Here is a 108,782-nt window from a genome sequence, read left to right on the forward strand (position 1 = left end):
ATATCATGGAAGGTGCTGGGGTTCGTGCATAAGGGAAATATCTGTCGATGGGAAGGTAGTCTATACGGGAACCTCGTACGCTTTCGTTGATGGGAAGCAGATAGTTAGCTTAACGATCCCAGTAAATTCCTCTGTTCTGGTCGTCAATGATGGCTATGAAAGGTACACATTTAACCTAAAGTGATTGTCACTTTTCCAAATTTTTTGGGCTGAAATTAAAATAATGTTTACCTCTTTTCCATTAGAGATGGAGATGATAGCAATAGTTGACCTTGGAGTGGGCAACCTAGCGAACGTGAGAAAGGCCCTCAAGGGAGTTATAACCAGCGATCCCTATGAGATCGAAAAGGCTGAGAAGATAGTGCTCCCTGGGGTCGGGAACTTTGGTGCCGTGATGGAGAGGCTCCATCCCCTTAAGGATGTAATATTGGAGGGGATTAAGGAGGGTAAACCATTCCTTGGTATTTGTTTGGGACTTCAGTTGCTCTTTGAGGAGAGCGAGGAGAGCCCTGGGAGCAGAGGTCTTGAAGTTTTTAAAGGTAAGGTCGTGAAGCTGAAGGGAGTTAGAGTCCCCCACATAGGCTGGAATCAGGTCTGGATAAGAAAGGACTGTCCTCTCTTTAGAGGAATAAAGAGCGGGAGCTACTTCTACTTCGTCCACTCCTACCACGTGGTCCCCCAGGATGAGGATATAATCGTGGCGACCACGGACTATGGACTTGACTTCGTTTCAGCGGTGTGTAAGGATAACGTGTTTGCTGTACAATTCCACCCGGAAAAGAGCAGTAGAAATGGATTGAAGCTTTTAGAGAACTTTAGGAGGCTGTAATATGGAGGTATATCCGGCGATAGATCTTATGAATGGGAAGGCGGTAAGGCTCTACAAAGGTGAGAGGGAGAGAGTTAGGGTTTATGGTGATCCATTGAAGTTCGCTGAAAAGTTCTCGGAGCTGGTTGATAAAATTCACATTGTCGATCTTGATGGGGCATTTACGGGGAGGCCTCAGAATCTCGATGTCATCAAGAGGATAATTGAGGAGACTGGCTTGAGGGTTCAGGTTGGAGGTGGCTTCAGGGATTATAACTCAATAGCGAAGGCCTACGAGATAGGGGTTGAGAACGTCATTCTAGGCACTAAAGCTTTCGATCTAAAGTTCCTTGAGATGGTAACCCAGGAATTTCCAGGGATAACGGTCAGTCTCGACAGCAAGGCCGGGAAGGTTGCGGTTAGGGGCTGGACTGAGGCCTCGGAAATTGAAGTCAGCGAGGCCTATGAAATGCTGAGGGGGTATGTGAACAGGTTCGTTTACACCTCCATCGAGAGGGACGGTACATTAACTGGAATAGAGAGCATTGAGAAGTTCTGGAGGGATGAAGAGTTCATATACGCTGGTGGTGTTTCTTCCCCCCAGGACGTGATTAAACTAGCGGAGATTGGATTTTCTGGAGTTATCGTGGGGAAAGCCCTGTATGAGGGAGCTGTTTCTCTTGAGGAGCTTGTGGGGGTGGCTGAAATTGCTGGCAAAGAGGATAATCGCGGCCCTTGACATCAAAGAGGGGAGGGTCGTTAAAGGGATAAAGTTTCGGAACATTAGGGATGCTGGTGATCCAATAGAGCTCGCGAGAAGGTACGAGAGCGAGGGAATAGACGAGATAGTCTTCTTGGACATTACGGCCTCTTATGAAAAGAGGCAGATCCTTCTTGACTTGGTCGAGAGGATAGCCGAGGAGATATACGTTCCATTTACAGTTGGCGGCGGAATAAGGACTGCGGAGGAAGCTAGGGAGATAGTTAAGAGGGGAGCGGATAAGATTTTTATTAACACCGCGGCAGTAGATAACCCCAAACTCGTTGAGGAGATAGCCCAGGTTATAGGGACTGCCAACCTAGTCGTTGCGATAGACGCCAAGTGGAACGGAAAGTTCTGGGAGGTTTACACTCACGGCGGGAGAAAGGCGAGGGGAATAGATGCCGTTGAATGGGCAAAAACCGTGGAATCCCTGGGGGCTGGCGAAATACTCCTGACGAGCATGGATACGGATGGAACGAAGCAGGGCTTTGACATTCCCCTCACGAAGGCCGTAGTTGAGGCAGTTGAAATTCCTGTCATAGCTTCTGGAGGTGCCGGGAAGCCTGAGCACTTCCTTGAGGCGTTTAGAATTGGTGCTGAAGCTGCTTTAGCAGCCTCTATTTTCCACTACGGTGAGTATACGGTTAGGGAGCTTAAGGAGTTCCTAGCCGAGCATGGAGTTCCGGTAAGGCTCGAGTGAGGTGGTAGTATGGAGGAGCTAATAGAGCAGGTTAACTGGGAGAAAAATAACGGCGTAGTCCCGGTTATAGTTCAAGACACGAAAGGGGAAGTGCTGACTTTAGCTTACATGGACAGAGAGGCTTTAAGGAGAACCCTCGAGACCGGGTACGCTCACTACTACTCCAGATCCCAAGGCAGGATAAGGATGAAGGGGGAGGTAAGCGGAAACCTTCAGATTGTGAAGGAGATAAGGATAGACTGCGACAACGATGCCCTCCTTTTGATTGTGGAGCCCAAGGGTCCAGCATGTCACACCGGCAACTACTCTTGCTTTTACAGGAAGTTGGGTGAGCCTGAGAGAATTCTCCCCATGGATTATTCACTCACGATACTCAGGGAGCTTGAGGAGCTGATAAGAAAGAGGAAGGAGAATCCTGTGGAGGGCTCCTACACGTCCTATCTGTTCAGGGAGGGCAAAGAAAAGATATACAAGAAGTTTGGGGAGGAAGCCGTTGAAGTGCTAGTGGCCGAGGGAAGGGATAGGATAATATACGAGGTTGCAGATCTGCTGTATCATCTCCTAGTGCTTTTGGCTTACAACGACATAAGCCTCGGGGAGGTAATGGCCGAACTCAGGAGGAGAAGGAAATGAAGATAAGGAAGGAAGTCCTCGAGTTCCGGCCTTACAGGGTACTCGAGGGCAATTACAAAATATGGCTTGACAAAAATGAGAACCCTTTTGATTTACCGTTATGGCTTAAGGAAGAGATATTCTGGAAGCTTAGGGGTTTACACTTCAACAGGTATCCCCACATAACTTCAATGCCTCTGAGAGAAGCCCTTGCAGAGTTCCTGGGGTTAGATTCTTCGAACATTGCCGTTGGAAACGGTAGCGATGAGCTGATAAACTACCTGGTCAGGATGTTTGAGGGAAAGTACATCGTAACTACCCCACCGACCTTCGGCATGTACTCCTTTTACTCGAAGCTTTACGGCATTCCAATAGTTGAAGTGCCTCTAGATGAGAACTTCAGAATAAGGGGTGATGAGATAGCCGAGAAGGCCAAAGATGCTTTGGCCGTTTTTATAGCCTCTCCAAACAACCCTACGGGAAACCTTCAGCCCGAGGAGGAAATTCTTAAGGTTCTTGAGACTGGGGCTCCAGTTGTCTTGGACGAAGCTTACGTAGAGTTCGCGGGAAAAAGCATGCTGGATTATGTTGGGGATTATCCAAACCTGATAATCCTAAGGACGTTTTCAAAGGCCTTTGGCCTTGCCTCGATAAGGGCTGGCTACATGATAGCTGATTCCTCTGTCGTTGATGCCCTCTACAGGATTAAGTCGCCATTCAGTGTAAGCTCAGTTACAATGGCCATAGCCCAAACCCTCCTTGAGCACTATGAGGTCGTTGAGGAGAGGGTTAAGTTCATAATGAAGGAGAGGGAGAGAATGTACGAGGAGCTTATGCCTTATGCTTATCCAAGCGATGCTAACTTCCTCCTCGTAAAGCTTGACGCTTACAACTACCTTTTGGATAGGGGAATAGTTGTTAGGAAGCTTTCGGGCAGGCTTCAGGGCCACATTAGGATTACTGTTGGAAAGAGAGAAGAAAACGATGAAGTTATTAAAGCGCTGAAGGAATTTGCCAAAGAACTTTAACATGTAATACCAAAAGTATGAAATGGTGAGACCTATGGTTAGTTCAGAGATGGTGAGCATAAGGCTGAAAGTTGGGCCTAAAGGTCAGATAGTTATACCCAAGGTTTTCAGGGAGGCCTACGGCATAGAGGAGGGCGGTGAGGTGGTGGTAATACCAACGAAGGAAGGCTTACTGATCAAGAGGAAGAAGTCACCTGAGGAGCTCATTAAGGAACTTAGGGAATGGAAGAAGAGAGTTGAAGGAATTCCAGCAAAACTTGGTGATCTAAAGGACATAGACTTGGAGGTTGAGTTTGATGAAGATCTTTCTTGACGCAAGCTTCCTATTATATATCTTGGCCAAGACTCCTGGAATAACTGATAAAGTATTGAAACTGTATTCTGATTTATTGTCTCAAGAGCTGTATACCGATTCCCTAGTGCTCGATGAAGTAATATATGTGGCAAAAAAGAAGTACAGAATACCTCCTGAATTGTCGATAGAATTCATAGACGAATTTGTTCTTCCGTACGTTCAGGTGCTCTCTATTGGAATTAGGGAATACCTGAAAGCCAGGGACATAATCCTCGAGTATAACTTCAATCCGTCAGATGCTCTTCATTTGGCCGTTATAGAGAACTATGGCCTTCAGGCAATAGTTACTGAAGATGAGGACTTCGATAGGGTTCCAGTAAAAAGAATATGGGTGTGAAAGATGTGGCTGGTATTTGATGTGGATGGGGTTTTAATAGACACGAGCGAAAGCTATGACGTTGCAACGAAGCTCACGGCTGAGTACTTCCTCTCAAAGCTAGGTAAAACTATTGAAATACCGCTGGATGCAATAAGGGAGCTGAGGAGGAAGGGCTCATTTCCAGATGACTTTAAGCTGAGCGAGGCCATAATCATAGGAGCACTAACTGGTGACCTCAAGGATTTCGTGAATGAGTTCCCTTTAGGGGCGGGAGTTGAATGGGTTCGCGATAAGTTCGGTGTGGCACTTGACGGATGTGAAATCAGGAGGGTTTTCAACACCTACTACTTAGGCACAATTTACGAGAACAGGCTTTTTGATTATCCTGGGCTCTGGAGACTTGAGAAGCCTCTGGTTGATGTGAACTTACTAAGGGAGGCTTCAAAGCATTTTAGGCTTGGCGTTGTCACGGGGAGGGACTCCCTTGAGATGGAGCTTGCCGAGAGGATAATAGGCTTTAGGTTTGAGCACGTAGTCACGAGGGATGTTATAGAAAAGCCAGATCCCAGGGCTCTCTACCTGATAACCAAGGGAGAATCAGCAGTGTACATCGGGGACAGTGGAAGTGACGAAGTAATGGTTAAGGAGTACCGGAAGATTTATGGGGATGTGAAGTTCTTCAAGGTTGGAAGGGACGTTAAGGACGTTAATGAGGCGATTAATTTCATATTGCTAGTCTCAGTTCGGTAACCAAAATTGTTGGGCTGATATTAGTTATATTAATTTTTATTTTGGTATAAGTTTATGCTTATTTAGATATTTTATCCAGATGATGTATTCCCATCCATAACTTGGATTTTTATACTTATACTACAAAAAGTTTATATAATTTGATACTATATATCTGTAGTGATGCCCATGAGACAAATTTTTAAAAATTTATGGTTGGGATTTTTATTTTATTTATTAATAGTTTCTCTAGGGGTCGTCAGTGCACAATCTTGGGGTTCAAAAAAGACTACTAATGTTATTGATATTCAAAAACTCCCTGAGAAGGGTTATGCCACAGACAAAATTGTTTACATTAATGGTCATAAAGTGCATGCAATAGTATATCATCCGGGTCTGGAGGATTTAAAAGTGGATGCCCTTTATAAGTTTGCAAAGAGAAATGGAGTAGATATGAACGCTTTTTTCAAATACCTAAGTGAATATGCATGGGAACATGGAGAAGTTACGTATGATGAAGTAAAGTCTCTTCTCATTGAATTTGCAAGTAAGAGGGGCATTGATCTGGTTAAGATAGCTAAAAAGGAGGTATAGATCTGAATTTTGACAATATTAGTAAGAGCCTCTCAACAGCGGATTTAAGTCCTCGGATTGTTGATATTGTTGACTTATCGCCCGTAGGGGATATATCAGGCAGTAAATGTGGAAGTGATCCAGACATAATTTATGACTATCAGCCCAATATCCTGAGGATTATGAAAATTACGCCACCCTATGGAAATATTATTTGGGATGCTACATGTGATCCAGCAACTTTATATTTCAAAAAAGGAGAGTTTGTTGGGATATTTGCCTCTGCAAAGGTTAGTACCTCATGGTATATTTTCACGTTTGATACATATAGACGTCCTTCAGAGGTAAGGGATCAGATCTTTAATTATCTGAAAAGTGAATATGGAATTCCTCCTAGTATTGTTGAATTAGTACACATAAAATATTTTATTCAAGGCTATGCCCCTTGGATGAAAAAGTACTCAACGACAGTACATTTTAATAATGCCCCTGTTCCAGGCTATATACTCTTTGAGCTTTGGAGCGAGGCAACATACTATACTTCAACAAACAGATGGGTAAAACATGGTTATCCTGATTCATATCTCGCGGGCCTTTATATAATCCAAGGTCAGAGGATAAAAACGCTAGCAGGATTTGCCATGAGAGATTATACTCCTTATCCGACGCTCTCAAAACGGACTGTTGGTAGTGGCATAACCCATGTTTACTTGACTATATATTCTCATATTTGGCATCAACAAAGACTTGAAGGGGTGGGGGATTGGTGGTAAGTAGAAAAATTATTTTTGTTCCTATATTTCTTTTTTTGTTTTTCTCATTGGCTGGATATCTAGTTGTGAATCTCGGTGAAAACTCTTCAAGAACACCAATTAGTGGAGAAAATACCTCTACTACTAAGGCACCTCGGCCACAATCTCTTTCCGAAAAGTGTCCTATCGAAACCGTAAGTGAAATCAAAATAACTCCAAAAAGAGTATCATACGCCAACGGTTTTTTGGTGCTTAGTAATGGTACTATAACTATCTTTCGGGGAGATAAGAAGTATAGGGTGTGTTATCCGACCGCTTATCCCCTTGAATGGGGCTTTATAGGCATCAATGATTCGAAGCTTTATGCTTATACCTACTCAGGGGAGCCTCTCTGGAACTACACTCTGAATTCAACGAAGTTTGGTATTGCGGTAACTCCAAACTATCTCTTTCTGCTGATCCCGGCGGATGAAGATCCTCAAGGCACGAACGTCCTTTATATCTTTGGAAAAACAGGTCTCTTAGCTGAGCATAGCTTCCCGAACATATACTATCCCTTAAGGTGCTTTTTCCTGAAGTCCAGAGGGAACTACACGTTGCTCCTCCTTGACCACCCTCAGGCGGACGGTAGCGCAGGCATGGGTAGAGTTATTGTCTTCAAGGGAGAAAAGATAGCTTTCGAAAAGACTTTCACGTTCAGGGATTCAATCGAGGACCCCGTGTACTGCGTTGGCGATATATCTCCAACTGGCATGGCAGCTTTTGGGCTCTACCATGGGGTCGGTATCTTAGACTTAAATAGTACCATAAGGTACTTTGAGTTCCCTCCCTATGGAGTGGATGATGTGGCTATAGTTGGAGACAGGGTCTTTGCTTTAGTTTCCAGGGAGACACCTTCCTTCTACGTGGTTAGAGATCTAGTCATGATAGACAAAGCTCCCACCTTCATCATGAAGAACCTAAGTAAGAGAGCGGAGCTCTTCTCTTCCGGGGAACTTCTGCTTGTTACTGACCCATGGAAGGAGAAGGCATACATCTTTTCTCCCACTGGAAAGCTCCAGAGAACCATTGAATACCATCAGGAAATAGTCGTTGAAGGAGAGAAGTTGCTTCTTTGTAGTGTGAAGGGATGCACTCCCATTGGCTGACTTTTTTTTATTTTTTAGGCCAGTCCTATCAGGACTATCCCCAGGGACGTGAGGATTAGGGAAACTGCAAGCCTTTTCGTAAACCTCTCTTTTAGGAACGCTACAGCCATTAGAGCGGCCATTACTGGACTAGATTCCGTAACTGGAGTCGCTATGCTCGAGCTGACTAGGCTTATCGACTTTATGAAGAAGTACTGGCCCAAGATAGTTCCCAGTACGGTAATAACAACTACAAGTGCCCAGTCCTTGGTGTTCATTCTCTTAATATCTTCCCTGAGGGTAGATGCAAACACTAGAGCCCCTAAAGCCCCTGAGCTTATCCTGAGACCTGTTATCAGAACGGCCGATTCTCCGTGAACCAGCCAGTCCGTTATTAAAACTGCAACCGTCCACAATACTTCCGCTGTCACGACGAATGCGATGCCCTTCCAGCTCATCTCCTTATTGTCCATGGCTTCACTTACGAGTATAAGGACGGCAATAACTATCATCACAGCCCCGGTTGCTATGGAGGCATTCAGAGGCCTATCCAGTAGGTAGTGGGCGAGAACCATCGTGAGTATGGGATGTGGAGTTACTAGGATACCTGCCCTAGACACGCCTATTATGTTCATGCCCTCCAAGAACAGCCAGTCAGCTATAGTGAATCCTATTATTCCAGAGATTATTACTATGGTCCACCACTCCCATCCCCTGTTAGGAATTAGCCCCAGGAATATTATCAGGGGAATGTAGAATGCCGAGCTTATAAACAGCCTCAGGGTATTTAAGCTGACTGGGTTAATTTTGGCCATGGATATTTTGGATAAGACCGAAGCAAGTGCCCATACAAAGGCAGCTCCTAGGGCTAATCCAACTCCCAGAATCAAGCTCATGCCTTAACGTTATCACATTAATTTTAAAACTTTGTTCAGAGTAAATGGGAGGAACGACAAATGGGGAGGCTTTATGAGGCCTACATAGACTTGAAGTTTCTCCTTAACAGGGGCTACAGGAAGTCTTCGGCCCTTGAATTTGTAACCAACCACTACAGGCTTCCCGCAGAGGGAAGATATTTCCTGGCAAGATGCGTCTTCTCAGACAGTTGGATTATTGGAGTTTACGGGAAGTTAGTTAGAACCGCTGGGGATGCGATCTTGGGAGTTGACGGGTTCAACGTTCTAATAACACTGGAATCCCTCTTGGATGGAGTTGCAATAAGGTGTGAGGATTCTCTGGTAAGGGATATCAAGTATCAGAAGAAGTATAAAGTGAATGAACGGACTTGGGATGTTCTCAGGCTGATGATTCTTTCAATAAAATCTGCAGGGCCGAGAGAGGTCGTAATCTTTTATGGTAAATCAGTTCCCAGGAGTGGCCAAGTAAAGAAGGCAACCCAGGAATTGCTTGAAGAACTTTCAATTGTAGGTCGGGTTGAACTTGTTAAGAGCCCCGACTTTGAGCTGAAGAAGTTTGAATATGTTGCAACGGCCGACACTGGGATAATAGAGAAAGTTTTTCATGTTATTGATCTTGTAGATATTGCTTCAACATTGGTTGGAGTTAAACCAATGGAGTTCAAGGTTGCGTTGAGGATATTCGACGAAAAGCTTAAATAGTTAAGTGGATAGTCGAAGCCATGCTTAGACCTCAACCAATGCTCTTTAGGAAAGTTGAAATAAAGTTTGAGAACTGGAATGAGGAGGAACATGAAAAGCCAAAGGTTCGTCTCATAACTAACGTGAAGAGAGTTCAGCTTTCATGACGTACAACTCCTCAAAAAACAGCCTTTTTCTTGAAATTACCTTAGTCGAGAATCCCATCTTTTGGGCTACTTCTATAGGATTTGGTCTCGTTAGCGAGCTGTAGACTAGGAGTATTCTCCCCTGGGGCTTTAAAAAATTCTTGGCTTGTTCAAAAAACTTAGCTATAACCTCTCCGCCCTGAGGACCACCTATTAAGGCCCTGTCTATATCTTCTTGAATTTCATGATCCTCCCCAGGAAGATAGGGAGGGTTGAATACTATAAGATCAAACCCGCCCCTTAGGTTCTCAAACAGGTCACTTACTACGAAAATTGCATTGTTTATCTCGTTGATCTTTGAGTTCCTCCAAGCGAGTTCAACTGCCTCTTTCGATACATCAACTCCAACAACAAACTTTGCCTTCTTTGCCGCGAGAAGAGCTAGTATTCCAGTTCCAGTCCCCATGTCGAGCACCACATCATGGGGCCTAACTTCTTCAGCAAGGACTTCTGCAAGCAGGAATGTATCCTCGGCTGGCTCATAAACGTTCTCTGAAGTTTCGATTCTAAGGTCCATATAATGGATTGCCATAGAATAGTAATGGAAGAATTCTGGCGCCCGGGCCGGGATTTGAACCCGGGTCGCGGGAGTGACAGTCCCGCATGATAGGCCGGGCTACACCACCCGGGCGCTTTAGCGGCCGGCGGCGTCCCCGGCTTCCCGCCCCCTCTCGGAGGGCAGTACAACCGGGATCGCTGGGGGGCTTAACTTCCGGGTTCGAAATGAGACCGGGTGTAGCCCCCCCGCTATGGCCGCCGTGCCGATTTCTCATCAATGTGTTTGCTTTAAAAAATTTTCGGTCTTATAATGGTGAGAGCCCTTTAAGAGCTTCAATCAATTCACCAAATTTGCCGAAGCTTAGCACTTCACTCTCAACTGGAATGAGAACCTCGAGTTGCGTGATGTCTGCGTTCTTTAGGATTGGTGATATCGGCTCATTTAGCGTTAAATCATTCCCATAAGCCCACGGGCTGAATGCAGGTAAGACTACAATATTTTCTCTCCTTAGAAAAGCAGGAACTTTAACCGTTGCTCCAACTTCATCCCTCAGCCTTATTGCGGGATGCTCGTGACCTATTATAACCCTCTCACAATCGCACTCTTTATGTCCATGCACTATCGTCCATCCCATAACTTCAACACTCTCAACTACCTCCACTCCAAACTTCCTTATCCAATTGATTCCTGTATCGTGGTTTCCCTTAACCACTATAATTTCACTAAACTCTTTGAGGATGCTCTCCAGAAATGTTGAGATTTCAATGAACTCCCTCCGTTCAGGAATGAAGGAGTGCTTTAGATCTCCGTTTATTATTAGCTTATCCACCCTATACCTCTCCCCCATACTTATGACCTGATTTATCACCTCTCCTAGGAGTCTTGGAACATACTTTCCTCCTTTAACTAGGGCCTCTTCAAATCCTATATGGAGGTCGGCTATTATCAGGTAATCCCCCAGGATAACTCCTTTCTCAGGGATTATCCTTGGTTGCATTTTGTCCACCTTTCTAACTCTTTAAGCACTTCAAGCTGATCCTCGGTTTCAACGGCGCTCGGCTTAAGCAATCTTATCTCCCTAAGGGCTTCTCTAAGGTTCAGTCCATATCTGTACATAAGCCAAGCCACAGCTACGGTTCCGCTCCTTCCGCTTCCCCCATAGCAGTGAATAAACACTTTCTTCCCCTCTTTAACTTTCTCCTCTATCCACCTTAGAATCTCAAGAAGCTGTTCTAATGATGGCGCCGTAAAGTCGGGGATTGGAGAGTGCAAAACGTTCCTGTCCTTAAGCATCTCGAGGTCATAAGCTAACTCAAAATCCTCAACTAAAACTACGAAAGCATCAAACTTCTTCTTTAGTTCGTCTATTTCATCCGGATAGGGCATCCTTCCAAATGCCACGTTGTCATCAATGAACTTCACCTGCATACTTCTCCCTGAATTTCGCTTCATAAAAACCCTCTTAAGCTTTTGTCTTCACGTTTTCACGGTGATAGTATGAAGAGGATAGGCATCATCGGCGGAACAACTCCTGAATCAACTTGCTATTATTACAGAAAGTATATAGAGATCAGTAGAGAGAAGTTCGAGAAGTATGTTTATCCTGAGCTTATAATCTACTCAATAAACTTCAAGGAGTTCTTCCAGAACCCTGAGGGCTGGGAGGGCAGGAAGAAAATTCTCATAAACGCGGCAAAGGCCCTTGAGAGGGCTGGGGCTGAACTCATAGCTTTCTCCGCAAATACTCCCCACATAGTGTTTGATGACGTCCAGAAAGAGGTAAACGTTCCGATGGTGAGCATAATAGATGCCGTTGCCGAGGAAGTTAAAAGGAGGGGTGTAAAGAAGGTTCTCCTACTTGGAACCAAGACCACGATGACGGCTGACTTCTACATAAACGCCCTGAGGGAGAAGGGCCTTGAAGTCGTTGTTCCTAATGACGATGAGAAGGAAGAGCTAAACAGGATAATCTTTGAAGAGCTGGCTTTTGAGAACCTCAAGAGCAAGGATTGGATAGTTAACCTCATCGAGAAGTACGCTAGGGAAGAAGGCATCAAGGGAGTAATCCTAGGGTGCACAGAGCTACCACTAGCTATAAGGCAAGGTGATGTAAGCGTTGAGGTCTTCGATTCTGCTGAGATTCATATGAGGAAGCTCATTGAGTTAGCATCCCAGGATTGACTTTTTGCTAATTTTTATCTCCTCATTAAGTTAATTTTTGTCAAATATGCATTCCCTCAGGGAAAATTTGTAAATTGTGAGGGCTCTTCTCCGTTAGATTAGGTGGGCTAAATGCTCTCTAGGAGAATAAAATCAATTGACACGACCGCACTGAAGAGGGTTCTCGACCTAATAAGTGCGGGCGATATAATATCCTTTGCTGGTGGAGTGCCGAGTGTTGAAACCTTCCCATTAGGGGAGCTTAAGAATATTCTGGCTGAAGTTTCCGAAATCCCACAGGCCTTTCAGTACGGTCCTTCTGAGGGTATTCCTGAGCTTAGGGAAGAGCTGAGCAAGTACATGAAGGAAAGATGGAGCGCCAAGGTTGATCTTGGGGACATAATAGTAACACACGGATCTCAGCAGGGTATAGATGTCGTTGGAAGAGCTTTAATAGATCCTGGGGATGTAGTCCTCGTTGAAGCTCCAACGTACTTTGTAGCGTTGAATACGTTCCAAGTTTACGAGCCGAAGTTCGTTCAAGTGAGGGTAGATGAGGAGGGCATCGTCACGGAAGACCTGGAGGTTATAATAAGGAATATGAACGGCAGGGTTAAGATCCTCTACACCGTTCCAACATTCCAGAATCCCACTGGAACGACTCTCAGTGAAGATAGAAGGAAGCACCTTGTGGAACTAGCTGAAGAATATAACTTTTACATTGTCGAAGATAATCCCTATGGCGATATAAACTACTCTGGTAGGAAAATAAAGGCAATAAAAGCATTTTCAAGTGATAGGGTAATATATCTTGGCTCATTCTCAAAGATATTCGCCCCAGGATTTAGGATAGCTTGGATGGCTGTTCCTCATGATCTCTATGAGAGGTTCCTAGTAGCTAAGCAGACTGCAGATGTCTGCACGAACACATTTGGCCAATATGCCGCTGCACTCTTCCTGAAAAAAGGTCTGCTTGATGATCAAGTTAAAAGGATCGTAGAATATTATAGACCCAAAAGGGATACTATGCTGGATGCCTTAGAGGATTACATGCCCGAGAGTGTTACCTGGACGAGGCCTGAGGGAGGAATGTTTGTCTGGACAACGGTTGAAGGCATGAATACCGACGAGTTGCTGAAGAAGGCCGTTGAGAGGGGAGTTGCCTACGTCCCTGGGAGCGTATTCTATGCACTTAACCCGAGGAGCGATCAGATGAGACTAAACTTCACATTTGAGAGCATTGATAGAATACAGGATGGCATTAAGGTGCTGGCTTCCCTTGTCAAGGAATTGTCATAGTGCCCACTTATCTTCCCAAGAAATTTACTTTGAGATGCAAATTCCAAATCTCCCCTCTCCATCTTCCTTTTTCCTAAAATGTTTCGGATATGTTAGGTAACTATTGAAATATTTTTAGAATATTTCAAATTTATAAAAATTCTTTGGAAGTGACGAAAAATTTCTCGAAAATTTTATATATGTACACTTTTGATGCCTCGAAGGGTGGTGAGTATTAAGCGGCAGAGAAATACTACTCTTGGACTCAACCCTGAGGGAAGGAGAGCAGACACCAGGAGTAAACTACACGCCAGAGCAGAGGCTTGAAATAGCCCTAGCCCTAGATGAGTTTGGAGTAGATTTCATAGAGGTCGGTCACCCTGCAGTGAGCGATGATGTATTTGCTGGAATAAAGCTCGTTTCAAATCAGGGGCTGAGGGCTAATCTCTTGGCCCACTCAAGGGCTCTAATCAGGGATGTTGATTACGTGCTAAAGGTTGGAACCAACTGGATAGGCATATTCTTCTGCGTTTCCGAGGCCTGCCTGAAGAAGAGATTTGGAATTACACTCGAGCAGGCCATGAACAGGATAGCGGAGGCGATAGAGTATGCAAAGGATCACGGTCTTAAGGTTCGTTTCACACCTGAAGATACAACAAGAACGGAATGGAGGAACCTTGAGGCAGTACTTAGACTCGCAAAAGAACTCAAAGTTGACAGGGTTAGCATCGCGGACACAACTGGAAGCACTCACCCCCTGAAGTTCTACCTTTTAGTCCAAAAGATAGTGAGCTTTGGAATCCCCGTGAACGTTCACTGTCACAATGATCTCGGCTTAGCCTTGGCAAATGCGATAATGGGCATAGAGGCAGGAGCAAGCTTAGTCGATGCAACTGTTAATGGCCTAGGAGAAAGGGCTGGGATTGTTGACCTTGCACAAATAGCAACTGTCCTCTACTATCACTACGGCGTGAAGAAGTACAAGATAGACATGCTGTACTATCTAAGCAACCTTGTCAGCAAAATAACTGGGATAAAGGTCCAGCCAAACTATCCAATTGTTGGGGCAAATGCGTTCACCCATAAAGCTGGACTTCACGTTTCAGCAGTCATAAAGGATCCAACGTTCTACGAGTTCCTGCCAGCGGAAACCTTTGGCAGAGAAAGGACGATCTACGTTGACCGCTTCGCGGGCAGGGACACCATAAGGTACTACCTTGAAAGGGCCGGTATTACGGACGAAAAAATTATCGATGCCCTTCTTAGGAGAGTGAAGAGCTCGAGAGAGCCCTTTACGTGGGAGAGGCTTATTGAAGAGGCAAGGAGGTTAATGACATGACGTTAGTTGAGGAAGTTCTCAATGCAAAAACTGGAGAGGCTATAATAAGAAGGGTTGATTTGGTCTACGCTCACGACGGAACAATGCCACTTATAATTGAGGCATTTAAGAAGGCTTTTAATCAGGTAAAGGCGAATGCCTACATCTTCTTTGACCACGTCTTTCCAGCTCCAACGGTTAAAGTTGCCAACCTGCAAAGGGAGATAAGGGAGTTTGCAAGGCAGCACGGGATTCCAATAGTTGAAGGACAGGGAATATGCCACCAACTCGTAGTTGAAATGGGGCTCGCTGAGAACGCTAGGGTCGTTGTTGGAGCTGACAGTCACACTCCTACCTTGGGCGCCCTGGGCGTGTTTGCCGTGGGTATGGGAGCTACTGACGCTGCTGTAGCACTTGGTCTTGGAAAGACTTGGCTGAGAGTTCCTGAGAGTGTTTCTGTTGTGTTTGAGGGCAAGCCCTCGAGCTATGTAATGGCTGCAGATGCGATGCTCTACATAATCTCGGCCCTAAAGGAATATGACATGAATTATAAAGCCATGGAGTTCTTCAACGTCCCTTTCAGCTTTGATGAGAGGTTAACGCTGACGAACTTCAGCGTTGAGGCTAATGCTAAGACGGCCTTGATAGGGGATGATTACTCTGGAGACGGTTACGTGAAAGAGCTGATCGTTGATTTATCCTCCCTCGGTCCAATGGTTGCTAAGCCCCACCACCCATCTAACGGCGTTCCAGTTGAGGAGGTAGAGGGTACTAAGATTGATCAGGTTTTCATAGGCTCGTGTACCAACGGCAGGTTTGATCACATAAAGAAAGTAGCTGAAATCCTTGAAGGGGAGAGGGTGAGCGTTAGAACGATAATTGGGCCTGCTTCAGTTAACGTTTACAGGAAAATGGTTGAAGAAGGCCTTGTTAACGTTTTCCTTGAGGCTGGGGCCGTTATAATACCCCCAGGCTGTGGGCCTTGCTTAGGAAGGCACATGGGAGTTGCAGCTGACAATGAGGTTATCCTTAGTACGACGAACAGGAACTTCCGCGGCAGAATGGGTTCTCCTAATGCCGAGATATACCTTGCAAGTCCGATTACTGCCGCTGTAAGCGCCATTTATGGTGAGATAACCAGCCCGGAGGGAGAGCTATGATCACTAGGGGAAGAGTTTGGAAGTTCGGGGACAACGTTTCCACGGACGCAATAACCCCAGGAAGGTACAACTTGACGAAGGATCCAGAAGAATTGGCGAGAATAGCGTTCATAGAGGCCCGCCCAGAGTTTGCTAGGGAGGTAAAGCCTGGGGATGTGGTGGTTGGCGGTAGAAACTTTGGCATTGGCTCTTCAAGGGAATCGGCTGCTCTCTCCTTAAAGGCCGCTGGAGTTGCCGGTGTTATAGCGAAGTCCTTCGGGAGGATATTCTACAGGAATGCGATCAACCTAGGCCTTCCTCTACTGATTGGAGACACTGACTGGCTTCAGGATGGAGACATTATTGAGGTGAACTGGAGAACGGGGGAAGTTAGGAAGGGAGATGAGGTTAGGCAGTTCAGGCCTTTGGAAGGCTTCCTTTGGAAGATAGTTGAGGAAGGCGGGATTATAGAGTACGTGAGAAGGAGGGGTGATCTATGTATAGAGTAGCCGTCATTAAGGGAGATGGAATAGGTCCCGAGGTTGTTGACGCTGCAATTGAGGTTGTGAATGCTGTAACTAGTAGGGTAAGATTTTATGAGTTTGAGGGTGGAGTTGAGGTATTCAAGAGGCACGGAGTGCCAATAACCCAGGATGACTTAGAAGAGATAAAGAAGATGGATGCTGTGCTGTTTGGTGCTACGACAACTCCCTTTGATCTTCCTGGATATAAGAGTCTGATAATAACTCTGAGAAAGGAGCTCAACCTCTATGCTAACCTAAGAATAATTCCCGACTTCACAGATGGCAGGGAAATCGTTATAGTCAGAGAGAACAGCGAGGGCCTTTATTCAGGGCAGGGCAGGGCCTTTGATGATAGGGCTGTAGATGTAAGGCTGATAACAAGGGAAGGTGCTGAGAGGATAGCGAGGTTTGCAGCTAGGGTTGCCAAGGAGAGGGGATCTTTCATAACATTCGTCCACAAGGCTAACGTACTAACTAGTGACAAGTTCTTCAGGAGGATAGTCCTTGAGGTTGCGAGGGAGGAAGGTGTTGAGGTAAGGGAGGCCATAGTTGACTCATTCACGATAAAGCTAGTAAGGAATCCCTGGGATCACGGGGTTATTCTAAGTGAGAACCTATTTGGAGATATACTTTCAGATTTAGCCACGATACACGCTGGAAGCATTGGTGTGGTTCCTACTGGGAATTATGGTGATGACATAGCCCTGTTTGAGCCCATACACGGTTCTGCTCCAGATATCGCGGGCAAAGGCATAGCGAATCCAATAGGGGCCATTCTGAGCGCGGCAATGATGCTTGATTATCTCGGCCTAGATGGGTCGAGGATCTGGAATGCTGTCAGAAGCTACGTTAGAAAGGGGAACTTAACTCCCGACATGGGCGGCACGGCAACGACAATGGAGGTCACTAGGGGAATAATACAGGAAATCCATGACCTTGACCCTTTCGATCTGGATGAGTTGTGGATGGAAGAGGTTAGGCTTGGGAGGATACCCTTAAGGATGGAGTGAACAGAAATGCTTGCTTTCTTTCTATTTGCAACATTTAGTTTCGATTTAGAACCAAATATTACGAAAACATTACAAACCCTTTATGTTTGACACGCCTTGTCGTTGGTAAAGGTTAGGAGGTGAAGACTATGGCAAAGGCAGAGTGTCCGGTGTGCGGAGCCGAGATCGAGCTCGAAAACGTCGAGCTGCACCAGATAGTTGAGTGTCCTGTATGTGGCGCTGAGCTAGAGGTTGTCAGCTTAAATCCACTGACTCTAGAGGAGGTTCCTGAGGTAGAAGAAGACTGGGGCGAGTGAGCCCCCTCAACTTTTTACTTTTTGGAGGTTTTGCCATGAAAATTGGAATCACCTACAGTATAGTAAGAAAGGAGGAAATAATGATCAAAGAGAGAGCGGGTGAGTTTGGGGAAGTTGTCATGCTACACGAGGATGAGGTAACGTTTCCAAAGGAATATGATGTTGATGTCGTTATAATAAGGAACGTTAGTCACTTCAAGGGAATGTACCTAGCTAAGCTCTTTGAGGATTTGGGAATTCCTACCATTAACTCCTTTAACCTGATGTTTGAAGCTGGAGATAAGCTTCTCGCAACATTAAGGTTACAGAAGAAGGTTCCCGTTCCAAAGTGGGGAGCTGCCGTTAGTGAGAATGCGGCCAAGAAGGTTGCCCATGAGCTGGGCTTTCCCCTAGTTTCAAAGCCCGTATTTGGTAGCTGGGGTAGATTGCTCGCTAAGATAAACGATGAAGATTCCTTAGACAGCGTCCTTGAGCATAGGAAATGGATGAAGAATCCTCTGTACAACATCCATTACATGCAGGAGTTCGTTGAGAAGCCTGGGAGGGATATCAGGAGCTATGTAATTGGCGGAGAGTTCGTGACAGCGATCTACCGCTACTCGAACCACTGGATAACAAACACAGCGAGGGGTGGTAAAGCAGAACCCTGCAATGATGAGGAAGTTGCTGAAATCTCAATCAAGGCGTGGGAAGCTTTTGGAGAGGGAGCTTTGGCTATAGACATATTTGAAGGCCCTAATGGCCTTTTAGTTAATGAGGTTAATCCTAATATGGAATTTAAGAACGCTCAAAGGGTTACTGGCGTTGATATTGCGAAGAAGCTTGTTGAATACGCGGTGGAGGTGGCAAAGAGATGATTAAGGCTGCAGTTGTAGGGGCGAGCGGTTACATCGGCGGTGAGCTTGTGAGGCTCTTGGCAATGCACCCGGAAGTTGAAATCACGGCAATAACCTCAAGAAAGTACGCGGGAAAGAAGGTTCACAAGGTTCATCCAAACCTAAGGGGTCTTGACCTAAGGTTTACCGATAAGTACGACTTTGATGCTGACGTAATATTCCTTGCAGTACCTCACGGCACTTCAATGAAGATAATAGACGAGTTCCTAGGAAGTGCTAAAATCATAGATATGAGCGCTGATTTCAGGGTTAGCAAAGAGTTGTACGAGAAATACTATGGGCCTCACGAGAAGCCTGAGCTCATTGACAAGTTCGTTTATGGCCTTCCCGAGCTACACAGGAAAGAAATAAAGAAGGCCGAGCTCGTTGCAAACCCAGGATGCAACGCTACGGCGGTAATATTGGCCCTCTACCCCTTCAGGGACATCGCGAAGGAGGCAATAGTTGACCTCAAGGTCAGTTCATCAGCGGGAGGAAGGAGGGAAAACGTTGCAAGCATACACCCGGAGAGGAGCCATGTCGTTAGGGTGTACAAGCCTTTCCACCACAGGCACGAGGCCGAAGTTATTCAGGAGACTGGAGTTAAGCCAATGTTCACTGTTCACTCCGTGGACTTAGTGAGGGGCCTACTCGCAACGATATACTTCCCCTTTGATGGAACCGAGAGGGATCTTCTTAGGAGGCTTCTAATGTACAGGAATGAGCCATTTATAAGGCTTGTAACGGACAAGGGAGGTCTTCAGAGGTATCCTGATCCTAAGTACGTAATAGGAAGCAACTTTGTGGATATAGGATTTGCCTACGATGCTGAAAATTCGAGGGCGATAATTCTCTCAGCTATTGATAATTTGATTAAAGGAGGCTCTGGCCAAGCCGTTCAAAACATGAACATAATGTTTGGCTTAGATGAAACCACTGGGTTGAGCTATTACCCTGTATATCCCGTGTGAGGTGGTTGAGATGAGGGTAGTTAAGATCGGTGGTTCCGTTATCTCAATGCTTGAGGAGCTCTGGAGGAGCGATGGCATTTCCAGCTTAATGGACAATACGGTAATAGTTCACGGGGGTTCAAGGCACGTTGATGAGCTTTCAAGGAAGCTTGGGATTAAGGTAGAAAAGCTCACGAGCCCCTCAGGAGTAACCTTCAGGAGGACTACGAGGGAAGTACTAGATGTTTACGTTGCTGCATTAATGAAGGCCAATAGGGAGATAGTCGAGTTTCTCAGGAGTCAGGGCATTAACGCGATAGGTCTCAGCGGTCTTGATAGGGGGCTTATAATTGGCCAGAGGAAGAAGCTCATCAAGGCGGTAATTAACGGCAAAGTAGTTGCGATAAGGGATGATTACTCGGGGGTTATAAAACAGATCAATACTGATGCCCTAAGCGAGTACATGAAAGTTGGAATCCCCGTTATAGCCTCGATAGCCTACGATCCCGTCGAAAATGTCCCTCTTAACGTTGATGGGGACAAGGTTGCTTACCACATTGCCCTAGCAATGAGGGCCAAGGAGCTCTACTTCCTCTCAGACACTGCCTTCTTGGCAAATGGAAGGGTCGTTCCCGAGATACCTGTGGAAAAGATTGGGGACTACATGGCTTATGCTAGGGGAGGGATGAGGAAGAAGCTGATGATGGCCAAGAAGGCAATAGAGAGTGGAATTGACAGTGTGGTCATTGAAGGTCTCAATGGAAGGACGGTGATATATTGAGGGAGATGAGCCTTTATAGGAAGAGGCTTAGGGTTGTTAGGGGAGAGGGAGTCTACGTCTGGGACTCCCAGGGCAAAAAGTATCTAGATCTGATAGCCGGAATAGGGGTCAACGTTCTTGGCCATAATCATCCAGAATGGGTTTCGGCAATCAAGGAACAGCTGGAAAAGCTTGTAGTTGCAGGCCCAATGTTCGAGCACGAGGAAAGGGATGAAATGCTTGAAGAGCTCTCTCACTTCGTTAACTATGAGTACGTTTACATGGGAAACTCGGGAACCGAGGCTGTAGAGGCGGCTATAAAGTTCGCAAGGCTTTACACTGGCAGGAAGGAAATAATTGCAATGACAAACGCTTTTCACGGAAGAACTATGGGCGCCCTTAGTGCAACATGGAAGCCAAAGTACAGGCAGGGTTTTGAGCCCCTGGTTCCGGGGTTCAAGCACATCCCCTTCAACAACGTTGAGGCTGCAAAGGAAGCTATAACGAAGGAAACTGCGGCGGTTATTTTTGAGCCAATTCAGGGGGAGGCAGGAATAATCCCAGCGAAAGAAGAGTTCGTTGAGACTCTGAGGGACCTGACAGAGGACGTTGGTGCACTGTTGATAGCTGACGAGGTTCAGAGTGGACTTAGAACCGGTAAGTTCCTTGCCATAGAACACTACAAAGTTGAGCCCGATATAGTTACGATGGGGAAGGGCATTGGGAATGGAATCCCGGTGAGCTTAACGATGACTAACTTTGACGTGGAGAGGGGCAAGCATGGTTCAACATTTGGCGGGAATCCTCTGGCTTGTAAGGCCGTAGCAACTACCCTCAGGATACTTAGAAAGGAGAATCTTATAGAGAAAGCTGAGGAGAAATTCATTGAAGTTAAGGCCAAGGACGTTGTGATGACGAGGGGCAAAGGACTAATGATAGGTATAGTTATGAGGAAGCCGGTGGGGAGATTCGTTGAGGAGTTGCAGAACAGGGGATACCTTGTTCATACCGCAGGTCAAAGGGTTATCAGGTTGCTTCCACCCCTAATAATAAGTAAAGAGCAGATGAATAAGGTAAAATCAGCGATAGAAGGTGTAATAAATGATCTCAGCGGAGGAGAAGGTTGAGTTCTTAAAGAAGCTTGTTGAGATATACAGCCCGACTGGAAGGGAAGAGGAAGCAGCAAGGTTCGTTAAGGAGTCCTTTGAGAGTTATGGAGTAGAAAGTTATATCGACAAAGTTGGAAATGTTATTGCAATAAAGGAGGGCAAAGGGCCCAGAATACTCTTGGCTGGCCATGTAGATACTGTTCCTGGGTACATCCCGGTTAAAATAGAAAACGGGACTTTGTGGGGAAGGGGAAGCGTTGATGCTAAAGGCCCTCTAGCAACCTTCTTCTTTGCAACCATCGAGAGCGATGCAAACATAGTATTTGCCGGTCTGGTGGATGAAGAAGGCTTCTCCAAGGGTGCGAAGAACCTTGATGTTCCAAGGCCTGACTACATAATTGTGGGCGAGCCGAGCGGTGTTGATGCCGTGACGATAGGATACAAGGGCAGTTTAACGGCTAGGTTCGTGGAGAAGGTTGACAAGGTTCATGGGAGCTTGGGAATTGGTGCTGCGGAAAAGCTCATTGAGAAATGGCTGATGATATCTAGGGAGTTTAATGAGGGCTTCAATGCACTAAGCGGGAGGATAGTGAGGTTTATAGCCTATGAAAGGGATTTCGACTTCTATGGTGAAATGATAATTAACCTGAGAACTCCGCCCGGCTACACTCCACCTCAGGATTGGGAGATAATTGACTTCGTTCCAGCTTACGAGGTTGACAGAAGGTCCCCTCTTGTTAGGGCCTTTGTTAGGGGAATCAGGAGGTCAGGATTTAGGCCTAGGCTTAAGAAGAAGATGGGCACGGCTGACATGAATATACTTGGGCCAAGGTATGGGGTTGACGCGGTGGCCTATGGTCCGGGAGATTCGAGCTTAGATCACACTCCCAATGAGCATATAAGCCTTGAAGAGTACATTAAGGCAATTGATGTTCTCAAGACTGTCCTTAATGAAATAAAGACGTCCACTTAACTGACAATAATATTGAATAATTGTCGGTAAAGAACCTATATGTCCTCCGATGTCTTGAAATTGTTCTCTTTCTCTGCCCTTTGTCTAGACACTTAGACAACTATACTACTTTTACGTTGATAAGACTTCAACCTTCGTCATATGGATAGGAACAGGTAACCAAGAGTTTAAATAGGGATATTATGTGCACATTTGGTGGTGATCAGGTGATGCCACGCCAATTTACACAGTCCAAGGTGATGCCCCGCCAATGGGTGATGCCCTGCCAATATCTATAGCTGAAGGCGGGGTAGAGGTTCTCAGGAAATTGCTTCTGAGGGCCTTAAACGAAAACCAGAGGCTTATACTTCAGAGTATAAACGGTAAGCACAGGTCACTGAACGCACTTTTAGAAGAGCTGAGCAGGAAAGAAAGGAAGCCACTGTCCACACTGAAGCTTAATGCAAGGATACTCAAGGAGCTTGGCCTAATTGACTACGGTACAAAGGAAAACCCGAGGCCCGTTACCCTTACCGAGGAGGGTAAGCTTATTCTTAGGATCTTGGGGGGTGATGGTTTTGAGTGAAATATTAACCACAAAGCTAAAGGAAATGCTAAAGCCCGTAAACGGCTTCCATATTAACTCCTCTATTACCTGCCTTAGGATAATGCAGGCAGTGCTGGAACTCAAGAAAGAGGAAGACACAGTAATAGTAAGCAAAGGACACTCAGCTCCAGCCTTCTACGTAATGCTCTGGAAGCTTGGTCTCTTAAGCGATGAGGAGCTAATGACCTTTGCCCACATAGATGGCCTCCCAAGCCACGTCGCTAGGGGACTTCCCTTCATAGAAGTATCCTCAGGATCCCTTGGACAGGGACTCTCAGTTGCCAACGGGATTGCACTGGCCAACAGGATAGATGGCAAAAACGGCAGGGTCTTTGTAATCCTGGGGGACGGGGAACTGGATGAGGGCCAAGTCTGGGAGGCCGCAATGACATCTGCTCATCACAAGCTGGACAATGTTATAGCAATAGTTGACAGGAACTTCCACCAGCTCAACGGTGGAACTGAGGAAATTCTAGCTAAGGAGCCCCTTGCAGAGAAGTGGAAGGCTTTCGGATGGGAAGTTAGGGAAGTTGAAAACGACGTTGAGAAGTTGAAGAAGGCTATAGAGGAGCTCGACAAGATCAAAGGAAAGCCCAAGGTGATTATAGCGAGGTGGGTTGAGTGATAGAGAGTTTCAGGGAAGCCTTTGGAAGGGCCTTGGTCGAAATAGGGAGGAAGAATGATAAGGTAGTTGTCATAGACGCGGACGTTAAGGGCTCAACTAAAACCATATACTTCGAGAAGGCCTTCCCAGAGAGGTTCATTCAAGTTGGCATTAGCGAGCAGGATATGATAGGCACTGCTGCGGGCCTTGCTATTGCGGGAAAGATTCCAGTTGCCTCCGCCTTTGCTTCCTTCCTTATGAGGGCATGGGAGCAGATAAGGAACACTGTCGCAAGGGACAACTTAAACGTCAAGATAGTGTCAACGCACTCAGGATTCTCCGATCATATGGACGGTTCTTCTCATCAGTGCCTAGAGGACATAGCCCTAATGAGGGTTCTTCCAAACATGACTGTCGTTGTTCCGGCGGATGCTTATGCCACGAAGGTTCTCCTGGAGCAGGTAATTGAGCATGAAGGTCCAGTTTACATGAGGCTCGGCAGGGACTATGCTCCCCGGGTGTACAGGGAAGGCGATGAGATTGAGCTTGGTAGGGCTAGTGTCCTAAGGGAGGGAAGTGACATACTGCTAGTAGCAACGGGGGTTATGGTTTCAGTGGCCCTCGAAGTCGCTGAAAAGCTTGCCAAGGCAGGAATTGATGCTAGTGTAGTTGATATGCACACGATAAAGCCTTTTGACGAAGAAACCCTGCTTAAGTTGGCTAAGCCCGTGAACGCGGTGATAACCCTCGAGGAGCATACCATATATGGAGGTCTCGGAGGAGCAGTTGCGGAAGTTCTGAGCGAGAAGATGCCAAAGAGGGTTATCAGAATAGGAACGACGGAATTTGGTAGATCAAGCAGGGACTACCTATCCCTATTGGACAGGTACGGGCTAACGGCGGATAAAGTCTATGATAAAATCGCGGGGGTTGTTTAAATGATGAAGTATTCGAAGGAGTATAAGGAGAAGACGGTAGTTAAGGTTGGAGACGCTAAAATAGGGGAAGGCTTCACGATAATTGCTGGTCCATGTGCAATTGAAAGTGAAGAGCAGATAATGAAGGTTGCCGAATTCTTAGCGGAGCTTGGGATTAAAGTGTTAAGGGGAGGAGCGTTTAAGCCAAGAACCTCCCCATACTCTTTCCAGGGACATGGAGAAGAGGCGCTGAAGTGGATGAGAAAGGCCGCTGACGAGTACGGCCTTGTTACAGTGACAGAGGTTATGGACACCAGGCACGTGGAACTCGTGGCAAAGTATTCTGACATACTTCAGGTAGGTGCCAGGAACTCTCAAAACTTTGAACTGCTGAAGGAAGTCGGAAAGCAGGAAAATCCAGTGTTGTTAAAGAGAGGTATGGGAAATACCGTTCAGGAACTCCTGTATTCAGCAGAATACATCATGGCCCAGGGAAATGAAAATGTAATCCTGTGCGAAAGAGGAATAAGGACGTTTGAAACGGCAACAAGATTTACCTTGGACATTGCAGCTGTCCCAGTTGTAAAAGAGCTTTCTCACCTGCCGATTATAGTTGATCCATCACACCCAGCGGGCAAGAGATCCTTAGTTATCCCACTGGCAAAAGCTGCCTATGCAGTTGGCGCTGACGGGATAATGGTTGAAGTGCATCCCGACCCTGATAATGCACTCTCAGATTCAAAGCAACAGCTCACATTTGATCAGTTCAAGCAACTCCTAAGAGAGCTGGAGGGCCTCGGATGGAAGGGATAGTTTTTGAAAAATTGAATTCCCTGGGGGCTCTTCTTGAGCCCCTTAATCCATTTAAAGTTGCTGTTCTCACAAATACTACCGTTAGAGATATCTGGCTTGAGGAAGTTCTTGACTCGATAAGTGAATATGAAGTTCATCCAATCATTATTCCCGATGGAGAAAAGTACAAGGATCTTGAGACGGCAAGATATGTGTGGGAAAAACTCATTAAGATTGGCTTTACTAGAAAGTCCCTCCTCATAGGGTTGGGAGGGGGAGTAATTACTGATATTGCTGGATTCGTTGCTTCAACGTACATGAGGGGCACGCTTCTTGGTTTAATTCCAACGACGTTATTGGCTCAAGTTGATGCTGCTATTGGAGGCAAAACAGGGATAAACTTCCATGGAAAGAACATGATAGGGACTTTCTACCTTCCGAACTTCGTTCTAATTGATATAATGACCCTTTCAACTCTTCCCATGGTTGAAGTTTTGAATGGGCTTGCTGAAGTTGTTAAGTATGCTATTTTGGATAGAGAGGTTTATGAAATCTTAACAAGGATAAGCTCGCCCCAGGAAGCAATAAAAAGTGAAGAGTTAATTAGGAAATCCGTTGAAGTTAAAGTTAGGGTTGTTGAAGAGGATCTCAGGGAGAGCGGAAAGAGGAGGATTTTAAACCTGGGACACACCGTTGGTCATGCAATTGAAAAGCTATCTGGATATAAGATAAAGCACGGCTTTGCGGTCTCAGTAGGGCTCGTTGTTGCTTCAAAGCTGGGGGAGAGACTTTATGGCTTCGATTCGGGTAAGGTTTATGAGCTTTTGAAAAAGTTTGGCCTTCCGATAAATCTGCCTTTTGAACCTTCAAAGGTTCTTGAGGCAATGAAGCTTGATAAAAAAGCTTGGTATGGGAAAATAGTTTTCATAATTCCCGTTAAAATTGGTGAGGTTGTTATAGAGGAGGTTCCCGAGTCCCTTGTCCTTGAGGTTTTGAGGGAGGTAAGGGAATGATAGCTGGAGTTGTCGTTGCTAAGAGTATAAAGGAAGCAGTCAGGAAGATGAACTCTAGCGACGCTGATCTCTACGAATTAAGGGTGGATGCCCTAGAGGATTACTCGGATATTGACATTCTCCGTCCGTTCTCTTCGAAGTTGATAATAACTATCAGGTCAAAGGATGAAGGGGGAATTAGGGAATTAGGTGACGAAGAGAGGCTGTCCCTATTTGAAAAGTTTTTGGAAATAGAGCCTGCATACATTGACATTGAGTTGAAATCAAGAATCCTTGAAGATGTAATTGAACTTGCTAGGCCCAGCTCAAAGATTGTCATCTCCTATCATGATTTTTCTAGAACCCCCACGTTTGAAGACCTACTTTCAATACTTCACTCGGCGGAGGATCACGAGCCTGACATCGTGAAGATTGTTACGTATGCACGAACTCCTTGGGACAACCTTCGAGTAATAAAGCTGTATGAGCATGCCAACAACCTAATCGCGTTCTGTATGGGTCAGAAGGGCAAGATATCTAGGGTGTTTAGTGCCATATTCTCCCCCTTCACGTATGCTTCCATAGATGAAAGCGTGGCCCCAGGACAGATGAGCATCTACGAGCTTAGGGAAATACTCAGGATCCTGGGTGGTTGATATGGATGCTGAAACGAGGGTTTATGCTGTAATAGGGAATCCCGTTAGGCACTCTCTAAGTCCCACGATGCATAACGCGCTATTCAAGAAATATAGCCTAAATGCAGTTTACGTTGCATTTGAAGTCTCTCGTGAAAATGCCAGGGAAGCCGTGGAAGGCATAAGGGTCCTGGGAATAGCCGGGGTAAATGTCACAATGCCCCTCAAAGAAGAAGTTGCGAGGTACGTTGAGTTATCTGAAGACGCAAGAGCCATTGGCAGCGTGAATACGATAGTAAATTCCAATGGCAAACTTCTCGGTTACACGACTGACGGTATTGGAGCGAGAAGAGCTTTAGAGAGATTTACAACACTTGAAGGAGCTAATGTTCTCATACTTGGGGCTGGTGGCGCAGGTAAGGCCATAGCTTATGAGCTCTCCAAAGTTGCCAGCGTTGTTGTTCTGAACAGAACCGTTGAAAAGGCTAAAGCCCTGGAAGATTTTGGAGTTAAGGGCGATGCTCTTACTCCAGAAAATCTTGAGTATTACCTCGAACTTGCTGATGTCCTGATAAATGCAACTTCTGTTGGTATGAATGAGGATCGCAGCTTAGTGCCGCGTGAAATGTTGAAGCCGGGACTTGTTGTGATGGATATAGTCTACAAGCCGTTAATAACAAGGCTTCTAAGGGAGGCGAAGGAGAAAGGATGCACGATCGTAGATGGGTTGTGGATGCTGGTTTACCAGGGAGCGGAGAGCTTCAAGCTGTGGACTGGTATTGAGGCTGATGTAGAGCTGATGAGGAGGGTTGCACTTGAGAGGCTCGGGGAGAGCAAGTAGCGCGGTTACTGTTATAAATGCCTTCGCCACGGGTAAAGGAGCGGCTATAGGAATCGATCTATGGACAGAAGCTGAAGTTAAGCTGAAGGATTCGGGTATTGAAGCTGAGATAACGGTAAATGGCAAGAGAATTCATGATTTAAGACTTGTCAATGCAATAGTGGACATTTTCAGGGAATATACGGGAGAGGAATTTGGGCTTTACGTTAAGGTAACTTCGGAAATTCCCATTGGGAAAGGGTTAAAGAGTAGCTCTGCTGCTGCAAATGCCCTGGCAAGTGCTTTGGCTAATGCTCTGAACCTTAGTATTCCGGATATAAAGCTTGTAAAGCTTGGTGTTGAAGCGGCAAAGCGGGCGGGAGTAACGATTACTGGTGCATTTGACGACGCCTGTGCCTCTTACTTTGGAGGTCTGTGTATAACTGACAACTATAAGATGGAGCTTTTAGTGAGGAGAGATGTTGAAGGTCTTCCAGTTGTGGTTCTAGTTCCCAGGGAAACTGTACTTACGGAGTCCCTTAAGGGGCTAGACTTCACTGTGTTGGCTCCCTACGTTGAGGAGGCCTTTAAGTTGGCCCTGAATGGTGAGTGGGAAAAGGCATTGGTAATAAATGGGCTCGTGTACTCGGCCTTTCTCGGATATAATCCTAAACCTATCTCTGAAGCTTTAAGAGTTGGTTGTATAGTAGGACTCAGCGGCAAGGGGCCAGCGGTGTTTGGTATAACGGAGGATCCCGAAAACTTAGTTGAGGTTTGGGATAGGTACGGTGAGGTTATAGTAACTGAACTCCGCTGAATATATAAATCACGGATCTGTAACCTGAATGGTGATCCCATGAAGAAAGTGGCCCTATTGATTGTTGGCCTCTTCCTCGTTGCAATAGTTAGTGGGTGCATTGGAGGAGGAACAACTACTACTGGAGGCCCAACGACAACTGAAAAGGCCACATCGGCTCAGGCTCAGGAACAAACCCAAACTCAACAGGCAAAAAAGATAAAGGTAGCGGTCCTTTTTGATGTGGGAGGTAGGGGAGATCTGAGTTTCAACGACATGGCTTATCTAGGGGCTGAAAGGGCAAAGAAGGAGCTTGGTGTTGAAATAGAGTACATGACTCCAAAATCTACAAGCGATATGACATATCTCCTAGCTCAGCTTGCTCAGAGTAAGGAGTACGATCTCATAGTTCTCATAGGATTTCTCTGGACTGATCCTTTGAATAAGGTAGCCGACAAGTACCCAGAGCAGAAGTTTGCGCTTATAGACTCGACAACCGGAAAGGTAAGGCCAAATGAGGTTGATATACTCTTTAGGGAGCAAGAGGTCGCAGCTCTTATGGGTGTCATTGCCTCTGGAATGGCCTACGAGCTTGGCGGTGACACCATTGGTGCAGTAGCTGGAATGGATATTCCTCCACTCTGGAAGTTCCACATTGGCTACCTCTTCGGTGCGAAGTACTTTGAAAAGAAGACTGGTAAGCCGGTTAAGTTGCTCTGGCAGTACACCGGAACGTTTACTGACACTCAAGTCGGTTACAACACCGCAATGCAACTCCTCCAGCAGGGTGCAAAGGTTCTCTACGGATTAGCTGGTTTAACTCACGTAGGAATGTTCAATGCTGTAATTGACTGGAACGAAGAAGGGAAGGGTAAGGCCCTTGCCATGGGTCAGGATGCAAGTCAGGAGTGGTATGCACCGAAGTACATTCCGATAAGCGGTGCAAAGAGGGTTGACGTTGCAGTGTACGATGCTATAAAGATGGTGGTCGATGGAACTTGGAAGGGCGGAATAGTAACTCTCGGCCTTAAGGAGAATGGTGTTGGTTACTGGGATCTTGACGGAGTTAAGCAGTTTGCAGAGTTAGCCTATCAGGCGGGCAAGCTCAAGGGCATGACCCCAGACGAGGTAGTAAAGATTGTCAAAGAGCAGAGGGAGAGGTATATAAAGCCCTATGTTTGGGATATCGTCAACGAGCTTGCTGAGAAGATAAAGAGCGGCGAAATAGTCTTCAAGACTCCAAAGACCCACGAGGAGTATGAAAAGATAATTGAGGAGCTCCAGAAAGGCAACCTTAGTGCAGCACTTGAGAAGGGTTCAGTTGGCTGACCTAAGGTTTTTATCCCTCCTCTTCTTTTTACCCTCAGGTGCATCTCATGCATGCCGTGGAGATGCTTGGTATCGTTAAAGTTTACCCTGATGGCGTTGTTGCTCTAAAGGGCGTTAACTTAACTGTAGAGCAGGGAGAAATCCATGGCCTTCTTGGAGAGAACGGGGCGGGCAAATCTACGCTTATGAGGATTCTCTATGGGGAAATAAAGCCCACAAGGGGCACTATAAAAATATTCGGTGAGGAAGTTAACTTTAGTGGACCTTGGGATGCCATAAGGAAAGGCATAGCGATGGTTTATCAGCACTTCACACTTGTTCCAACTTTTACTGTCCTGGAAAACTTGTATTTGGCCATGCTCTCTCTAAATCCGAGGGTTACAATAAATGAAGTGGAAAAAATGGCGAGGGAAAAGATGAAGGAGCTTAACTTTGAAGTCCCACTCAATGAAATCGTTGAAGAACTCCCCGTTGGCGTTCAGCAGAGAGTTGAAATACTTAAGGCTCTACTTTCAAATGCGAAGATTCTTATCCTAGACGAGCCAACTTCAGTCCTGACACCTCTAGAGACTGAAGACCTTTTTAGGACACTAAGGAAGTTAAAGGAGAGTGGTATAACTGTAATTTTCATTACTCACAAGCTCCGGGAAGTCAAGGAAATCACGGACAGAGTGACAGTTCTGAGGAGGGGAGAAGTTGTTGGAGTTGTTGAGACATCTAAAGTTTCAGAGAAAGACTTGGCAAGGATGATGGTTCAGAGAGACGTCATCATGGAAATTAGGAAGTCCCCAGGAACCCCAGGTGAGCCCCTGCTTAAGGTAGATGACCTTTGGGTTAGGGACGACAGGGGGCTGGAGGCAGTAAAAGGGGTTTCATTTGACGTCAGGGCTGGGGAAATTTTAGGAATTGCAGGAGTTCAAGGGAACGGGCAGAGAGAGCTAGCTGAGGCCTTGGCTGGAATAAGGAGTGCAGAAAAAGGGAAGATCTTCCTGTTGGGAAAGGATGTTACCTCACTTAACGCTCAAGAGAGATATAAGTTGGGCCTTGCCTATGTTCCGGATTCAAGGAAAGTAGGTCTAGTCTACGACATGAACATTACGGAGAATGTTATCCTGACTAACCTAGATGCTGTGACATCCTCTAGGAGGATACTGTGGGGAAAGGCATCATCCTTAGCTAAAAAGGTTGTTGAAGAATTCGAGGCCTTGGTTCCATCGTTATCAACCCCAGTGAAGCATCTCAGCGGAGGTAATCAGCAGAAGATCATGGTTGGTAGGGAGATCGTTAGGGAGCCAAAGGTGTTCATAGTTTCCGAGCCCACTCAGGGGCTTGACGTAGGTGCCACGGAGTTCATTAGGAAAACGATACTTAGGCTCAGAAATGAGGGGAAGGCTGTTCTGTTAATCTCGACGGATTTAGATGAAATAATTCAGCTGAGCGATAGGATAGCCGTGATTTACGAGGGGAGAATAATGGCAATTGGAAAGAGCGAAGAGTTCTCTCTGGAGAGGCTTGGACTACTTATGGGTGGTGTCAAGGGTGAAGCGTGAAGTTGTCGTTGAGGTTTCTCTGTCCCTTTTGATGGCTTTTGCAACTGGTGCAATAGTGTTAGCAGTCTTGGGCTTTAATCCTGGGGAAGTCTATAGGGTGCTTTTTAAGTATGGCTACAGTAACATGAACTATCTCTTGGGTAAGAGTGCCCCATATATAATGACGGGCTTAGCTTTTTCAATTCCAGCCATTGCCGGAGTTTTTAACATAGGTGGGGAGAGCCAGCTGTACGTTGGAGCTTTCCTGGGATTATTAACGGCCTATTATACTGGGAATCCATTGCTTGCATTGATAGTAGGTGCCGTGGCTGGAGCCGCTTTAGGCCTCTTTATAGCCATACTTAGGGTTTATAGAGGAATAAACGAGGTAATAACGGCGATAATGGTTAACTGGATATTCTATTATCTCTTGGCTTATCTAATTGCTGGAAAATTCTATAACCCCCAGTACTCTCATGAATCCATTCCAGTGCCTCCAGGGGCTAGGATCTCCTCTATGGTGACCTTTGTAATAGCAGTTTTCGTAGCTTTGATCTACTACTATCTCTTGTATTTCACAGACCTGGGATACAGACTGAGAGTATCTGGTCTTTCTCCAGCTTCAGCTAGATACGCTGGTTTTGATCCTTCCCGCTCAGTATTAACATCAATGACCCTTGCGGGTGCTGCAGCTGGTTTAGGAGGCGCGCTCCTTGTGCTCGGGATAACATATAGTATTGATGATACACTAACGGCTGTGTATGGGATAGGCTTCATGGGAATAGGAATAGGACTGCTCGGTAGGAATCATCCAATTGGAATAATTTTATCATCGATGTTCATGTCTGGCCTCGTGATAGGTGGACAGTGGGTAGAGCTTAAGACCGGCGCTCCTCCGGAGCTTGCGGATACTTTGATAGGCGTTATAGTGATAGCCTTAGCGATTCCTTATGCATATTCAATGCTCATCAGAAAGCTCAGGAGGGAAGCCCAATGATTGGGGACATTCTTAACATACTCTCCAACACGCTGTTCTCCATGGTTCCACTAACGCTGGCTGCAGTGGGTGAGATAATAACAGAGAAATCTGGGGTTGTTAACATAGGTCTTGAGGGAATATTCATGCTTTCGGCATTCACATCAACTGTGGTAACTTTCTACACCGGCAATCCTTACCTCGGCCTGCTCGTTGGTTTGTTGGTGGGAGCTCTTTCAGGGGTTCTGCATGGTGTCATAAGCGTCTACCTGAAGGGTGACCAAATAATTGCTGGTGTTGGTTTCAATTCTTTGGCCTATGGAATAAGTCTCCTGTCATTAGTGGCCCTATGGCATAGTCATGGCTCCTCACCTAGGGTAAGCAAGATAGTAACGTTCACAGTCGGTGATTTCTCGATATCCCCCCTAACATTTGTGGCGTTCCTAGTGGGAATTTTGGCATGGTGGTGGCTCGAAAAAACTCCAAGCGGTTTAAAGCTTAGGGCCTGCGGTGAAGATCCTAAGGCAGCGGAAGCCATGGGTGTTAATGTATACAGAACAAGGTTCTATGCTACGGTAATCGGAGGGGCATTGACTGGACTTGGTGGGGCTTACTTAGTCGTCGGCTGGATTGGTCAGTTTACGAAGTTTATATCCGCTGGAAGGGGCTTTATAGCCTTGGCAAACGTTGCCTTCAGCAACTGGAATCCGCTTATGGCCATAGTTGGCGGGCTGGTATTTGGCTTCTTTGACGCGCTCTCAATCTACATACCAATAAAGATCCAAGAAGTTACCGGTAGAGTTATTACGGCGGAATCAAACCTCTTCAGAACGATCCCCTACATTGCAACCCTAATCATAGTGGCAATAATAATGAAGAAAGTTAAGACGCCGAGGGCCCTTGGAAAGCCATACATCAAGGAGTGATCTGGACTTTTATTTCTCCCCTTTCAAAACTTTTTTCAAAGGCTTTAACACCATCACTCAGCTTGAAAGTTGAGGTTACTAGGGGCTTAACATCTATCATTTTTGATCTCATTAGGTCAATGGCTTTTTCGAAAGGCCCGCATCTGCTACCAATGATTTTTACTTCTTTGACAACCATGAGGGTGTAGTTGAAGCTGACTTGACTGCCATGGGTTGATTTCGCGGCAATAATCCCCCTAGGTCTTACCAGATCTAGGGCAATGTCTAGTGCTTTTGTACTTCCTGTAGCCTCTACAACGTAATCAAACCCCTGTCCTTCAGGTGTCCTCTTTTTTATGTACTCTTTCGCCTCCTCAAGCGTCATTACATCCACGAACTTCTCCGCTATCCTTCTCTTTGGCGAATCTTCTCTTGCTATTGCGACAACGTTGGGAGTTATCAGCCTGATAAGTTGGGCGGATAGCAGTCCTATAGTGCCTATCCCGAGAATAGCAACTCTATCTGAGGGCTTTATTGGGCTCATCTCAAGCATTTCAACTACTGCAGCCAGAGGCTCAACAAAAGCCCCCTCTTCCCAGGATAAATCCTCTACTGAGTGAAGCAGGTGGGGCTTCGTCAGAACGTACTCGGCCATTCCCCCATCAATGCTGATTCCTATTGTTTCCCTATACGGGCAGTGTGTGGGCATTCCATGCTTGCAGTACCAGCACTCCCCGCAGTTCACGTTTATCTCGGTCGTGACTTTCATCCCTTCAAGATGCTCCATCCCTGGGGCCTCCTCCACTATCCCTGCGATCTCGTGTCCTGGGATTAGAGGTAGCTTTGGGGGAACGTATGTCCCCTTGTAAAACGCTTTGTCAGTTCCGCAGATTCCTACTCTCTTTACTTTTATTCGAATCCATCCATCTTTTGGCGTTGGATCTTCGACATCTTCGACGCTTATTCTCTTGGGCTCGTGCAGTACTATGGCCCTCATGGTATCACCTTAAGCTCTCTCCCTTCTTCGCTCAGGTCAATTGATTTTACAACCTTAGCTATTCCAGAATCATCGACCCTGATGATTCTTGTTGCTATCTCTTCAAAGAGTGCTAGGTATCTTTTTTCGGTCAGCTCATAATTCATAAAAACAAATGCCGTCCTTAGAGGATTTCCTATAAGGGTCGTTGGGACAGCTAAGACTTCGTTAAGGAGGTATGGATCATACTCATATCTTGCCAGAAGCTTTTCATGGTTTAGTACTATTGCAATTGCCTTATCAACCTCTTTATACGTTGCAACTAATGTTTTGAAGAAGTTTATCATGAGAACAACTGGGTCCTTATAGGGATCCATATCAAGTATCACTCTACCCCACTTTGAGTACCCTCCAACTTTTATTCGCTTTATCTTATCTATTGGAATATTCTTTCCTGAATACTTTAAATGTCTGAGAACGTGAACTCCAGAATCTAGGAAATCTGTAAGTATAACTTTGTCCCACCTATCTTTGCAAATTTCATAGAGCACCTCTGGGTATGGGGATAATGAGGAATGTTCTACTAAAACTATTTCTCCAGGTTTTATTCCCTTTAGATATTCTCCAATATTCATTATGCCCCACCTGGAGACGCGATTATTTTGACTTCTTGATTTTTATCTATCCTTAACACATAATCTGAAAGTTCTTCAAGGCTTTTGAGGAAATAATGGGAAGATGCCTCTATATTTACAAAAAGTACTGCAAGTCTCCCTGGTTCTTGCAGATGTCTTCTTCCTATAATTTCAAAATAAGCTTCTATCTTTGAAATTTTGGGGTTTATCTGGTCTAGGAATTTGTGAAGACCCAACACTATGACTACCTTACGGTTCTTCTCTGGGATATTCTTGTAAACTTCCCAATACTTGCCCATATGATGGCTGAAGTCTTCAAACTCATCAATTTTTCCAATTATCTCGCCAATTATTACTCTTCCCCCTTCTTTTATTACCCTAAGCTTTTCAGTATTTACTTGGAGTCCCTGTAATTTCAGTTGCTGGACAAATACCTGAAGGGTATCCTTTATATCAACAATGACTGGAGTTATATCTTTTTTACTAAATTGTTCTAAGAGGTTATGAAATGTTCTTTCAGGATGATCAGTTGGTTCATATTCCAGGAGCACTATCCCCTCATTAATGTTTTCAAGGAATTCCCCAAGTCTCATGCTCGAACATCCCTCCTGTAATGGATAGTTTTTCAAGTTTAAATATTTTCCAAGCCCATACAGGCCATGCACACCTGCCCAAAATGAATAAAATGTATTAGTTAACGGTTTGACATGCTGAAAATTGTTCCAATTGCAGAAGTCAATGGTGAAATAAGGGCCCCGCCTTCAAAGAGCTACACCCACAGGGCATACTTTCTCTCTCTATTAGCTGAAAGAGAGAGTAGGATTATTGATCCTCTAATATCTGATGATACTCTCGCGACGATTGATGCGGTACGGGCCTTTGGGGCGGAGCTTCAAAATGACACTGTTATTCCCCCTGACGAGCTTAAGTCGAACTACTTTTTCGTCAGAGAATCTGGAACCACGGCCAGAATAACAATAGCCTTGGCGACCTTAGCGCATGGAAAGAGCGTTGTAGATGGGAGAGGGAGGTTAAGAAAGAGACCCATGGACGATCTTGTCTTGGCTCTTCAGCACCTTGGATCCAAAATTCATGGGATAAAATTACCGATTATAATTGAAGGCGGGCAGATTAAAGGTGGTAAAGTCAAGATAAATGCTTCAAAGTCTTCTCAGTTTGTAACTGCCCTTCTATTGTTGGGATCGAAGACGGGGCTTGAGGTAGAGGTTACCAACCCCGTCTCTTGGCCTTACGTTGAGATGACACTTAAGACGATGAATTCTTTTGGTGTCAAATATGAGCGTGAAGGACTGAGGTTTGTCGTATATCCTGGGGTTAAAGGAGCAAGTTATGAGGTTCCTGGGGATTATTCCTCTGCTTCATTTTTTCTTGTAGCGGGGGCTCTGTTTGGTAGGGTAAAAGTTGAGAATCTTCTCCGAGATGATGTTCAGGCGGATATGGCTATATTAAGGATCCTAAGGGAAACAGGGGCAAAAGTCAAAGTTGGAAAAAGGTACGTTGAAGTTAGGACCCAGGAACTTAGGCCAATCAATGTTGATTGCTCCCAATTCCCGGACTTATTCCCCATATTAGCAGTTTTAGCGTCCTATGCTCCGGGTAAAAGCGTTATAAGGGGGAGACAACTGAGGCTTAAGGAGAGCGATAGGGTTCACGCCATGGCGGTTAACCTTGCGAGGGCTGGGATAAAGGTGAAGGAGCTGAAGGATGGCCTAGAAATTCACGGTGGAAGGCCTAAGGGAGTTGTAGTTGAAGATTTCAACGATCACAGAATAGCTATGGCAATGACTATTCTAGCCCTGGGTGCTGAAGGGATTACGGTGATAAAGAATGAGAGAGTTGTAAACAAATCATATCCGAACTTTTTCGATGATTTAAGGAGGTTGCTTCAATGAAGGGAAAGCTGTTGAGCTTTACCCTCTTTGGTGAGAGCCACGGTAGGGCAGTAGGGGTGTTGATAGAGGGGATGCCCCCAGGGATTAAAATCAGCGTTGATGAAATGAAAAAAGAGCTCGAGAGGAGAAAGGGCATAGCGAGGTTCTCAACAAAGAGAAGAGAGCCTGATGAGCCGATAATTTTGTCGGGAGTGTTCAGGGACTACACCACCGGAACGCCGATTGCTGTAATCGTCGAGAATAAAGACGTTGATTCTTCATATTATGAGGAGATAAAGAACACGCCAAGGCCAGGGCATGCCGACTATCCCGCTAGGATAAAGTACTTCGGCTACAACGACTACAGGGGAGGGGGATACTTCTCTGGAAGACTCACCATCGGCATCGTAATCGCTGGGTATTTCGCCAAGAAAATTCTCGAAAGGTATGGGATAAAGGTGAGGGCCTACCTAAAGAGAATCGGTAAAGTTGAGGCAAGAGAGATAAGCATTGAGGAAGTTTTCTCTTCAAGGAATCCTTACTGTCCTGATGAGGAGGCATTTGAAAAAATGATTGAGGAAATGGAAGAGGCTAGAAAAAAGGGAGATAGCGTTGGTGGTGTTGTTGAAGTAGTGGCAATAAACGTTCCTCCCGGCCTGGGTGGGCCCCACGATGAAGATATTGAAGCAGATCTCGCATCGGCATTCTTTAGGATTCCCGCAGTTAAGGGGGTTGAATTTGGCTTGGGATTCAAATTTGCGGAAAAGAGGGGGAGTGAGGTGAATGATCCCTTCGTCATTAGGGATGGAAAAGTAGTTACCGAAACAAACAATCATGGTGGAGTTTTGGGGGGAATAACCACGGGCATGCCAATAGTTGCAAGGGTAGCCTTCAAGCCTACCCCTTCCATATACCTTCCTCAGAGAACCGTAGACCTCGAAAGGATGGAAGAGATCGAGATTAAGCTTAGGGGCAGGTTTGACTCGTGCATAGTTCCAAAGGCCCTTCCAGTGGTAGAGGGCATGATGGCCTTTGTTATAGCAGATCACCTTCTGAGGAGGAAAGCCTGGGAGGATTTCGTTGGTTAGGTTTAGCTGTCTAAACTGTTTTATACTTTCATTCAATCCTAGGCCGGGGATAGGTGATGCCACGCCAATATCTTTAGCTGGAGATGGCGGAATGGCAAGGATAAAATCATTAAGAGAGCAGATAGATGAAATAGACAGGGAGATAATAGCTCTTCTTGAGAGGAGATTAGAGATAGCAAGGCAGATTGGGGAAATAAAGAAGTCGCTGGGCCTCCCAATAGAGGACAAGTCTAGGGAAGAGGAAGTTCTTAGGAGGGCCGGCAAGTTTAGACCAATTTTTGAGAAAATTTTGGAGGTGAGTAAGGATGTTCAACGTTTATGACCTCTTCAATAGAATTAACCAGGTAAAGCCCAGGATAAGACTTGACGTTGGCCAGCCCGATATACCGGTTGCTGAGGAGATCATCGAGGAGGCCGTAAAATCCCTGAGGAGTGGAGAGACAAGGTACGTAAGTACATTGGGGTTGGATGAACTTAGAGAGAGGATAGCTGAAGTTGAAGGCGTCTCTAAGGATGAGGTTATAGTAGGCCCTGGGGCCAAGATACTGATAGCTGCTGAGATTGCAATGGCTAAGAAAATAGCAGTAATAGCTCCCTACTGGAATGCCTACCTCCTGATGGCAAACCAGTTTGGTAAAGAAGTAGAAGTAGTGGAGACAAGACTCGAGGACTCTTGGGTTCCTCAGCTTGACGGTGTTGATGCTGACCTTCTCATAATAAACTACCCCAACAATCCAACCGGGAGAGTTCTCTCGAGAAGGGAGCTGAAGGCTCTCTTGGATGTTGCAGAGGATAAAGGCATGAAAGTGCTGTCGGACGAGATATATGCCGAGATCTCATTCAAGCAGTTCACACCTGCAAGGGAGCTTTACGATAACGTAGTAACTGTAAAGGGGTTCTCAAAGCTCTACTCGATGACGGGCTTTAGACTTGGCTACGCGATAGCTGACAGAGAAGAGGTTTTGAAGATAAAGAGGTTCATAGAATCCACAGTAACGTGCGTTCCTCCCTTCGTCCAGCGGGCGGGTATTAAGGCCCTGGAACTTAGGGAGAGGCTCATGGATGAAGTCACCAAGGAGTACGAGAAAAGGGCTAAGCTCGCGTCGAAAATCCTTAAAGGGCTTGACTTTCACGAGCCTGAAGGTGCGTTCTATCTCTTCCTAAGGGTTCCCATTGATGGAATGGAGTTCGTTGAGAGGCTCCTAAGGAGGAGCGTCTCTGCATTCCCTGGGAAGGCCTTTGGAAACTATGACAACTTCATACGGATCTCCCTCACGAGTGACAAGCTTGAAGAGGGTCTCAAGATAATTAGGGAGGAGGCAGAATGCGCATCGGAGTGAGCGGCTACGGAAAGATGGGAAGGACATTTGCAAGGATCCTCGGGAAAAAGCATGAGGTCAGGGTGTATTCTAACTACTCCAAGCGAGACTTCTCAAGTCTCAGGGAGCTCTACGAGTGGAGTGATGTTATAATATTAGCGACATCGATGGAAAAGATAAGGGATCAGCTACAGGAGCTTAAGGAGATCGCCCAAGAAAATCCGAAGGGCACTGTTCTCTTTGACATCGCGACGTTTAAGTCGGAGATAATCGAATTGTATGTTGATTTCCCTAAGAGTGTTAAGGTTGCGAGCGTTCATCCAATGTTTGGCCCAGGTGTTACGTCTTTCGAAGGGGAGAGATTCATAATTGTCCCAGTACCCGGTAGGGAAGATGACTCTAGGATGGTGGCTGATCTCATTAGAAAGTTTGGAGGGAATGTATCTTTCCTTCCGGCCGAAAAACATGATTACATCATGGGCTACGTTATAGGGGTTCCATATGCCCTGGGTCTGGCGTATTTGAGGCTTTCCCTCAAGAGGGGTCTTGACGAGTTTGGGGGGACGTCGCACGAGTACCTAATTACCTATGGGAAGGCGGTGCTCAATGACTCTCCAGAATTCATCAGGGAGGTTCTCAAGAACTCGTGGAAGCAGATAGTGGAGTTCCTGGGAATGGTTCTTAGTGTAAATCCTGGGCAACTTAAAGAGGAAGTCGGGAAGGAAGAAATAGAGGGGGCATATAAGAAGTTTTATGAATGCCTTAAAGGCCGGAAAGCTCTTTAAGCTTCTTCCTTAACATCTCTTCTGCTCCCTCTCCGTACTCTCCTATCAGCCTTACAAGGGCACTTCCTACAACAACGCCGTTTGCCCCAGCGTTCAATAGCTCTTCAACGTGCTCCCTCTTGGAGACTCCAAATCCTACCGCTACCTTGTTCTTGCAGATCTTCTTTGCCCTCTTTAGCAGGTCAAATGCTGTTTTAGGTATCTCCTCCCTTGCTCCAGTTGTTCCGTACAGGGATATTAGGTAGACGAAGCCAGTAGTTGCCCTGTCTATCTCCCTGAGCCTATCATCGGGGGTGTTTGGTGCGGCAAGGAAGACCGTCTTTATTCCCTCCTCCCTGGCAACGTCGAGGAAATGCTGGGCGTGAGTTACGGGCAAATCAACTATGAGCATCCCATCAACACCGGCATCCTTTGCCATTCCTAGGAACTCCTCAACTCCAGTCCTAAATACCGGATTGTAGTACGTCATGAGTACTATGGGAGTGTCTGAGTGCTTCCTGAATTCTCTAACGATCCGGAAGGCGTCTTCAAGCTTAAAGCCGTTCTTCAGGGCCCTGAAGTGTGACTCCTGGATCGTTTTTCCATCTGCCATTGGGTCGCTGAAAGGTATGCCGAGCTCTATCGCCCCGGCATATTCATCTACGGCAAGCAGAAACCTTAAGGTTGCCTTGGCGCTTGGATCTCCTGCCGTTATGTATGGGATTATTGACTGATCCTTAAACATCTCCGCTCACCCTCAGGACGATATCTAGATCCTTGTCCCCCCTTCCCGAGAGGTTCACGATTATTATCTCATCCTTACTCATTTCCTTGGCTAGCTTCATTGCATAGGCTACTGCATGAGCGGATTCAAGTGCGGGAATTATTCCCTCTGTCCTTGAGAGCTCGTGAAAAGCTCTCAATGCTTCCTCATCGGTGACGGTGACGTACTCTGCCCTGCCGCTCTCCTTTAGGTAGGCATGCTCCGGCCCAACCCCAGGATAGTCGAGCCCTGCGGCGATACTGTGGGTTGGTGTTATCTGACCCTCTTCGTTCTGCAGGAAGTAGCTCAGCATTCCGTGGAAGACCCCCTTTTGTCCGGCGTTCAGGGAGGCCGAGTGGAGTCCCGTGTGTAGGCCTTTTCCTCCGGCCTCAACTCCTATTAGCCTGACCTTATCGTTGACGAATGGGTAGAATATGCCCATCGCGTTACTCCCTCCCCCAACGCACGCAACTATGGCATCTGGTAGGCTTCCCTCAGCTTCGAGTATCTGTTGCTTTGCCTCCCTTCCTATCACTGACTGAAAGTCCCTGACTATTACCGGATAGGGATAGGGGCCAACGACGGAACCTATGAGGTAGTGTGAGTACTCAAAGGTTGCAACCCAATCCCTCAAAGCCTCGTTTATCGCATCCTTCAGAGTCCTAGAACCGCTGTGGACGGGAATTACGTTGGCCCCAAGGAGCTTCATTCTGAACACGTTCATCTTCTGCCTCTCAACGTCTTCCGCCCCCATGTACACGTCAACCTTCATGCCGAGTAATGCGCCCGCCATTGCCGTCGCAACGCCATGTTGTCCCGCTCCCGTCTCCGCTATTAGCCTTGTCTTTCCCATGAACTTTGCAAGTAGCGCCTGCCCTATGGCATTGTTTGTCTTGTGGGCCCCTCCATGGACCAGATCTTCTCTCTTTAGGTAGATCTTTGCACCTCCTATCTTCTTCGTAAGCCTCTCGGCGTAGTAGAGTGGAGTTGGTCTACCTGCCCATGTTCTCAGGTAGTAGTTTAACTGCCTGTTGAATTCCTCATCATCTTTAAGCCTCTTGTAAGCCTTTTCTAACTCTCTTAAAGGTTCAATTAGCGTTTCTGGAACAAATTGTCCTCCAAATTCACCGAACCACACTTTTAGCCCTCCTTACAAATTCCCTTACAAGCGATTCATCCTTCCCGTTCTCTCTTTCAACTCCCGAAGAAACGTCAACACCGAACGGCTTCACAATTCTTACAACCTCTTCAACGTTTTCTGGCCTTAACCCTCCGGCTATAATGATGGGCACCTTCTTTGCCACTATCGAAGAAACCCTAAGATCGTGCATCCTTCCTGTCCCTGCCCCAGTATCGAGTAAAATTCTATCAACTTCATACTGGTATATCTTCTCGAGCAACCTTTCTGCGTCTTCCTCGGGGTTCTTGCTCTTTTTGGGTACTTTAAAGGCTTTCATTATAAAAACTCCATACTCATCTTTCAGCCTATTTACAGTTTCTGGTGTGGTGTCTGAATGAACCTGAATGTACTCCGCATTGGTTTTCTCAATAGCAACTGCCCACTCCGAGAATCCAACCATTCTAGAGACCAAAAATACTGGAATTTTCGCTTCTTGAATTATCGTCCTTGCTTCGTTGATGGAAATCCTCCTCTTAGAAAGGGAATTTACAACTACTCCCGTAGCATCAGCGTACTTTTCAACGATCCTGAGCTCGTCCAAACTCCTAATTCCGCAGATCTTCACGAACATTATCTCGTCATCTCCACAAAGTTTTTGATAATTTTTAACCCTTCCTTACTCTCCCATTCAGTTAAAACGCTCTCAGGATGGAACTGAACTCCTTCAATGGGCTTCCTCTTGTGTCTAATCCCCATTATCACATTATCATCGAGTGAGACTGCCGTAACTTTGAATCCCTTTGGAACCTGGAGAACCGCTAGAGAGTGGTACCTGCCTCCCATTAAGGGGTTCTTAATCCCCTTAAACACTCCCCTACCGTCATGCTTTATTGGGCTGGCTTTTCCATGCCTGGGCTTAACCCTGCCAACGTATCCCCCAAAGACCTCTGCAATAATCTGATGGCCGAGACAAACTCCCAACACCGGAACATCAGCCTCTGCAACGATTTCTGGTGAATTCCCGACTTCCCTTCTATCCCTGGGGTGTCCTGGGCCGGGGGAGATTATTATGCCGTCAGGGTTCAGCTTTTTCACCTCTGCTAGTCCAATAGTATTGGGAACGACCTTGACCTCGTCAAAAAAGGATGCGTATTCAGCTAGATTCCACACGAAGGAGTCTCTGTTGTTAACTATCAGTATCATACCCGCTCACCCCAAAGGCCTTGAGAACGGCCTTCATCTTATTCTCCGTCTCATAGAATTCCTTTTCAGGCACTGAATCCGCAACTATCCCGGCTCCTGCCCTAATGTACGCCCTCCTCTCGATTTCTGCCATTCTAATTGCTATTGCAAAATCAGCGTAGCCGGTTGCCGAGAAGTAGCCAACGGCCCCCCCGTAAACCTTTCTCCTGCTCCTCTCCAGCTCATCGATTATCTCCATTGCCCTTATCTTTGGAGCTCCCGTTAATGTTCCAGCAGGGAACGAGGCTTCGATAGCATCAAACATGTCTTTATCTTCTGCGAGCTCTCCGACAACTTCACTTTCTATGTGCTGGACGTGGCTGTACTTTATCACGTCGAAGAACCTGACGAGCCTTACTGTGGTTGGCTTTGACACGATTCTAACGTCATTCCTCGCTAAATCAACGAGCATTACATGCTCTGCTCTTTCCTTCTCATCCTGCAGGAGTTTCCTTTCTATCTCCCTATCTTCCTCGGGAGTTCTTCCTCTCGGAGCAGTTCCAGCTATTGGATTTATCCTGAATATCCTGCCCTCCACTGAACCCATCGTTTCCGGTGAAGCTCCAACGAGGGTCTTCTCAAATTCAAGGAGGAAGGTGTAGGGCGAGGGATTTATCTCCGTTAGCCGAGCGTAGATATCGAAAGGATCAAGGTCGGTTTTGACCTCGTACTGCCTTGAAAGAACAACCTGGAAGACGTCTCCTGAGTATATGTAGTCCTTTCCCCGCTCAACGATTTTCATGAACTCCTCCTTGTCTGCATCCGTTCTTATTATCTTAGAACCGCCGTCACCCAGGCTTATTCTTTCGCTTTCCGCTTTTCTCACTATCTCCTCTGGGCTGAAGGGAGGCTGTCTGAGGTAAAAGAAGTAGAAATCGCCGTTTAGGTGGTCATAAACAAAGGTCCATGGATAATAGGCGAATATTGAAGGTTCTTCAATGCTGCCTTCAATATAATTGTGAACGGAATCGTATGCTATATACCCTACGAACCCGGCTAGGAACCTCTCTCCTTCAACTCTGTCCTTCATTAGTCCCTTTAGGGCTTTGAATGGGTTTGTTTCTTCCTTTATTCTTTCTCCATCTAGATACGTCCCTTTCCCGGATATCTTTACGATGAACTCTGGTTCTGCCGATATGAACGTAAACCTTGCCTTTTTGCTGTCCTTCTCTGCTGAGCGGAGGATGAAGGGGTATGAAAGCTCCCTAATGGCGGAGTAGAGCTTGAGTGGGTCAACGTACTTCAGCTTTTTGATAGGCATGCGATCTCCTCCAGCTTTCTGAGCATTTCCCTTCCGAGAACATTTTCTACAGCTTCAACTCCCTCCTTCAAATCCTTGACAACTTTCGAAGCGTATAGTGCCGTTGCGGCATTGATTAAGATGAAATTCCTATCCTCGCTCCTTCCATTTCCTGCTAAAACTGCTTTCACTCTCTCGGCGCTTTCCTGGGGAGAGTTGCAGGGGACTACCTTAACCCTCTCTAGGCCAAAATCTTCTGGTGTAACCTTGTAGACTTCGACATTTCTTCCGTTGACTTCGGCAACTATGGTTTCATCCCCTGGGTTCACTTCATCTAATCCTGATCCGTGCACTACTAGGGCCCTCTCCACTCCCAAGAATGTTAGTGCCTTTGCAATCTTCTCCACGAGTTCTGGGGAGTTAACCCCAACAACTTGGTAGCTGGGCTCTGCTGGACTTGCCAAAGGTCCCAAGATGTTAAAGACAGTCTTTATTCTTAGTAGCTTTCTGACTGGCATTATCCTCTTCAGCGCGGGATGGTACATCGGTGCAAATAGAAAAGTAAAGTTTGCTTTTTCGACCATTTCTCTAGCTTTCTCCGGTGGGATCTTGATGTTTATTCCTAAGGCCTCGAGAAGGTTCGCTGAACCGCTCTTTGATGTTATTGAAACATTGCCGTGCTTTGCAACTTTTGTAAATGCCGAGAGTATTATTGCCGAGGCGGTACTAACATTTATCGTTGAGGCTCCATCTCCTCCCGTTCCTGCAGTGTCTGCTACTTTGCCGAGATCAACCTTTATTGCATGGTCTCTCATGGCCCTTGCGAGCCCCGCTATTTCTTCGGCCGTGTACCCTTTGGTCTGCAGTGCTGCTAGATACGCAGCTATCCTAACTTCGCTTTCCCTCATTAGCTCGCTGAAAAGGTTGTACGCTTCCTTAAACGTAAGATTTTCCCCCTCGATAATTTTCTCCAACATTAAAGATCAGCCTCCACAAAAGTTTTGAGAAGTGCCCCAGGATCTTCAGCCTTCATTAGGGCAGTTCCTATGAGTGCTGCATCGGCAACTTTTAGGGCTCTCCTGAGGTCTTCGATCGTGGCTATACCACTTTCGCTGACTTTCACAAATTTCCTTGGTATTTTTGGTGCAAGCCTCTCCGTCAGTGATACATTGCCATCATCGAGCTCTAACTTCCCTATATCCCTGTTGTTTATCCCTATCATTGTCGAGTTCGTAGTTAGGGCTATTCCTAGCTCTTCTTCTGTATGCACTTCAACGAGGGTGTCAAGTCCGTGCTCTTTGGCATAGTCGACGAACTCTGGGAGTCTATCCCTTAGAATTCTGGTTATCAGGAGTATTGCCGAACCTCCAGCTTCGGCTGTTTTCTCAATTTCCTCTTTTGTTGTAATGAAGTCCTTCCTGAGAACTGGTAGCTCCGTTTCCCTGCAGAGCTTTTTGAAAAATTCGAAACTTCCCTTAAAGTACTTGGGATCTGTTATGTATGAAATACCTACTGCTCCTGCTTCCTCGTATTTCCTGAGTATCTCAAAAGGATCCCTGCCCCTTAAAAGGTCGCCATACTTTGGAGAATAGACTTTAAGCTCGGCTATTATGGCGTTTTTCTTAGAGGTTCTTATTGCCCTGCTTAATCCAAAAACCATCACCCATTTGAGCCCACCGAAACTGAAGGATTTCCTAAATAAATTTAAAAGTTTGGACATTTTTGCCTATCCATATTCCATTCGGAAAAAGATTTAACCCAATGCAACTAAAAAGTCGAAGGGTGTTTCAAATGGAAGAAGAGAAGAAGAGCATAGCTAAGCTCGTAAAGGATCTCGTGATGGCAAAGCCCTGCGTGAGGGAAATGATGATACTTGGTGTCGTAAATTACAGTGCTCTCGCTAGGCTATTCCATGAAGAACTCGAAAAGAGAGGAATTAAAGCTTCGGTTGGGGCCATAAAGATGGCTCTAATAAGGCTGGGGGAGGAGTTGAGTGAGGAGAGGGCATCTTTCGAGAATGCGATAAAGGGGGTCATAGCAAAAACCGTTATAGAGTTGCAATCTGATCTGGTTGTTATAACAGTGAACAAGCAGGTGGCCCTTGGCAGAATGAATAGGCTTTTTGAGATAATGAAGGAAACAAGATTCTTCCAGCTCTCCCAGGGAGTCGACACTTTTACAATCGCAATAGCTAATGAGGACAAGGAGAAGGTTCTAGAGGCCCTTAAGGATGGAGTAGTTGACATAGTTGACGGCCAGACAGCAATAATACTTATAAGTCCTTACGGAATCATGCAGACCCCAGGGATAATAGCATTCATAACCACCGCACTTGCGATAAATGGAATAAACCTTACCCAAGTTATATCCTGCCACAAGGACACAGTTCTCCTCGTTGACAGGAAAGATGCGCCCTCTGCGTACAGGGTGTTAGAGGATCTCATTCTCAGGATGAGGGAAAGTTAGTAACATTTGCAACATTACTTTTCTATTTTTGCATCATCAGTTACAAAAAGCATTTAAGTATTCCATTTTCCAGCTTGAGAGGGCACTTCATGAGGGGTGAGGTAGGATACCTTATACTTGAGGATGGAACTATTTTGAAGGGGAAGCCCTTTGGAGCGAGGACTGTTCGCTACGGCGAAGTGGTTTTCACCACGGCGATGGTGGGTTATCCAGAATCCCTAACGGATCCATCGTACAAGGGGCAGATCCTGGTGGAGACCAATCCGCTTATGGGAAACTACGGAGTTCCAAGTAAAGAACTAAAGGAGAATGGTCTTCCTCTCCACTATGAGTCGGACTCAATAAAGGTCGAGGGTTTCGTAGTTTCAAGGTTGATGAGGCCGAATCACTGGAGTAGCGTTATGAGCTTAGATGAATGGCTAAGGAGGGAGGGCGTTCCAGGCCTGCAGGGAATCGATACAAGGGCAGTTGTTAAGAAGATAAGGGAAAAGGGAGTAATGAGGGGTGCAATAGTTACCGATGGCTCTGATCCCAAAGAAGTTCTTGAGAACGTTGAAAAAATAGATTATGAAACCACGAACTTCGTTGAGCTCGTTTCTCCAAGTTCCCCAATCATTCACGTTCCCGAGGGTAAAATATCTGGAACGATTGTCGTGGTTGATATGGGAATAAAATACGGGATATTGAGGGAGCTCTTGAGGAGGGGCTTCAAGCTCATTCGTATTCCCTGGGATTGGGATCCAATTGAGGCCTATGAGAGTTACAATGCTGACGGAGTTTTCTTCAGCAACGGCCCAGGAAATCCGTCCCTTCTCAAGGTAGTCGCAAAGAACGCTAAGAAAGTGCTCGATGCAGGAATTCCAACTATGGGGGTTTGTCTGGGAGAGCAGGTTCTCGCTCTAGCGGATGGGGCCGAGATATATAAGTTGAAGTACGGACACAGGGGAATCAACAAGCCCGTAAAAGATCTTGAGAGTGGGAAGGCTTTTGTAACGACCCAAAACCACGGCTACGCGATAGAGCCAGAAACCCTCAACGAGTTCTACGTCTGGATGATAAACCTTGATGACAATACTGTTGAGGCAATTAAGCATAAAGAACTTCCTGTCATTGCAACACAATACCATCCTGAGGCTTCTCCCGGTCCTTGGGATTCAACTTGGGTGTTTGATGAGTTTGCAAAGCTCGTGAGGGGTGATGCTAATGTTTGATGTTTCAAAAGTTCTGATTATAGGTTCAGGAGCGATTAAGATTGGAGAGGCTGCAGAGTTTGACTACAGCGGGAGTCAGGCTTTGAAAGCGTTGAGGGAGGAAGGAATAGAAACCATCTTGGTTAACCCCAATGTTGCAACAATTCAGACGAGCCATGAGATGGCAGATAAAGTTTACCTCGTTCCCCTTAAGGAGGAGTTCATTGAGGAGATTATAAAGAAGGAGAGGCCAGACGGCATACTCTTGGGATTTGGAGGTCAGACCGCTTTATCCCTGGGAGTTTCACTGTACAAGAAGGGAATTCTTGATAAGTACAACGTTAAAGTCCTGGGAACTCCAGTTCATGGAATAGAGAAGGCTTTAGACAGGGAGAAGTTCAGGGAGACCATGATAAAGGTCGGTCTCCCTGTTCCGCCTAGCGGAGCCGCAAAAACACCTGAGGAGGCAATAGAGATAGCTGAGAGCATAGGCTTCCCCGTAATAGTCAGGGTCAGCTTCAACCTCGGAGGAAGGGGATCCTTCATAGCCCACTCAAGGGAGGAATTTGAGGAGTACATATTGAGGGCCTTCGCGCAGAGCGAGATAAGGAAGGTTCTCGTGGAGAAGTACCTTGATGGGTGGAAGGAGATAGAGTTTGAAGTCGTGAGGGACAAGAATGGAAATGCAGTTGCCGTTGCCTGTCTGGAGAACGTTGAACCCATGGGCGTCCACACCGGAGAATCTACCGTTGTTGGTCCATCACAAACCCTCACCAACAGGGACTACCAGATACTTAGGATGGCCGCCATAAAGGTTGCAGAGGCTATCGATCTAATAGGGGAAGGAAACGTCCAGTTGGCGTTGAGTCCCAACTCTGAAGAATACTACGTTATAGAGACCAACCCGAGGATGAGCCGTTCCTCAGCTCTAGCTAGTAAGGTCACCGGTTATCCCTTAGCATACATCGCGGCCAAGCTCGCTCTCGGCTACACCCTCGATCAGCTGAGGAACACCGTTACGGGGGTCACCACGGCGGCATTTGAGCCGAGCCTTGACTACGTTGTGGTTAAGGTTCCAAGGTGGGATCTCCAGAAGTTTGACGGCGTGAGCAGGAGTATAGGGAGTGAGATGAAGAGCATAGGAGAAGTGATGGCCATAGGCAGGAACCTTCACGAGGCATTTCAGAAGGCAATCAGGATGCTTGACATCGGGGACGAGCTAATAGGGAAGTACTACCTTCAGGATGAACCTCTAGAGAACGTACTCTTAAGGTTGAAGAGGAGGGAGCCCTACCTCCTGATGCACCTGGCTAAGGCCTTAAGGCTTGGAGCTACAGTTGACCAGCTCTACGAGATAACTAAGGTGGATAAGTTCTTCCTGTACGTCATCGAAGACCTCGTAAAAATAGCTGAGCAGCTGAGGAAGAGTCCTTCAGAGGAGCTAATCGAGGAAGCAAAGAAGCTCGGCTTTAGCGACAATCAGATAGCGCTACTTACGGGAAAGAAGTGGAAGAGGAAGAGCCCCGTGATAAAGAGCATCGACACCTTGGCTGGAGAATTCCCCGCTAAAACTAACTACCTCTACGTAACCCATGATGGAATTGAAAACGACATACCAAAGCCGACAAAGCCCAGGATAATAGTCCTTGGAGCGGGAGTCTTCAGGATTGGAGTCAGCGTTGAGTTTGACTGGGCAGTTGTTAACTTCACGAATGCAGCGAGGAGGCGTGGAATTGAAGTTGCCGTGATAAACTACAACCCCGAGACTGTTTCAACTGACTGGGACATGAGCGACAGGCTGTACTTCGAGGAGATAACCCTAGAACGCGTGCTTGACATCTATGAATTCGAGCATCCCATGGGCGTTGTGGCCTTTGCCGGAGGCCAACTGGCCAATTCTCTGGCTAGGAAGCTTGAGAAGGCCGGAGTTAAGCTCTTGGGAACCTCAGGAAAGAGCGTTGACAGGGCTGAAAACAGGGCAAAGTTCTCTGCCCTATTGGAAAAGCTGGGCATCCCTCAGCCTGAGTGGATTTCAGCTGAGAGCGTTGAGGAGGCAGTTAAGTTTGCCGAGGACGTGGGCTACCCGGTTATAGTGAGGCCAAGTTACGTCTTGAGCGGAACGGCGATGAAGGTTGCGTGGAACGAGGAAGAGCTGAAGTCTTACCTTAAGGCCGCGACGGATGTTTCCCCTGAACATCCCGTTGTGGTTTCAAAGTTCATAAACGCGGTTGAGGCCGAGATTGACGCTGTATCCGATGGCAAGAAGGTCGTAGGTGTAACCTTGGAGCACATAGAAGGAGCAGGAGTTCACAGTGGGGACTCGACCATGGTTACCCCATGGAGGACGATAGGGGAGAAGAATGCCAAGAGGATGGGGGAGATAGTTTACGCCTTAGCCAACGAGCTTGGCATAAAAGGACCCTTCAACGTCCAGTTCATAGTCGATGACAAGCCCTACGTTCTCGAACTCAACTTGAGGACGAGCCGTTCGATGCCGTTCTCGAGCAAGTCAAGGGGAGTTAACTTGATGGAGCTCTCAGCCCAGGCGGTTCTCGATGGCAAGCTTTCAATGGGCGTCGAGGGGGAGTACTACGAGATACCTCCAGTGGCTTACGCGGTGAAAAGCCCGCAGTTCTCATGGGCCCAGCTTCAAGGGGCTTATCCTTTCCTAGGCCCGGAGATGAGGTCAACTGGTGAGGTTGCATCCCTGGGAACTTACTATGAGGATGCCCTACTTAAGAGCTGGCTCTCAGCTAAGCCAAACGAAATGCCAAAGAAGACTGCATTAGTTTACGGCTTCGAGAAGACCTCAATCCTCGAGGAAGTCGTTAAGGTTCTTGAGAGGGTTGGTCTAACGGTGTATACACTTGATGGTACCTTAAAGAAGGGAGAACCAAAGACAATCCAAGAGCTTGCTGGGATGATAAAAGCTGGGGAGATAGATGTCGTAATGACAACCGGATATGCAATGGAGAGGGACTACGTGATAAGGAGACTCTCCGCGGACATGAACGTTCCATTAGTCCTGGATGCAAACTTGGCGCTAGAGTTAGCTAAAGCGTTCGAGTGGAAGATGAATGGAGACTTTGAGGTAAAAGAACTGAGGGAGTACTGGGCAAAGGTTCCAAAGGAGAGCCCAGAGTTCGCAACTTCACTAAGTAGAGTTTAGAATCCTTGTTGACAGTATCTTTGACTTTTTCGTTGCTGCGTCTATTGCCTTCATTATTGCCGTCCTTATCTTCCCTTCTTCGAGCTCAAATATACCGTCGATCGTTGTTCCTCCAGGGGTTATGACCATGTCCCTTATCTCCGCAGGATGGTCTCCGAGCTCGAGGAGGAGCTTTGCCGTTCCAAGGAGGGTTTGAGCAGCAGCTAGCCTTGCTATGTCCCTGGGGAGGCCGACTTTAAGACCACCATACATCATTGCCTCTAAAAACACTGACACGTAGGCAGGGCCTGACCCGCTCAATCCAGTTATTGCATCCATGTACTCTTCCTCAATTCTGAGGCACTTTCCAAATGCTGAGAACAGCTTTTCCACGGTTTCTATCTCTTCTTCACTTAGATCTTGGGTGGCATAAGCCGTGAAAGATTCCTTGACGAGAACTGCGATATTGGGCATTGCTCTTACGAACTTAGCTTCCGGAGCGAACTCCTTAAGGAGCTTCAGCGGAATTCCTGCGGCCAACGAGATAACTATTTTGTCTTTTACCTTCTCTCTAATTTCCTCGAGAACCTTTCCAACTTTATTGGGCTTTACGGCTATTATAACTATATCCGCCTCTTCGCTGGCCTTCCTGTTATCTCTCTCAAGTCTTACTCCGGCTTCTTCGAGCCACTTAACTTTTTCTATATGCCTTCTCGTAGCCGTAACTTGATAACCAGCCTCGGCGAGGGCCTTTGCAACGGCACTTCCTATGGTCCCAGCTCCAATAACTGCAACCTTCAATTATTTCACCCAAGGCTCTAAGCTTGTCCTTGACAGTTAAATAATGTTCTTAAGTATCATTGTCGAAATGTCAATCAGAAGATAAAAAGAATAAAAGTGGGATGGATTTTATTTTGATGGTATGTTTTTCTGTAGAGCTTTTATGAGATTCTTTCAAGCACACTCAAACCCAGGAATCTCTTCATAGTAACAAATCTTTACCTCAGAATTAGTACCAGAAGAGGTTTAATCATTTGATCACTCGAGCATGCCCTCGAGCTCGAGCTTCTTCTTCTGCCTTAGGAATATAACAGGAACTCCAGCCTCCCTAAGCCTCTTCCTAAGCTTTCTATCGTTCGTGCACACTATAACGTTATCATTGGCTATCGCGTACTCGTACAGCAGTTCGTCTGTTGTCTTTGACATGAACTCTCCAATGTACACAACTGGAAACCTTTCGGCAAGCTTTAAGGCCATCCTTGCCGCCATCAGATCCTTTCCTCTAACCTTGCCCTCCCTTATTATCGTCTTAAGCTCCTCAAGAACGACGTTTGGAATGGCAACTTGATACTTCACATCAAGTATCCTCTCGAATTCCGAAATTATATCCACCCCAAACTGTCCGGGGATGAAAAGAAAATTTGTATCGGGGAGAACGAGCCAAACCTTCCTCATGTCTACTCCCTTATGAACCCGTAACCTATGAGCCTCCATCTTGAGCCTATCTGCCTGCTTATTGCCACTCTATCCCCGGGCTCTGCGCACACTGGTATCTGGAGCTTTAATTCTATCTCATCCTTTCCTAAGCCCGTAACAAGGCCCATTGTTCTTGCTGTTCCAACGTTCAACAGTAGCACTTCCTTCCTCTTGATTGGCTCTACCTTTAATTCTTGCTCCGTTCCGACGACCCTCTCGAGGAGGTGGACCTCAAGCCTAAGCTCCTCCCACACCGGTGGAAGCTTTCCGGGCTTTCCGACCACGTTACCGGCCATCAGGTCACCTTTGGTCAAGTATGGATCGAGCTTTGTTCCAACTCCGACTAAACCTCCTGGGTAGGCCTCCTCGACGAACTTTCCTCCGGCTTGAAGGGAAACTATCTCCGTCGTTATCGGCTCGTACTTTATCCTTCCGTGCTCCTCATAGGGAACTCCAGGCCTTATCTCAATCTCATCCCCAACCTTGAGCTTACCCTGAACTATTGAACCTCCAAGAACTCCCCCAACGAGCTTTTCTGGAGGTGTTCCCGGCTTATTAACGTCGAAGCTCCTTAAGACTAGCATCTTCGGTGGCTTGTTGGGATCCCTCTTCGGCGTTGGTATGAAGTCCTCGATGGCCTTCACGAGAACATCTATGTTCGCACCGTGAAGCGCTGAGATCGGAATTATTGGAGCATTTTCAGCTACGGTACCCTTTATGAACTCCTTAATCTGCCTGTAATTCTCTAAGGCCTTCTCCCTGTCCACGAGCTCTATCTTGTTCTGGGCTATGATTATGTTCTTCTGCCCGATTATCTGGAGGGCCATCAGGTGCTCTCTAGTCTGAGGCCTTGGGCAGGGCTCGTTTGCGGCTATAACCAAGATTGCTCCGTCCATCAGGGAAGCTCCAGCGAGCATCGTGGTCATCAGTGCCTCGTGACCCGGGGCGTCTATGAACGAAACTCTCCTAACGAACTCGGTTTCATGACCACAGTAGGGGCAGACTGGGGAGGTTGAGTACCTTCCACAGTTCGGGCACTTCCTTATCTCGGCATCCGCGAACCCTATCTTAATTGTGATACCTCTCCTGAGCTCTTCGCTGTGTGTGTCTGTCCAAACTCCCGTTAGGGCCTTAGTTAGTGTGGTTTTACCGTGGTCAACGTGACCAACCATTCCTATATTGACCTCTGCCTGCTTTGTCTTCCTCTCTTCTGCCATGGCTCTCGCCTCCAGAAGAGTTTCAACTAAGTCCATTTAATAGCTTTATCCTGAAGGGAAAATTTGGAAAAGAGGTCAGTGCTTTATGAACCTGCCCTCAAGGCCCGTCCTGGAGGGATCAATGTCGTCTCTCATGATCAATACTACCCTGCTTGGCTCGTACTCGTCCTCTATGTGGTATCCTGGGAGGTGCTTTACTAGGGCCTCTGCAAACTTCCTTATATCATCGTGGCTCGGCATGTTGTTTATCGTTAACCTGTTCCTTGAGTAGCCAACGAACATGTAGGCTTTTGCCTCAACGAACATTGGCCTAGCCTTGAGGATCAGCCTCGCATAGCCCTCTGGATTGTGCATGTTCTCTCCCTTCACTAGGGTTAGCCTCACAACGGTTCTAGTTTGAATTCCGTTCATGAGCTCGAGGAACTCCTTTATCCTCTCCCATCCATCGGGTATCATTGGAATGTTAACCCTGTTGTACGTTTCGATGTCAGGTGCAGTAATTGAGATGTAGAGCTGAGTTGGTAGCTTGTCCTCCTTTATCATCTCCTCGAGCCTCTCGGGAACTGTTCCGTTGGTGACTATGAACGTGGTAAAGCCCCTCTTGTGGAACTCCTCAACTAAATCCCCCATGTAAGGATAGAGCATTGGCTCCCCCGAGAGGCTTATCGCTGCATGCTTTGGGTACCATGCCTCTTCGAATTTCTTTTTGTCGACCTTTGGATTGCCCTTGTATCCAACCAAGAGCTTCCTCTGGGCCTTGATGCTCTCCTCCACAATGAACGCTGGATCATCCCAGGGCTGAGGAAGTTCCGTCCCTATGAAGGTCTCCATGGGGCGCCAGCAGAATATGCAGTTATGGGTACACCAAGCTAAAACCGGAGTCATCTGGAGGCACCTATGTGAGTGTATTCCATAGAACTTCTGTTTGTAGCAGAACCTCCCCTCTGTTAGGCTCTTCTTCAGCCAGTGGCATAGCTTAACTCCGCTGTGCCTTCCCACTAATTCGTAGTGTTGTTTTCTGAAGAGGTTAGCTATCTCAGGAGGCATGTTCGGATTAGCTTGAATGGTAATCTTTCCGGGCTTTATATCCATCTCTCTCACCTCCGATTAGGCTCGCCTAACTCATGGTGGATTTCATTATTTTAAAAATCTAATTGGCCGATTTTGTGAAGTTTGATTCATGAAAAGAAGTTAAAAGTCTTCTCTGATAGTATCCTTGGTGATAACCATGAGAGTCCTGATCTTAAGTGGGGATCAGTTCGAAGACGTTGAGCTTATCTATCCCTACCACAGGCTCAAGGAGGAAGGACATGAGGTTGTAGTTGCGAGCTTCAAGAGGGGAGTAATCACCGGAAAACATGGATATACTGTGAACGTTGACTTGGCCTTTGACGAAGTTAATCCTGACGATTTTGACGCCCTCGTCCTTCCGGGTGGAAGGGCCCCAGAGCGCGTGAGATTGAACGAGAAGGCTGTTGAAATTGCAAGAAAGATGTTCAACGAGGGCAAGCCAGTTGCAAGCATCTGCCATGGGCCTCAAATACTCATCTCGGCTGGAGTTCTAAAGGGCAGGAAGGGAACGAGCTACCTAGGAATTAAGGATGACATGATAAACGCTGGAGTTGAGTGGGTTGATTCTGAGGTTGTCGTTGATGGCAACTGGGTGAGCTCAAGGGTTCCTGCAGACTTATACGCATGGATGAGGGAGTTCGTTAAACTACTCAAGTGAATAACAAAGTTTATATTCTTTCATGTTTTTTCATCTTTGGTGGTGGTATGAGGAAAGGTGGCTTTCTAGGCTTCTTTATATTGGGACTTTTCCTAGTAATTGTCATCGTGGGACTCATGGTCGGTGCATTAGCTCTTAAGTACCTTGGCACTCACGAAATTAAGATTTGTAGCTGTGATAGCTGTGAGAAAGTACCGGCTGGCCCGCTGAAAACGCTGGGAGAATACAACGCGAGCTCGGTGGAGATCGCGAAGATAGTTGGAGATGTTGTAATTAAGCCAGGAAATTTCTCCATTGTCGTAAAGAGCAACCTGCCAATTGAGGTTTCGCTAGATAATAGCACGTTGTTCATAACGTGCTCAAATTGCTCTGAATATAAGAACGGGAGGATAATCATAGAGGGCAACATCTCCAAGCTTGAGGTCGGCAAGATCCTGGGGACATTAGAGATTTACGCTCCCTTGAAGGAGGTAGAGGTTGATAAAGTCCTTGGTGAGCTTGATGGCTACTCCTACATAGACGAGTTTAAGGCGGAAGATGTCTTGGGTGAGGTGAACATAAAGGTTAGGAAGAGCGTGGAGATAGAGAAGGTGCTTGGAGAAGTTGACGTTGAGGTGCCCGACGGGTATAAAGCTGAGCTCAGCGTTGGAAAGGTTCTCGGTGAAGTCCACAACTCTTCGGAGGGGGATAAAGGTAAAGTAGAGGTGAGGGTTTCAAAGGTTCTGGGTGAGCTGAGCGTTGAGAACGAGTAACATCGTTAGGGCGTTCATCCTGGGGAGCTTGGTGGAAGTTGCCATTCCTAAGCCGGGAAACGTTTCGAGGCTTAGAGATTTCCCTGACTTGACTTTTTATCACTTCCTCTTTGCCAACACTTCCCTCATTGGTCCCTATATGGAGGCCGCTAGGAGGGGAGAACTCCTTGGTGAAAGTGTTATCGACGAGAGCAATGTTGGCTTGGGACAACTAATACTTCTGGCAATTAAGGAGTCGAAAAGGTGGCAGGATGCAAATCCGAATTTTGGTGTTGTAACCCTCAGCGTTCCTCTAATAGTTTCCCTCTCAAGCGGAAGGTCAATAGAAGAAGCTGGTCTTTATGCCTCCAAGCTTGTAGAAAAGTCAACTCCTCACGACTCTATAAATTTCTACAAGGCGATAAGGATCGCAAACCCCAAGGGTGTCAGGAGGGGGGTTAAGTACGATGTCTACGATGATTCCTCCTTTGATGAACTCGTTAGAGATAACGTTAATCTTTACAAACTTGCTGAGATTAGCTGTTCCAGGGAGATGATATTCTGTGAGTGGCTCAATGGATACTCAAAGGTTTATGAAGCACTAAACATGCTAGAAGGGTTTATTGAAAGCGAGGATCTTGAAAATTCTGTGATAAAGACCTTCTTAACCCTCCTAGCTCGATATAGAGACACTTTAATAGAGAGAAAGGCTGGCATTGAAGAGGCGGAGCTTGTTAGAGAAAAGGCAGATCTCGTGGTGAGGGGGGAGCTAACACTAGAAGAGTTCTCAAGATTTATGGCCGAGAAAGGTGACTTGAGAAATCCAGGTAGCCTAGCCGACATAATGGCAGTTGCATTATCACTACTTTTCTTGAAGGGGTACAGGCTCGAAGGGTCATTTTTGTATAAAAGTTAGGGCTTTACTTCCTTCTACTCCCTCAATGTGATCCTCACCTAGGTGTGGTGCTATATCAATTATAGGGCCCCTAAATGTCCCCAGGATTTATGGCTATGACTGTATGTCCTATTATTAATAATTCATTATTGCTCCGTTGGCCCATATCTCAATTGGAGCCCCAGAAATTCCGAAAAGTTTATATACTTTTAGAGCCCAAATCCCAATGAAAGAACTTGTAGGAGGTGTGGATGATGGCTGAGTTACCAATTGCTCCAGTTGACAGGCTTATAAGGAAGGCTGGTGCTCAGAGAGTTAGTGAGCAGGCAGCAAAGCTCCTCGCTGAGCACCTTGAGGAGAAGGCCCTTGAGATTGCAAGGAAGGCTGTCGACCTCGCAAAGCACGCCGGAAGAAAGACTGTTAAGGCTGAGGACAACTAGCTGCAATCAGGAGCTGATTTCTCTTCCCTTAGTATTATTTTTAAACCAATTTTGTAACTTTTTCTCGTGGTTGAGGTTGTCGTAAAGATAACGAGGAGAAATCACAATGCTTTTGTTCACCTACTAGCTGCTTTGGAGAGTCAAGGCTATGACCTAGCTGATGTTCTTGTGACAAAAGACTTGGAGGAGATAATAAGGGCTAAACCTAAGGTCGTTCTTTATTCATTCTACTCCCAGGAAGTTGACGAAGTGAAAAGGGAGATGGAGATCCTGAAAAGTCGTGTGAATGCGATATTTGTTGCTGGCGGCTACCATGCAATGGCCATGCCGAAGCACACTCTTAGGGTCCTTGGCTTTGATGTGGTAGTTATAGGTGAAGGTGAAGAAGCACTCTATAACCTCCTATTCGAGCTCAAGAAAAACAATTACAAGCTTGGGAAGTCTCTAACTTCCGTTAAGGGTCTCGCCTTCTACTTAGGTGACGATTTCATTTTTACGGGTTTCGCTAAGGTTGAAGACTTCTGGAGATTTCCTCCCTATCCCGAAGGCTTGAAACTTATCTCTCCAATGGAGATTAGCAGAGGTTGTCCATTCGGCTGTTACTATTGTCAAACCCCTTACGCCAAGGGCTTCAGGATGAGGCACAGGCCAATAGATCAAATTGTTAAGTATTCAAGGAGAATGAAGGACATGCGTTATATAACTCCAAATGCCTTTGCCTATGGCAGTCCTGGGGCCATCCTTAAGCTGGAAAAGCTTGAAGCTTTACTTAAGGCTCTCCAACCTTTGAGAAGAGAGGGAAGGAGATTGTTCTACGGCACATTTCCTAGTGAAGTAAGGCCGGAATTCGTCACTAGGGAAACCGTTGAGTTGCTAGTAGAGTATACCGATACAAGAAGACTTGCTATTGGGGCCCAGAGTGGGGATGATGCCATGCTTAAGGCAATGCACAGATTACATAAGGTTGAGCATGTGGTTAATGCAGTTGAGCTGGCTTTGGAGTACGGCTTGGAACCTGTAGTTGACTTCATAGTGGGTCTTCCTGGCGAGAGTGAGGAGAGCCAGAGGAAGAGCATAGAGTTAATGGAGTGGATAATGAAGAAGGGAGGTAAAGTTAGGGCACACTACTTCATGCCTCTCCCAGGAACTCCCTGGGCCCGTTGCAGACCCTCTCCACTAAGTGAGGAGATGAAAAAATTCTTGGGCAGGATGGCGGCTGAGGGCAAGATTGAGGGCTCCTGGGGAGTTCAAATCCAAATATCTAGAAGACTACAGAAGCTTATTGACGAGTTCTATGAGGAACCTTTCACTTATCATGGGATTATTAGGGAGGTTTGCTGATCGCTAAACTTATAACTTTTAAGTAAGCCTTACTACTTGACGGGGCTATGTACCCCGAGAACTATGAGAAGTTTGAAAAGATCATAGAACGATTGCGAGAGTTTACTGGCCTGATCATCGTCGAAGGTCGGCGAGATGAAGAATCCCTAAGGAAATTGGGGGTCCGGACGGAGATACTCAGGCTCTCCCGCTCACCCCTCGCGGATGTCGCGTTAATAGCATCGGAATATGAGGAGGTAATGATACTCACAGATTTAGATGAAACGGGTGAGCGGCTGGCTAAGAAGCTTTACGGGCTGCTTGAGGGCTTAACTAAAGTCGACATTGAAACTAGGAGGGAACTAAAGTTCATCGCAATGAAGGACATTAAAGGCATTGAAGATCTGTACTCTCTCTGGGAGGGCCTGAGTCTCCGTTTCTGGCCCCTGAGGAGGGGGTTTAATGAAAAGAAAGCGAACGATACTCCAACACATCCTATCTGAAAAGCAGAGATTTGAAAAAATAAAAGAGGGTGGTATTATGGCAGGAAAGGACGATTTTGGAACGACAAAATACATTATTCACGCTGAATTTGAAGCTAATGGTGTTGTTGAAAGGCCTGACGTTGTTGGAGCTATATTTGGTCAAACTGAAGGCCTTCTTGGAGATGATCTTGACTTAAGAGAGCTCCAGAAGACTGGAAGAATAGGAAGGATAAAAGTTGAAGTTCACACAAAAGCAGGAAAAACCTACGGCACAATCTTAGTCCCTTCAAGTCTCGATAGGGTTGAAACTGCCATAATTGCGGCTGCCCTTGAGACAATTGACAGAGTTGGACCATGCGAAGCCAAGATCAGGGTGATAAAGATAGAGGATGTCAGGGCGACAAAGAGGAAGTACATAATTGAAAGGGCTAAGGAAATCCTTGAGACCTTGATGGAGGAGGAGATACCTGAGACCCAGGAGCTAGTCGAGGAAGTCAGGAAGGCAGTGAGGGAAATGGAGCTGATTGAATACGGCCCAGAAAAGCTTCCTGCTGGACCTCATGTGCCGTTCTCAGATTCAATAATTGTCGTTGAGGGGAGAGCAGATGTTCTCAACCTCTTGAGGCATGGAATAAAGAACGCTATAGCCGTTGAAGGAACTTCCATTCCAGAGACGATAATAAGGCTCAGCAAAGAGAGGATAGTTACAGCATTTACTGACGGTGATAGGGGTGGAGAATTAATACTCAAGGAGCTTTTGCAGGTTGCTGACATAGACTACGTTGCAAGGGCTCCTGAAGGCAAGGAGGTTGAGGAGCTCACTAAGAAAGAGATAATAAAGGCATTAAGGAGTAAAGTTCCAGCGGAGCAAGTTATCAATGAGCTCTTCAATAAGGGCAAGAGCTTCTATGAGATCGTGAAGGAGCGAGAGAAGGAGGGGGAAGTCAAGGAGGATAAGGAGGAAAAGCGAGAAGAAGAAAAGCCACAATCTAAACCACATATTAGGCCTAACGAAAAGATAGTGAAGCCTCTCAAGGTTGTCCAGCCCAGTTATGAGGAATTCAAGGATTTCATTGAGCGGGTCAAGAATTCTCCTGATCCAATAGCACTATTGCTTGATGAAAACAGGAACGTGATTACTGAGGTTCATACGAGAGATCTCTTAAATGCAATTGATGAAAACGATTCAGTGTATGCTGTTGTATTCAACGGGATAATAACCCAAAGGCTAATTGATGTAGTTAGCGAGAAAGGAGTTAAGTACCTAATAGGTGCCAAGAAAGCAAATGTTGTCAGAAGGCCAATTAACTTGAAGATAATAACCTTTGCTGAGTAGTTTCTACTCCTCTTCTTTTCAAAATTTTCAACCGCAATTATTTAATAACCGAGTGGATAAATTTTCTTGGGAGTGACCATGAAGGCAGTGTTGCTCGCGGGTGGAAAAGGGACAAGGCTACTTCCTTTGACAATATACAGGCCGAAGCCAATGATGCCATTTTTTAATAAGCCCCTGATGGAATATATGCTTAGAAGCCTTGTTGATATCGGAGTTGACGAGGTGGTAATTCTTGTTGGTTACTTGAAAGAGAAAATTTTCGAATATTTTGGTAACGGAGAAGATTTTGGAGTTGAGATCAAGTACTCGAATGGGGAAAACATAAAGCTTGGGACGGCTGGTGCGCTTAAGAAGGCTGAAAAGTTCTTGGACGACACCTTTATAGTTGCTTCAAGTGACGTTCTGACGAACTTAAACTTTAAAGAACTAGTCGAGTTTCACAAGAGGAAGGGCGGAATAGCAACAATGGCCCTCACAAAAGTTGAAGATCCTAGCCACTATGGTGTTGCTGTTTTAGATGAGGACAGCAAAATACTTTACTTCAAAGAAAAACCCAGGCCTGAAGAAGCTCCAAGTAATTTAGTTAACGCGGGCATTTATGTTTTTGAGCCCGACATTTTTGATCTAATCCCAAAAGGTAAGAATTATGATTTTTCACTAAACCTGTTCCCCAAAATGCTCGAGGAAGGAATCCCCATCTATGGATTCCCCTTTGATGAGTACTGGAACGATGTTGGTAGGCCCTCAACTTACCTTCAGGCTACAGAGGATGTCTTTGCAGGTAAGCTTAAGTTGCCTCAAATAAATGTAGGCTCGTTAAAGGGAAATATCGAGAAGGGAGGTAGTCTGTTCACAGGTAGCAGGTGCATACTAAGGAAGCCCAATATAGTGGGATTTGCAGTCCTCGGTGACAATGTTGAAATAGGGAGGGATGTAAAAATAGAACGTTCTGTTATATTTTCGAATGTGGTAATAGAGGAGGGGGCAGAAATTAGGGAAGCAATAATAGGGGAAAACGTGTACATTGGCAAGGGTGTCGTGATAGAGGCTGGAAGTGTCATTGGGGATAACTCTATTATAGAAGAATTTAGCAAAATTGGTGCAAATGTTAAGATTTGGGCCGACTCAAGAGTTGGTAAGGAAAGCATAATACTACCCGATTGAGGGGGTGTGAAGAATGGAGTTATATAGGTCTGAAAAGTTCAACCCAGAAGAACTCGCGCTCCTTGGCAGAGCTATTGGAACTGCTGCCCAGGGTACAATCGTAGTTGGAAGGGATGGGAGAGCCATCTCGAGATATGGAAAGAGAGCCTTAGTAGTTGGAATAGTAAGCACGGGCTCAACAATAATGGATGTGAGGTTAATTCCTTTGATTGCCCTCAGGGACTTTGCAAAGAAAAAAGGATATCCCTTTGCGTATGTCTATTATTATGGGGGAGTAAGGGTTGAAATAAGCGATATTGAAGTTGATGAAGTAAATGCGATTCTAAATAATAGGGCCTTTGTTGAGGCTCCTCCAAATGACATAGGGGCAACAGTTTACTATCCAAATGCACTAGATGATATGCTTCATGAAATATTCAAGCACTATGACTTTAAAGTCGGGGGGAAAGCCCTGGTTGACTGTATGAATACTCCAGCTGTTCTTCTGTTTCCACGACTAAGCGATAAATTTGGCTTTGAAGTAGAGCTAATGAATGACATGATGACAAGCTATCTCCCCCCTAAACCCAAGGAAGTCTTCCTGCAGAAGCTCACCAAGGGAAGTTATGACTTCGGACTGAGATTTAGACCAGACGGCGTCGTTGAAGTTTACAAGGATGATGAAGTCAAAGAATTCAATAGTCTCTGGAAGTTCTTAGAGTATTTAAAGAAGCTTTAGCCTTTATTCTCTTTCATTTGGTGATCCCTATGTCGGGGTTGTTCATAGTATTCGAAGGTATAGATGGCTCTGGCAAAAGCACTCAAGCGAGATTGCTTGCAGAGTGGTTTAGGGAACGGGGTTATAATGTCCTTCTTACAAAAGAGCCTACCGATACAAGTCTTGGAAAATTTATTCGAGAAGTTGTCGTTCGCGGTAGCCTTATAGATGGCTCAAAGTTAAGCTACGAAGCTGAGGCCCTTCTTTTTGCTGCTGACAGAGCTGAGCATGTGAGGAAAGTCATCAAGCCAGCGTTAGATGAGGGAAAGGTGGTTATCTGCGATAGGTACTTCTATTCTTCCCTTGCATATCAATGGGCTCGGGGTCTTGACCTGGAATGGCTCATGAAGATTAACGAGTTCGCAATTAGGCCTAACCTTGCTATTCTGCTGGATCTCCCAACTAGGGAAAGTTTGAAGAGAATTAGGGCTAGAGCGAATATTTCAGAATTCGATAAGTTGTTGGATCTTCAGAAAAAAGTCAGGCAGAACTACCTTAAGCTAGCCGAGATGTTTCCGGAAATGAAGATAATCAATGCAATGAATAGCATTGAAGACGTGCATAGAGACATTGTGGCCTTGGTTGAACATGAGCTTTTATAAAGGCGAAGCTCCCTTAAGAATTTTGCCGGTGAGGAAAGATGGTTCTTGACACGTTAGGCAGGGCACTCAGCAATGCCCTCAAGAAGATAGCGAGAGCGGGTAGCGTTGATGAAGCGTTGATAAAGGAAGTAGTGAGGGACATCCAGAGGGCTTTAATTCAGGCTGACGTTAACGTTAGGCTTGTACTAAAGCTAACCAAGGAGATACAGAGGAGAGCTTTAGAAGAGAAGCCTCCGGCAGGAATATCGAGGAAGGAGCACATAATAAAGATAGTATACGAAGAGCTAACGAAATTACTGGGGACCGAGGCTAAGCCTATAGAGATTAGAGAAAAGCCTACAGTTTTGTTGATGGTTGGAATTCAAGGTAGCGGTAAAACGACTACTGTTGCAAAGCTTGCAAGGTACTTCCAGAAGAGAGGATACAAAGTTGGAGTAGTCTGTTCAGACACGTGGAGGCCTGGAGCCTACCACCAGCTTAGGCAATTGCTCGATCCTTATCACATAGAGGTATTCGGAGATCCAAATGAGAAGGACGCAATAAAACTCGCCAAGGAGGGAGTCGAGCATTTCAAGCGTAAAGGCGTCGATTTGATAATAGTTGACACGGCTGGAAGGCATAAGGAGGAGAAATACCTCATAGATGAGATGAGGCAGATAAGCGATGTAATAAATCCCCACGAGGTTATCCTTGTCATTGATGGAACAATTGGTCAGCAGGCGTACAATCAAGCCTTGGCATTTAAGGAGGCAACTCCTATCGGCTCAATTGTAGTTACCAAGCTTGATGGCTCAGCGAAGGGCGGAGGAGCTCTCTCGGCGGTAGCCGCGACTGGAGCTCCTATAAAATTCATAGGAGTAGGAGAGAAGATAGATGACCTGGAGCCCTTCGATCCAGCAAGATTTGTTTCTAGGCTCTTAGGTCTTGGAGATATTCAGGGGCTCTTGGAGAAGTTCAAGGAGCTTGAAAAGGAAGTTGAATTTACTGAGGAAGATGTTGAAAGATTCCTTAAGGGTAAGTTCACTCTCAAAGATATGTACGCTCAGCTTGAGGCAATGCAGAAGATGGGGCCTTTAAAGCAGATTCTCAGGATGATTCCTGGGCTTGGCTACTCTCTTCCCGATGATGTAATCTCGGTCGGGGAGGAGAGGCTAAGAAAGTTCAAGGTGATCATGGACTCCATGACAGAGGAGGAATTAATGAATCCTGATATAATCAATTATTCAAGGATAAAAAGAATTGCAAGGGGTTCTGGCACTTCAATAAGCGATGTTAAGGAGTTATTAAATCAGTACCGGCAGATGAAGAAGTTCTTCAAGAGCATGAATAAGAGGCAACTCGCAAGGCTGGCAAGGAGGTTTGGTATGTGATGGAGGTCTTTATACTCTTAGTCGTTCACCCAGGTCAGGAGGATGAGGTTTACAGAATGTTAAAGGAGAGGCCAGAAGTCAAGGAAGTGTACAAAGTCTATGGGGATTATGATATAGTTGCCAGAATCTCTGTGAATGGGATAAAGGATCTTGATAAGTTCCATGATAATGTCCTCAGGAAGATTCCTGGAATTGAAATCAGTGAGACGTTAATTGCGAGCTCCTATTAGCCGGTGGGGGGTATGGAGAAGGAGCTCATAGCAATAGTGAATATGAAAACTGGGGAGATAGACGTTGTAAAGGATAATTTCAAGTTCAAGTGTATAGAGGACTGCGCAAGGTGCTGTATTGAAAATGACATTCCTCTCAGGGAGGAAGACGTGGAGAGGATTAAGGCCCTAGGATACGAGGAGGAGTACTTCGTGGATTACACAAAGATGTTCTACAGAGGCCCCAAATTTTTGGGATATGCAATCAAAAAGAGACCTTTCGATGATGCATGCGTCTTCCTCGATCCTGAGACAAAGAAGTGCAGGATATACGAGTATAGGCCTCTCGCCTGCAAGCTTTACCCATTCATTCTAATAAAACATGGAGATACGCTTGAGATTTACATAAAGAAGGACAGTAACTGTCCTGGAATAGATCACCCAGATGGAGATCCGATTGAGATAATAATTGAGAGATACTTTGGAGAGGTGTTAAAAGGTGGTGAATATGGAGTTAGACGAATTAGATCGGAAAATTCTAGCTATCCTCTTAAGAGACTCGAGAACATCATATAGAGAGATCGCTAAGGAGTTAAATGTTGCTGTCGGGACAATATATAACAGAATAAAGAAACTTGAAGATTCTGGCGTTATTCAAGGCTTTACCGTTAAGATAAATTATGAAGCCATAGGGTATGAGTTAACGACTATCATTGGAATAAAAGCTCAAGGGAAGAAGATCAGGGAGATCGAGAGGATAATTTCAAAGGATAAGCATGTGACATGTGTTTATGATGTTACTGGCGAGTACGACATCATAGTCGTTGCAAAGTTTAGAAACAGAGAGGACATGAACAGGTTCGTTAAGAGCGTTTTGAGTATAGATGGAGTAGAAAAAACAAACACACATGTTGCGCTAGAGATAGTAAAAGAGGATTTTAGATTGGAACCTTAGAGTCTGACTAAAGCATCTACCGGAATATTATACTCCTCCTTTAGTTTATCTACTATATCTCCAACACTTATTAAAAAGAACATACCCACTGGTGTTGCATCTGCCTGTTTGCAGAGCTCTATAAGAGCCTTTTGAGTTTCTCCACTCCTTATAACATCGTCTACTATTAGGACTCTTTCTCCTTTTTTCAAGGCCCAAGCTGGAAGGTAGAGTGTTGTTATACTGCCCGAAGCACTTGGGACATAGTTTATTTCATAGAACTTGTCTACCCCTACCTCCTTCTTCTTCTTTGCATAGACAACGTCAATACCAAGCTCGTTTGCTATCTGTACGGCGAGGGGGATTCCATCTGTTGCTGCCGTCAGAACTTTTCCAACACCAGTTTTCATGTATCTAAGGGCGACCTCTTCAGCTATTAGAGCGAGAAGATTTGTATCACTAAGCACGCTCATCGTATCAAAGAATCCAAAAGAATCATACTTAAGTCTCCTTCGAACTTCATCTTCAAGATTAAGGTATGGGCTAAGCTTTTCCGTTAGTTCCCTTGCTCTCTCAACGCTAGGCAGGACTTTCCCCCTTACGTATCTGTTTAGAACGGTTATTGGAAGTCCGGTAATCTTGGAAAGCTCCTCATATGTGTAAGACTTCTTAAGAACTCTGAGCATCCTGATGACCTTAATTTTTTCTTTCATTGCTTCAAGTTGATTCATACATCTCCCCCAATCGGCAATTGACAAAAGTATGTATAAATGACTTTCGCTTTTTCAACGCGAAATCCTTAAAAACTAATCTTCAGTCAGGTTTGATCGGGAAAGGGCCCGTGGTCTAGACTGGTTATGACGCCGCCCTCACAAGGCGGAGGTCCGGGGTTCAAATCCCCGCGGGCCCACCAGAGTCATCTTCTCTTACTTAATTGTCTTATATCCAACTTATGCGGTCAGTTTTTCTAATAGTCTTGTCACAAGATCTCCTACCCTTAATATATTGTCAAACATTCTGGCTGAAAATTTTTAGAAAATTTAATATCCTAATTGAAAAAATTCCATAATGATGTTCGCTGGAAGGGTTGATGTTATGAACGTTAGGGATGGCCTTGTAGTTAAGAGAACTGTGTATTCAGATTCAAAGATAGCTCCCGGAGTGTTTGAATTCATTACAGAACAAGCTGAAATAAACGTTCCAAGGCCAAAAGAAGTTGATGTAATAGGTATAGCCTATGGAAGTCCTGGGGTGTACGTTGGTACTGTAGAAGACATGGATACTGGTGAGAAAGCTTCGGCAATGGTAATATTTGAAAGGGATCCTGAGCTAAAAATGGAAATTATAAACGTAAGCGCGAAAAAGCTTGAAAGAGCAAGCGTATATTTCGTTGCCCATGGAATTTACAAGGATATCCTGTATTCCCCCGATCTAGAGCCAAATCACAAAGTTGCATTTTGGGGAGTTGCCCTAGCTAGGTAACCCTTTTAACTATTTTTGCGCATTTTTTATGGGATGATGACCGGTTTCGGGACTGAGATATGATGACACCAGCTATCGCTGACTTCTCTTACTTTCATTTTCAATTACCTGGATTACATAGTCTATGAATTTCCTAACTTCCTCGAGTTCTTCTTCTGGGATATCCTTTATCTTTCTGTTTTTGCTTTTATAAGTTAACAGTTTTAATAGTGCCAACCTTGCTATTGCCGTCTTCGTGCTTATCTCTCCATTCTTCCAGTCCCTCCATATTGCGTTCGCTATCCCATAGAACTCAGGAATGCTGTCAAGCCCAGGATCTCCAACATCTATAACTTCCTTCCCTAGGTACTTGTACCTTTTCTCCTTCTCCTCCTTTGTGAACTCCTTAATTTTCCCTTTAATGTACTCGTGCACCATTTTTCCTCACCTCCGTACTAATCTCTGTCCGAGATTTTATTAACTTTTCGTTTCTAAAATTTTGGAAAGGCTTTATAACTCCTCTCTAATCCAACTCAGTTGGGGGTTCATAATGGAAGTTGAAAGGATAGCTTGGAAGTACGCTCTCATCAATGCAATAGAGCATGACGGTAAAGCTAATTCAAAAGCCGTCATTGGTAAAATCCTGGGGGAGAACCCAGAGCTCAGGCCAAAGGCAAGGGAGATAGTTCCAATTGTGAACAAAGTAGTGGAGGAGGTAAACAGGTTAAGCCTTGAGGAGCAGAAGGCCAAGCTTAAAGAATTGTATCCTGAGTACTTTGAGGCTAAAAAAGAGAAAAAGGAAGAGAAAAAGGGGCTTCCTCCACTGCCAAAGGCTGAAAAAGGTAAGGTGGTTACTAGATTCGCCCCTAATCCAGATGGTGCTTTCCATTTGGGCAACGCTAGGGCTGCTATTTTGAGCCACGAATACGCCCGCATGTACGATGGCAAGTTCATTCTGAGGTTTGACGACACTGATCCAAAGGTGAAACGGCCCGAACCAATATTCTATGACATGATAATTGAGGACTTAAAGTGGCTCGGAATTGAGCCAGACGAAATAGTATACGCAAGCGACAGGCTTGAGATCTACTACAAGTACGCTGAAGAGCTGATAAGGATGGGCAAGGCATACGTGTGCACCTGCTCACCGGAGAAGTTTAGGGAGCTGAGGGATAAGGGAATAGCATGCCCCCACAGGGATGAGCCAGTAGAGGTTCAGCTTGAGAGGTGGAGAAAGATGCTCAACGGAGAGTACAGAGAAGGAGAGGCCGTAGTCAGGATAAAAACTGACTTAAATCATCCAAATCCTGCAGTAAGGGACTGGCCCGCCTTGAGAATCATAGATAATCCGAACCACCCGAGAGCAGGGAATAAGTACAGGGTCTGGCCCCTCTACAACTTCGCCTCGGCTATAGATGACCACGAGCTTGGAGTTACTCACATATTTAGGGGGCAGGAGCACGCTGAGAATGAGACAAGGCAGAGATACATCTATGAGTATCTTGGATGGGAGTATCCAGTTACAGTTCACCACGGGAGACTTAGCATTGAGGGTGTAATACTGAGCAAGTCCAAGACTAGGAAAGGAATAGAGGAAGGAAAATACCTTGGCTGGGACGATCCGAGGCTCGGAACAATCAGGGCCCTAAGGAGGAGGGGTATAAGACCTGAGGCAATAAAGGAGTTAATCATAGAGGTAGGCCTCAAGAGGAGCGACACGACTGTGAGCTGGGACAACTTGGCTGCGATAAACAGGAAGCTTGTCGATCCTATAGCCAACAGGTACTTCTTCGTTGCCGATCCGATCCCGATGTACGTTGAGGATACTGAGGAATTTGAGGCCAAGATCCCCCTCCACCCGGATCACCCAGAGAGGGGCTATAGGGTTCTCAAGTTCACCCCAGGAAAGCCCGTTTACGTCTCTAGGGACGATCTCGATCTCTTAAAACCCGGAAACTTTGTGAGGCTCAAGGATCTCTTCAACGTTGAAATACTTGAAGTCTCGGAGAATTCAATAAAGGCAAGGTTCCACAGCTACGATTACGAGGTAGCTAGAAAGAATAAGTGGAGGATGATCCACTGGGTTACCGAAGGTAAGCCCTGCGAAGTCATAGTTCCTGAGGGAGACGAGCTGATAATCAGAAAGGGCCTGCTGGAGAGGGATGCTAACGTTAAGGTTGACGAAGTAGTTCAGTTCGAGAGGTTTGGCTTTGTTAGAATTGACAAGATAGAAGGGGACAAGGTCGTAGCGATCTTCGCTCATAAATGAAAAAATCTTTTTACCTCCTCTCCCTACTTTCTTACATGTTGAGCGTTGAGAATTCTCTTAAGGCGATAGAGACAGTCAAAAATGCCCTCCAGCTCTTTACCCCAGGACCAGTAATAGTTCATAGAACCCCCGAGGGCATTCACGTTGACGTTCCCATTCTCTACATGGACTTCGCCGTCGATAGGGTTCACTTCGATCCTTCAACTATGCAGCCCTCCCCCAAGGGAAATCCTGTTCACTCCCAAGTCCAAGTAGCTGAGGATGAAATTAGAGAAAGGATGCAAGAGATCCTCAGGGAGGCATGGGTCATTGAAGCGTGCGAGTACAGAAAGCCCGAGCGTTGCTGGGTTGTTCCGGTTGCCTGGAAAAGCTTTATAATCATGCACGTAAGGGTCTCGGCGGATGGCGAGAAAATTGTCCCCGATTACCCACTTACGGATGAAATTAGGAGGCATATCATACGTTATTAGACGAGAATGGTTTCTTTCAACTCTCATTGTGATGTACCTAGTTCTCACTATAGTTGACAGGAGTTACCCCAGGAAGAGCCTTTACCTCATTGACTGGGAGAGCCTCGCCCTTATAACGGCCCTCATAATAACTTCTAAGGGTCTGGAGCTTTCTGGGATCTTCACTAGGCTTGCTATTAAGCTGATAACCCTATCTAGGGGATCTGAAAGAAAGTTAGTTATGATCCTCTTGCCGATTATAGCATTTTCTTCGGCGTTGATCATGAACGACACTGCGATTCTAATATTCACACCCTTAGTTGTTGTCACCGGCAGGATAGCGGGAATAAACGTTCCGAGGGCAGTTGCCCTTTCCGCCATAGCTGCAAACGTTGGTTCCTCTTTGACCCCAATAGGAAACCCGCAGAATGTGATAATATGGAAGCACTATTCGCTTTCATTTCTTGGGTTTATTAAGGGAATGCTCCCTTATGTCCTTTTATGGCTCGTGATTTTGTTCCTATTCTCCCTAATGGTCAAGGATAAGAGGATTAAAGTTAAAGTTCCCCCTGTAGAGGTTGATGCGAAGCTTTTCCTGCTCTCCTCTTTTCTCCTCGTTTTTAACGTGGTTATGGGGAGAGTTGATTTGGCGAAATATTCTCTGCTTCTTACCGTTTTAGCTTATTTGATTGTTAAGAGGGACGTTCTCCTATCCTTTGATGTGGCCCTCGTCCCCACCTTCGCACTTATCTTCGCTAACTTCTCTGAATTGTCCTCAATGGTAAACATAGGCAAGCTAACTTCAGCAGGTGTATTCCTCTACTCCCTCATCCTGAGTCAGATTATAAGCAACGTCCCTGCGACCGTGGTTATGTTGCCCTGGACGAAGGATTGGCTTTGCCTTTCCTTGGGCGTTAACCTTGGTGGGACTGGAAGTATGGTTGGTTCTCTAGCAAACCTCATAGCGATAAGGCTTTCGGGAATAAGCGTGAAAGAGTTTCACAAGTATTCTCTTGCCTACCTCCTTATTGCGCTCTTATTGACGCTTTTTCTTCTTGAGATAAGGATATAAAGCTACCAAAGTACCTCTCAAAGGATAAAACAGAAAAGCTTGAAGGTAGGCTCGAAAAGTCCCAGGAAGACTAAGGAGATCTACATTTGAAAATTAGGTTGCCAGCTAAAAACTTGTCTATGGAAAGAACTTGCAAAATTCGGAAAACTAGCCATCCTCTTCTAAAAGCCTCTTCAACTCCTCAACCGAGAGAGGCTTTACTTTACCAGTCATGATTTCTTCAAGGGCCTTTTCAGCCTCAATCATATCCTCCTCAATAACATCATCCGCATAAGGAGGCCTATCGGCCTCTAACCTCATAAGCTCAATCTTCAATTCTTCGAGCTCCTTCTCAATCCTCTCAACCCTCTTCAAAAGCGGTAAAACCTCAGTCATATACCTTCCCAAGAAAATATCTCACATAGCCCTTTATATAAAAATCTCCCTTATAGGAACCAGAAGTGCTCGCTGGGGTCAGACGTATGTTGTAAAGGATCATGTGTAAAAAGTCCCTTTGACTAACAATGTGAGTGAACTTTGTCTTGTGTAGACAATTCCTGCAAAAGTGTCATTCTTCCGCCCTGTATCGTTGTGATACAGGATTAAGAATTGTTGGATTATCCAAAGACTTTAGAGATTATCTGGTGGACGAGCTTGGAGTTAGTGGATACCTAGATTGGGCGTATTTTTCTCTCATCTTCCGAGATTCCTGACTTTTTTAACTATCAGATTTTGGTTCTCAAGCTAGGGAGTATTTGACATCTTTCGGAAGCAGAAATTCTAGGGGGAAGGATGATTCCTAGTTTTTAAGCCAAAAACTTAATACCTTGGGAGGTTAACATTAAAGGGGTGGGAGTATGGAGGCCCCGATAGTGATCATGTGGAAGGAGAAGGGTGAGAAGGGTGAGTGGTTTGTTGCCCAGGAGCCAATCACGGGCGTCGCGTCACAGGGAAGGACAGCGGATGAGGCTTATGCTAACCTCTTGGAGGCGCTGGAGCTTTACCTGGAAGATTATCCAGAGCTGAGAGAGAAGGTCTTCCAGAAGCGGCACCTGGAGGTTAAAGTTGATGAAGCTTCCATTGTTATCGGGTAGGGAGATAGTCAGAATTCTTGTCAAGAAGTTTGGGTTTAAGGTCGTTAAGCAGAGGGGAAGTCACATAAAGCTGAGAAGAGAAAACGGTGAAAAGAGGACTGCTATTGTTCCCGACCACGAGGAGGTTGCCATTGGGACGCTAAAAAGCATCCTGAGACAGGCAGGAATTAGTGAGGAGGAATTCTTGAATAAATACAAAGACCCATGACCTTTTTAATAGAGTTAATTTTCTAATGGGCCCTATAGAGAGGTGCTTGGCCAGTCCCTTTATAGCAGTTGGTCTTCTCAGTTTTAAATTAGGAGTTAATACCACATTTTCATGAATTATTACGTGGAAGCCATGAGCTTAGAAAGCTCGTAGAAACAGGTAAAGTCTTAATTATCGAACCCCAGGATGTAGAATCTGTTAAGTTGCTGATGGATCCGTTAGGCAGAGGAGAGGCCGAGACAATAGAAATTGCGAGGGAATTAAGACTAACATGCGGTCATCTATGATAAAATTGCTAGGAGGAAAGCTAGGGAACTTGGTATCTCCATTGTTGGGACAATAAAGATCTTCAAACTTCTTCTCGAGAGAAATGTTATAACTAAAGAAGAGGCAATATCTGGAATTGAAAAAACTTAAGAAGAACGGTTTCAGGGTATTGGACAAAATAATTTCCATAGTCTTCTTAGATAAAGAGTGACCTCCCTCTAGCGTCTATCCCAACTATGAGGGGCATCTCTTCAACTTCAAGCTCCCATACGGCATCAGCCATCCCCAGATCTTCCCAGTAAGCCCTCCTTATCCTTTTAACGAACTCCGAAGCTAAGCTCCCCGCTCCTCCTGGGAAGGCGAAGTAAACTGCCCTCCCTTTGAAGGGCTCTGGGTTCATTCCCCCCTTCCCTATCACGGCCCTTATACCCTTTGAGAATATGAAGTCGAGGTAGGGGTTCATCCTAGCGCTCGTCGTTGGCCCGGCGGACACTACTCTCATATCTTTAACAAGGGGCCCGCAGTGGTATATCACAGCTCCCTCTGGATTAAAGGGAAATCCCTGGGTTAGGAACCTTTTGTGGGCTAGATCCCTGGCTGTATACACAACTCCAGAGAGTATAACCCTGTCTCCCGCCTTTAATTTAAGCACATCATCCGCAGAGAGGGGAGTTTCGAGCTTCACTGCCATATTCTCACCTCCTCCCCAAACTCGATAAAGGCCCTCCTGTGGGCCCAGCACTGGATGGCGAGGGCCACTATATAGCTCGCTGGATGTCTGCTTTCAACCTCAACCTTAACGTCTAGCGCGGTGGTTTTTCCTCCCATTCCCATGGGCCCTATTCCCAGGGAGTTGATTTCTTTCAGTAGTTCCTCCTCAAACCTTGCGATTTCCTTGTTTGGATGCCTCTCGCCAATTTTCCTGAATAAGGCCTTCTTGGCCAGCCTCATGGCTTTTTCAGCCGGGCTCGCTATTCCAATCCCTACTATTATCGGCGGGCAGGGCTTTCCCCCGCAGGCCTTTACGTGCTCTATCACTTTCCTTTTCACTCCCTCGAGGCTTTCTCCTGGAGTCAGGGTGAAGAGAGCTGAACAGTTCTCGCTCCCCCCTCCCTTCATTAAAATGCCGATCCTCGTTTTGTTTCCGGGCTCAAAATGTATCTCCGGAACGTTCCCCAGGACCTCTCCGCTTAAAACTGAGAGGGCGTTTGGCCTTAGTGGAACTTCTTTGGTTGCCTTGCTTACGGCCCTGACTATCGCTTCCTGAATGTCGTGAATGTTATCATTGGGCCCAACATCAACGAAGAATATCGGCGTTCCAGTATCTTGGCATACAGGCACTCCCTTCTTTTTGGCAACATCTACCGCCTTTAGAATGAGCTCGAGGTTGTACCTTGCTATCTCGCTTTCCTCCCTTTTATAGGCATCCTTGAGGGCCTCAACTACATCATGGGGAATATTTGTGACAGCTAATTTTATCGCCTCAACTATCTCCTGCTCCATTTCAGCCACCAACATCTTGCCTATGTTCAGCGAGTTTATCAGCGTTGCTCAGATTTCAAATTTATGAGAAAATTTTCAACAAACAGTTTTTAAGCTTTTAAAGAAAACGTGGTATCTTGGTGGTATCATGAGGGTCGTGTTTATTTTAATTCTAGTTGTCATATTGTTAAATCAGGTAAGTGGATGGGAGCTCAGCTATACACTACCTGGAGACGAGCTCAGAGAAAGTTTCCGTGCTACTGGAGTTTATTACGTGGATGAGGGCTTAGTAGTTATAGGAGTTCACAGTAAGGGTCTTAAGGAAAGGTATTTTGTAGTGATGCGCATAAACCCCATAGATGGCGCTGTACTTTGGGCTAGAAAATATACATTTGAGGTAAATGGGAAGCCTTTACCTCCAGAATCTCTTCCTGCTGGTCGATCCATAGTCTTGCAGTCTGGAGATGGCATGTACATAATTACCCCAGTCACCTTCAATTATACGGTCTCCACTTTGATCATCAGGACAAACATAAAGGGGGATATAAGGTGGGCTAAGTTAATAGTAGCTGATCAGATACTGAAGAACAGGAGCTATAAGCGGCAGGTTACACCGATAGATGCTATTGTATCGGAGGATAACTCACTTTACATCCTCGCCAGGAGCAGGGCATGGAGGGAAATTCATCTTCCTAATGGCGTTGTAATGAAGTTTTCTCCAGATGGAGATCTTGAGTGGGCAACTGTTGTATCCTTGAAAGGCACGGGGTTTGATCCAAGAGCTGTTGTCTTTAATTCTTCCCTCTACATTATGGGTACAAGTGCAATAACGGCTCTTGGGGGAGCGAGAATTGTTGTTCTAAAATTGGACAGTAACAACGGTTCCGTCTTGGAAGGACTAAGCATCAGGAGTGGTGACGTCCTCTATGGAGATGACATGACGATCTCTGATGCCTTGCTCTACATACTTGCACACAAGAAGACTGAGACAATATACCCGGTGATAATAGCCAGCGATGGAGAAGGCATCCTTTGGTCTAAGAAGATTAATGGGAGGGGTGTTGTCCCGAAGTTCTTACTTACTGATGGAGAAAGGCTATACATGGCTGGTATTATTTCCGGGATATGGGGAGGGCCAAGAAATCTTTCAGACCATGCATTCGTAGTTGGCATGTCTCGAGAAGGAGAGGTTATATGGGCAAGGGCATATCCTTCGCCTGCTTTAAATGGTCCTATCTTGGGTGGATTTGCAATTGGAGGCGGAAGACTTTATGGATTCATGGTGCCTTTTGGATCAATAACTGGGTTTGGATTTTCACCTAGCGTTGAAGGTGAAGATAATTGTGGAAAGGAAATTTCCTTTGATGTGTCCCCAATTGATGTAGAGTCTGGTAAAGTTAATACAAAGAACATTTTGGCCTTTAATCCCAACATAAGGATTTATGACGTCAACGGAAGCACTGAGAGCATCTCAATAAAGTTTGCAGATATATGCTCAAGGAAAGCGGAAGTAACGGTAACGAAGTCGACGACGTCTATTAAAAAGCAGGAATCAGAGTCAACGACAACAACCCACATTACAACTAAAACACCCTCAAGGACAACTGTAACCGTTACTGGCACATTATCTAAAACTACGAAACCTCCCACCAAGGAGTCTCCAGCTCGTAGTACTTCAAAAAGCACGTGTGGACCTGTAGTGCTTGTTGTTTTGGTAGCTTTGCCGACCCTTTTAAGAAAGAGATTGTGAAATTTTTTAATGCTTCTTAATTTATTTTTGGCCATGAAGGTCTTAATTACCGGTTCATCATCAGGAATAGGTTTAGAACTCTCAAAGATCTTCCTCTCAAAAGGCTATAGGGTTTACGGAGTTAGCAGGCGGGAGGTAAACCTTGGAGACAATTATACTCACATTAAAGCGGATCTCTCAATCAGAAAGGGTATAGAGATAGTTAAGAAGTTCTTGGGAAACGAAAAGCTCGATATCTTGGTGAATAACGCTGGCTTTGGAATTCTAAAGCCAATCCTGGAGCACTCGTGGGAGGAGATGGAGGAGATCTTTAGGCTTAACGTGATTTCTCCAATAATCCTGACGAGGGAGTTATTGTCGAAGCTCAAGTTGGATGCAAAGGTTGTGTTCGTTATCAGCGGCGCCGCCTTCGTAAAAATAATTGATATGCCCGTTTACGGAGCCTCAAAATCCGCCCTCCACTACCTAACGGTTATCCTTGAGGATGAGCTTAAGCCAAGGAGGGTTATCCGGGTATACCCAAAGCAGGTGAAAACTCCCTTCTGGAATGGTAAAGCTCCAGCTGGAAGCCTTGATCCCAGGGAAGTTGCTGAGAAGATAGTCAGTGCCATAGAGAAAGGGAAGAGAGAAGTGTTCATCCCCTGGTATATAGGCCTCTCAAAGCCTTTCGGGATGAAATATCGCTTCAGGTTCCGATAGGTTTATAAGTTCTTTTTGCACCAATACCTCGAGGTCCGATGCATCGGGGTCGGAGGTGAATACGTGAAGGCAGTTGAAAAGCTGAGGAAGGAACTCAGGGCTGGCCTGTACTCCTATCTAGTGCTTCTCATCTTAGAGAGGGAAGGTGAGCTACATGGGTACGGGATAAGAAAGAAGCTTGAGGAGCTCACAAATGGAAGGCTTGTTCCCAGTGAAGGAACCCTCTACGACCTGTTGAAGAGCTTGAAGAAGCACAAGCTGATAGAAGATAGATTAGTCTTGATTGGTAAGAGGCCCAGGAGGTACTATAGAATCACATCCCAGGGAAGGGATGTTTTGGAGGAGCTTAGGGAGGAGGTTAGGGAGATAATCGGGATTTTGGAGGTGGTAACTTGATCTGGCTCGGCTTGATGATGCTCATAATTGGTATCCTGACTTTAGCAGTAAGGAACACTCAAAATCCCTTTATTGGGGTCAGGTTCTCGTATACTTATCTTTCCAAGGAAGCCTGGAGAAGGGCAAATACGATGGCCGGCACTTTGAGCGTAATCCTGGGAGCTATAGTTTTGATTCAGGCCTACCTAGGGACCAGCAAAGGTATTGTGCTCTCGACGCTTGCCGTAGGCATGTTCCTACTTGCAGTCTCAACGTACTCGGTGGCAAAGAAGGCCTATGAGATAGAAACCATGAAGGAGGAACCCCGGGGAGAGGTAGAAGAAATTACCCCAGGGTTCCCCAGAGTAATCTACCTCCAGTGGCTCATGTTTCCCTTGAGCGTCATGTTAAAGCTTCCCTCGGAGAATATCTTACTGGTCGCAATGATTCCCTTGATGTCCACAATTATTGCTAAGGATCCCCTTCTCCTGAGACTGCCCGAGAAGTCAGGAAATATTAGAATTGCACTCTATGTTGTTACCCTGCTCCAAGTAGCCCTCATAGTCTACGGAAAGCTTTAATCCTCTTCTCCCCTTATTTCGTTGGTGATATCATGGAGACGATAGAGGGGGTTATTGTTGTAACTACGGAGACTATTCCTGGGTATAGGATAGTTGAGGTTAAGGGCATAGCAAGGGGAGGAATCGTTAGGGCTACACACCTTGGAAGGGATATCCTTGCTGCCTTCAGGAATATAAAGGGTGGAGAGGTTAAGGAGTACACGCAGATGATGGCTGAGGCTAGGGAGGAAGCCTTAAGGAGGATGGCCCTTCACGCTAAGCAACTCGGCGCAAATGCCGTCGTCAATGTGAGGTTCGCAACTTCAAATGTATCCTCCGGAATGGCCGAGGTTTACGCTTACGGTACCGCTGTAGTTGTCGAGAGGGAGTGATAATGAACCCGGCACTCTTTCCTCTGCTAGGGGGTTTCTTGGCTTGGTTTACTCTATACCTCTTAGGACTTAGAAAGTTCAAGGGAGCGGAGTTCATACTTGGGGTGTTTGTCTTCTTCTTTGCAATGCTTCTTCAGGGATTGATACAGCAGGGTGCCTTCTTACTCGCGGGCATTAGATCAAACAGGGACATAATCGAGAGGGGGTTAATTCTCGTGGCTAGTCTTTGGGTTGGTCTTTCAGCTGGCTTCATACAGGAGGGAGTTAAGTTTGCCTTGGTTAGGGATAAAAGCAAGAGGCAGGGAGCATTCGTTGGTCTTGGCTTCGGGATAACTGAAGTACTGGCTGTGGTTGTTAGCTTTGCGATTATCAGCTTTAAGGGACTGACCCTAGACGTTCCCTTTATCATGGGCATGCTGACCTTGGCTGAGAGGTACTTGGCTGTTCTCTTCCATGTTGCCACAACGATTCTTTTAGCCGGAGCATCGTTAAGAACGTTCTTGACCCTAGCGGGAATTCACGCAGTGGTGGATAGTCTAGCGGCGTACTATCAGCTCGCCAGACTTGTTGATCCAGCAAAGTCCGTAAAAGTCTTGATCCTAAGTGAGGCCGTCCTGGGGCTTGTTGTTCTGGTGCTCCTAGTATATGCCCTGCCCCAAGCCCTCAAGGAAGAAGAAAAAGAAGAAGTGATTTGGTAGTTATCGTCTAATAAAGATTTCAAGCTTGCCTCCATAGAACTCCTCCACTTTTACATATTTCCTGCTGGTAAGGATGTTCAGGTAGACGCTTGGATTTTCATGAATTATCACGTCGTAGTACCCCCTCGCTATCTTCTCCTCTATGCTTTTCCGCCTGAGTATCATTTCGACCTCGGCTTTAGGATAGTAGAACCCCGCCATGGTGTAGAGGGAGGGGGAAACCAATAACTTTTCAGCCGGATACTTCTCGCTCGCATACTTCAGCACGTGAGATTCCTGAACCCCGATGGAGTTCCATCTTTCTTTGAGGTCAAAGCCCTTCTGAGCAACGGGAATTATGAGGAGGATTGCTAGAGCCAGGGTTACAAGCCATGGTTTAATGTTCTTTATTCCAGCGCGGGCAATGACAACTTCACTGATCCTTCCAATGAGCTCAATGCCTTCTGCGGCGAGTACCCCAATGACGGGAGAGAGAAACGTTATGAACCTCGTTTCCTTATGAGTCACAATCATTATCATAATGAAACCTATGAACAACCAGCTGATTAGGAGGTAGCCTCTTTCGTCCTGCTTCTGCTTTAGAAGTCCAAGAACGGCGAGGGCTGGGAGCACAACTCCTACATCGTTGAACAGCAACGTCAGAAAGTCTGAAACTGAAACTGGCTTGTCTAAGGTAACAACCCTGTTTGCTATCTTGAACGGTCTGAAGTAGCCCCCGTAATGGAGGTGTCCCAAGTACAGCCAAGGTAGCAGAACTAGGAAGAAGAGCATGAAACCTATACAGTATTCCTTCTTTTTTACCCACCCCCAGTAATCGGTGAGCCACAGGTAGGCCAAGAACACCGGAATTATTGAGAGTCCTGTATACCTTGTCAGTACGGCAAGTCCTGCCGAGATGAACGCCAAATAAATCCTGTGAGGCTCACCTCTTTTCCGTCCCGTGTATAGGAAGTAAATGGCGAGCGTGTAGAAGAATGTGAACTCACTGTGAACTAATTCCCTACCCCCCATCGTGAGCGCGAGGCCGTTGAACATGAAGAATAGTGATGCCACAGTCCCTTTGATGAAGTTTCCAAACAATTCAAGGGAGAGGAGATACACAAGAGAAGCTGTTAGGGCAAAGAAGAATGCTGAAACTACCCTCGCAACCTTAAGTTGAGTTAGGGGATCATGGATGAAGTGGTAGAAGAGGGAGAGGGTGTAGGGATACAGGGGAGGTCTGTACATCATGTAAATTCCTTGATACGTAAAGCTCGTTGGATTCTTGGCCAAGTTTCTTGCTATATTTATATATAAAGCCCCATCATAGGTGAGCGTGTCCCAGGGGGGGAGTAGAACGATTTGCATGATGAATGCAAATGCAAAAATTATGATTGGAATTATCTTCATGTTAAACTTCATTTTTAACCCTCCATAGTGTTCCTCTTTACTCATCGGAAGGCATTGCTTTGGGCTTTTATGTGTTTTGCCATTCGTTAGTCTTATAAACGATTATCACTGTAATTATTCTCATGAGAATAATTCCCAGAAGAATAGAAATTTCGAAGCTGAAAACGCCAGGGTGGAAGATGCTCTATGGAAGAAGGAAAACTGGAAAGACTTTTTTAGTTGAGCATTTCCTTCAATATGATGAGTTTTTCTTCGTTGGTAGGGATGGGGCTGTATACGATAGAAACAGAAATGGAAAAATGAGTTACAGAGAGTTCTTTGCTATTTTTCCAAGATTGCTTAATGGTGTAGTTGTAGTTGATGAATTTCACAGATTGCCAGAGGAGTTCTTAGATTTACTTCACATGAACTCGGGGAAGGGAGAACTTATCCTTATAACCTCCACACTCTGGCTTGCCAAAAAGATCCTATTAGGGAAGGGAAGTCCCCTCCTTGGGATAGTAAGGCCAATAAAGATAAGTCTAATTGACGAGAGGGACATCCTAATAGGCCTTTCCAAGAACCTCTCCGAGAAGGAACTTATCGAAGCGGCAACTTACCTGCGTGAGCCCCTTTTAATCTCATACTACACTCCGCCAGTGAGGAAATTTCTCTCTGAATTCCTCCATGATTCGTCTCTTATGATAAAGGAGCTTATTGGAGAGATATTCACAGAAGAAGAAAGGAGACTGACTTCAGTGTATGAGGGAATATTAAAAGGTGTATCAGATGGAAAAACGACAAGTACCGAGCTTTCGTCTTATCTCTTTTCACTCGGCCTAATAGAGAAGGATAATCCTGGGACCTTGCAGAAGTACCTTGGGACACTAACTGAAATGGGCATCTTAAAGAAAGTCGAGGTGGTAGGTAAAAGGAGAAAGAAGTTCCACTACTACCATGTTTCGCCCCTTTTTGATCTCCACTACTACTTAGAGTCCAAGTATGCCTATACAGAGCTGGATATTCCTGAAGAATATATAAGAAAAGTCGTTGAGGAAAAATTGCCCCTTCACGTTGAGGACTTCATAGCGGAGCTGTTTTCAAAGCTCTATGGCATGAAAAGACTCTATATAGAACTTCCCAATCTTCAGCTTGACGTTGCCCTAGGATCTTTTAGGAGAATTGAAATTGTTGGTGAAGTTAAGTGGAAAGAGTTTGTCGGGAAGGATGAGATTAAGAAAATAGAGGAGAAGCTGAACCGAATTAATGCTAGGAGGTTTTTAGTAGTCCCAGGTTTAGACTCACTAGAGAAAGAGCCGGAGGGAGTTGAGGTTTTAACCCCTAAGGATATACTCATGACGGTGATCGAAGATGAAGGTTCTCGTTACGGGCTTTGAGCCCTTTGGGAATGAAAAGGTTAACCCTTCGTGGGAGGCGGTAAAACTGCTTCCCGATGAGATAGAGGGAGTTACCGTGGTAAAGAGGCTCCTCCCCGTTACATTCAATGGAGTTCGCAGGATTCTGCCAGAGCTGATACTGAAGGAGAAGCCCAATGTTGTAATCTCCACGGGACTTGCCGGTGGAAGACCAACGATAACAGTTGAGAGGGTTGCAATTAACATTATGGACTCGACGATGCCGGACAATGAAGGATACAAGCCGGAAGATGAACCGATATTTGAGGATGCTCCCACAGCTTACTTTTCGACTCTGCCGATAAAGAAGATAGTTCGGGCGTTAAGGGAGAACGGAATCCCCGCTTTAGTCTCCAACACCGCCGGAACCTACGTGTGCAATACGGCAATGTTCACGGCTTTGCACACGATAGCAAAGCACGGGCTTAATGCCAAAGCCGGTTTCATTCACGTTCCCTACAGCCACAAGCAGGCTCTAGATAAGCCAAGACCTTCAATGGCCCTCGAGACAATAGCGAAGGCTATTGAGATAGCCATAAAGGTTAGCCTTTGATTTGAATGAATTATCCGCCTGCTCTCGCGAGCTTCAACCTCTCCAAAAATTTTCTCACTTCCTCGTCGCTCCCTTTTATTAGAATGACGTTCAGCGGTATCTTGCCTTCCCTTCTTCCTACCAGAATAATCTCAACATCTACTCTCACTTTTTCCTTTATCTCCTCAAGCTCCTCTATGGAAAGAACAGTTTCAATAATCCTCTTCATTTTTATCACTCAGGCTGAATTTGAGCTTAGCCTTCTCGTTAACCTGCAGTCTGAACTGGCAGGCCTTACATATTTCTCCGCTTGTCGGCTGTCCACAGAACTTACAGCGATTCAGCTTTACCTCCTTTGCGTAAGTCTTTGCTAAGAGGGGGAATATCTTGTCGTAGCTCCTCAACAGCTGGTACTTGGTTCCTGGGTGTTTTTCTTCCATCTCATTAAGCCAGTCCCTTATTTCCGCTCTGAAGGCTTCAACTGCATATGGGCACTCGCTGAGATCAACCTCAATGTTGTTTAAAACTGCATAGAGCACTATCTCCTTCTCTGGAACTTCCCTCAGGGGCTTTATCCTGGGGACTAAACCTTCGTGGATTACCTCGTAGTACGGTCCAGTCCTCCCGAGTCTCGCGACATCTCCTCTCATTAAATTCATTAGGAAAACCTGAACTTCATCGTCAAGGTTCAATCCTAGGGCGAGTTTGTCCACTTTAAGTTCTTCTGCGGCCTTGTTTAAGAGCCATCTCCTCCAGACGCCACAGTATGAGCAGGCACCAAGCCTCTCTCCTCTCGCTCCCATTATTTCCACTGTTTCATCAAGGGTGAACCCTATGTAGTCCTTGAACCTGTATATGTGGTGCTCAACACCCAAAAGCTCAGCATTCCTTTTCGCAACTTCAACGCTCTTGTCCCTGTATCCCTTTATTCCTTCATCTATCGTTATTGCGACTATCTCAAAGGGGAACTTTTTTCTAAGCTTGGCCAGCAGGTGGAGGAGAACAACGCTGTCTTTGCCCCCGCTCACTGCAACTCCAATCCTCTCTCCCCTCCTGATCATCCTGTACTTCCTTATCGTCCTCTTTACTTTACCCTCGACTAGCTCGTTGAAGTGCTTGTGGCAGTAATATCTCCCCTCGTACCTCGCGAAGTACACTGCCTCTCTGCCGCACTTTGAGCATTTCATGGCCATGAAGGAGGAGAGAAGGGTTGGCTTTTAAACTTAAGGTCAGCCCATGCGAGTGTCATCACAGCTCGGCCGAAATCTCCGTCATCATCCCTTGCTTCCTGAGTCTTGCAGTTTGCTAATAAAGGTTTTGATTAAACATGTCCTTCAAATCAAACATAAGTCCTTCTTTCCCAGGATCTCTAGCTCTTCTAGCTCCCTTTCCTATCAACGAATTGTTGAAACGTAATTAGTCTAATCGTATTGCAACTTATAAACATTTATGAACCACTTATGAGTATTTGGTAGAGATGATCCCGATAATCACCTTCCTCCTGGTTGTACTCGTATCGGCGATAATAGTTAGGATAGGGGCTGTAGCATTGGAAATGACTGGATTATCAAGGGATGTGGCCGCCTTTCAGGCTCAGTCCGCTTTCTCAGGTGTTGGATTCACGACGAGTGAAAGTGAATACGTTGTTTCTCACCCCGTTAGAAGGAGGATAATAAGGATACTCATGCTCTTGGGAAGTGCTGGGATTACATCAGCTATAGCCACGCTCGTCCTCAGCTTTACTGGGATCACTAGAGAGCAGGCAGGTTATAGGATAATAGTCTTGATCCTGGGCCTCTTTGCCTTGTACTTGTTTTTCCGCTCCAAGTATATTGAGAGGTTAATGAGGAGAGCAATAAGGAGAATTCTTAAGAAGTTTGCGCCTTCGCTTAGGGTTCTCGATTATTCCCAGCTCCTGGGTATAACTAGGGGTTACTCTATAGCTCAGATAAAGGTTAAAAAGACAAGCTGGCTTGCGAATAGATCGCTAAAGGAACTTCAGCTTGACAAGGAGGGGGTACTCGTCTTAGGGATATATAGGAAGGTGGATGGAAGGGAGGTCTATCTAGGTGCTCCCCATGGTGATACAATAATCCTCCCAGGGGATATTGTGGTTCTCTACGGCCCAGAGGAAGTCCTTGCCTCCCTATCTAAGAGGATGAGAGGGACTAAGGGAGAGAAAGAGCACGAAGAGGCAGTTAAGATGGCAGAAGTCAGGAGGATGCAGGAGGAGAAGGAGGCTGGGGTAAGTGTGTGAGTACGTTTATTCCAGCGGCAAGAAGTGCAGGAGGAAGCCCCTTAAGGGTTCGAAGTACTGCTCACTGCACATTCCTTTTGAGGAGGGTGAACTGCTCTACGGCGAGAAGATTAAAGAGATAAAGAGAAGGGCATTTGAGAGGTCACTTGAGAGGGGAGTTAGGCACTTCGAGGGCGTTCAGCTGTACGACATTGTTATCATAGAGAAGGAGCTCAAAGAAGCTCTCATATTCAGAAACTCTAAGATAAAAAGACTCGTAATAGGAAAGTCAAAACTAAAGAACCTCACGCTTATAAACTCTGAAGTTGATTCCCTTATCATCGTGGAGTCCACTATAGATCTCCTCTATGTTACCGGAGTTAACAGTTATGGAATTAGTGTATGCTCTGTAGACTTTAAGTCGTCCATATTGATTAGAAATTCTTCAGTCAAGTACGTCATGATAAACTCAACGGAGTTCAGACCGGAGGAGGTTACTGCTGAGGAAGAGTTCGGTGAAGCTGGGAGGATGGCGGGAAGAATAGAGATTTCGAACCTTGAAGGCGTTAGAAGGATAGCAATAAACTCGAAATATCCTCTAATAGAGAGGCTAAGTAAAGAGCTTGGAGTTGAATTTAACGTAGTTAAGAGACCTGTGAGGGCTCATACCCTCTACCTTGGAGGAATTAAATTCGACGAGAGTCCCAGGTTCAAAAGGCAAGTTAGGATATACGTTAACCGCTTTTCTGGGCAGTTGCTCGTGGAGAATGTTTCGGTTCCTGGGCACGTTGAGATTGTGAACAGCAAAGTTAGATACCCAGAGTTTGTTCATGTCACAATATACAATAATATCGTACTTAGGAATTCCAAGCTCTATAGTGATGAGAACTGGAATTTAGCTTACCTTCCAAACTTACTGGCCGAGCTTGAGGTTTACGGGTTTATTGTTATAGAGAACTGCCACTTCAACAATCCCTACCTTGCTGAAGTATTCTATAGGATAGCCAGAACGACATGGGAGAAAAGTGGAGATAAAGAGAAGGCTGATGAATACTACTACTTAGAAATGCTTGCTAGGAGAAAGAGAGTTCTTCAGTACTATAGAAAGGGTCCCAAGACATTAAGGAGAACCTTCAGGCTCCTTGAGGTTCTCTTTGAGTTCTTCTTTGCAGATCTAACGTGCAAGTATGGAACCGACTGGAAGAGACCAGTCTTTCTCTGGCTTGCCTTAGTTATATTTGGTTTTCCAGTGCTTTATGCACTAACGAGCTCAGTAACTCCAGTAAATTCAGGGTTTGACTATATATACTTCAGCATAGTCACGGCAACAACTCTTGGTTATGGAGATCTCCACCCAGTAGGGTTAGGTAAGGTTATAGCATCTGTAGAGGCCATATTTGGAATGTTCATGTGGGCAGTCTTCCTTACCGTCTTCGCGAGAAAGTACATGAGGTGAGAGGATGATAGGCTTCATAGTTAATCCAATAGCGGGAATGGGTGGGAGAGTTGCCCTTAAAGGTACTGACGGTGTTCTTGAGGAGGCAATAAAGAGGGGGGCTAAACCAGTAACCCCCGATCTTGCTAGGCTTTTTCTCAAGGAACTTAGGCACTACGACATGAACGTTGAATTTTTAACGGGCCCAGGACCTTTGGGGGAGGATTATCTGAAGGAGTTCGAGTTTAAGCATGAGGTAATTGCTCATAGAGATGTTGGCTTTAGGGAGATTCATGGGGTTAAGGTTCCAGACACTACATCGGAGGACACCAAGAGGCTTGCTAAGGAGATGATTGATAAAGTTGACCTGATAGTGTTTGCAGGTGGTGATGGAACGGCAAGGGACATAGCTGAGGTCGTGGATCTCAAGGTTCCAATACTGGGCATTCCTAGTGGTGTGAAGATGTTCTCTGGTGTCTTTGCAACTTCCCCTGAGGATGCGGCAAGGGTTCTTGTTGAGTTTCTTAGAGGTAAAGCTCGTATTGAGAGAAGACCAGTCATGGATCTTGATGAAGACGCGTACAGAAGGGATGAAATTAGGGCAAGGAAATTTTACGAGGTTCTAACTCCAGTCGTTGAGACCTTGGTTCAGGGTAGCAAGGAAGCCGTTAGAGCTGATGAGGAAGAGGATCTGAATGCTCTGGCGGAAGCCGTCGCTGAGGAGATACTTGAGAATGATGGAATTTACTTCCTGGGGGCTGGTTCAACGATAAAGAAGATTAAGGACAAGCTCGGGATAGATGGAACACTTCTCGGCGTTGATGTCATCAGGGTTAGGAATGGAGAAGCTGAGTTGCTGGTGAAAGATGCCACTGAAGGAGATCTCCTCTCCTTCATAAAAGAAAAGCCCAAGGTAGTTGTAACGGTTATAGGCGGCCTCAACTTCCTCTTTGGTAGGGGTAACCAGCAGTTCTCCCCCAAGGTACTCAGGGCGATAGATAAGGATGACCTGATAGTTGTTGCTACTCCCTCGAAGATAAGTTCCGGTATCATAAGAGTTTATACGGGAGACAAGGAGGTTGACGAAAAATTCAGAGGATACCTCAAGGTTAAAATCTCTCCATGGATGGAGAAGCTTGTTAAAGTAATTTAGGGATTTTGGAAACATCTATTTTTGTAATGGGATGCTGGGAAACACTTAGAAACGCTTACGAAACACGGTATTCCTTATTTTTGTTGGGCTCCTATGGTTTATTGGTGATGGACATGAAGAAGGTGTTGGGTGTATTAATACCAATATTATTAATATTAAGCGGGGTGGGAATGAGCCAGGTGAGTGCTGAGACCCAGAGCCTCGTTATACTAGTGAGCGACAATGAGGCTGATTTAACCTTGGCTCAGAACGTGGCCAAGTTGCTGAACGCCACTGTCGTTGTGACTAAGTGGGGCATCTTCAACGAGTCAGTGATATCCCAAATAGTTGACCTTAGCCCGGACATGGTTCTCATAATAGGTGGTCCACTTGCGGTAGTTTCAGTGTACGAAGATGAGCTTGAGAACCTCGGGATCAACGTTACAAGAATCGGCGGGCAGGATAGGGTTGAGACAAACCAAGCCCTAATTGAGTTCCTGATGGAGAACTACCCCGAGTTACTCAGCAACGTCACGGCTGCTATAGCCTATGGCTGGGACTATGCGGCAATGCTACAGCTTAGAAACCAGAGTTGCGTAATTCCAATCCTTGTGAAGAATGCCACTGTAAATGAGACTATAGTAAAGCACTTCAAGAAAGTGGAGCTTGTTCAGAGCAGGTTCAGCGAGAGGATAATGGAAAGGGTTAGGGAAAAGCTTGGTGGAGAAGTAAAGGAAGTTGTAGCAAACATTACGGCTGAAGAGGCTGAGAAGGCCATAGAGGTAGCCCAGGAGAAGGTTCAGTTAGCCGAGAGCGTTCTAGCTAACATTACAAACCCAAGTGCAGAGAGGCTAGTGGAGTTAGCTAAGGAGAAGCTTGACCTAGCGAAAAAGGCCTATGATGAAGGTAAATATGGGGAGGCATTTGGTCTGGCAGTGGCTTCGAGGAGGCTTGCCGAGGTCGTGATCAGCTATTCGACTAAGGAATTCGAGAGAAGCATGAAGATGAACCACACGATGCAACTTGAGCTTAGGATAAGGGTGCTTGAGAGGGTAATGCTCAGGCTCGAAGCTGGTGGGGCCAATGTATCAACAGAGAAAGGCCTGCTCGAGCAGGCAAAGGTAGCACTTAAAAACGGAGAAGTTGAGAAGGCCAAAATGCTCATCGAAGAAATCGAAAAGGAATTGAGGATAAAGGTCAAGGAGAAAAGAATATCCAAGGAGAAAGAGAAAGTTGCAAAGAAAGTGGGAGGGAGGTGAAGAATGAGACATTTCCTCACCCTCTCTTTAATTCTTGTAGTCGTTTTCTCTGTGTTACCTGCTACTCATGCTCAGATTCAGGATATTGCAATCTTAGTGAGCGATAACGAGGCTGATTTGACTATTGCCGAGAGAGTAAGTGAACTCCTTCACGCAAGGCTAATAGTGACGCCTTGGGGAGTTTATGATCCGAACGTTAGTGTTGAGGTCATAGACTATAATCCCACTCTTGTGATAATAATTGGTGGCCCAATTGCCGTAGTTGAGAGATACGAACAGGATCTCCAATCCTTTGGGATATCCTATACTAGGCTGTATGGCCAGACTAGAGTCGAAACGGCTATAAAAGTCATAGAATTTATACAAAAAGATTATCCGGACCTGCTTAAGAATTCTAAGTTTTTTGCTGTTTATGGATGGGATCTTGCCAGCATTACAAAACTTAGGGAAATAATGGAGAGCGACAAAGAAGTAATTCCGATTTTTGTTGGACCAAATTCAACGAGTGTTCCAGTAAACGTTACAGCCGTGATCGTAAGTGATGAATCAGAGAACATCCTGAAGAAAATCCATCTCAGAAATGCAAAGGTAATTAGAGTCCGCATGAGCGAGCTCACTGTCTTACAAATCTTGGAGAGGGCAAACACAACGTTACTAAGAGCGAAAAGTCTCGCTGAAACTAGTGAAGATCAGAGAATGCTACATTCAGCTGAAGATCTTTTGCTGAGTGCGGAGCATGCATATAAGTCTGGAGATTATGAAAAGGCCTATAGGTTGGCTACTAGGGCAATGACGATTGCTCAAGTGGTAATAGCTGGAGAGGGCACCAAAAAAGAACTTCCTGTTACAATGAGAATTGAGATGCAGCTAAAGCTAATGTCACTGCTAATGGATAAGCTTGAGGCTAGGGGTGAAGATGTCTCTCAGGCGAGGTACTATCTGGAGCTTGCGAAAAGGGCTTTAGAGACTGGTAGGGTTGGAGATGCTATGATATATCTTGAAAAGGCTAGGGATGCTGTAAAGGCTAAGATACGGGGCAGAAAGCCAGAAAGCATTCCGGTTAGCAGGCCTGAGAAGGGTAGAGGAGGTAAGCCCTGAGATTCTTTACCTTGCATGGATCTCTACAATATCCCCATCCTCTAAAACATGATCCGGGCCCACTCTCTGGCCCGGAAACTTTACACTTTTTCCCCAGACCCTTGCATACCTGAAGTTCTTTACAAGGTCTTTATGAATTCTCTCAGCAACATCAAGAACCGTTGACCCCTTTTTCAGCGCTATGGGCGGATAAGCGGGCTCTTCCCCTGGGCTCTTCGTGAACACCCTTATTATATCTGCGACATCATACAGTGCTTCCTTAACAGCCTCTAGGTTTATCCTCTTCTTGGCCGAGACGGGAACTATCTTGAACTTCTCCCCATAGGCTCTCACGAGCTTTTCATAGTTCTCTTTACTTCCTGGGGCATCTCCCTTGTTGGCTATAATTATAGCCTTCCTCCAAACTAAGCTGTCATCAAGGGCATCGGCGAATTCCTCAAGAGTCACGGGTTCTTTAACCGTAATCTCCGCTGAGTGTATCTTCTCTTCTCTCAGCATCTTCATGACTTCATTGATGTCACCCTTAATGTTTTCCGCCCCGTTGATCACTATTCCTCCACTTGGCGTTTTTCTAATTTCTACTCTTGGTCTTCTCTTGTTAACCTTGATTCCGGCTCTCTCGAATTCTCTGAGCAAGATTTCCATCTGCTTAATTGGATCTTCGCTTAAATCTACGACTATAGCTATAGCATCTGCGTTTCTTATTACGGCTAAGAGTTGTGGTCCCATTCCCTTCCCTAATGCCGCTCCCTCCAATAGCCCAGGAACTTCTACAAGCTGTATCTGTACGTCCTTATAGTTCATCATTGCTGGAATTGGCTCCGTGGTTGTAAAGGGATAATCTGCACTCTCAACATCTACTCCCGTTAATGCCCTCAGTAGTTCAGACTTTCCAACGTTGGGCAGGCCGACAAGGACTATCTGAGCGGCTCCCTCCTTCTTTACAGCTAGAGAATAACCCCCGCCCTTTCTTTGCTGTCTCTGCTTCTCCAGTTCCTTCCTAAGCTCTGCCAACTTTCTCTTTATCTGCAGTCTAAGCTTTTCAGTTCCCTTGTGTTTCGGAACTAAAGCGTACATCTTCTCAAGTGCCCTGATCTTTTCTGGAATAGTCTTGGCATTCCTATACTCCTCTTCGGCCGCTAGATACTCTGCCGTAACGTTCGTTGGCATCTCTGCTCCCGAACTCTCTTTCCCGATCGGTTTTATAAAATTGAGGTCGAAAAGTTTAAAGTAAGCTTTGGTTATTATATCCTGAGGTGAGAACCATGGTGAAGGTGAAGTTCCTGGGGCATGCTGCGTTTTACATTGAGGGAAGCAAGAAGATACTCATCGATCCATTCCTGAACGGCAACCCACAGGCCGCAGCAAAGCCCGAGGACTTTAGGGATGTTGACCTGATCTTAGTTACGCACGCCCACGGAGACCACCTTGGAGATGCAGGAGAGATAGCAAAGCTCAGCGGAGCGAAAGTAGTGGCAATGTACGACATAGCGAACTACATCAGCGAGAAGTACAGGGGAGTTGAGACCGTTGGAATGAACTATGGACCAACGGAGGTGGATGGCGTTAAGATAGTTCAGGTTCCAGCGTGGCACTCAAGCAGCGATGGAAAGTACAGCATAGGAAACGCCTGCGGCTACATAGTTGAGATCGATGGAGTAAAGATCTACCACGCTGGAGACACCTTCGTTTTCAAGGACATGGAGCTCTTCGCCGAGCTCTACGGGCCAATTGACGTTGCCTTACTTCCAATAGGCGGACACTTCACGATGGGTCCAAAGGAGGCCGCTAAGGCTGTAGAGTTGCTCAAGCCCAAGTATGTAGTCCCAATGCACTACAACACCTGGCCACCAATCGCCGCTGACCCGGAGGAGTTCAAGAAGTTGGTAGGAGAAAAGGCAAAGGTTGTTATACTCAAGCCTGGAGAGGAGTTAGAGCTTTAATCTCCTCTTAACTTCTTCTATTCCCAGCTTTACGAGTAGGTCTTTTTCTCTTGATGTTTCTCCCCTTACTATCTCGACTTCCGCACCAAAGAATTTTGAGAGGAACTTAACCAGCTCCTTGTTGGCCTTCCCTCCCACAGGGGGAGCTTTGACGCTCACCTTCAGCCTATTCCTCCACTCATCAATGCCCTCTATCTTGTTTTCCTTTGCATTTGGCCTAACTATGACCTGAAGAATCGTCCCTTCCCTGGCCTCTCTAAGCATTGACCTCACCGAATATCCTCTCAAGGAACCAGTTCTTGTCGAACGGCATTAAGTCGTCATATCCCTGGCCAACGCCGACGAAGATTATCGGCGCATCTATGACGTGGCTTATGCTCAACGCTGCCCCTCCCCTTGCATCCGCATCCAGCTTCGTGAGCACTACGGCATCTATCTTTACAGCCTCGTTGAACTGTCTCGCCTGCTCGACTATAGCGTTTCCGGCCAGTGCATCTCCAACGAAAACAACTAGGTTTGGCTTTGTGACTCTGGCTATCTTCTTCATTTCATCCATGAGGTTCCTGTTGGTCTCGCTCCTTCCAGCGGTGTCGATTAAAACTACGTCAATTCCTCTGGCCTTGGCATGTTGAATTGCATCATAGGCCACCGCGGCGGGATCCGCACCGTAGGAGTGCTTTATCACCTTAACTCCAATCCTCTTGGCGTGCTCCTCCAGCTGTTCTATTGCTCCAGCCCTGAAGGTGTCGCTCGCAGCTATAACCACGCTGAAGCCGTTCTTCTTGAGCCAGTGCGCTATCTTCGCTATTGTGGTCGTTTTTCCTGAGCCATTGAATCCGACGAACATTATTACGTACGGCTTCTCGGCCTTCTTTATCTCTTCTATTAGATCTATCCTTCTAGATGTTTCGAGGATCTCGGAGACTGCCTCTTTCACTGCTTCCTCAATAATCTTTTCCTTATCCGTTCCTATCCTAACTTTTCTGCCAACTAACTTTTCTTTTATCTTCTCTCTAAGGGCGTCAACCACTTCTAAGGCTACATCTGCCTCTAAAAGCTCGAGCTCTAGCTCATCCAATGCTTCATCTATATCTTTCTCCTTTATTTCGACCATCAGTAGCTTATCTAGTAACCCCTTTTTCTCGGCTTCCTTCTCCTCCTTTTCGACGTTTTCTTCGACTTTCTTCACGAATGATCTTAATTTCTCCTTGAGTTTTCCGAACATGTTCTTCCCCTTCTGAGAGTTTCCCACATGTATATAAGGATTTAAGTTCAAGAAAATGCGTTCAAATGTCGCTGGAACATCTAAGTAATCTTGACTAATTTTGGCCAAATAGTTCGAACCTCTTGGCAGAATAAAACAAAAAATTGCCAAAATTCCATGAATTCTGGCTTATTGGAAACCTGGTAACTTTATTTTCTAAACATTCGGTTCACTCACGAAAGATTTAAATGGTTTACAAATGTAAAACCTGTTAGGGGATTGCAGGTGGTCGATATGGCGAACGTCGAAGGTTCGACCCAGGTTACTAAGGAGGAGTATCTTGTCATAGGGAAGGCAAAGAACGTTGAGATAAGTGTCGACACTTTTCTCTGCAAGGGCTGCGGAATATGCGTTGAGATGTGTCCCAGAAAGGTTTTCGAGTGGAGCAAGGAGCTCAGCGAGAAGGGAGTACATTATCCAATTCCAGTCCATGCCGAGAAGTGCGTAAGGTGTAAGCTTTGTGAGTTATTATGCCCAGACTTTGCGATAGCGGTAAGGTGGTAGAGATGATAATTAGGGGCGACGAGCCCGAGCAAAAGAAATTGTTGAGGAAGCTCTACAAGCCTGGCAACTACTTCATGATGGGAGATGAGGCCGTAGCTTACGGTGCAATCTTTGCCGGCTGCAGGTTCTACGCTGGCTATCCAATAACCCCCTCGAGCGAGATAGCCGAAACGATGGCTAGAGAGCTCCCCAAGGTTGGGGGCTACTACCTCCAGATGGAGGATGAAATAGCGAGCATTGCCGCGATGATTGGTGCTTCTTGGACGGGCTTTAAGGTCATGACAGCTACTTCAGGCCCGGGATTCAGCTTGATGCAGGAAAACCTGGGCTACGCCGTGATGACTGAAACTCCCCTCATTTTGGTTGATGTTCAGAGGAGTGGGCCATCTACGGGTCAAGCAACGAAGGGTGCCCAGGGAGACTTCTTCCAGGCAAGATGGGGCACCCACGGAGATCATCCAATCGTTGCCGTCTCACCAATAAGCGTTGAAGATGCATTCTGGGAGACGATAAGGGCATTCAACATTGCCGAGAGGCTTAGGACTCCAGTAGTAGTTCTATTTGACGGAATATTGGGTCATACAAGAGAGCAGATAAGGATTCCTGATCCAGATGAGGTGGAAATAGCTTACAGGAAGTTGCCTCAGAACGAGGAGGAGGCAAAGCTTCCCTTTGGAGATCCCCACGGCGATGGAGTACCGCCGATGCCCCTCTTCGGCCACGGCTACTTCACCCACGTTACAGGCTCTACCCACAAGGAGAACGGCCTCAGGGACGTCTACACTCCGGAGGTTCACGACAGGCTCGTGAGGAGGATTCACAGGAAGATAGAGAAGAACAGAGAAGTTTACGAGAAGTATGAGGAGTACTACACCGATGATGCAGAGATATTGGTGGTGAGCTGGGGAGTTTCAGCTAGACCCTCTCTAGGAGCAGTTTTGAAGGCCAGGGAAGAGGGTATAAAGGTTGGCCTGTTCGTGCCTAAGACAGTCCATCCATTCCCTGGGGAGAAGATGAGGGAGCTTGGGAAGAGAGTGAGGGCAATCCTCGTCCCTGAGATGAACCTTGGCCAGATGATCCTTGAGGTTCAGAGGTTCGTTAACGATGACGTAATCCTAAGGGGAGTTAACAAGATCGGAGGGGTCCCACTAACTGTTGAGGAAATTTTGAGGGAGATAAGGGGTGTTGCTTGATGGTTAAGATTTATTCTAAGTACCCAATGGTCAAGTATTTAAGGCAGGAAGCCCTACCAACTGCCCTATGTCCTGGGTGTGGTGGAGGTACAGTTCTAAACGCCTTTGCAAATGCCATTGATCAGCTCAAGATAGATCCCAAGGATTTAGTAGTAGTGAGCGGTATAGGCTGTTCGGCTTGGATAGCTTCGCCCTACTTCCTAGCTGATACCCTCCACACAACTCATGGGAGGGCAATAGCCTTCGCTACTGGCGTCAAGGTTGGATTGCCGGATAAGTACGTGGTAGTGATAAGCGGTGACGGTGATCTGGCGAGCATAGGTGGAAACCACTTAATCCACGCAGCGAGGAGGAACATTGATATAACCGTAATCTTGGTCAACAACTTCATCTACGGAATGACCGGCGGTCAAGTGGCCCCTACAACGCCTTTTGGGGCTATAACAACCACAACACCATACAGGAACGTTGAGCATCCGCTGAAGATAGCTGAAACTGTCGCCGCTGCAGGAGCAAGCTACGTTGCTAGGTGGACTACCGCTCACGTCTACCAGCTCATAGAGAGCATAAAGAAGGCCCTAACGACTAAGGGCTTCTCTCTGGTTGAGGTAATCTCTCAGTGTCCAGTTCAGTTCGGAAGGAGGAACAGGATGAAGGAGCCTGCTGAGATGCTTCGCTGGTTCTTGAAGAATTCAGTTCCGATAAGCAAGGCAAAGAAGATGAGCGAGGAGGAGCTTGAGGGCAAGTTTGTAATCGGCGAATTCGTCCACAGAAAGAGGCCTGAGTTTACGGAGGAGCTCAACAAGCTGATCGATGAAGTTCAGGCTAAGTACGTGAGAGGTGATTGAAATGCAGATTAGATTCGCGGGAATTGGGGGCCAAGGTGTCGTGCTTGCAGGCGTAATCTTAGGAGAGGCAGCCGCTATTGAAGGGTTGAAGGTTCTCCAAACCCAGGATTATAGTTCGGCATCAAGGGGAGGTCACTCCATAGCGGACGTGATAATATCTGAGGGCGAGATTTACGACTTAATGGTTACGAATGCTGATGTTCTCGTTGCTCTTCACCAGCTCGGCTATGAAACCGCAAAGTCAAAGCTGAAGCCAGATGGGCTGCTTATTATTGATACTGACCTAGTTAGACCAGACAGGGACTACATCGGGGCCCCATTCACGAGAATAGCTGAGGAAACTACTGGATTGGCCTTGACGGTAAATATGGTTGCCCTGGGCTATCTAATTGCCAAGACTGAAGTTGTAAAACCGGAGAGCGTTGAAAAGGCCATTAAGAGGAGGGTTCCTAGAGGAACGGAGGATATAAACATTAGGGCCTTTAGGAAGGGCCTGGAGGTTGGTTCTAAATGAAGTATCCATTTCCAGTGGGTAGGGCTGACTTTATCCAAGGAGATGAGGCTATAGCTAGAGCAGCGATTCTTGCCGGTTGCAGATTCTATGCAGGCTATCCAATAACACCGGCAAGCGAGATATTCGAAGCAATGGCTCTTTACATGCCCCTCATTGATGGTGTGGTAATTCAGATGGAAGATGAGATAGCGAGTATAGCTGCGGTAATAGGAGCTTCCTGGGCTGGAGCGAAGGCCATGACTGCTACTTCAGGCCCAGGATTCAGTTTAATGCAGGAGAACATAGGTTACGCTGTAATGACGGAAACCCCGATAGTGGTTGTCGATGTCCAGAGAGGTGGACCATCAACGGGCCAACCAACTCTGCCAGCCCAGGGAGATATAATGCAGTCCATCTGGGGAACTCACGGTGATCACTCCCTCATAGTCCTAAGCCCCTCCACCGTTCAAGAGGCATTTGATTTCACAATTAGAGCCTTTAATTTGGCAGAGAAGTACAGGACGCCGGTTATTCTACTCACGGATGCCGAAGTCGGCCACATGAGGGAGAGAGTCTACATCCCAAACCCCGAGGAGATAGAAATCGTGAACAGGAAGTTGCCTCAGAACGAGGAAGAAGCTAAGCTCCCCTTTGGAGATCCCCACGGCGACCTAGTTCCCCCAATGCCGATATTCGGAAAAGGCTTCAAGACGTACGTTACCGGCCTAACTCATGACGAAAGGGGCAGGCCAAGGACAGTAGAAAGAGAAGTTCACGAGAGATTAATTAAGAGAATTGTCGAGAAGATCGAGAGGAACAAGAAGGATATCTTCGACTACCAAGCCTATGAGCTTGAAGACGCTGAAATTGCAATTGTTTCCACCGGTATAGTTGCTAGATCAGCTTTAAGGGCTGTTAGAATGCTCAGGGAGAACGGAATCAAGGCGGGACTACTAAAGATAAACACGATATGGCCCTTCGACTTCGAGTTGATAGAGAGCGTTGCTGAAAAAGTTAATGCAATCTACGTCCCGGAGATGAACCTCGGCCAGCTCTACCACCTAGTCAAGGAAGGAGCTAATGGAAAGGCCCCTGTCAAGCTGATAAGCAAGATAGGTGGAGAGGTTCACACTCCAATGGAGATCATCGAGTTCATAAGGAGGGATTTGAAGTGAGGCTCGTTTCTGCTTACGAGATAAGGGATAAGTATCTGAGGAAGGACATGCTTCCCACTATCTTCTGTCCGGGATGTGGAATAGGTAGCGTTCTCCAGTTCACGCTCAGGGCCATTGACGAGCTCGGCCTTGACCCCGATAAGATAGTATGGGTGAGTGGGATAGGTTGTAGCTCTAGAGTTCCAGGCTTTGTTAACTTTGATGGCCTCCACACAACCCACGGAAGAGCCTTAGCCTTTGCAACTGGAATAAAGCTCGCTAATCCTGAGCTGAAGATAATAGCCTTCATGGGAGATGGTGATGCCGCGGCAATAGGTGGAAACCACTTTATCCACGCGATAAGGAGAAATCTTGACGTTACAGTTATTCTGATCAACAACTTCACGTACGGAATGACCGGTGGTCAGGTTGCACCAACAACCCCCAAGGGTTTGAGGGGAACCACCGCACCGTACGGCCAGTTTGAGAACCCCTTCGATATAGCCCAGCTTGCTGTTGCTGCCGGGGCCAACTACGTTGCGAGGTGGACTGTATTCAACTACATCCAGGGGATAAACAGCATAAAGAAGGCCCTAAGCAAGGAGGGCTTCACCCTCGTAGAGTTCCTTAGTCCGTGCCCGATAAGTTTTGGAAGGAGGAACAGGATGAAGACGGCCCCAGAGCTCATAAGATGGTACCAGCAGATAACGGTTCCCTTAGCGAAGGCCAAGAAGATGCCTCCGGAGGAGCTTGAGGGGAAGATAGTCATAGGGGAATTCGTTGACAGGGACAGGCCTGGCCTCGTTAGGGAGTACATGGAGTACATAAAGAGGGCCAAGAAGATCATGGGGTGGGAAGAATGAGGAAGGAAATCCTAATTGGTGGCTTTGGAGGGCAGGGTGTCATCTTGGCCAGCGTAATCCTAGGGAGGGCCGCCGCGGTCTACGAAGGTCTGCATGCAGTTCAAACTCAAGTTTACGGACCTGAGTCAAGGGGTGGGGCTAGTAGAGCTGAGGTCGTGATAAGTGATGAACCCATAGATTATCCCAAGGCGATAAAGCCGGATTACGCGATCCTTTTGAGCCAGCAGGCTTACGATAAGTACCTTCCTTTGGTTAGGGAAGGTGGGCTGGTGATTATTGAGGAGGACTTAATCCCCCACAGGAACGAAGAGCTTGAGAAAGGGAAGGAGATTCATGCTTATCCTCTAACGAAGATAGCCGAGGAAACCACTGGCCTAAGCTTGACGATGAACATATTAACTCTTGGCCTGTTCGTTGGCCTTACGGGTATAGTTAAAAGGGAAAGCATAGAGAAGGCGGTTCTAGATGCCGTTCCCAAGGGAACGGAGCAGATAAACCTTAAGGCCCTCCATAAGGGCTTTGAACTTGCCGAAAAGTCCTGATACTTCTCTGGTATTTTTATCCAAAACCTTTTAAAACTATTCTCAAACAGATTGGACGAATAGTCCAGTGGAGGGTCTAGAATGAAAAGGATGTCAATCGTACTGTTCTTGGCTTTAATAGTGTTCATGAGCGGATGTATAGGGACGCAGACCACAACGGTAACAACGACAACGACTGCTCCACCCAAGACAGTAACCGTCACTGAAACCCAGGGTAAAACAACTACAACTACTGTTACCATCACCCAGACTGTAACCACTACAATGGCCCCGACTCACTACCCCCTGACGATCATTGATTCCGCGGGGAGGAAGGTTACAATAAAGAAGGAGCCTCAGAGGATAGTTTCCCTGGCACCGTCAATTACCGAGACCCTATACTTCATAGGTGCTCTCGACAAGGTCGTTGGAGTTACGAAGTTTGATGACTTTCCACCGGGAGTTCAGAAGGGAAGAACGATAATTGGAGGTTTCTCTGATCCTAACCTTGAAGTTATAGCGTCCCTGAAGCCAGACCTTATAATCGGAACTAGTATGCATCTAAAATACTTGGACAAGCTTCAGCAGATAGCTCCAGTTATCATAGTTGATCCTAAGAATATAACCCAGATCTATGACTGGATAATAAAGCTTGGCAAAGTAGTTAACAGGGAAAAGGAGGCCGAGGGTGTCGTTAATTACATGCGGGCAATAGTGGAGAGCGTTCAGGCGAAAGTGGCTAATTCTACCAAGCCAAAGGTCTTCTTCTTGCTCAGCTATTGGAACGGTTACTGGACTGGCGGGAAGGGGACATTCATAGACAGCCTAATAGAGCTTGCCGGAGGAGAGAACATCTTCCACGACATTGAAGGCTGGAAAGCCGTTAGTGCCGAGGATATAGTTGCCAGAAATCCTGATGTTATAATCATCTCCTACCACGCCGGTGTCAAGCCCGGTGACCTCTGCAACACCCCTCTGGCGAAGACAAACGCCTTCAAGAACGGCAGGGTCTACGTGATAAGTGATGACAATTTAATTTCCAGGCCTGGCCCCAGGATAGTCCTCGGCCTCGAGGAGATAGCCTATTTCATCCACCCTGAGGCCTTCAACTACGCCTACCAGCCAAAGGCCTGTGCGGTCTCTTCTTCCTGATCTACATTTTTAGTAGCCCCAAAGTCGGGAGTGCCGTTATCGCTATGCTTATTGTGCCCCCAAGTATCAGGGCTGGTATCGTGATCTTCTTCTCCATCCCCAGGATGTATGCCGCAAGCGCTCCAGTCCAGACCCCGGTTCCTGGGAGAGGTATGGCGACGAATATCGTGAGGCCTATAAGGCCCCACCTCTCAACGTAGGGCCTTGCCTTGTTCCTAACCCTCTCTATGTAATACATGTAGAGCTTAGCTATCCTGCTCAGAAACGTATTCTCTAATGCGATCATTACCCTGTCTATACCTGGCAACAGGGCGGGCAAAGCAAACGATAACAACAGAACTCCAGCAATCGAGGCTAAAATTGTTTCTGAAACTGGATACCCTCTTCCTAAGCCGTAGATTACAGCGTATCTACCTTCAAACGTTGGTATGAGCGAGAGCGCTAACACCTCAAGAAAACTCACCTAACTCACCTCACAGTAGCCCCTTATCGTATAGGGCGTGGTACGCTTTAAGCAGAGCCTGCTGGACCCTCTTTGGACCAAAGTGTTTCACGGCCTCTCTAAGTCCCCTCTCCATTATCCTCTCGAGGATTATCTTTACATCCTGAGTTAACCCGAGGTCGTTTTGAGTTGCGAGCTCGACTATTTCATAGGGATCCCTATAGTTTAGACCTTTAAGCCACTTAAGGGGGATGCCTTCCTTGAGGGGTCTTACATTTTCAAACTCTATTATCGTAACTTCATCTTCCCCGTAGAGCTCTCCATATATCTTTGAGAGCTCCTTTACTAGTTCCTTAACGTCGGAGAAGCCGTCAAGTCTAGCATCTTCGTTTGTCAGGTCTTTAACTTTCTTCCTTCTAACTTCCTTTATCCTCGCCCTAGCTATGGCTGTATCGCTTGGGGTTATAACTATGTAGACTTCACTCCCGGGCTTGGCTTCATACTTCCCATATCTAACAGTTGTTACCTTTTTCCCGGAGATTATCTTGGCCTTGTACTTGTTGTCAAGTAATATGAACTTCCTTATTTGAATCGTTCTCACGCTCTAGCACCTCCAGAAGCTGTGTGAGCTTCGTGATTTCGTAGTCTGCATACTCTCTGTACTCCAATTCTTTATCGTAATGTTTTCCATACCTGAACCACACCGTCTTCATCCCTACGTTTTTTGCCCCGTATATGTCCGAGTAAAGCCTGTCCCCGACCATCATGGCCTCTTCAGGTTTAACTTTAAATGCCTTGAGAGCTTTCCTGAAGATTTTGGGGTGTGGTTTCTTGACACCTTCAAAGTCCGATATTATGACGTGCTCAAAGAAGTCGTCCATCTCAAGCCTTAATATCTTCTCCCACTGCTTTATCGGGTTGCCGTCCGTAATTATTCCCAGCCTGTAGCCGAGCTCCCTCAGCTTTATCAGAACCTTCCTTGCCCCAGGAACCTCCCTCAGGTATGCGAACTTCGTGTTGTGGTAAGCAATAACGCCGGCCGCAACTATCTTGGGATCGTACTCCAGGTCAAGCCTCCTGAGGAGGTAGTCGAAGTGGTGGGGGAAGTTGCTCCCGTACTCCTTTATCAGCTCCATAAGCTCCGAATAAGCCGTGTCAAAATCAACGGGAAGGCCGTGTCTAATCATATTCTCTATTGCATTTCTCCTCGCCATCTCGGCCAGCCTGCTTGTATCGGCGAGGGTATCATCGAGGTCGAAAAAGATCACCCTTATCATGCCTACCCATAAGAAAGTCTCCAAATAGGAATAAAAACATTATTATGGAGAAGGAAAGGGATAGAAGAAGGTTCACTCCTTCATAGGTAATCCATAGTCGAATGAGTAGTAGACCCTCTGGAACTCAAGCCTGAAGTAGTAGACGTCTCTTCTGACCTTCTTTGGATCCTCCTTGTCGAGGAGCACCCTCTTCATGAAGTGGGCTATCTCCTTCATGTCATCCTCCATCATTCCAACCCTAGTCATCTCCTGAACTCCGATTCTCAATCCGCTAGGCTCGTTGACCTTCTCAAGTGGATCCCATGGCAGGAGGTTCTTGTTGAGTATTATTCCAGCTTCCTCGAGGAGAGGAGCAGCCCATCCTCCTCCGGCTGGGTGCAGATCACTGACATCAACTATGACCTGGTGGCTCTTCGTGTATCCCTGGTCTTCGCCAATGACCTTGAAGCCTTCCTCAGCCAAAGCCTCGGCCAAGGCCTTAGCGTTCTTCACGATCTGCTTTGCGTAGGCCTCACCGTACTCCAGCATCTCCGCAGCTGTGATCACCTTACCGGCCATGTGATGGAGATGGTGGTTGCTCAGCACTCCTGGGAAGATCGCCCACTGGAGCTTAGCTATTGTATCGTTGTCGGCAAATCTCTTGTACAGTAGAACTCCACCCTGGGGTCCTGGGAAGGTCTTGTGGGTTGAAGCTGTCATTATGTCGGCTCCCTCTCTAAGCGGGTCTTGGAACTCTCCTCCGGCGATTAGACCGAGGACGTGGGCTGCATCGTAAACGACGAATGCTCCAACTTCCTTGGCAACTGGGGCGAGCTCCTTGACTGGGTGCGGGAACGGGAACAGTGACCCTCCAAACATCACTATCTTGGGCTCGAGCTCCCTGATCATCTTTTCAGCTTTATCAACGTCAATGTTGAAGGATTCGTTGTCGAAAGGCCAGGTGTGCACTTCGAGGCCCCTCATTCCCGCAGCTCCAAAGGGCATGTGACTTATGTGTCCTCCATGGCTCGTATGGAGGACGATAACCTTATCACCGGGCTGGCCAAGGCCGAAGAATACAGCTTGGTTAGCGTTGGTTCCAGAAATTGGCCTTAAGTCAGCGAACTCACTCTTAAATAGCTTTGTAAAGAGCTCAACTCCAATGAGCTCGACCTCATCAACGTACTTACAGCCCTGATAGTACCTCTGCTTGGGCCACCCCTCTGCATACTTGTGCATGAAGCCAGAAGCGACGGCCCTATTAACGCTTGGTGAGGTTACGTTCTCACTAGCGATGAGGTTTATAGTATGGCTCCTCCACTTTTCGTGCTCTTCAATAAAGTTCAGAACCTTGTCCCTATACTCCCTGTAGCTCATAGAAACCACCAGCTATATTTCATACGTATATAATTTAAACCTTTGCTTAGCGGATAGGGCATTCCTTTGAAAATGGAGTTAAGGTAACCTGACTACCTATGCTCCAAGCTGACATTTTGATAGTGTTACTATTTTTCTTTTTTGTGTTATTTTTTGTTATGTTGGATTTTTCATTTGTGTGTTCTTGTTTTATTGTGATTGTTTTGTCATATTGGAGGTCTGCTCGGGTCTAGATTTTCCAATTAAGGATTTAAGAGAGAGAATGCCTAATTTAATCAGAAATTATTGGTTTTTGTTTTAAAAGTATCTCATTAGTGGTAATCTGCTGGATGTTTTAGCTAACTGAGTGGTTATAACTTTTCCTAGCCTTATTCTTGATTTAAAGTCCTAGAAACCTTAAATTGGATGATCTAGGAGTTCTAATTAACTCGCATTTTTGGATTAATTCAGTGCCTCGAACTTTTTTCTGGCTTATTCAATTTCGATTGTTTGAAAGTTAATTTTACGGGTTTGTAGGAGTGAGTTAATGATGAACTCCCCGTTAATTCCTCTGTTATTTTCAGGGTAGGTTTATAAAGGAATGGCAGTGCTACGGGTTTCCCAGGAAGGTAAATTATTTAAGCCCTCAGAAGAGAGTACTAACCGAACAAAGCCAAAAACCCCAAAGTTTCCGTAGAACTAAATAGTGTGGAAAGACGCTAATATGTACGGTGGCTTCTCCGGGCACATGTAGCTCCCGGTTTCCGTAGAACTAAATAGTGTGGAAAGTCGTCTCTTGGCAAGCTTGTAGTCAAGAACTACGCCGTTTCCGTAGAACTAAATAGTGTGGAAAGAGAATAACACCATCCTTGTCAATTTCTTCTGCGACAACAGTTTCCGTAGAACTAAATAGTGTGGAAAGTTGCTGGAAGCCTGTCAATGTGGAGTTCTGGTCCCCTCGTGCCCCAGTTTCCGTAGAACTAAATAGTGTGGAAAGCACCTCACCCATCCCGACAGCCCGCACCACCCTTCCCGCGTTTCCGTAGAACTAAATAGTGTGGAAAGCACTCACAATCGAAAAGCCCAACGAAATCGTGATAAGTTTCCGTAGAGTTTCCGTAGAACTAAATAGTGTGGAAAGATGTCTAGCCCGGGGTTTTCGCCCACCCGGGCCGAACCGTTTCCGTAGAACTAAATAGTGTGGAAAGCTTTTCTTTGGGGGTGCAGCCATGAGGAGGGTGTAGTTTCCGTAGAACTAAATAGTGTGGAAAGTTCCACCCCCACTTCTCAGCCCCGGGGCCTGAGCCGGGCTACCCCAGGTTTCCGTAGAACTAAATAGTGTGGAAAGGTGTAGTCCACTGATGCGTAGCTTACTTTTTGCTTTGGTATTATGAAGTGTTTCCGTAGAACTAAATAGTGTGGAAAGGAGAGGGAATGAGTTTCAACAAAATCATTAGTACATGTTTCCGTAGAACTAAATAGTGTGGAAAGCCGAACTCCCTGATCTGCTGCCTCCTCTTGAAGTAAATGTCCCTAGGTTTCCGTAGAACTAAATAGTGTGGAAAGGGACAGGGCAAAGATGCTTGAAGACTTGAAGAAGTTAGTTTCCGTAGAACTAAATAGTGTGGAAAGAGGTAGGGCCAGTGGAAGAGCCGAAGGTGGACTGGGATGGAGCCGAGGGTGATACTGACGTTGAAGAAGGATGAGTTTCCGTAGAACTAAATGGGGGGAAAGGATTTAAAATAAAAATCAAAATAGGACGGGGTTGCCCCCGAGTGGCCTCCCCGTCTGAAACTCATGAGGGCGGGGACTTGCCGTGAGGGGGCTTGGCGAACGCCGCACCCCCGTCCTGATCCTGCTATAAGGGTTAAGAAGAGAACATGGTCACGAAGACAATAGCCTCTAAATACCTCTGTTATTTTGCATTTTCTTGTGTTTTCCTTGTACATAAGCAAACCTTAACCTTAATATCTCGCCCTCGTATTAAGCTGTGGATGGACATGATGAAGATGAACCCGCTGATCTGGTGATGAGGGCGCTCATAGCTGATACACAGAACTGTCCCCTAATGAAAATCCTTTTAACTGAATTAGGCGAACCAAATTCTGGCGAGGCCACATGGAGTACGTCATAGAAGCTGAAAATCTCACGATAACCTATAATGGTTATGAAGCCGTCAAAGACTTGACGTTTAAATTGAAAAAAGGCGAGACTATGCTCTTGCTCGGCCCCAACGGTGCAGGTAAAACAACCTTACTCAAGGTTCTCGCGGGATTTCACACGGAGTACAGGGGGAAGATCCTGGTTTTTGGAAAGCCTCCCGTTGAAGTAAAGGACAGAGTCGCTTACGTGCCCCAAACTTTCTCCCTCAACACCAGAGTTCCCTTAAGCGTTCTAGACGTTGTGGCCATGGGGGCCCTCTATAAGAGGGGTGTAGTTCACTTCAATGTCCCCAGGGAGGTCATAGACAGGGCCTTGGAAGTCCTAGACTTTCTAGGTCTTAAGCACCTTGCAGAGAGGCCTTTTAGAGAGCTTAGCGGTGGTCAGAAGCAGAGAGTCTTGATAGCCCGGGCTCTAATGTCCAATCCGGAACTGTTGCTCTTAGATGAGCCCCTCTCTGCGCTAGACCCCAAGGCAAGAATCGATGCAACCTCTGCTCTCTCGAAGATAAAGGCTGAGATAGGGCTTACGATGGTTATAACGACCCATGATGTTAATCCCCTGATTGAGATAGGGGACAAAGTCATGCTTATAGACAGAAGGCTGGTGGCCTTCGGAACGCCCGAGGAAGTTCTTAGGGACGAGATAATAGGAAGCGTTTACGGGCCAGCCTCCAGAACAGTGAAAGTTGGTGAGAGGCTGTACTGCATAATAGGGGATGTGCACCTGAGGGTGAGGTAAAATGATAGAGGAGTACTTATTCAGAGCGATACTAGCGAGCTTAATGGTTGGAACTCTGCTCGGCTTGTTAAGCCCCTTAATAAACGTCAAGGGGATAGCCTTCCTTACCCACGCAACGTTTCATGCCCTCCTTTTTGGGGCGGTCCTGGGGATGATCCTGGGGTTAGTGGTGGGCAACCTCTCCCTGATATTCTGGATATCCTTAATAGTTGCTATAGTCGTGGTTATAGTCATAGCGGAAATGGAGATTAGGGGCTACTCCTCAGATACTGCAGTCGGCGCTACCGCGGGAATAGTCGCGGGCCTGACTGTTCTGGGCTTCGGGATACTCTACAAGGTCATGGCTTCTAGGCCTTACTTCGGCCTTTCCGAGAGCATCGTGACTTACCTCACCGGTGAGATATTCCTTATAACCCTGAACGACCTCTGGATGCTCGTTCTTGGCGGAATAATAGCCTTTGCGATAATGCTGGCCTTCTACAGGGACTTCATTTACCTCAGCTTTGATCCTGAGGGCCTCGAGAGTCATGGGGGGAATGCGAGGTTTTACCTTATGGTCCTATACTTCTTGGTCGGTGCAATCGGCGGTTTGATAGTCAAGACAGTTGGACTGATAACCCTTCAAGTCCTCGCGGTTCTCCCTGGGGCCATAGCCCTGACGCTTTCAAAGGATCTCCGCGGGTTGATTGGTCTTAGCTTGGGCATAACGCTCTTAACCCAGGTTTCCTCAGTGATCCTTGGCTACCTCCTAGACGTTCCGCCGAGCGGTTTGGCAACCGTATTCCTGGGGGCACTTTACGGGGCGTTAATGGTCAGGAGGAGGCTGACATGATTGTGGCGGGAATAGACGAAGCGGGTAGAGGACCGGCGATTGGGCCGCTCGTCATAGCGGTGGCCGTGGCTGAAGAGGGCAAGCTTGTGAAGCTTAGGGGCATTGGCGTTAAAGATTCAAAGCAGCTGACTCCGGAAAAGAGAAGGGAGCTGTTTGATGAGATAACTTCAATTCTCGACGATTACTTCATTCTGAAGGTGTGGCCCCAGGAAATAGACTCCAGGAAGGGAACCATGAACGAGCTCGAAGTTGAGAAGTTCGCTCAGGCTTTGAACTCCCTCACGATAAAGCCTCAAATCATCTATGCCGATGCGGCAGACGTTAAGGCTGAGAGATTTGCTAAGGCGATAAAGGCCAGGCTCTCCTATGAAGCTGAGGTTATAGCTGAACACAAGGCCGATGCTAAGTACCCAATAGTTTCTGCAGCCTCAATACTTGCGAAGGTCACGAGGGATGAGGAGATAGAAAGGCTAAAGGAGGAGTACGGCGACTTCGGCTCTGGCTACCCGAGCGATCCCAGGACGAAGAAGTGGCTTGAAGAGTGGTTTAAGGCTCACAAAAGCTTCCCGCCAATAGTCAGGAGAACGTGGGACACGGTAAAGAGGATTGAGGAGAAGTATAAAGGGGAGCAGCTAACGCTTGACAAGTTTTTTAAGAAGCCTTAGGACTTCAAGCCAACCTTCGAAGTACTCCTTTATCCACTTCCAGTACATCCTCAGGGACTTCTCGAAGTACTCCCACTTGACTATGTCGTAGCCTATAACGCCTAGTGCTACCGCCGCTGGAGGGACTAGTGGGGTTGCGTAGAATATGAACTGAGTTTTGCCTCCGAGAACGTACTGCAAGGTAAAGAATCCTACTACAGACCAGAACATCCAGAATATCTCGTGTAATCCTTTTCTTCTCACTGCAACGTATGGCACCGCGAATATGAAGACTATCATTGCGAGCATAAGTATGGGATCTGTAACTGCGTAGACGTCTGGATTGTAGTGGAATGGGAAGGGCTTTAGTGAGATGAACCACGTCCAAACTGGTGCTTCTGCTGGATGTTGCCCTTTGAAGCTTAGATGCCAAGCGAAGCTTGCCAGGAACTCTTGGAACCATGGGAGAAAGCCTATTGCCTTTATTATTGGAATCTCTGGAATCATGAAACCCACTATTGGCAGCACGACTCCGGAAAGTATAAACTCCTTCCAGTCCCTCTCTCTTAGTATCTTAATCCACAGTATTGGAAACACGAAGGCCCCGCTAAGCTTGGTTGCTGCCGCCAATCCCAAGGCAAATCCGGAAAGTCTGATTCTGTTGAGGGCTATCGTGAGCATGAAGAGCGCCACAAAGAAGGCAACGTGTATGTCGAGCATCGCAACGATTCCGGTTGCGAATAACAGTGGATCCAAAGCTGAGAAGGTGGCGGCTATTGCCGATGCTAGGTAGCTCCTTGTCAGCCTGTAAGTTACGAACACCACTATAACGACTATGAGAGCGTGCTCTATTATTCCGGGAATTCTCCAGTAGAAGGGCTTATCGTTTATTAGCATCCCCAGGGCTATAAGATCCTTCCCCAGGAAGGGGTGCTCAGTGTTCAGGTACTTGTGGATGTTTTCTTTATCTGGATATTTATAGCCGGGAACGACCCTTATCCCCTTGATTTTCTCCGCTTCCTTTATGAAATCATTTAGGTACTCCTTTGGAATTTCGTAGTAAACCCCTGGGAATTCCGAATAGGGAGTATAGCTCGTGAAGAAGTTCCTGTATGCTATCTCCCAGACTTTAAGCTTCAAACTCTCCCATTCAGTCTCGTTCATTGTATAGTTGAATGGTATTACCTTGATTCTAACTCCGAGCTTCCTCGCAAAATCGGGGAGTTGGGGGTATTCTCTGTAGAACCCTTCAAACTTGAGGCCGTGAAAGTAGACTATGACTTTCCCCGCATATAGGGGTTCATTATAGATCACGTTAACCCCTGCGGTGTCGTTTTCAATGTACTTGACCTTGATTCCTAGAAGGGACAGCATGTTTCTAGTCGCCGAGACGTACCAGACTTCATCCCCCATGTAGTCGTTTACTTTGGCCCATTCAATCATGTAGTACGTTGAGCCTCCAATTAAGATTATCAAGTAAGAAAAAAACACTATCTCCCTCCATCTTCTCTTCAGTATAGAGTAATCCAAACTTCCTCCCCCCGTCTGTAGCCTTCGCTGTCTTCTGGAACCTCAAGATAAGCGTTACTCTCGACAAGGGAGCTAATTATTCCGCTCCCCCTCTTCTTTATCACCCTAGCCTTTCCATTACTGTAGTGAACCTTTACGAACTCATGCCTTCCCAACTGGCTTGGAACGTCATCTTCAAGTACTGCTTTGATCTTTACCTCGTAGTCCCTCGCCCCAACCATTTTAGCTAAGGCGTGCTTTACGAACAAGTGAAACTGAGTGAAGACGGCAACTGGGTAGCCGCTCATTATGAAGACCTTCTCCCCATAACCGATGGGCCTCCCGGGCTTTATCGTTGTCCCGTGGAACTTCAGATCCACGAACTTGTGGGCGTAGTCTTTATCCCCAAAGGCAGATCCTCCTGTGACTAAAACTAGGTCACACTCTTTTTTGGCCCTCTCAATAGTTTCTTTAATTTCCTCTTCATTATCGGGCACGACTCCGTAAAACACGGGCTCTCCGAAGTACCTCTCTACAAGACTAATGAGCATTATTGAGTTCGTTTCAACTATCTTACCTCCCTCAAAGGCTTCTTCACTCGGTTCGTCAACAAGCTCGCTTCCCGTGATTATTATCCCTACTTTGGGCTTCCTCTTTACTTTGACCTTCTTAATTCCAAGGGCCTTTAGCATTGCGAGGTCCTGGGGCCTTAGTATTTGACCCTTCTTTATTACAACCTCTCCTTTCTTGACGTCCTCTCCGGCAAATGCTATGTTCTGCCCTGGGGCCACGGGTCTCAGTATGTATATCTTGTTCCCCTCCCTCTT

General features: G+C 46.2%; 126 protein-coding genes, 2 tRNA genes, 1 rRNA gene and 1 CRISPR repeat array (2 of these 130 only partly in view). Of the genes, 92 read left to right on the forward strand and 37 right to left on the reverse strand.

Annotated features, from left to right (window positions below; all coding sequences use genetic code 11):
- The 12 genes from A3L04_RS03705 to A3L04_RS03760 all read left to right on the forward strand — a co-directional run.
- Nucleotides 1-184, forward strand: partial view of a DUF996 domain-containing protein gene (locus A3L04_RS03705; protein WP_068579087.1) — the final stretch only. It extends 674 nt beyond the left edge of the window; the window shows 184 of its 858 coding nt (coding positions 675-858); the start codon falls outside the window, past its left edge; its stop codon occupies nucleotides 182-184.
- Between the two features lie 63 nt (nucleotides 185-247).
- Nucleotides 248-829 (forward strand): imidazole glycerol phosphate synthase subunit HisH, encoded by a 582-nt coding sequence (hisH, locus tag A3L04_RS03710; protein WP_068579664.1) that lies wholly within the window; start codon nucleotides 248-250, stop codon nucleotides 827-829.
- A gap of 1 nt (nucleotide 830) precedes the next feature.
- The gene (gene hisA, locus A3L04_RS03715) at nucleotides 831-1,547 is read left to right on the forward strand and encodes a 1-(5-phosphoribosyl)-5-((5-phosphoribosylamino)methylideneamino)imidazole-4-carboxamide isomerase (protein ID WP_068579085.1); all 717 of its coding nucleotides are present in this window, start codon (nucleotides 831-833) and stop codon (nucleotides 1,545-1,547) included.
- Nucleotides 1,516-2,271 (forward strand): imidazole glycerol phosphate synthase subunit HisF, encoded by a 756-nt coding sequence (hisF, locus tag A3L04_RS03720; protein ID WP_068579084.1) that lies wholly within the window; start codon nucleotides 1,516-1,518, stop codon nucleotides 2,269-2,271. Before hisA ends, hisF begins: the two co-directional genes overlap by 32 nt.
- A 9-nt stretch (nucleotides 2,272-2,280) precedes the next feature.
- Nucleotides 2,281-2,904, forward strand: a complete 624-nt coding sequence (hisIE, locus tag A3L04_RS03725) for a bifunctional phosphoribosyl-AMP cyclohydrolase/phosphoribosyl-ATP diphosphatase HisIE (protein ID WP_068579082.1) — start codon at nucleotides 2,281-2,283, stop codon at nucleotides 2,902-2,904.
- Nucleotides 2,901-3,911, forward strand: a complete 1,011-nt coding sequence (gene hisC / locus A3L04_RS03730; protein WP_068579080.1) for a histidinol-phosphate transaminase — start codon at nucleotides 2,901-2,903, stop codon at nucleotides 3,909-3,911. The genes hisIE and hisC overlap by 4 nt, the downstream gene beginning before the upstream one ends.
- Before the next feature lie 49 nt (nucleotides 3,912-3,960).
- Nucleotides 3,961-4,224, forward strand: a complete 264-nt coding sequence (locus A3L04_RS03735) for an AbrB/MazE/SpoVT family DNA-binding domain-containing protein (protein WP_068579662.1) — start codon at nucleotides 3,961-3,963, stop codon at nucleotides 4,222-4,224.
- Nucleotides 4,208-4,603: a type II toxin-antitoxin system VapC family toxin gene (locus tag A3L04_RS03740; RefSeq protein ID WP_068579077.1), complete on the forward strand. Its 396-nt coding sequence runs from the start codon at nucleotides 4,208-4,210 to the stop codon at nucleotides 4,601-4,603. The genes A3L04_RS03735 and A3L04_RS03740 overlap by 17 nt, the downstream gene beginning before the upstream one ends.
- Before the next feature lie 3 nt (nucleotides 4,604-4,606).
- Nucleotides 4,607-5,335: an HAD family hydrolase gene (locus tag A3L04_RS03745; RefSeq protein WP_068579075.1), complete on the forward strand. Its 729-nt coding sequence runs from the start codon at nucleotides 4,607-4,609 to the stop codon at nucleotides 5,333-5,335.
- Nucleotides 5,336-5,497: 162 nt separating this feature from the next.
- Nucleotides 5,498-5,908: a hypothetical protein gene (locus A3L04_RS03750; protein WP_157092447.1), complete on the forward strand. Its 411-nt coding sequence runs from the start codon at nucleotides 5,498-5,500 to the stop codon at nucleotides 5,906-5,908.
- Between the two features lie 161 nt (nucleotides 5,909-6,069).
- Nucleotides 6,070-6,660 carry a hypothetical protein gene (locus A3L04_RS03755; RefSeq protein ID WP_068579069.1) on the forward strand — a complete coding sequence of 197 codons (591 nt, stop codon included), beginning with the start codon at nucleotides 6,070-6,072 and terminating at the stop codon, nucleotides 6,658-6,660.
- Between the two features lie 224 nt (nucleotides 6,661-6,884).
- Complete coding sequence (locus tag A3L04_RS03760; protein WP_157895684.1) at nucleotides 6,885-7,787, forward strand: hypothetical protein; 903 nt, start codon at nucleotides 6,885-6,887, stop codon at nucleotides 7,785-7,787.
- Between the two features lie 14 nt (nucleotides 7,788-7,801).
- On the opposite strand, the gene A3L04_RS03765 is transcribed toward A3L04_RS03760, so the two are convergent.
- On the reverse strand, nucleotides 7,802-8,662 hold the full coding sequence (locus A3L04_RS03765) for a DMT family transporter (protein ID WP_172799793.1): 861 nt from the start codon (nucleotides 8,660-8,662) through the stop codon (nucleotides 7,802-7,804).
- A 60-nt stretch (nucleotides 8,663-8,722) separates the two neighbouring features.
- Here A3L04_RS03765 and A3L04_RS03770 point away from each other — a divergent pair, with 60 nt between their 5' ends.
- The gene (locus tag A3L04_RS03770; protein ID WP_068579065.1) at nucleotides 8,723-9,385 is read left to right on the forward strand and encodes a DUF434 domain-containing protein; all 663 of its coding nucleotides are present in this window, start codon (nucleotides 8,723-8,725) and stop codon (nucleotides 9,383-9,385) included.
- A gap of 20 nt (nucleotides 9,386-9,405) precedes the next feature.
- Nucleotides 9,406-9,531, forward strand: a complete 126-nt coding sequence (locus tag A3L04_RS11395; protein WP_269451349.1) for a hypothetical protein — start codon at nucleotides 9,406-9,408, stop codon at nucleotides 9,529-9,531.
- Here the strand turns inward: A3L04_RS11395 and A3L04_RS03775 are convergent.
- From A3L04_RS03775 to A3L04_RS03795, 5 genes are all read right to left on the reverse strand, one after another.
- Nucleotides 9,503-10,087 carry a HemK2/MTQ2 family protein methyltransferase gene (locus A3L04_RS03775; RefSeq protein WP_231963789.1) on the reverse strand — a complete coding sequence of 195 codons (585 nt, stop codon included), beginning with the start codon at nucleotides 10,085-10,087 and terminating at the stop codon, nucleotides 9,503-9,505. The two genes, A3L04_RS11395 and A3L04_RS03775, sit on opposite strands and share 29 nt — an antisense overlap.
- 36 nt (nucleotides 10,088-10,123) lie before the next feature.
- Nucleotides 10,124-10,201 (reverse strand) — tRNA-Asp (locus A3L04_RS03780).
- Between the two features lie 8 nt (nucleotides 10,202-10,209).
- Nucleotides 10,210-10,331: ribosomal RNA gene (gene rrf, locus A3L04_RS03785) — 5S ribosomal RNA — on the reverse strand.
- A 42-nt stretch (nucleotides 10,332-10,373) separates the two neighbouring features.
- The gene (locus A3L04_RS03790) at nucleotides 10,374-11,066 is read right to left on the reverse strand and encodes a metallophosphoesterase (RefSeq protein WP_068579062.1); all 693 of its coding nucleotides are present in this window, start codon (nucleotides 11,064-11,066) and stop codon (nucleotides 10,374-10,376) included.
- On the reverse strand, nucleotides 11,051-11,497 hold the full coding sequence (locus tag A3L04_RS03795) for a protein-tyrosine phosphatase family protein (RefSeq protein ID WP_084448900.1): 447 nt from the start codon (nucleotides 11,495-11,497) through the stop codon (nucleotides 11,051-11,053). Before A3L04_RS03795 ends, A3L04_RS03790 begins: the two co-directional genes overlap by 16 nt.
- A gap of 69 nt (nucleotides 11,498-11,566) precedes the next feature.
- Between A3L04_RS03795 and A3L04_RS03800 the strand changes: the two genes are divergently transcribed.
- The 24 genes from A3L04_RS03800 (at nucleotide 11,567) to A3L04_RS03915 (ending at nucleotide 33,363) form a co-directional block, all read left to right on the forward strand.
- Nucleotides 11,567-12,250: an aspartate/glutamate racemase family protein gene (locus A3L04_RS03800; RefSeq protein WP_068579057.1), complete on the forward strand. Its 684-nt coding sequence runs from the start codon at nucleotides 11,567-11,569 to the stop codon at nucleotides 12,248-12,250.
- A 111-nt stretch (nucleotides 12,251-12,361) separates the two neighbouring features.
- Nucleotides 12,362-13,528 (forward strand): aminotransferase-like domain-containing protein, encoded by a 1,167-nt coding sequence (locus A3L04_RS03805; protein ID WP_068579055.1) that lies wholly within the window; start codon nucleotides 12,362-12,364, stop codon nucleotides 13,526-13,528.
- 238 nt (nucleotides 13,529-13,766) lie between these two features.
- Nucleotides 13,767-14,846 (forward strand): homocitrate synthase, encoded by a 1,080-nt coding sequence (lysS, locus tag A3L04_RS03810; protein WP_084448899.1) that lies wholly within the window; start codon nucleotides 13,767-13,769, stop codon nucleotides 14,844-14,846.
- Nucleotides 14,843-15,985, forward strand: coding sequence for a 3-isopropylmalate dehydratase large subunit (locus A3L04_RS03815; protein WP_068579053.1), 1,143 nt, complete (start codon nucleotides 14,843-14,845; stop codon nucleotides 15,983-15,985). The genes lysS and A3L04_RS03815 overlap by 4 nt, the downstream gene beginning before the upstream one ends.
- Nucleotides 15,982-16,473 (forward strand): 3-isopropylmalate dehydratase small subunit, encoded by a 492-nt coding sequence (locus A3L04_RS03820; RefSeq protein ID WP_068579051.1) that lies wholly within the window; start codon nucleotides 15,982-15,984, stop codon nucleotides 16,471-16,473. Before A3L04_RS03815 ends, A3L04_RS03820 begins: the two co-directional genes overlap by 4 nt.
- Nucleotides 16,461-17,498 (forward strand): isocitrate--homoisocitrate dehydrogenase, encoded by a 1,038-nt coding sequence (locus A3L04_RS03825; RefSeq protein ID WP_068579049.1) that lies wholly within the window; start codon nucleotides 16,461-16,463, stop codon nucleotides 17,496-17,498. The genes A3L04_RS03820 and A3L04_RS03825 overlap by 13 nt, the downstream gene beginning before the upstream one ends.
- Nucleotides 17,499-17,626: 128 nt before the next feature.
- A complete protein-coding gene (lysW, locus tag A3L04_RS03830; protein ID WP_068579047.1) occupies nucleotides 17,627-17,794 on the forward strand; it encodes a lysine biosynthesis protein LysW in 168 nt (55 codons plus the stop codon).
- Between the two features lie 35 nt (nucleotides 17,795-17,829).
- Nucleotides 17,830-18,651, forward strand: a complete 822-nt coding sequence (gene lysX / locus A3L04_RS03835; RefSeq protein ID WP_068579045.1) for a lysine biosynthesis protein LysX — start codon at nucleotides 17,830-17,832, stop codon at nucleotides 18,649-18,651.
- Nucleotides 18,648-19,640, forward strand: a complete 993-nt coding sequence (argC, locus tag A3L04_RS03840; RefSeq protein WP_068579043.1) for an N-acetyl-gamma-glutamyl-phosphate reductase — start codon at nucleotides 18,648-18,650, stop codon at nucleotides 19,638-19,640. The genes lysX and argC overlap by 4 nt, the downstream gene beginning before the upstream one ends.
- A 10-nt stretch (nucleotides 19,641-19,650) precedes the next feature.
- On the forward strand, nucleotides 19,651-20,400 hold the full coding sequence (locus tag A3L04_RS03845; protein WP_068579040.1) for a [LysW]-aminoadipate/[LysW]-glutamate kinase: 750 nt from the start codon (nucleotides 19,651-19,653) through the stop codon (nucleotides 20,398-20,400).
- Between the two features lie 5 nt (nucleotides 20,401-20,405).
- Nucleotides 20,406-21,506 (forward strand): acetylornithine/succinylornithine family transaminase, encoded by a 1,101-nt coding sequence (locus A3L04_RS03850; protein ID WP_084448925.1) that lies wholly within the window; start codon nucleotides 20,406-20,408, stop codon nucleotides 21,504-21,506.
- A complete protein-coding gene (locus A3L04_RS03855; protein ID WP_068579037.1) occupies nucleotides 21,481-22,461 on the forward strand; it encodes a [LysW]-lysine hydrolase in 981 nt (326 codons plus the stop codon). The genes A3L04_RS03850 and A3L04_RS03855 overlap by 26 nt, the downstream gene beginning before the upstream one ends.
- 250 nt (nucleotides 22,462-22,711) lie before the next feature.
- On the forward strand, nucleotides 22,712-23,026 hold the full coding sequence (locus A3L04_RS03860; RefSeq protein ID WP_068579035.1) for a hypothetical protein: 315 nt from the start codon (nucleotides 22,712-22,714) through the stop codon (nucleotides 23,024-23,026).
- A complete protein-coding gene (locus A3L04_RS03865; protein ID WP_068579652.1) occupies nucleotides 23,019-23,672 on the forward strand; it encodes a 1-deoxy-D-xylulose-5-phosphate synthase N-terminal domain-containing protein in 654 nt (217 codons plus the stop codon). The genes A3L04_RS03860 and A3L04_RS03865 overlap by 8 nt, the downstream gene beginning before the upstream one ends.
- Nucleotides 23,669-24,589, forward strand: coding sequence for a transketolase family protein (locus A3L04_RS03870; protein WP_068579034.1), 921 nt, complete (start codon nucleotides 23,669-23,671; stop codon nucleotides 24,587-24,589). The genes A3L04_RS03865 and A3L04_RS03870 overlap by 4 nt, the downstream gene beginning before the upstream one ends.
- 3 nt (nucleotides 24,590-24,592) lie before the next feature.
- The gene (gene aroF / locus A3L04_RS03875; protein WP_084448924.1) at nucleotides 24,593-25,381 is read left to right on the forward strand and encodes a 3-deoxy-7-phosphoheptulonate synthase; all 789 of its coding nucleotides are present in this window, start codon (nucleotides 24,593-24,595) and stop codon (nucleotides 25,379-25,381) included.
- Nucleotides 25,369-26,373, forward strand: a complete 1,005-nt coding sequence (gene aroB / locus A3L04_RS03880) for a 3-dehydroquinate synthase (protein ID WP_068579030.1) — start codon at nucleotides 25,369-25,371, stop codon at nucleotides 26,371-26,373. The genes aroF and aroB overlap by 13 nt, the downstream gene beginning before the upstream one ends.
- Nucleotides 26,370-27,008 (forward strand): type I 3-dehydroquinate dehydratase, encoded by a 639-nt coding sequence (gene aroD / locus A3L04_RS03885; RefSeq protein ID WP_068579028.1) that lies wholly within the window; start codon nucleotides 26,370-26,372, stop codon nucleotides 27,006-27,008. Before aroB ends, aroD begins: the two co-directional genes overlap by 4 nt.
- A gap of 1 nt (nucleotide 27,009) precedes the next feature.
- A complete protein-coding gene (locus tag A3L04_RS03890; protein ID WP_068579026.1) occupies nucleotides 27,010-27,828 on the forward strand; it encodes a shikimate dehydrogenase in 819 nt (272 codons plus the stop codon).
- Nucleotides 27,803-28,624: a shikimate kinase gene (locus A3L04_RS03895; RefSeq protein ID WP_068579024.1), complete on the forward strand. Its 822-nt coding sequence runs from the start codon at nucleotides 27,803-27,805 to the stop codon at nucleotides 28,622-28,624. The genes A3L04_RS03890 and A3L04_RS03895 overlap by 26 nt, the downstream gene beginning before the upstream one ends.
- A gap of 39 nt (nucleotides 28,625-28,663) precedes the next feature.
- On the forward strand, nucleotides 28,664-29,932 hold the full coding sequence (locus tag A3L04_RS03900; RefSeq protein WP_068579023.1) for a BMP family lipoprotein: 1,269 nt from the start codon (nucleotides 28,664-28,666) through the stop codon (nucleotides 29,930-29,932).
- A 47-nt stretch (nucleotides 29,933-29,979) separates the two neighbouring features.
- On the forward strand, nucleotides 29,980-31,482 hold the full coding sequence (locus tag A3L04_RS03905) for an ABC transporter ATP-binding protein (RefSeq protein ID WP_068579021.1): 1,503 nt from the start codon (nucleotides 29,980-29,982) through the stop codon (nucleotides 31,480-31,482).
- A 31-nt stretch (nucleotides 31,483-31,513) separates the two neighbouring features.
- The gene (locus A3L04_RS03910; protein ID WP_068579649.1) at nucleotides 31,514-32,458 is read left to right on the forward strand and encodes an ABC transporter permease; all 945 of its coding nucleotides are present in this window, start codon (nucleotides 31,514-31,516) and stop codon (nucleotides 32,456-32,458) included.
- The gene (locus A3L04_RS03915; RefSeq protein WP_068579019.1) at nucleotides 32,455-33,363 is read left to right on the forward strand and encodes an ABC transporter permease; all 909 of its coding nucleotides are present in this window, start codon (nucleotides 32,455-32,457) and stop codon (nucleotides 33,361-33,363) included. Before A3L04_RS03910 ends, A3L04_RS03915 begins: the two co-directional genes overlap by 4 nt.
- On the opposite strand, the gene A3L04_RS03920 is transcribed toward A3L04_RS03915, so the two are convergent.
- The 3 genes from A3L04_RS03920 to A3L04_RS03930 are packed head-to-tail and all read right to left on the reverse strand — an operon-like array spanning nucleotide 33,353 to nucleotide 35,546.
- Entirely contained in the window at nucleotides 33,353-34,339 is a 987-nt protein-coding gene (locus A3L04_RS03920) for an MDR/zinc-dependent alcohol dehydrogenase-like family protein (RefSeq protein WP_068579017.1), read from the reverse strand. The two genes, A3L04_RS03915 and A3L04_RS03920, sit on opposite strands and share 11 nt — an antisense overlap.
- Nucleotides 34,336-34,953, reverse strand: a complete 618-nt coding sequence (locus tag A3L04_RS03925; protein ID WP_068579014.1) for a DUF257 family protein — start codon at nucleotides 34,951-34,953, stop codon at nucleotides 34,336-34,338. The genes A3L04_RS03920 and A3L04_RS03925 overlap by 4 nt, the downstream gene beginning before the upstream one ends.
- Nucleotides 34,953-35,546, reverse strand: coding sequence for a DUF257 family protein (locus A3L04_RS03930; RefSeq protein WP_068579012.1), 594 nt, complete (start codon nucleotides 35,544-35,546; stop codon nucleotides 34,953-34,955). Before A3L04_RS03930 ends, A3L04_RS03925 begins: the two co-directional genes overlap by 1 nt.
- A 114-nt stretch (nucleotides 35,547-35,660) precedes the next feature.
- On the opposite strand from A3L04_RS03930, the gene aroA reads away from it, so the two are divergent.
- The 5 genes from aroA to A3L04_RS03955 are packed head-to-tail and all read left to right on the forward strand — an operon-like array spanning nucleotide 35,661 to nucleotide 40,037.
- On the forward strand, nucleotides 35,661-36,866 hold the full coding sequence (gene aroA / locus A3L04_RS03935) for a 3-phosphoshikimate 1-carboxyvinyltransferase (RefSeq protein ID WP_068579010.1): 1,206 nt from the start codon (nucleotides 35,661-35,663) through the stop codon (nucleotides 36,864-36,866).
- Complete coding sequence (gene aroC, locus A3L04_RS03940; RefSeq protein ID WP_068579008.1) at nucleotides 36,863-37,933, forward strand: chorismate synthase; 1,071 nt, start codon at nucleotides 36,863-36,865, stop codon at nucleotides 37,931-37,933. The genes aroA and aroC overlap by 4 nt, the downstream gene beginning before the upstream one ends.
- A complete protein-coding gene (locus tag A3L04_RS03945; protein WP_231963788.1) occupies nucleotides 37,926-38,255 on the forward strand; it encodes a chorismate mutase in 330 nt (109 codons plus the stop codon). Before aroC ends, A3L04_RS03945 begins: the two co-directional genes overlap by 8 nt.
- Nucleotides 38,239-39,273 (forward strand): pyridoxal phosphate-dependent aminotransferase, encoded by a 1,035-nt coding sequence (locus tag A3L04_RS03950; protein ID WP_068579006.1) that lies wholly within the window; start codon nucleotides 38,239-38,241, stop codon nucleotides 39,271-39,273. Before A3L04_RS03945 ends, A3L04_RS03950 begins: the two co-directional genes overlap by 17 nt.
- A complete protein-coding gene (locus tag A3L04_RS03955; RefSeq protein WP_068579004.1) occupies nucleotides 39,258-40,037 on the forward strand; it encodes a prephenate dehydrogenase/arogenate dehydrogenase family protein in 780 nt (259 codons plus the stop codon). Before A3L04_RS03950 ends, A3L04_RS03955 begins: the two co-directional genes overlap by 16 nt.
- On the opposite strand, the gene trpA is transcribed toward A3L04_RS03955, so the two are convergent.
- The 7 genes from trpA to trpC are packed head-to-tail and all read right to left on the reverse strand — an operon-like array spanning nucleotide 40,015 to nucleotide 46,044.
- Nucleotides 40,015-40,761, reverse strand: a complete 747-nt coding sequence (trpA, locus tag A3L04_RS03960) for a tryptophan synthase subunit alpha (protein WP_068579002.1) — start codon at nucleotides 40,759-40,761, stop codon at nucleotides 40,015-40,017. The genes A3L04_RS03955 and trpA overlap by 23 nt on opposite strands.
- Nucleotides 40,754-41,917, reverse strand: coding sequence for a tryptophan synthase subunit beta (trpB, locus tag A3L04_RS03965; protein WP_068579000.1), 1,164 nt, complete (start codon nucleotides 41,915-41,917; stop codon nucleotides 40,754-40,756). The genes trpA and trpB overlap by 8 nt, the downstream gene beginning before the upstream one ends.
- Nucleotides 41,904-42,530 carry a phosphoribosylanthranilate isomerase gene (locus A3L04_RS03970; RefSeq protein WP_068578998.1) on the reverse strand — a complete coding sequence of 209 codons (627 nt, stop codon included), beginning with the start codon at nucleotides 42,528-42,530 and terminating at the stop codon, nucleotides 41,904-41,906. Before A3L04_RS03970 ends, trpB begins: the two co-directional genes overlap by 14 nt.
- Complete coding sequence (locus tag A3L04_RS03975; RefSeq protein WP_068578996.1) at nucleotides 42,530-43,102, reverse strand: aminodeoxychorismate/anthranilate synthase component II; 573 nt, start codon at nucleotides 43,100-43,102, stop codon at nucleotides 42,530-42,532. Before A3L04_RS03975 ends, A3L04_RS03970 begins: the two co-directional genes overlap by 1 nt.
- On the reverse strand, nucleotides 43,086-44,402 hold the full coding sequence (locus A3L04_RS03980) for an anthranilate synthase component I (RefSeq protein ID WP_068578995.1): 1,317 nt from the start codon (nucleotides 44,400-44,402) through the stop codon (nucleotides 43,086-43,088). The genes A3L04_RS03975 and A3L04_RS03980 overlap by 17 nt, the downstream gene beginning before the upstream one ends.
- Nucleotides 44,384-45,358 carry an anthranilate phosphoribosyltransferase gene (trpD, locus tag A3L04_RS03985; RefSeq protein WP_068578993.1) on the reverse strand — a complete coding sequence of 325 codons (975 nt, stop codon included), beginning with the start codon at nucleotides 45,356-45,358 and terminating at the stop codon, nucleotides 44,384-44,386. Before trpD ends, A3L04_RS03980 begins: the two co-directional genes overlap by 19 nt.
- Nucleotides 45,358-46,044, reverse strand: a complete 687-nt coding sequence (gene trpC, locus A3L04_RS03990) for an indole-3-glycerol phosphate synthase TrpC (protein ID WP_068578991.1) — start codon at nucleotides 46,042-46,044, stop codon at nucleotides 45,358-45,360. Before trpC ends, trpD begins: the two co-directional genes overlap by 1 nt.
- 128 nt (nucleotides 46,045-46,172) lie before the next feature.
- On the opposite strand from trpC, the gene A3L04_RS03995 reads away from it, so the two are divergent.
- The 3 genes from A3L04_RS03995 to carB all read left to right on the forward strand — a co-directional run bounded on the left by A3L04_RS03995 (nucleotide 46,173) and on the right by carB (nucleotide 51,206).
- Nucleotides 46,173-46,847, forward strand: a complete 675-nt coding sequence (locus tag A3L04_RS03995) for an ACT domain-containing protein (protein WP_084448898.1) — start codon at nucleotides 46,173-46,175, stop codon at nucleotides 46,845-46,847.
- A gap of 89 nt (nucleotides 46,848-46,936) precedes the next feature.
- Entirely contained in the window at nucleotides 46,937-48,058 is a 1,122-nt protein-coding gene (gene carA / locus A3L04_RS04000) for a glutamine-hydrolyzing carbamoyl-phosphate synthase small subunit (protein WP_068578988.1), read from the forward strand.
- A complete protein-coding gene (gene carB / locus A3L04_RS04005; protein ID WP_088859106.1) occupies nucleotides 48,045-51,206 on the forward strand; it encodes a carbamoyl-phosphate synthase (glutamine-hydrolyzing) large subunit in 3,162 nt (1,053 codons plus the stop codon). Before carA ends, carB begins: the two co-directional genes overlap by 14 nt.
- Here carB and proC read toward each other — a convergent pair.
- From proC to twy1, 4 genes are all read right to left on the reverse strand, one after another.
- Nucleotides 51,192-51,986 (reverse strand): pyrroline-5-carboxylate reductase, encoded by a 795-nt coding sequence (gene proC / locus A3L04_RS04010; RefSeq protein WP_068578984.1) that lies wholly within the window; start codon nucleotides 51,984-51,986, stop codon nucleotides 51,192-51,194. The genes carB and proC overlap by 15 nt on opposite strands.
- Nucleotides 51,987-52,223: 237 nt before the next feature.
- On the reverse strand, nucleotides 52,224-52,640 hold the full coding sequence (locus A3L04_RS04015; protein WP_068578982.1) for a PIN domain-containing protein: 417 nt from the start codon (nucleotides 52,638-52,640) through the stop codon (nucleotides 52,224-52,226).
- Nucleotides 52,641-52,642: 2 nt separating this feature from the next.
- Complete coding sequence (locus A3L04_RS04020) at nucleotides 52,643-53,878, reverse strand: translation initiation factor IF-2 subunit gamma (protein WP_068579643.1); 1,236 nt, start codon at nucleotides 53,876-53,878, stop codon at nucleotides 52,643-52,645.
- Nucleotides 53,879-53,953: 75 nt separating this feature from the next.
- Nucleotides 53,954-54,970: a 4-demethylwyosine synthase TYW1 gene (twy1, locus tag A3L04_RS04025; protein ID WP_068578980.1), complete on the reverse strand. Its 1,017-nt coding sequence runs from the start codon at nucleotides 54,968-54,970 to the stop codon at nucleotides 53,954-53,956.
- A gap of 136 nt (nucleotides 54,971-55,106) precedes the next feature.
- On the opposite strand from twy1, the gene pfpI reads away from it, so the two are divergent.
- The 14 genes from pfpI (at nucleotide 55,107) to A3L04_RS04095 (ending at nucleotide 65,871) form a co-directional block, all read left to right on the forward strand.
- A complete protein-coding gene (gene pfpI, locus A3L04_RS04030; protein ID WP_068578978.1) occupies nucleotides 55,107-55,607 on the forward strand; it encodes a deglycase PfpI in 501 nt (166 codons plus the stop codon).
- Between the two features lie 47 nt (nucleotides 55,608-55,654).
- Nucleotides 55,655-56,359, forward strand: a complete 705-nt coding sequence (locus A3L04_RS04035; protein WP_068578976.1) for a hypothetical protein — start codon at nucleotides 55,655-55,657, stop codon at nucleotides 56,357-56,359.
- Complete coding sequence (locus tag A3L04_RS04040) at nucleotides 56,346-57,254, forward strand: triphosphoribosyl-dephospho-CoA synthase (protein ID WP_068578974.1); 909 nt, start codon at nucleotides 56,346-56,348, stop codon at nucleotides 57,252-57,254. The genes A3L04_RS04035 and A3L04_RS04040 overlap by 14 nt, the downstream gene beginning before the upstream one ends.
- A 233-nt stretch (nucleotides 57,255-57,487) precedes the next feature.
- Nucleotides 57,488-57,673: a histone family protein gene (locus A3L04_RS04045; protein WP_088859137.1), complete on the forward strand. Its 186-nt coding sequence runs from the start codon at nucleotides 57,488-57,490 to the stop codon at nucleotides 57,671-57,673.
- 66 nt (nucleotides 57,674-57,739) lie between these two features.
- Nucleotides 57,740-59,014 carry a TIGR04013 family B12-binding domain/radical SAM domain-containing protein gene (locus tag A3L04_RS04050; protein WP_068578972.1) on the forward strand — a complete coding sequence of 425 codons (1,275 nt, stop codon included), beginning with the start codon at nucleotides 57,740-57,742 and terminating at the stop codon, nucleotides 59,012-59,014.
- A 47-nt stretch (nucleotides 59,015-59,061) separates the two neighbouring features.
- Nucleotides 59,062-59,496 (forward strand): toprim domain-containing protein, encoded by a 435-nt coding sequence (locus A3L04_RS04055; protein ID WP_068578971.1) that lies wholly within the window; start codon nucleotides 59,062-59,064, stop codon nucleotides 59,494-59,496.
- Nucleotides 59,456-60,814 carry a DNA primase DnaG gene (dnaG, locus tag A3L04_RS04060; RefSeq protein ID WP_068578969.1) on the forward strand — a complete coding sequence of 453 codons (1,359 nt, stop codon included), beginning with the start codon at nucleotides 59,456-59,458 and terminating at the stop codon, nucleotides 60,812-60,814. The genes A3L04_RS04055 and dnaG overlap by 41 nt, the downstream gene beginning before the upstream one ends.
- A 78-nt stretch (nucleotides 60,815-60,892) precedes the next feature.
- Nucleotides 60,893-61,978, forward strand: a complete 1,086-nt coding sequence (locus A3L04_RS04065) for a sugar phosphate nucleotidyltransferase (RefSeq protein ID WP_068578967.1) — start codon at nucleotides 60,893-60,895, stop codon at nucleotides 61,976-61,978.
- A 13-nt stretch (nucleotides 61,979-61,991) separates the two neighbouring features.
- A complete protein-coding gene (locus tag A3L04_RS04070; RefSeq protein ID WP_068578965.1) occupies nucleotides 61,992-62,696 on the forward strand; it encodes a phosphohexomutase domain-containing protein in 705 nt (234 codons plus the stop codon).
- Nucleotides 62,697-62,725: 29 nt separating this feature from the next.
- Nucleotides 62,726-63,337: a dTMP kinase gene (gene tmk, locus A3L04_RS04075; RefSeq protein ID WP_068578962.1), complete on the forward strand. Its 612-nt coding sequence runs from the start codon at nucleotides 62,726-62,728 to the stop codon at nucleotides 63,335-63,337.
- Nucleotides 63,338-63,375: 38 nt separating this feature from the next.
- On the forward strand, nucleotides 63,376-64,707 hold the full coding sequence (locus A3L04_RS04080) for a signal recognition particle protein Srp54 (RefSeq protein ID WP_068578959.1): 1,332 nt from the start codon (nucleotides 63,376-63,378) through the stop codon (nucleotides 64,705-64,707).
- On the forward strand, nucleotides 64,707-64,937 hold the full coding sequence (locus A3L04_RS04085; protein ID WP_068578956.1) for an Lrp/AsnC family transcriptional regulator: 231 nt from the start codon (nucleotides 64,707-64,709) through the stop codon (nucleotides 64,935-64,937). Before A3L04_RS04080 ends, A3L04_RS04085 begins: the two co-directional genes overlap by 1 nt.
- A 12-nt stretch (nucleotides 64,938-64,949) precedes the next feature.
- Nucleotides 64,950-65,492, forward strand: a complete 543-nt coding sequence (locus tag A3L04_RS04090) for a YkgJ family cysteine cluster protein (RefSeq protein ID WP_068578954.1) — start codon at nucleotides 64,950-64,952, stop codon at nucleotides 65,490-65,492.
- A complete protein-coding gene (locus A3L04_RS04095) occupies nucleotides 65,425-65,871 on the forward strand; it encodes an Lrp/AsnC family transcriptional regulator (protein WP_068578951.1) in 447 nt (148 codons plus the stop codon). The genes A3L04_RS04090 and A3L04_RS04095 overlap by 68 nt, the downstream gene beginning before the upstream one ends.
- On the opposite strand, the gene A3L04_RS04100 is transcribed toward A3L04_RS04095, so the two are convergent.
- The gene (locus tag A3L04_RS04100; RefSeq protein ID WP_088859107.1) at nucleotides 65,868-66,581 is read right to left on the reverse strand and encodes a phosphoribosyltransferase family protein; all 714 of its coding nucleotides are present in this window, start codon (nucleotides 66,579-66,581) and stop codon (nucleotides 65,868-65,870) included. The two genes, A3L04_RS04095 and A3L04_RS04100, sit on opposite strands and share 4 nt — an antisense overlap.
- A 104-nt stretch (nucleotides 66,582-66,685) precedes the next feature.
- On the opposite strand from A3L04_RS04100, the gene A3L04_RS04105 reads away from it, so the two are divergent.
- Nucleotides 66,686-66,763, forward strand: a tRNA-Val gene (locus A3L04_RS04105).
- A gap of 155 nt (nucleotides 66,764-66,918) precedes the next feature.
- Nucleotides 66,919-67,332 carry a hypothetical protein gene (locus tag A3L04_RS04110; RefSeq protein ID WP_157092445.1) on the forward strand — a complete coding sequence of 138 codons (414 nt, stop codon included), beginning with the start codon at nucleotides 66,919-66,921 and terminating at the stop codon, nucleotides 67,330-67,332.
- A gap of 72 nt (nucleotides 67,333-67,404) precedes the next feature.
- On the opposite strand, the gene A3L04_RS04115 is transcribed toward A3L04_RS04110, so the two are convergent.
- Complete coding sequence (locus tag A3L04_RS04115; protein ID WP_068578945.1) at nucleotides 67,405-67,749, reverse strand: hypothetical protein; 345 nt, start codon at nucleotides 67,747-67,749, stop codon at nucleotides 67,405-67,407.
- 112 nt (nucleotides 67,750-67,861) lie between these two features.
- Here A3L04_RS04115 and A3L04_RS04120 point away from each other — a divergent pair, with 112 nt between their 5' ends.
- The 3 genes from A3L04_RS04120 to A3L04_RS04130 are packed head-to-tail and all read left to right on the forward strand — an operon-like array spanning nucleotide 67,862 to nucleotide 71,101.
- Complete coding sequence (locus A3L04_RS04120) at nucleotides 67,862-69,580, forward strand: glutamate--tRNA ligase (RefSeq protein WP_068578943.1); 1,719 nt, start codon at nucleotides 67,862-67,864, stop codon at nucleotides 69,578-69,580.
- A 35-nt stretch (nucleotides 69,581-69,615) separates the two neighbouring features.
- Nucleotides 69,616-70,050 carry a hypothetical protein gene (locus tag A3L04_RS04125; protein WP_068579638.1) on the forward strand — a complete coding sequence of 145 codons (435 nt, stop codon included), beginning with the start codon at nucleotides 69,616-69,618 and terminating at the stop codon, nucleotides 70,048-70,050.
- A 31-nt stretch (nucleotides 70,051-70,081) separates the two neighbouring features.
- Nucleotides 70,082-71,101, forward strand: a complete 1,020-nt coding sequence (locus A3L04_RS04130; RefSeq protein ID WP_172799801.1) for an SLC13 family permease — start codon at nucleotides 70,082-70,084, stop codon at nucleotides 71,099-71,101.
- 147 nt (nucleotides 71,102-71,248) lie between these two features.
- On the opposite strand, the gene A3L04_RS04135 is transcribed toward A3L04_RS04130, so the two are convergent.
- A complete protein-coding gene (locus tag A3L04_RS04135; protein ID WP_157092444.1) occupies nucleotides 71,249-71,488 on the reverse strand; it encodes a hypothetical protein in 240 nt (79 codons plus the stop codon).
- Nucleotides 71,489-71,937: 449 nt separating this feature from the next.
- Between A3L04_RS04135 and A3L04_RS04140 the strand changes: the two genes are divergently transcribed.
- Nucleotides 71,938-72,174 carry a hypothetical protein gene (locus A3L04_RS04140; protein ID WP_068578937.1) on the forward strand — a complete coding sequence of 79 codons (237 nt, stop codon included), beginning with the start codon at nucleotides 71,938-71,940 and terminating at the stop codon, nucleotides 72,172-72,174.
- Entirely contained in the window at nucleotides 72,149-72,382 is a 234-nt protein-coding gene (locus A3L04_RS04145; RefSeq protein ID WP_068578935.1) for a type II toxin-antitoxin system HicA family toxin, read from the forward strand. Before A3L04_RS04140 ends, A3L04_RS04145 begins: the two co-directional genes overlap by 26 nt.
- Nucleotides 72,383-72,845: 463 nt before the next feature.
- Here the strand turns inward: A3L04_RS04145 and A3L04_RS04150 are convergent, their stop codons facing one another.
- Entirely contained in the window at nucleotides 72,846-73,340 is a 495-nt protein-coding gene (locus A3L04_RS04150; protein WP_068578934.1) for a FumA C-terminus/TtdB family hydratase beta subunit, read from the reverse strand.
- A complete protein-coding gene (locus A3L04_RS04155) occupies nucleotides 73,331-74,152 on the reverse strand; it encodes a fumarate hydratase (protein WP_068578933.1) in 822 nt (273 codons plus the stop codon). Before A3L04_RS04155 ends, A3L04_RS04150 begins: the two co-directional genes overlap by 10 nt.
- A gap of 127 nt (nucleotides 74,153-74,279) precedes the next feature.
- Here A3L04_RS04155 and A3L04_RS04160 point away from each other — a divergent pair, with 127 nt between their 5' ends.
- The 6 genes from A3L04_RS04160 to A3L04_RS04185 all read left to right on the forward strand — a co-directional run bounded on the left by A3L04_RS04160 (nucleotide 74,280) and on the right by A3L04_RS04185 (nucleotide 78,605).
- Nucleotides 74,280-75,881 carry a CGP-CTERM sorting domain-containing protein gene (locus tag A3L04_RS04160; RefSeq protein WP_068578932.1) on the forward strand — a complete coding sequence of 534 codons (1,602 nt, stop codon included), beginning with the start codon at nucleotides 74,280-74,282 and terminating at the stop codon, nucleotides 75,879-75,881.
- 33 nt (nucleotides 75,882-75,914) lie between these two features.
- Complete coding sequence (locus A3L04_RS04165; RefSeq protein ID WP_068579637.1) at nucleotides 75,915-76,580, forward strand: SDR family NAD(P)-dependent oxidoreductase; 666 nt, start codon at nucleotides 75,915-75,917, stop codon at nucleotides 76,578-76,580.
- Between the two features lie 63 nt (nucleotides 76,581-76,643).
- Entirely contained in the window at nucleotides 76,644-76,976 is a 333-nt protein-coding gene (locus A3L04_RS04170) for a PadR family transcriptional regulator (RefSeq protein WP_088859108.1), read from the forward strand.
- A complete protein-coding gene (locus A3L04_RS04175) occupies nucleotides 76,973-77,536 on the forward strand; it encodes an SdpI family protein (RefSeq protein ID WP_068578930.1) in 564 nt (187 codons plus the stop codon). Before A3L04_RS04170 ends, A3L04_RS04175 begins: the two co-directional genes overlap by 4 nt.
- A gap of 32 nt (nucleotides 77,537-77,568) precedes the next feature.
- The gene (locus tag A3L04_RS04180; RefSeq protein ID WP_068578928.1) at nucleotides 77,569-77,907 is read left to right on the forward strand and encodes a YbjQ family protein; all 339 of its coding nucleotides are present in this window, start codon (nucleotides 77,569-77,571) and stop codon (nucleotides 77,905-77,907) included.
- A gap of 38 nt (nucleotides 77,908-77,945) precedes the next feature.
- Complete coding sequence (locus A3L04_RS04185; RefSeq protein ID WP_157092443.1) at nucleotides 77,946-78,605, forward strand: YhfC family intramembrane metalloprotease; 660 nt, start codon at nucleotides 77,946-77,948, stop codon at nucleotides 78,603-78,605.
- Here the strand turns inward: A3L04_RS04185 and A3L04_RS04190 are convergent, their stop codons facing one another.
- The gene (locus tag A3L04_RS04190; RefSeq protein WP_231963787.1) at nucleotides 78,606-80,039 is read right to left on the reverse strand and encodes an ArnT family glycosyltransferase; all 1,434 of its coding nucleotides are present in this window, start codon (nucleotides 80,037-80,039) and stop codon (nucleotides 78,606-78,608) included.
- A gap of 77 nt (nucleotides 80,040-80,116) precedes the next feature.
- On the opposite strand from A3L04_RS04190, the gene A3L04_RS04195 reads away from it, so the two are divergent.
- Nucleotides 80,117-81,370: an ATP-binding protein gene (locus tag A3L04_RS04195; protein WP_068578921.1), complete on the forward strand. Its 1,254-nt coding sequence runs from the start codon at nucleotides 80,117-80,119 to the stop codon at nucleotides 81,368-81,370.
- Nucleotides 81,345-81,941: a pyroglutamyl-peptidase I gene (gene pcp / locus A3L04_RS04200; protein ID WP_068578919.1), complete on the forward strand. Its 597-nt coding sequence runs from the start codon at nucleotides 81,345-81,347 to the stop codon at nucleotides 81,939-81,941. The genes A3L04_RS04195 and pcp overlap by 26 nt, the downstream gene beginning before the upstream one ends.
- Before the next feature lie 10 nt (nucleotides 81,942-81,951).
- On the opposite strand, the gene A3L04_RS04205 is transcribed toward pcp, so the two are convergent.
- Both A3L04_RS04205 and A3L04_RS04210 read right to left on the reverse strand, forming a co-directional pair.
- The gene (locus A3L04_RS04205) at nucleotides 81,952-82,149 is read right to left on the reverse strand and encodes a TIGR04140 family protein (protein WP_068578917.1); all 198 of its coding nucleotides are present in this window, start codon (nucleotides 82,147-82,149) and stop codon (nucleotides 81,952-81,954) included.
- Nucleotides 82,133-83,107 (reverse strand): TIGR00269 family protein, encoded by a 975-nt coding sequence (locus A3L04_RS04210; RefSeq protein WP_068578915.1) that lies wholly within the window; start codon nucleotides 83,105-83,107, stop codon nucleotides 82,133-82,135. The genes A3L04_RS04205 and A3L04_RS04210 overlap by 17 nt, the downstream gene beginning before the upstream one ends.
- Before the next feature lie 290 nt (nucleotides 83,108-83,397).
- Here A3L04_RS04210 and A3L04_RS04215 point away from each other — a divergent pair, with 290 nt between their 5' ends.
- The 5 genes from A3L04_RS04215 to A3L04_RS04235 all read left to right on the forward strand — a co-directional run bounded on the left by A3L04_RS04215 (nucleotide 83,398) and on the right by A3L04_RS04235 (nucleotide 89,080).
- Nucleotides 83,398-84,177, forward strand: a complete 780-nt coding sequence (locus A3L04_RS04215) for a TrkA C-terminal domain-containing protein (protein ID WP_068578914.1) — start codon at nucleotides 83,398-83,400, stop codon at nucleotides 84,175-84,177.
- Nucleotides 84,170-85,612: a potassium channel family protein gene (locus A3L04_RS04220; protein ID WP_068578912.1), complete on the forward strand. Its 1,443-nt coding sequence runs from the start codon at nucleotides 84,170-84,172 to the stop codon at nucleotides 85,610-85,612. Before A3L04_RS04215 ends, A3L04_RS04220 begins: the two co-directional genes overlap by 8 nt.
- A gap of 4 nt (nucleotides 85,613-85,616) precedes the next feature.
- On the forward strand, nucleotides 85,617-86,744 hold the full coding sequence (locus tag A3L04_RS04225) for an ATP-NAD kinase family protein (protein ID WP_068578909.1): 1,128 nt from the start codon (nucleotides 85,617-85,619) through the stop codon (nucleotides 86,742-86,744).
- 170 nt (nucleotides 86,745-86,914) lie between these two features.
- Nucleotides 86,915-87,982 carry a cell wall-binding repeat-containing protein gene (locus A3L04_RS04230; RefSeq protein WP_231963786.1) on the forward strand — a complete coding sequence of 356 codons (1,068 nt, stop codon included), beginning with the start codon at nucleotides 86,915-86,917 and terminating at the stop codon, nucleotides 87,980-87,982.
- Nucleotides 87,983-87,985: 3 nt separating this feature from the next.
- The gene (locus A3L04_RS04235; protein WP_068578905.1) at nucleotides 87,986-89,080 is read left to right on the forward strand and encodes a cell wall-binding repeat-containing protein; all 1,095 of its coding nucleotides are present in this window, start codon (nucleotides 87,986-87,988) and stop codon (nucleotides 89,078-89,080) included.
- A gap of 6 nt (nucleotides 89,081-89,086) precedes the next feature.
- On the opposite strand, the gene A3L04_RS04240 is transcribed toward A3L04_RS04235, so the two are convergent.
- Nucleotides 89,087-90,250, reverse strand: a complete 1,164-nt coding sequence (locus A3L04_RS04240) for an OBG GTPase family GTP-binding protein (RefSeq protein ID WP_068578903.1) — start codon at nucleotides 90,248-90,250, stop codon at nucleotides 89,087-89,089.
- 95 nt (nucleotides 90,251-90,345) lie between these two features.
- On the opposite strand from A3L04_RS04240, the gene A3L04_RS04245 reads away from it, so the two are divergent.
- Nucleotides 90,346-91,023: a metal-dependent hydrolase gene (locus tag A3L04_RS04245; RefSeq protein ID WP_068578901.1), complete on the forward strand. Its 678-nt coding sequence runs from the start codon at nucleotides 90,346-90,348 to the stop codon at nucleotides 91,021-91,023.
- Here the strand turns inward: A3L04_RS04245 and A3L04_RS04250 are convergent.
- Together A3L04_RS04250 and ftsY are read right to left on the reverse strand one after the other, a co-directional pair.
- Nucleotides 91,012-91,287: a DUF167 domain-containing protein gene (locus A3L04_RS04250; RefSeq protein WP_068578899.1), complete on the reverse strand. Its 276-nt coding sequence runs from the start codon at nucleotides 91,285-91,287 to the stop codon at nucleotides 91,012-91,014. The genes A3L04_RS04245 and A3L04_RS04250 overlap by 12 nt on opposite strands.
- Nucleotides 91,280-92,248, reverse strand: coding sequence for a signal recognition particle-docking protein FtsY (gene ftsY / locus A3L04_RS04255; RefSeq protein WP_068578897.1), 969 nt, complete (start codon nucleotides 92,246-92,248; stop codon nucleotides 91,280-91,282). Before ftsY ends, A3L04_RS04250 begins: the two co-directional genes overlap by 8 nt.
- Before the next feature lie 273 nt (nucleotides 92,249-92,521).
- Here ftsY and A3L04_RS04260 point away from each other — a divergent pair, with 273 nt between their 5' ends.
- From A3L04_RS04260 to A3L04_RS04295, 8 genes are all read left to right on the forward strand, one after another.
- The gene (locus tag A3L04_RS04260; protein ID WP_068323472.1) at nucleotides 92,522-92,791 is read left to right on the forward strand and encodes a 2-oxoglutarate ferredoxin oxidoreductase subunit delta; all 270 of its coding nucleotides are present in this window, start codon (nucleotides 92,522-92,524) and stop codon (nucleotides 92,789-92,791) included.
- A gap of 2 nt (nucleotides 92,792-92,793) precedes the next feature.
- Entirely contained in the window at nucleotides 92,794-93,984 is a 1,191-nt protein-coding gene (locus A3L04_RS04265; protein WP_068578895.1) for a 2-oxoacid:acceptor oxidoreductase subunit alpha, read from the forward strand.
- A complete protein-coding gene (locus A3L04_RS04270) occupies nucleotides 93,984-94,832 on the forward strand; it encodes a 2-oxoacid:ferredoxin oxidoreductase subunit beta (protein ID WP_068578893.1) in 849 nt (282 codons plus the stop codon). The genes A3L04_RS04265 and A3L04_RS04270 overlap by 1 nt, the downstream gene beginning before the upstream one ends.
- A gap of 1 nt (nucleotide 94,833) precedes the next feature.
- A complete protein-coding gene (locus A3L04_RS04275; RefSeq protein WP_068578891.1) occupies nucleotides 94,834-95,346 on the forward strand; it encodes a 2-oxoacid:ferredoxin oxidoreductase subunit gamma in 513 nt (170 codons plus the stop codon).
- On the forward strand, nucleotides 95,343-96,500 hold the full coding sequence (locus A3L04_RS04280) for a 2-oxoacid:acceptor oxidoreductase subunit alpha (protein ID WP_068578889.1): 1,158 nt from the start codon (nucleotides 95,343-95,345) through the stop codon (nucleotides 96,498-96,500). Before A3L04_RS04275 ends, A3L04_RS04280 begins: the two co-directional genes overlap by 4 nt.
- Nucleotides 96,497-97,342 (forward strand): 2-oxoacid:ferredoxin oxidoreductase subunit beta, encoded by an 846-nt coding sequence (locus A3L04_RS04285; protein WP_068578887.1) that lies wholly within the window; start codon nucleotides 96,497-96,499, stop codon nucleotides 97,340-97,342. The genes A3L04_RS04280 and A3L04_RS04285 overlap by 4 nt, the downstream gene beginning before the upstream one ends.
- Nucleotides 97,339-97,884 (forward strand): 2-oxoacid:ferredoxin oxidoreductase subunit gamma, encoded by a 546-nt coding sequence (locus tag A3L04_RS04290; RefSeq protein WP_068578885.1) that lies wholly within the window; start codon nucleotides 97,339-97,341, stop codon nucleotides 97,882-97,884. Before A3L04_RS04285 ends, A3L04_RS04290 begins: the two co-directional genes overlap by 4 nt.
- Nucleotides 97,885-97,965: 81 nt before the next feature.
- Complete coding sequence (locus A3L04_RS04295) at nucleotides 97,966-99,015, forward strand: ABC transporter substrate-binding protein (protein ID WP_068578883.1); 1,050 nt, start codon at nucleotides 97,966-97,968, stop codon at nucleotides 99,013-99,015.
- A gap of 1 nt (nucleotide 99,016) precedes the next feature.
- On the opposite strand, the gene A3L04_RS04300 is transcribed toward A3L04_RS04295, so the two are convergent.
- The 4 genes from A3L04_RS04300 to glyA form a co-directional block, all read right to left on the reverse strand.
- Entirely contained in the window at nucleotides 99,017-99,478 is a 462-nt protein-coding gene (locus tag A3L04_RS04300; RefSeq protein ID WP_068578881.1) for a COG2426 family protein, read from the reverse strand.
- Between the two features lie 10 nt (nucleotides 99,479-99,488).
- Nucleotides 99,489-100,058, reverse strand: coding sequence for an ASCH domain-containing protein (locus A3L04_RS04305; protein ID WP_068578880.1), 570 nt, complete (start codon nucleotides 100,056-100,058; stop codon nucleotides 99,489-99,491).
- A complete protein-coding gene (locus tag A3L04_RS04310; RefSeq protein WP_068578878.1) occupies nucleotides 100,021-100,734 on the reverse strand; it encodes a TIGR02253 family HAD-type hydrolase in 714 nt (237 codons plus the stop codon). Before A3L04_RS04310 ends, A3L04_RS04305 begins: the two co-directional genes overlap by 38 nt.
- A gap of 72 nt (nucleotides 100,735-100,806) precedes the next feature.
- Entirely contained in the window at nucleotides 100,807-102,090 is a 1,284-nt protein-coding gene (glyA, locus tag A3L04_RS04315; RefSeq protein WP_068578876.1) for a serine hydroxymethyltransferase, read from the reverse strand.
- Nucleotides 102,091-102,756: 666 nt separating this feature from the next.
- Nucleotides 102,757-103,701: direct repeats of the CRISPR family, unit length 29 nt; unit sequence GTTTCCGTAGAACTAAATAGTGTGGAAAG.
- Nucleotides 103,702-104,187: 486 nt separating this feature from the next.
- Here glyA and A3L04_RS04320 point away from each other — a divergent pair.
- From A3L04_RS04320 to rnhB, 3 genes are read left to right on the forward strand one after another with little or no spacing between them, the layout of a single operon-like run.
- Nucleotides 104,188-104,970, forward strand: coding sequence for a metal ABC transporter ATP-binding protein (locus tag A3L04_RS04320; RefSeq protein ID WP_068578875.1), 783 nt, complete (start codon nucleotides 104,188-104,190; stop codon nucleotides 104,968-104,970).
- 1 nt (nucleotide 104,971) lies between these two features.
- Nucleotides 104,972-105,802 (forward strand): metal ABC transporter permease, encoded by an 831-nt coding sequence (locus tag A3L04_RS04325; protein ID WP_068578872.1) that lies wholly within the window; start codon nucleotides 104,972-104,974, stop codon nucleotides 105,800-105,802.
- On the forward strand, nucleotides 105,799-106,467 hold the full coding sequence (rnhB, locus tag A3L04_RS04330) for a ribonuclease HII (RefSeq protein ID WP_068578870.1): 669 nt from the start codon (nucleotides 105,799-105,801) through the stop codon (nucleotides 106,465-106,467). Before A3L04_RS04325 ends, rnhB begins: the two co-directional genes overlap by 4 nt.
- Here rnhB and A3L04_RS04335 read toward each other — a convergent pair.
- Together A3L04_RS04335 and A3L04_RS04340 are read right to left on the reverse strand one after the other, a co-directional pair.
- Complete coding sequence (locus tag A3L04_RS04335) at nucleotides 106,435-107,976, reverse strand: glycosyltransferase 87 family protein (RefSeq protein WP_068578868.1); 1,542 nt, start codon at nucleotides 107,974-107,976, stop codon at nucleotides 106,435-106,437. The two genes, rnhB and A3L04_RS04335, sit on opposite strands and share 33 nt — an antisense overlap.
- A protein-coding gene (locus tag A3L04_RS04340) for a molybdopterin molybdotransferase MoeA (RefSeq protein ID WP_068578866.1) crosses the window boundary here: on the reverse strand, nucleotides 107,958-108,782 show its 3' portion. Its footprint extends 360 nt past the window's final position; the window shows 825 of its 1,185 coding nt (coding positions 361-1,185); its start codon lies beyond the right edge, outside the window; it ends in the stop codon at nucleotides 107,958-107,960. The genes A3L04_RS04335 and A3L04_RS04340 overlap by 19 nt, the downstream gene beginning before the upstream one ends.

Origin of the sequence: Thermococcus chitonophagus (genome assembly GCF_002214605.1) — an archaeon.
In the GTDB taxonomy this organism is placed as follows: Archaea; Methanobacteriota_B; Thermococci; order Thermococcales; family Thermococcaceae; genus Pyrococcus; species Pyrococcus chitonophagus.

What these genes read in the sequence shown, in the direction of transcription:
- hisH (WP_068579664.1), top strand. Translation starts at nt 248, where the DNA reads ATGGAGATGATAGCAATAGTTGACCTTGGAGTGGGCAACCTAGCGAAC.
- hisA (WP_068579085.1), top strand. Translation starts at nt 831, where the DNA reads ATGGAGGTATATCCGGCGATAGATCTTATGAATGGGAAGGCGGTAAGG.
- hisIE (WP_068579082.1), top strand. Translation starts at nt 2,281, where the DNA reads ATGGAGGAGCTAATAGAGCAGGTTAACTGGGAGAAAAATAACGGCGTA.
- hisC (WP_068579080.1), top strand. Translation starts at nt 2,901, where the DNA reads ATGAAGATAAGGAAGGAAGTCCTCGAGTTCCGGCCTTACAGGGTACTC.
- A3L04_RS03735 (WP_068579662.1), top strand. Translation starts at nt 3,961, where the DNA reads ATGGTGAGCATAAGGCTGAAAGTTGGGCCTAAAGGTCAGATAGTTATA.
- A3L04_RS03740 (WP_068579077.1), top strand. Translation starts at nt 4,208, where the DNA reads ATGAAGATCTTTCTTGACGCAAGCTTCCTATTATATATCTTGGCCAAG.
- A3L04_RS03745 (WP_068579075.1), top strand. Translation starts at nt 4,607, where the DNA reads ATGTGGCTGGTATTTGATGTGGATGGGGTTTTAATAGACACGAGCGAA.
- A3L04_RS03750 (WP_157092447.1), top strand. Translation starts at nt 5,498, where the DNA reads ATGCCCATGAGACAAATTTTTAAAAATTTATGGTTGGGATTTTTATTT.
- A3L04_RS03755 (WP_068579069.1), top strand. Translation starts at nt 6,070, where the DNA reads ATGAAAATTACGCCACCCTATGGAAATATTATTTGGGATGCTACATGT.
- A3L04_RS03765 (WP_172799793.1), bottom strand. Translation starts at nt 8,662, where the DNA reads ATGAGCTTGATTCTGGGAGTTGGATTAGCCCTAGGAGCTGCCTTTGTA.
- A3L04_RS03770 (WP_068579065.1), top strand. Translation starts at nt 8,723, where the DNA reads ATGGGGAGGCTTTATGAGGCCTACATAGACTTGAAGTTTCTCCTTAAC.
- A3L04_RS11395 (WP_269451349.1), top strand. Translation starts at nt 9,406, where the DNA reads ATGCTTAGACCTCAACCAATGCTCTTTAGGAAAGTTGAAATAAAGTTT.
- A3L04_RS03775 (WP_231963789.1), bottom strand. Translation starts at nt 10,087, where the DNA reads ATGGACCTTAGAATCGAAACTTCAGAGAACGTTTATGAGCCAGCCGAG.
- A3L04_RS03790 (WP_068579062.1), bottom strand. Translation starts at nt 11,066, where the DNA reads ATGCAACCAAGGATAATCCCTGAGAAAGGAGTTATCCTGGGGGATTAC.
- A3L04_RS03795 (WP_084448900.1), bottom strand. Translation starts at nt 11,497, where the DNA reads ATGCAGGTGAAGTTCATTGATGACAACGTGGCATTTGGAAGGATGCCC.
- A3L04_RS03800 (WP_068579057.1), top strand. Translation starts at nt 11,567, where the DNA reads ATGAAGAGGATAGGCATCATCGGCGGAACAACTCCTGAATCAACTTGC.
- A3L04_RS03805 (WP_068579055.1), top strand. Translation starts at nt 12,362, where the DNA reads ATGCTCTCTAGGAGAATAAAATCAATTGACACGACCGCACTGAAGAGG.
- A3L04_RS03815 (WP_068579053.1), top strand. Translation starts at nt 14,843, where the DNA reads ATGACGTTAGTTGAGGAAGTTCTCAATGCAAAAACTGGAGAGGCTATA.
- A3L04_RS03820 (WP_068579051.1), top strand. Translation starts at nt 15,982, where the DNA reads ATGATCACTAGGGGAAGAGTTTGGAAGTTCGGGGACAACGTTTCCACG.
- A3L04_RS03825 (WP_068579049.1), top strand. Translation starts at nt 16,461, where the DNA reads ATGTATAGAGTAGCCGTCATTAAGGGAGATGGAATAGGTCCCGAGGTT.
- lysW (WP_068579047.1), top strand. Translation starts at nt 17,627, where the DNA reads ATGGCAAAGGCAGAGTGTCCGGTGTGCGGAGCCGAGATCGAGCTCGAA.
- lysX (WP_068579045.1), top strand. Translation starts at nt 17,830, where the DNA reads ATGAAAATTGGAATCACCTACAGTATAGTAAGAAAGGAGGAAATAATG.
- argC (WP_068579043.1), top strand. Translation starts at nt 18,648, where the DNA reads ATGATTAAGGCTGCAGTTGTAGGGGCGAGCGGTTACATCGGCGGTGAG.
- A3L04_RS03845 (WP_068579040.1), top strand. Translation starts at nt 19,651, where the DNA reads ATGAGGGTAGTTAAGATCGGTGGTTCCGTTATCTCAATGCTTGAGGAG.
- A3L04_RS03850 (WP_084448925.1), top strand. Translation starts at nt 20,406, where the DNA reads ATGAGCCTTTATAGGAAGAGGCTTAGGGTTGTTAGGGGAGAGGGAGTC.
- A3L04_RS03855 (WP_068579037.1), top strand. Translation starts at nt 21,481, where the DNA reads ATGATCTCAGCGGAGGAGAAGGTTGAGTTCTTAAAGAAGCTTGTTGAG.
- A3L04_RS03860 (WP_068579035.1), top strand. Translation starts at nt 22,712, where the DNA reads ATGGGTGATGCCCTGCCAATATCTATAGCTGAAGGCGGGGTAGAGGTT.
- aroF (WP_084448924.1), top strand. Translation starts at nt 24,593, where the DNA reads ATGAAGTATTCGAAGGAGTATAAGGAGAAGACGGTAGTTAAGGTTGGA.
- aroB (WP_068579030.1), top strand. Translation starts at nt 25,369, where the DNA reads ATGGAAGGGATAGTTTTTGAAAAATTGAATTCCCTGGGGGCTCTTCTT.
- aroD (WP_068579028.1), top strand. Translation starts at nt 26,370, where the DNA reads ATGATAGCTGGAGTTGTCGTTGCTAAGAGTATAAAGGAAGCAGTCAGG.
- A3L04_RS03890 (WP_068579026.1), top strand. Translation starts at nt 27,010, where the DNA reads ATGGATGCTGAAACGAGGGTTTATGCTGTAATAGGGAATCCCGTTAGG.
- A3L04_RS03900 (WP_068579023.1), top strand. Translation starts at nt 28,664, where the DNA reads ATGAAGAAAGTGGCCCTATTGATTGTTGGCCTCTTCCTCGTTGCAATA.
- A3L04_RS03905 (WP_068579021.1), top strand. Translation starts at nt 29,980, where the DNA reads ATGCATGCCGTGGAGATGCTTGGTATCGTTAAAGTTTACCCTGATGGC.
- A3L04_RS03910 (WP_068579649.1), top strand. Translation starts at nt 31,514, where the DNA reads ATGGCTTTTGCAACTGGTGCAATAGTGTTAGCAGTCTTGGGCTTTAAT.
- A3L04_RS03915 (WP_068579019.1), top strand. Translation starts at nt 32,455, where the DNA reads ATGATTGGGGACATTCTTAACATACTCTCCAACACGCTGTTCTCCATG.
- A3L04_RS03920 (WP_068579017.1), bottom strand. Translation starts at nt 34,339, where the DNA reads ATGAGGGCCATAGTACTGCACGAGCCCAAGAGAATAAGCGTCGAAGAT.
- A3L04_RS03925 (WP_068579014.1), bottom strand. Translation starts at nt 34,953, where the DNA reads ATGAATATTGGAGAATATCTAAAGGGAATAAAACCTGGAGAAATAGTT.
- A3L04_RS03930 (WP_068579012.1), bottom strand. Translation starts at nt 35,546, where the DNA reads ATGAGACTTGGGGAATTCCTTGAAAACATTAATGAGGGGATAGTGCTC.
- aroA (WP_068579010.1), top strand. Translation starts at nt 35,661, where the DNA reads ATGCTGAAAATTGTTCCAATTGCAGAAGTCAATGGTGAAATAAGGGCC.
- aroC (WP_068579008.1), top strand. Translation starts at nt 36,863, where the DNA reads ATGAAGGGAAAGCTGTTGAGCTTTACCCTCTTTGGTGAGAGCCACGGT.
- A3L04_RS03950 (WP_068579006.1), top strand. Translation starts at nt 38,239, where the DNA reads ATGTTCAACGTTTATGACCTCTTCAATAGAATTAACCAGGTAAAGCCC.
- A3L04_RS03955 (WP_068579004.1), top strand. Translation starts at nt 39,258, where the DNA reads ATGCGCATCGGAGTGAGCGGCTACGGAAAGATGGGAAGGACATTTGCA.
- trpA (WP_068579002.1), bottom strand. Translation starts at nt 40,761, where the DNA reads ATGTTTAAGGATCAGTCAATAATCCCATACATAACGGCAGGAGATCCA.
- A3L04_RS03970 (WP_068578998.1), bottom strand. Translation starts at nt 42,530, where the DNA reads ATGTTCGTGAAGATCTGCGGAATTAGGAGTTTGGACGAGCTCAGGATC.
- A3L04_RS03975 (WP_068578996.1), bottom strand. Translation starts at nt 43,102, where the DNA reads ATGATACTGATAGTTAACAACAGAGACTCCTTCGTGTGGAATCTAGCT.
- A3L04_RS03980 (WP_068578995.1), bottom strand. Translation starts at nt 44,402, where the DNA reads ATGCCTATCAAAAAGCTGAAGTACGTTGACCCACTCAAGCTCTACTCC.
- trpD (WP_068578993.1), bottom strand. Translation starts at nt 45,358, where the DNA reads ATGTTGGAGAAAATTATCGAGGGGGAAAATCTTACGTTTAAGGAAGCG.
- A3L04_RS03995 (WP_084448898.1), top strand. Translation starts at nt 46,173, where the DNA reads ATGGAAGAAGAGAAGAAGAGCATAGCTAAGCTCGTAAAGGATCTCGTG.
- carA (WP_068578988.1), top strand. Translation starts at nt 46,937, where the DNA reads ATGAGGGGTGAGGTAGGATACCTTATACTTGAGGATGGAACTATTTTG.
- carB (WP_088859106.1), top strand. Translation starts at nt 48,045, where the DNA reads ATGCTAATGTTTGATGTTTCAAAAGTTCTGATTATAGGTTCAGGAGCG.
- A3L04_RS04015 (WP_068578982.1), bottom strand. Translation starts at nt 52,640, where the DNA reads ATGAGGAAGGTTTGGCTCGTTCTCCCCGATACAAATTTTCTTTTCATC.
- A3L04_RS04020 (WP_068579643.1), bottom strand. Translation starts at nt 53,878, where the DNA reads ATGGCAGAAGAGAGGAAGACAAAGCAGGCAGAGGTCAATATAGGAATG.
- twy1 (WP_068578980.1), bottom strand. Translation starts at nt 54,970, where the DNA reads ATGGATATAAAGCCCGGAAAGATTACCATTCAAGCTAATCCGAACATG.
- pfpI (WP_068578978.1), top strand. Translation starts at nt 55,107, where the DNA reads ATGAGAGTCCTGATCTTAAGTGGGGATCAGTTCGAAGACGTTGAGCTT.
- A3L04_RS04035 (WP_068578976.1), top strand. Translation starts at nt 55,655, where the DNA reads ATGAGGAAAGGTGGCTTTCTAGGCTTCTTTATATTGGGACTTTTCCTA.
- A3L04_RS04045 (WP_088859137.1), top strand. Translation starts at nt 57,488, where the DNA reads ATGGCTGAGTTACCAATTGCTCCAGTTGACAGGCTTATAAGGAAGGCT.
- A3L04_RS04055 (WP_068578971.1), top strand. Translation starts at nt 59,062, where the DNA reads ATGTACCCCGAGAACTATGAGAAGTTTGAAAAGATCATAGAACGATTG.
- dnaG (WP_068578969.1), top strand. Translation starts at nt 59,456, where the DNA reads ATGAAAAGAAAGCGAACGATACTCCAACACATCCTATCTGAAAAGCAG.
- A3L04_RS04065 (WP_068578967.1), top strand. Translation starts at nt 60,893, where the DNA reads ATGAAGGCAGTGTTGCTCGCGGGTGGAAAAGGGACAAGGCTACTTCCT.
- A3L04_RS04070 (WP_068578965.1), top strand. Translation starts at nt 61,992, where the DNA reads ATGGAGTTATATAGGTCTGAAAAGTTCAACCCAGAAGAACTCGCGCTC.
- tmk (WP_068578962.1), top strand. Translation starts at nt 62,726, where the DNA reads ATGTCGGGGTTGTTCATAGTATTCGAAGGTATAGATGGCTCTGGCAAA.
- A3L04_RS04080 (WP_068578959.1), top strand. Translation starts at nt 63,376, where the DNA reads ATGGTTCTTGACACGTTAGGCAGGGCACTCAGCAATGCCCTCAAGAAG.
- A3L04_RS04085 (WP_068578956.1), top strand. Translation starts at nt 64,707, where the DNA reads ATGGAGGTCTTTATACTCTTAGTCGTTCACCCAGGTCAGGAGGATGAG.
- A3L04_RS04090 (WP_068578954.1), top strand. Translation starts at nt 64,950, where the DNA reads ATGGAGAAGGAGCTCATAGCAATAGTGAATATGAAAACTGGGGAGATA.
- A3L04_RS04095 (WP_068578951.1), top strand. Translation starts at nt 65,425, where the DNA reads ATGGAGTTAGACGAATTAGATCGGAAAATTCTAGCTATCCTCTTAAGA.
- A3L04_RS04100 (WP_088859107.1), bottom strand. Translation starts at nt 66,581, where the DNA reads ATGAATCAACTTGAAGCAATGAAAGAAAAAATTAAGGTCATCAGGATG.
- A3L04_RS04110 (WP_157092445.1), top strand. Translation starts at nt 66,919, where the DNA reads ATGATGTTCGCTGGAAGGGTTGATGTTATGAACGTTAGGGATGGCCTT.
- A3L04_RS04115 (WP_068578945.1), bottom strand. Translation starts at nt 67,749, where the DNA reads ATGGTGCACGAGTACATTAAAGGGAAAATTAAGGAGTTCACAAAGGAG.
- A3L04_RS04120 (WP_068578943.1), top strand. Translation starts at nt 67,862, where the DNA reads ATGGAAGTTGAAAGGATAGCTTGGAAGTACGCTCTCATCAATGCAATA.
- A3L04_RS04125 (WP_068579638.1), top strand. Translation starts at nt 69,616, where the DNA reads ATGTTGAGCGTTGAGAATTCTCTTAAGGCGATAGAGACAGTCAAAAAT.
- A3L04_RS04130 (WP_172799801.1), top strand. Translation starts at nt 70,082, where the DNA reads ATGTACCTAGTTCTCACTATAGTTGACAGGAGTTACCCCAGGAAGAGC.
- A3L04_RS04140 (WP_068578937.1), top strand. Translation starts at nt 71,938, where the DNA reads ATGGAGGCCCCGATAGTGATCATGTGGAAGGAGAAGGGTGAGAAGGGT.
- A3L04_RS04145 (WP_068578935.1), top strand. Translation starts at nt 72,149, where the DNA reads ATGAAGCTTCCATTGTTATCGGGTAGGGAGATAGTCAGAATTCTTGTC.
- A3L04_RS04150 (WP_068578934.1), bottom strand. Translation starts at nt 73,340, where the DNA reads ATGGCAGTGAAGCTCGAAACTCCCCTCTCTGCGGATGATGTGCTTAAA.
- A3L04_RS04155 (WP_068578933.1), bottom strand. Translation starts at nt 74,152, where the DNA reads ATGGAGCAGGAGATAGTTGAGGCGATAAAATTAGCTGTCACAAATATT.
- A3L04_RS04160 (WP_068578932.1), top strand. Translation starts at nt 74,280, where the DNA reads ATGAGGGTCGTGTTTATTTTAATTCTAGTTGTCATATTGTTAAATCAG.
- A3L04_RS04165 (WP_068579637.1), top strand. Translation starts at nt 75,915, where the DNA reads ATGAAGGTCTTAATTACCGGTTCATCATCAGGAATAGGTTTAGAACTC.
- A3L04_RS04180 (WP_068578928.1), top strand. Translation starts at nt 77,569, where the DNA reads ATGGAGACGATAGAGGGGGTTATTGTTGTAACTACGGAGACTATTCCT.
- A3L04_RS04190 (WP_231963787.1), bottom strand. Translation starts at nt 80,039, where the DNA reads ATGAGTAAAGAGGAACACTATGGAGGGTTAAAAATGAAGTTTAACATG.
- A3L04_RS04195 (WP_068578921.1), top strand. Translation starts at nt 80,117, where the DNA reads ATGAGAATAATTCCCAGAAGAATAGAAATTTCGAAGCTGAAAACGCCA.
- pcp (WP_068578919.1), top strand. Translation starts at nt 81,345, where the DNA reads ATGAAGGTTCTCGTTACGGGCTTTGAGCCCTTTGGGAATGAAAAGGTT.
- A3L04_RS04205 (WP_068578917.1), bottom strand. Translation starts at nt 82,149, where the DNA reads ATGAAGAGGATTATTGAAACTGTTCTTTCCATAGAGGAGCTTGAGGAG.
- A3L04_RS04210 (WP_068578915.1), bottom strand. Translation starts at nt 83,107, where the DNA reads ATGAAATGCTCAAAGTGCGGCAGAGAGGCAGTGTACTTCGCGAGGTAC.
- A3L04_RS04215 (WP_068578914.1), top strand. Translation starts at nt 83,398, where the DNA reads ATGATCCCGATAATCACCTTCCTCCTGGTTGTACTCGTATCGGCGATA.
- A3L04_RS04225 (WP_068578909.1), top strand. Translation starts at nt 85,617, where the DNA reads ATGATAGGCTTCATAGTTAATCCAATAGCGGGAATGGGTGGGAGAGTT.
- A3L04_RS04230 (WP_231963786.1), top strand. Translation starts at nt 86,915, where the DNA reads ATGAGCCAGGTGAGTGCTGAGACCCAGAGCCTCGTTATACTAGTGAGC.
- A3L04_RS04235 (WP_068578905.1), top strand. Translation starts at nt 87,986, where the DNA reads ATGAGACATTTCCTCACCCTCTCTTTAATTCTTGTAGTCGTTTTCTCT.
- A3L04_RS04240 (WP_068578903.1), bottom strand. Translation starts at nt 90,250, where the DNA reads ATGCCAACGAACGTTACGGCAGAGTATCTAGCGGCCGAAGAGGAGTAT.
- A3L04_RS04245 (WP_068578901.1), top strand. Translation starts at nt 90,346, where the DNA reads ATGGTGAAGGTGAAGTTCCTGGGGCATGCTGCGTTTTACATTGAGGGA.
- A3L04_RS04250 (WP_068578899.1), bottom strand. Translation starts at nt 91,287, where the DNA reads ATGCTTAGAGAGGCCAGGGAAGGGACGATTCTTCAGGTCATAGTTAGG.
- ftsY (WP_068578897.1), bottom strand. Translation starts at nt 92,248, where the DNA reads ATGTTCGGAAAACTCAAGGAGAAATTAAGATCATTCGTGAAGAAAGTC.
- A3L04_RS04260 (WP_068323472.1), top strand. Translation starts at nt 92,522, where the DNA reads ATGGCGAACGTCGAAGGTTCGACCCAGGTTACTAAGGAGGAGTATCTT.
- A3L04_RS04265 (WP_068578895.1), top strand. Translation starts at nt 92,794, where the DNA reads ATGATAATTAGGGGCGACGAGCCCGAGCAAAAGAAATTGTTGAGGAAG.
- A3L04_RS04270 (WP_068578893.1), top strand. Translation starts at nt 93,984, where the DNA reads ATGGTTAAGATTTATTCTAAGTACCCAATGGTCAAGTATTTAAGGCAG.
- A3L04_RS04275 (WP_068578891.1), top strand. Translation starts at nt 94,834, where the DNA reads ATGCAGATTAGATTCGCGGGAATTGGGGGCCAAGGTGTCGTGCTTGCA.
- A3L04_RS04280 (WP_068578889.1), top strand. Translation starts at nt 95,343, where the DNA reads ATGAAGTATCCATTTCCAGTGGGTAGGGCTGACTTTATCCAAGGAGAT.
- A3L04_RS04290 (WP_068578885.1), top strand. Translation starts at nt 97,339, where the DNA reads ATGAGGAAGGAAATCCTAATTGGTGGCTTTGGAGGGCAGGGTGTCATC.
- A3L04_RS04295 (WP_068578883.1), top strand. Translation starts at nt 97,966, where the DNA reads ATGAAAAGGATGTCAATCGTACTGTTCTTGGCTTTAATAGTGTTCATG.
- A3L04_RS04310 (WP_068578878.1), bottom strand. Translation starts at nt 100,734, where the DNA reads ATGATAAGGGTGATCTTTTTCGACCTCGATGATACCCTCGCCGATACA.
- glyA (WP_068578876.1), bottom strand. Translation starts at nt 102,090, where the DNA reads ATGAGCTACAGGGAGTATAGGGACAAGGTTCTGAACTTTATTGAAGAG.
- A3L04_RS04320 (WP_068578875.1), top strand. Translation starts at nt 104,188, where the DNA reads ATGGAGTACGTCATAGAAGCTGAAAATCTCACGATAACCTATAATGGT.
- A3L04_RS04325 (WP_068578872.1), top strand. Translation starts at nt 104,972, where the DNA reads ATGATAGAGGAGTACTTATTCAGAGCGATACTAGCGAGCTTAATGGTT.
- rnhB (WP_068578870.1), top strand. Translation starts at nt 105,799, where the DNA reads ATGATTGTGGCGGGAATAGACGAAGCGGGTAGAGGACCGGCGATTGGG.